The sequence below is a fragment of the Streptomyces sp. NPDC045021 genome (genome assembly GCF_056432645.1).
Genome location: NZ_JBWKIQ010000013.1, coordinates 1 through 114126, shown reverse-complemented (window position 1 = coordinate 114126; position 114126 = coordinate 1). Strand labels below are relative to the sequence as shown.

The following is a 114126-nucleotide window of genomic DNA, read 5'->3' as shown; positions in this document are numbered from 1 at the left end:
TCAGCGACTCCCACGGCAGTCCGGGCGCGTCGATCGCCGCCGCCCGCACGATCAGCCCGCCCAGCGAGTGGCCCAGCACATGCAACGGTCCCGCACCGCCGAGCGCCTCGGTCTGCGCCAGGACGTCGGCGGCCAGCTCCGCCTGCGCGTACGCGCTCTCCTCGGCCGGGCCGCCCGTCTCGTGCTGCCCCCGGCCGTCGACCGCGACCACCCGGAAGCCGGCCAGCGCCAGCGGCTCCAGCAGCGCGATGAAGTCCTCTTTGCTCCCGGTGAACCCGGGCACCAGCAGCGCGGTCCCACGGACCGCCGCCCCCGCGTCCAGCACCGCGAACTCGCCCCTCGCGGTGGCGAGACGGTACGCGCGGGCCCCGTGGGGCAGCTCCAGTGTCGGCGGTCTGCTCATGCGGTGAGATTACGCGACGCGTGTGTACGACAGGTTGCAAGCAGCGACTGCACACCGACGAACACTGACGCCCCCGGTGGTCTCCGGGGGCGTCGGCGTTACTGCGGGTGCTGCCGCGCGGATCGGTCAGCCGTCGGCCGGCTCGGCCTTCGCGGGGCGGGTACGACGGCGACGGCGGGCCGGCTTGGCCTCGTCACCCTCGGCGGCGGGGGCGTCGGCCGGAGCGGCCTCGACCACGGCCACCGCAGCGGCCTCGGCGGCCGGCGCGGCCGCGCGGGTACGGCGACGGCGGCGCGGGGCCGCCTTCGTCTCGCCCTCGGTCTCCGCCTCGGCGGGGGCCACGGCCACGGCAACGGCCACGGCGGCGTCCACCGCTGCGGGGGCGACGGCGCTCTCACCGGCGACGGTCTCGCCGCTACGGGTGCGGGTGCGCTGGCGCGGGGTGCGCGTGCGCGGCGGCCGCTCCTCGGTGACGGTCGCGGCAGCGGCGACGGCGGGCTTGCGGCCACCGCTCTTGCCGCGGCCACCGGTCTCGCCGAGGTCCTCGACCGTCTCTGCACCGAGGCCGGCACGGGTCCGGTCCGCCCGGGGCAGTATGCCCTTGGTGCCGGCCGGGATGTTGAGCAGCTCGTACAGGTGCGCGGAGGTGGAGTACGTCTCCTCCGGCTCGTCGAACGGCAGGTCCAGCGCCTTGTTGATGAGCTTCCAGCGCGGGATGTCGTCCCAGTCCACCAGCGTGATCGCGATACCGGTCTTACCGGCGCGGCCGGTGCGGCCGACGCGGTGGAGGTACGTCTTCTCGTCCTCCGGCGACTGGTAGTTGATGACGTGCGTCACACCGTCGACGTCGATACCGCGGGCGGCGACGTCGGTGCAGACCAGCACGTCCACCTTGCCGTTGCGGAAGGCGCGCAGCGCCTGCTCGCGGGCGCCCTGGCCCAGGTCGCCGTGGACCGCGCCGGAGGCGAAGCCGCGCTGGGCGAGCTGGTCGGCGATGTCGGCCGCGGTGCGCTTGGTGCGGCAGAAGATCATGGCGAGGCCACGGCCGTCGGCCTGCAGGATGCGGGAGACGAGCTCCGGCTTGTCCATGGAGTGCGCGCGGAAGATGTGCTGCGTGATGTTCGCGACAGTCGCGCCCTCGTCGTCCGGTGAGGTGGCGCGGATGTGGGTGGGCTGCGACATGTAGCGGCGGGCCAGGTTGATGACGGCGCCCGGCATGGTGGCCGAGAACAGCATCGTCTGGCGCTTCGGCGGCAGCATCGCCATGATGCGCTCGACGTCGGGCAGGAAGCCCAGGTCGAGCATCTCGTCGGCCTCGTCCAGGACGAGGGCGCGGACCGACTTCAGGTTCAGCTTGCGCTGACCCGCCAGGTCCAGCAGCCGGCCCGGGGTGCCGACGACGATGTCGACGCCCTTCTTGAGGGCCTCGACCTGCGGCTCGTAGGCGCGGCCGCCGTAGATGGCCAGGACGCGCACGTTGCGGACCTTGCCGGCGGTCAGCAGGTCGTTGGTGACCTGCTGGCACAGCTCGCGGGTGGGGACGACGATCAGGGCCTGCGGACCGTCGGGCAGGTCCTCGGCCTTGGCACGGCCGGCCTCGACGTCGGCGGCGACGGTGACGCGCTCCAGCAGCGGCAGGCCGAAGCCCAGCGTCTTGCCGGTGCCGGTCTTGGCCTGGCCGATGATGTCATTGCCCGCCAGGGCGACCGGAAGGGTCATCTCCTGGATGGGGAACGGATTGATGATGCCGACAGCCTCGAGGGCTTCGGCGGTCTCGGAAAGGATTCCAAGGCTGCGGAAAGTCGTGGTGGTCAGGATGCTTGCCTCTTCTGTGAGACGCGGCACTGGGCTGTGAGGGGGGTCGAGCGTCCGCGTCCGGAAAAGAACGCCGGGCGCTGACCGCGCAGGTGTCGACCAGCCGTGGGTGGCTGAGAAGCGCGGGACCGCTGCCCTCGCACATGCCGCGAGTGGGCCCCTCCTGCTGTCAGGAGGGCGGTCGGTGTAGGAGCCGATCGGGCCACCGACCGGGCATCCAGATACTGCGTACAGTGCACAGGAAATTGCCGAAAATCGGCGGAGTGCATTACCACTCTACCCCGGAATCACGCAGCTGCACCCGATCAATGGTGTAGGACGGGACAGCGGGGGTGGTCCGGACGGACGCGGACTTGGCTATTGTGCGCACCATGGAGACGCCTGACGAGACGACCGCACCTTCCACCGGAATCGCTGCCCTGGACTGGGAAGGAGCCTCCGCCGACCCCCATTACCGGGCCGCGGTGGTTGATCTTCTGGGTGCGCTGGCGTACGGCGAACTGGCCGCGTTCGAACGCCTCGCGGACGACGCGAAGCTCGCGCCGGAGCTTGAGGACAAAGCCCAGCTGGCTGCCATGGCGGCGGCCGAATTCCACCACTTCGAGCGGCTGCGGGACCGGCTTTCCGAGATCGGGGCCTCACCGAAGGAGGCGATGGAACCCTTCGGTGCCGCGCTCGACGAGTTCCACCGGCAGACCGCTCCGTCGGACTGGCTGGAGGGTCTGGTCAAGGCCTACGTCGGCGACTCGATCGCCTCGGACTTCTACCGCGAGGTCGCGGCGCGGCTCGACACCGACACCCGCACGCTCGTCCTGGCCGTGCTGGACGACACCGGCCACGCCAGCTTCGCCGTCGAGAAGGTCCGCGCCGCCATCGAGGCGGACCCGCGGGTCGGCGGCCGGCTCGCGCTGTGGGCCCGTCGGCTGATGGGTGAGGCGCTGTCACAGGCGCAGCGCGTCGTCGCCGACCGTGACGCGCTCTCCACGATGCTCGTCGGGGGAGTGGCCGGCGGCTTCGACCTCGCCGAGGCGGGCCGGATGTTCACCCGGATCACCGAAGCGCACACCAAGCGGATGGCGGCACTGGGGCTGGCCGCCTGACCCTCGCTCAGGCTCAGGCCTGGGGCCGGTCAGGCCTCAGGCCCGCCCCGCGACCGAGTGGCGGAGAAAGCGCCGGTCGTCGGCGGGGCGGATGAGCAGGCTGAGCAGCGCCGCCGCGACGAGCGCCGACACCGGGAGCGTGACGGCCGCGTGGCCGCTGCCGAGCACGGTACGGGTGATGAGCCCGCCGACCAGGGCCGCGACCGGACCGGTGGCCAGTACGAGGGGGCGGGACGGGAAGCGCGCGGGCAAGAAGTGCGTGGCGGCGTAGGCGATGCCCAGACCGAGCGCGGCGAATGCGACTGCTTCCCACATGTACGGGGTCCTTCCCGAGGGGGCCGACCGTTGCATAACGGTCCTACCCCGTCGGGGAGCCGGACAAAACGGAGGGCCCGCACCCGATTACGGGTGCGGGCCCTGCGGCGTCGTCACATGGCCGCGCCGAAGCCGACCTTCCGGCTGGCGGGCTGCCCGATCTCCACGTACGCGAGCTTGGCTGCGGGGACGAGGACCTTGTGGCCGTTCTCGTCCACCAGGCTCAGGAGCGGCGAGGTGCCGGAGATGGCGTCCGCGACGGCCTTCTCGACCTCCTCGGCCGACTGCGCGCTCTCGATGCTGATCTCGCGCGGCGCGTGCTGCACGCCGATCTTGACCTCCACGGCTCTGTACCTCCAGGTCTGGCGGTGTGCGCGTCTTCGCGCCGTACGCAGGAAACACTAGCCGGGCTCGGAGGTGCCGAATCCGAAGATGATGAACGCCGGTAGCGAACAGCGACGGGGAATAACCGGCGGTGGCCGGCCGCGGCGGCTTCAGCCGGGGCCGGCGGCCGTCAGTGGTGGCCGTCCGTGCCGTGCAGCGGGAAGCCGGCGATGCCTCGCCAGGCCAGCGACGTCAGCAGGTTGACGGCGGTGTCCCGCGGGATCTGGCTGTTGCTGGAGAGCCAGTACCGGGCCACCACCTGGGAGACGCCGCCGAGGCCGACGGCCAGCAGCATCGACTGTTCGCGGGGCAGACCGGTGTCCTCCGCGATGACCTCGCAGATCGCTTCGGCGCACTCCAACGAGACCTTGTCGACGCGCTCGCGCACCGCCGGCTCGTTGGTCAGGTCCGATTCGAAGACCAGCCGGAAGGCGCCGCCCTCGTCCTCCACGTACGCGAAATAGGCGTCCATGGTCGCCTCGACGCGCAGTTTGTTGTCGGAGGTGGAGGCCAGCGCGGTACGCACTGCTTGCAGCAGTGACTCGCAGTGCTGGTCGAGCAGTGCCAGGTACAGCTCCAGCTTGCCCGGGAAGTGCTGGTAGAGCACCGGCTTGCTGACGCCGGCCCGCTCTGCGATGTCGTCCATCGCGGCGGCGTGGTAGCCCTGTGCGACGAACACTTCCTGGGCCGCGCCCAGGAGTTGTTCGCGCCGGGCCCGGCGGGGCAGGCGGGTGCCGCGCGGGCGTGCCTGAGTGTGCTCGATGGCTGTCACGCCGCCTCCCATTTCTGTTGAAGGAACACTGCGGAGGCCATCGTACTTTTCGGTAACGGGGCTGTGCGCGGTGCGAGAGCACATTCTCACTACCTGGAACCTCTCAGCGATAGTCCTCCTCGTCCAGGTTGACGACACGACGCTGTTCCGCGGCGTCCGCGGCATCGGCGGACGCGACGGGCGAATCGGAGTCCTCCCCGGCCGGGACGTCGTGGCGCTGGACGACGTCGGTGTGCTGCTCGGCGGCATCGGCTTCAGGGGTTTCGATGTCGAGTTCTGCCGCCCGATCGTCGGTGGCGGCCTCGAATTCATCCTCGGAAATCTGGATTTCGTCGGACACGATGACTCCCTTCCTTACTGTCGAGCGTAGGAGAGGGCGATGCCGCGCGCAGCCTGTGAGGGCGAACACACAAGCGCATGCGTGATCGTCTCGTAACATTGCCCCATGTCCTCGACGGAGTCTCCCCACGCTGCGATCGCTCCCGCAGTCGTCGCCCCGCAGGGGCCGCGGCTCGGACCAGGGGAAACGCAGCGAAATGTGAGCCTGCCCGGTCTCTCGCTGGTGGTGCGCGAGCGGACGCAGGAGCGCGACGGACTCGAACCGGCCGTTCTTGTGCACGGACTGGGCGGTTCGTCGCAGAACTGGACACAGCTGATGGACCGGCTGGCGGACCGGCTCGACAGCCAGGCACCGGATCTGCCCGGTTTCGGCTTCTCACCCCCGCCGGACGACGGCGACTACTCGGTCGCCGGGCACGCCCGCGCGGTGGTCCGGCTGATCGAGTCGGGCGACCGGGGCCCGGTCCACCTCTTCGGGAACTCGCTGGGCGGCGCGGTGGCGACGAAGGTCGCGGCCGCCCGTCCGGACCTGGTCAGGACGCTGACGCTGGTCTCGCCGGCGCTGCCGGAGATTCCGCCGCAGCGCAGCGCGTGGCCGACGGCGTTCGTCTCGATGCCGGGGATCCCGACGCTCTACATGCGGGCGACCCGAGGCTGGCCGGCCGAGCGGCGCACCCAGGAACTGCTCGCCCTCTGTTATGGCGACGCCTCGTCCGTGGGTGACCGGGCGCGGGCGGAAGCGGTCGCCGAGTACGAGCGGCGGATCGCGCTGCCGTACTTCTGGGATGCGATGGTGCGTTCGACACGGGGCATCGTCAACGCGTACACCTTGGGCGGACAACAGTCGCTGTGGCGGCAGGCGGAGCGGGTACTCGCGCCGACGCTGCTGGTCTACGGCGGTCGGGACAAGCTGGTCTCCTTCCGGATGGCGCGGAAGGCGTCCCAGGCGTTCCGTGACTCGCGGCTGGTAACGCTGCCCGACAGCGGGCACGTCGCGATGATGGAGCACCCTGACGTGGTGGCACGGGCCTTCCGGGACCTGCTCGACCAGACGGACGGTCACGCGTTGAACGCCAGGACGGACGGTCACGTAATGAACGACAGGACGAGCGCGGTATGAACGACAAGACGAGCGCTGCGGCGAGCAGGAGCTGATACAGGGCGTGGGGAAGCACAGCGCGGGCGGCGGCCGGCAGAGCCGCGACAACGACATATCGAGCACCCTCGGCGGCGGCCGGTCAGGACAGGGCCGCAGACGCCGGGGCGCCTCGCCCGCTTCCGTCCCGTCCCAGGTCCAGGCGCCGAGCGCCCGCTACGACGGCGGGTACGCGGGCGGCTACCCGGACGCCCGCCCGCACCCCGAGCACCGTGAGCACGCCGCCTGGGGCGCCCAGGACGGCTGGGCGGCGGAGACCGGCCGCGGCCATGGCCACGGCGTCGGATACCGGCCGGGCGAGATCCCGGACCCGTACGACACCGGCCAGTGGCAGACCTTCGACCAGCCCGTGCACCCGGTCCCGGACCCGTACGACACCGGTCAGTGGCAGACCTTCGACCAGCCCGTTCTCCCGCCGCAGGCCTTCGAGGCCCCGCCCGGCCACCGGATACCCCGGCCGCGCGCCGAGCGGGAGATGCTTCCCGAGCCGGAGCCCGTCGTGGACTCCGCGCTGCCGGCCACCGCGGCTGACACGGGCAGGAAGAGTGGCGGCAAGGGCCGTGCGTTCACCGGGATCGCCGCCGCCGCGGTGGTGACGGTGCTCGCCGTGGTCGTCGCCGGTCAGGTCGGCAAGAGTGGCTCGGCGCACAGCGAGGCCGGCGCCTCCGACGGCGCTACGCGCGACGGCAACGACGCGGCCTCGCGGTCGAAGGAGCGTCCGACGCCCGGCGCCGCACCGTCGAACGCACCCGCCGTGGCCGTCGCCAGTTACGACCAACTGATGGCCAGGCAGTATCCGCTGGACCCCAAGTTGAGCCTGAGCGGCCAGTTCCAGACGATGCCGGGACACGATCCCGCCCCCGGCAAGGGGAAGGTGCTGCGCTTCCGGGTGGACGTGGAGAAGGGCCTGCCCCTCGATGCCGCGCTCTTCACCCAGACGGTCTTCAAGACCCTGAACGACGACCGGAGTTGGGGACACGGCGGGATCAAGACATTCGAGCGGGTGTCATCCGGCCCGGTCGACATCGTCGTTACGCTCGCCAGTCCCGGAACCACCGCGAAGTGGTGTGCGAAATCCGGCCTGGACACCACAGTTGACAATGTGTCATGTGACGCTGCGTCGACCGAGCGCACCATGATCAACGCGTTCCGGTGGGCGCAGGGCGCCGACACCTTCGGCCCCGATCGGATGCACGAGTACCGGCAGATGCTCATCAACCACGAGGTCGGCCACCGGCTCGGACACGGCCATGTCGGCTGCCCGACCGCGGGCGCGTTGGCACCGGTGATGATGCAGCAGACGAAGTTCCTGTCGCTCGACGGCGGCCCCACCTGCAAGCCCAACGCCTGGCCCTTCCCGAAGGCCTGAGCGGCCCGAGTGGCTTCCCGTCCCGCCGGGACGGGGAGCGGTCCCGGCGGGCGGGGAGCGGTCCTGCCGACCGGTCTCGCCGACCGGGTTTTTGACATCGGCGGGATCATCGTCCACGCTTCTGGGCATGTCGCACCGCCACGTCTCCGAGGACGCCAGCATCGAGCTGGCTCTCTTCGGCGTGGCCGAAATCTGCGTAGCCGACATTCTCTGTCGTTGACCCACGGTTCGGTCGTGTAGAGGCTTCTGCCTCCGCCCCGGACTGTCCTTCCGTGGGCAGACGCACCCCCCTGAGTTCGAGCCAATTCTCCGTTGAGGGGAAGCGGCTGCTGCTGCCCGCGGGTATTCGTTGAATCCTGCCGTCACACCTCGCAGCCGCGAAAGGCCGATCTCTCATGCGTCAACTGTCCCTCATATCCCGCCGCGTGGCAGCGGTAGCCGTTGGTCTGGCCCTCGCCGGAGGGGCCGCCGCCTGCGGCCCGAAGGACAGCGGTGCCAAGGCCTCCTCCGACGCCAAGCCCGCCAAGGGCGGCACCCTGTACGTGCTGAACAACCAGGCGCAGGAGGACTTCGACCCGGCCCGCCTGTACACCTCGGGCGGTGGCAACGTGCCCTCGCTCGTCTACCGCACGCTGACCACCCGCACCCGGGCGAACGGCGCCGAGGGCTCGAAGGTCGCCGCGGACCTGGCCACCAACACCGGTGAGCCGAGCAAGGACGCCACCGTCTGGACGTACCACCTCAAGGACGGCCTGAAGTACGAGGACGGCACGGCCATCACGACCGCCGACATCAAGTACGGCATCGAGCGCTCCTTCGCGGCCGAGCTGTCCGGCGGCGCACCCTACCTGCGCGACTGGCTGATCGGCGGCGCCGCGTACCAGGGCCCGTACAAGGACAAGAAGGGCCTGGCGTCGGTGGAGACGCCGGACGCCAGGACGATCGTGTTCCACCTGAACAAGCCCGAGGGCGAGTTCCCGTTCCTGGCCACGCAGACCTCGTTCGCCCCCGTCCCCAAGGCGAAGGACACCGGTACCAAGTACGCGGAGCACCCGGTCTCCTCGGGCCCGTACAAGGTGATCAAGAACGAGAACAACGGCGAGCACCTGGTGCTGGAGCGCAACCCCAACTGGTCGCAGGCCACCGACGACCAGCGCAAGGCGTACCCGGACAGCATCGACGTCCAGTCGGGTCTCGACCAGGCCGTCATCAACCAGCGGCTCTCCACCGGCTCCGGCAAGGACGCGGCCGCCGTCACCACCGACACCAACCTCGGCCCGGCCGAGCTGGCCAAGGTCAACGGCGACAAGGCACTCGCGAGCCGGGTCGGCACCGGCCACTTCGGCTACACCGACTACATCGCCTTCAACCCGAAGGTGAAGCCGTTCGACAACCCGAAGGTGCGCCAGGCCATCGCGTACGCGGTCAACCGCACCACCGTGGTCAACGCGGTCGGCGGCTCCTCGCTCGCCGACCAGGCCACCACGTACCTGCCGGAGCAGGCGTCCTTCGGCTACACGCCGTACGACCCGTTCCCGGCGGGCAAGACCGGTGACCCGGCCAAGGCCAAGCAGGTGCTGGCGGAGGCCGGCTACCCGAACGGGATCACCGTCTCGCTCACCCATGACGTCACCAAGGCCGACGAGCAGGGCCCCGAGGTCGCCACGGCCGTCCAGGACGCGCTGAAGGCGGCCGGCATCACCGTCAAGCTCGACGGCCAGGAGCACAAGGCGTTCAGCGACAAGATCCACAACGTCTCGACCGAGCCGGGCTTCTTCCTCACCGGCTGGGGCGCGGACTGGCCGTCCGGCGGCCCGTTCCTCGGCCCGATCTTCGACGGCCGGCAGATCGTCAAGGACGGCTCCAACTTCAACAACGCGCAGCTCGACGACCCGGCCGTCAACGCCGAGATCGACGAGATCAACAAGCTGACCGACCTCAAGGCCGCCGCGGCCCGCTGGGGCGCGCTGGACAAGAAGATCGGTGAGCAGGCCGTCACCGTGCCGCTCTTCCACCCGGTCTACAAGCGGCTGTTCGGCAAGGACATCAAGAACGTCGTGATCAGCGACTGGACGGGCGTCCTCGACATCTCGCAGGTCTCGGTCAAGTGACCACCCAGGACCTGACGGCCGTCGAGGCGGGAGCGGTCGGCAACCCGGCCGCCCCCGCCCCGGGGGCCCGGCAGGTCTGGCGACGGCTGCGCGCCCAGCGCGCGGCCGTCGTCGGCACCGCCGTCATCGCACTCCTCGTCCTGGTCGCGCTCGCCGCACCCCTGCTCAGCGCCATCGAGGGCCAGAACACCACGGCCTACCACCCCGAGCTCGTCGACTCCGCCTCCGGCGGCGTCCCGCTCGGCACCTTCGGCGGGATCAGCGGCGACCACTGGCTCGGCGTCGAACCCGGCACCGGCCGCGACATGTTCGCCCGCCTCGTCCACGGCGCCCAGATCTCGCTGGCCGTCGCACTCGGCGCGACCCTCGTCCAGATCCTCGTCGGCGTCGGCACCGGCCTCGCCGCCGGGCTCGGCAACCGCTTCGTGGACAACTTGCTCAGCCGCGTCACCGACGTCATGATCACCATGCCCGCGCTGGTCTTCGCCATCGCGCTGATGGCCGTGGTCCCCGACAGCTTCCCGCGCCCGCTGCTGCTGGCGCTCATCATCGGCTTCGTCGCGTGGGGCAGCATCTCCAAGCTCGTCAGGGCGCAGGTGCTCAGCCTCAAGTCGCTGGACTACGTGGCCGCCTCCCGGCTCGCCGGCTCCGGAACCTGGCGGATCGCCCGCCGGGAACTGCTGCCGTCGCTCGTCGCGCCCGTCATCACGTATGCCGCGCTCCTCATCCCGGCCAACATGGTCATCGAGTCCGGGCTGTCGTTCCTCGGCATCGGCGTGAAGCCGCCCACGCCGTCCTGGGGCCAGATGCTCTCCAGCGCCAACACCTGGTACGAGGCCGACCCCGCGTACGTGCTGCTGCCCGCCGCGATGCTCTTCGTCAGCGTGCTCGCCTTCACCGTGCTAGCCGACGGGATCAGGACCGCGCTCGACCCGCGCGCCGCCAGCCGGCTCCGCGTCGGCACCGGCCGCAAGCGCGAGGAGGCCGCGTCATGATCCGCTTCCTGCTGCGCCGTACGGTCTCCGCCGCGGTGGTCCTGCTGGTGCTGGCCGTCGTGCTGTACGCCGTCTTCTACCTGGCGCCCGGCGACCCCGCGCAATTGTCCTGCGGGCCCAAGTGCTCGCCCGCCCAGCTCGTGCAGGTCCGCGAGCAGATGAGCCTGAACGACTCGGTGTACGTGCAGTTCTGGCACTTCCTGCAGGGCATCGCCACCGGTCACGACTACAGCACCGGCACCGGCACGGTGCACTGCTCCGCGCCCTGCTTCGGCCAGTCCTACCGCACCGGCGAACTGGTCACCGACATCCTCGTCGCCAAGCTGCCTGCCACCGCCTCCCTCGCGCTCGGCGCGATGGTGCTGTGGCTGATCCTCGGCATCGGCACCGGGGTGCTGTCCGCGCTGCGCCGCGGCCGGCCCACCGAACGGCTGCTCACCGGGCTCACCCTCGCCGGCACCGCCACCCCGGTGTTCATCATCGGCATCCTGCTGCTGATGCTCTTCTGCTCGGTGCTGCAGTGGCTGCCCTACCCCTCGTACGTGCCGTTCACCGACGACCCGCAGCAGTGGGCCTGGAACCTGCTGCTGCCCTGGCTGGCACTGGCCCTCGTCGAGTCCGCCAAGTACGCGCGGCTGACGCGCAGTTCCATGCTGGAGACGCTCGCGGAGGACCACATCCGCACCTTCCGCGCCTACGGCGTCAGCGAGCGGGCGATCATCGGGCGGCACGCGCTGCGCGCCGCCCTCACTCCGGTGATCGCGCTGTCCGCGCTCGACCTGGGCACGATGTTCGGCGGCGCGCTGCTGACCGAGTCGCTGTTCAACGTGCCCGGCCTGGGCCAGAAGCTCGTGCAGTCCGTCGAGCTGAAGGACCTGCCCGTCGTGGTGGGCATCGTGCTCGTCATGGGCTTCGCCGTCGTCATCGCCAACGCCGCCGCGGACGTGCTCTACGCGCTGGCCGACCGAAGGGTGGTGCTGGCATGAGCGCGGCCATCGATTCCGCTGTGGGTTCCGCCGCCACGGCCGGACTCGCCGAGCCGCTGGTGGAGGTGACGGACCTCGTCGTCGAGTTCCCCACCGCCTCCGGCACCGTACGGGCCGTCGACGGCCTCAGCTTCCGGCTCGAAGCGGGCGGCGCCCTCGGCATCGTGGGCGAATCGGGCTCCGGCAAGAGCGCTACCGCGTACGCGCTGCTGGACCTGCACCGGGGGACCGGCGCGCGGACCGGCGGCACCGTACGGGTCGCCGGGACGGACGTCCTCGGCGCCGACGACACCGAGCTGCGGCGGCTGCGCGGCGGCCGGGCGGCGATGGTCTTCCAGGACCCGCTCTCCTCGCTCGACCCCTACTACGCGATCGGTGACCAGATCGCCGAGGTCTACCGCGTCCATGTGAAGGCGACCCGGCGGGCTGCCCGCGAGCGGGCCGTCCAGGTGCTCGACCGGGTCGGCATCCCGGACGCAGCCCGGCGCTCGCGCGCCCGGCCGCACGAGTTCAGCGGCGGCATGCGCCAGCGCGCGCTCATCGCCATGGCGCTGGCCTGCGAACCGCGGCTGCTGATCGCCGACGAGCCGACCACCGCACTCGACGTCACCGTCCAGGCCCAGATCCTCGATCTGCTGCACGAGCTGCGTGCCGAGACCGGCATGGGGCTGCTGCTCGTCACCCACGACCTGGGTGTTGTGGCCGGCAGCGTCGACGACGTCCTCGTCATGCGGAACGGCTCCGCCGTCGAACGCGGACCCGTGAGCGCCGTACTGGACGCCCCGCGCGAGCCCTACACGCGGGCGCTGCTCGCGGCGGTGCCGCAGGTGGACGCGCCCCGGCCCGTCCTCCTTGTGAAGCAGCGGACGGCCGACGAGCCGGCTGCCGTCGAGGCGCCGCTTCTCGAAGCGGTCGGCCTGCGGCGGGAGTTCGGCAAGCGCCGCGACACCGTGACCGCCGTGGACGGCGTGTCGCTCACCGTTCGGCGAGGCGAGACGCTCGGCATCGTCGGTGAGAGCGGCAGCGGGAAGACCACCCTCGGCCGGATGCTGGTGCGGCTGCTCGACCCCACGGACGGTGAACTCCGTTACGCGGGGCGGGACATCGGCTCGCTGAGCGACAAGGCGCTGCGACCGCTGCGCCGCGAGCTGCAGATGGTCTTCCAGGACCCGGTCTCGTCCCTCAATCCGCGGCGCAGCATCGGCGAGTCGATCGCCGACCCGCTGCGGGCGGCGGGGGAGCTCTCGGACAAGGCGGTCGTCGAGCGGGTGCGGGAGCTGCTGGAGCGGGTCGGACTCGAACCGGACTGGTACCACCGCTACCCGCACGAGTTCAGCGGCGGCCAGCGGCAGCGGGTCGGGATCGCACGGGCGCTGGCGCCGTCCCCGAAGCTGATCGTCTGCGACGAGCCCGTCTCGGCGCTCGACGTGACGACCCAGGCCCAGGTCGTCGCGCTGCTCGGGGAGTTGCAGCGCGACCTCGGGCTCTCGCTGGTCTTCATCGCGCACGACCTGGCGGTGGTGCGGCAGGTCAGCGACCGGGTCGCGGTCATGCGGGCCGGGAAGATCGTTGAGGAGGGACCGGCGGACGCGGTGTACGACGCGCCCCGGCACGCCTACACCCAGGGTCTGCTGGCGGCCGTCCCGGTGCTCGACCCGGTCGAATCCGCGGCGCGGCGCGCGACCCGGAAGGGGCTCGCCGGAGTCTGAGGACGGCACTCCGGACGGGGCGCTCCGCGGTCGGAAACGACTGAGTGGAGTGTGTTGTTCCGCGCACCCTAAGCGACGACAACGCGTTGTGGTGCGAGAAGTTACGACCGTTCACCCCTTCTGGTGGCGCGGCGGACAACCGTCCGTCGCGCCACTGTCGTACCGGCATACCGTCGTCGCGCCGGGCAGACCCATCCGCCCTCCCGGCCATGGCTCCGGCGGACCGGCGAAGGAAGGGGGGCGTACACATGCGCATCGCGTTGCTCACCGAGGGTGGCTATCCGTATGCACGAGGTGAAGGCGGCGCCTGGTGCGACCGGCTCGTGCGCGGGCTTCCTGGCCACGAATTCGAGGTGTACGCGCTCAGCAGGTCCGAGCGGACGGAGACCGGCGGACAGGTCGAACTGCCGTCGCAGGTGCGGCGGGTGCGCAGCGAACGGCTGTGGGGCGCGCCGCCGGAGGACGACGGCTGCCGCGGCCGGGCGGCCCGCCGGGCGCGCCGCCGCCGGTTCCTGCACCACTACCGGGAGCTAGTCGGCGCGCTGGCGGGCGGCGACGAGGGATCCGCCGCGGGCTGCGCCGACGGCGCCGTCTCCGACACCGGCTCCGACGGCTACGGAGGGGCCCGGGCGGACCGTTTCGCCTCCGGTCTCTACGGGCTGGCCGAACTCGCCCGCGAGGAGGGCGGCCTGCCGGGACTGCTCCAGTCGGAGCACGCCCTGCGCGCCCTGGAGGACGCCTGCCGCGCCCCCGGCGTACGACCCCTGCTGACCGCCGCCGGCGTGGCGGACCTGCTCACCGCGGCCGAACTCCTCGAACGCGCCCTGAGACCGCTCTCCGCACCCTGGTACGAACCGGACGAGCTCGGCGCCGCCGATCTGTGCCATGCCGTTTCCGGCGGACCCGCGACCCTTCCCGGGCTGCTGGCCAAACGGTTCTTCGGAACCCCGCTCCTGGTCACGGAGTACGGCGTCCGGCTGCGCGAGGCGCTGCTCGCGCACCGCGCGTCCGGGCTCTCCGCCGAAGTCCGCGCCCTCCTCACCGCGTTCCACCGGCTGCTCGCCGGTGAGTCCTACCGCGAGGCCGCTCTGATCACCCCGGGCAGCACCCATGCCCGGCGCTGGCAGGAACGGTGCGGCGCCGACCGTTCCCGGCTGCGGACCGTCTACCCGGGCATGGAGGCCGCCCGCTTCGCCCGCGCCGGCGAAGCCGCGGAGGCGGCCGGCGCGGACGCCCCCGCCGGGCACGCCGACCCCACCCTCACCTGGGTCGGCCGCCCCGACCCGGCCAAGGACCTCATCGCGCTCCTGCACGCCTTCGACGCGATACGCAGAGCGGAACCGGGCGCACGGCTCCGGATCCTGCATGTCCGCGGCGGTGTCGACGGCTACCTTGCGGGGTGCCGCACGCTGGCCGCCCAACTCTTCCCCGACGAGGCCCAGGACGCGGTGACCGTCGGCGAGAGTCCCGTCACCTTCGAGGAGATCGGCTCGCCCGGCGCCCCGCAGCTCGCCGACGCGTACGCCTCCGGCGACGTCGTCGTCCTGTCCAGCATCGTCGAGGGCTTCCCGCTGAGCCTCGTCGAGGCGATGTTCTGCGGACGCGCGACGGTCTCCACCGACGTGGGCGCCGTCCGAGAAGTCATCGGCGGCACGGGCCTGGTCGTACCGCCCCGCAACCCCAAGGCGCTCGCCGACGCCTGCCTCGCGCTGCTGCGCGACCCCGAGCGCGCCGCCCGGCTCGGCGCCGCGGCGCGCGAGCGGGCGCTCGAACTCTTCACCGTCGAGCGGTGCGTGGGCGCGTTCCGCGAGATCTATCTGGAGCTGGTCGCGCACTGTCCCGTACGGCGCGAGCCGCTGCTCGACACCGACGGTGTGCCGCGCCCCTTCGCGGAGCCCGCCGAGGCGCATGTCCCCGGCCGCCTCACGCCGGTCCTGCCCGCCCCCACCTGGGCCCGCCGCCCGCAACCCGCGGGTTTCCCGTTCCCGGGCGGTGACCTCACATGACCGCCACCCCGACCCATGGATCCGCGCAGGCCGCGCTCCTCGCCCGCATCCTCGCGGACGCCCCCACCGATCCGACGCCCCCCAACGAGCCCTTCCCCGGCGCCGACCTCCTCCCCCCGGCCTTCCGCCGCCCGGCCTCCGACCCGGTCGAAGACCCGGAGCCGGACGACGGCGTCGCGATGGCGGAAGCCGCGGCCGAGGGCTTGAGCGGCTGCGTCGAGCTCCCGGACTCCGGCCGGGTCGGTGACCCGGGCCCGGTCGATGGCGTCGCGATGGCGGAAGCCGCGGCCGAGGACTTGGGCGACTTGGGCGACTGCGTCGAGCTCCCGGACTCCGGCCGGGTCGGTGACCCGGGCCCGGCCGACGGCGCTGCGATGGCCGAAGCCGCGGCTGACGGCTTGAGGGACTGCGTCGATCCTTCCGACGCGGTGGATTCCGTAGCCGCACCGGACCGCGTGACCGCGGATGACGTGATCGCCCGGCCGGAGGGCGACGTCGCCTCCGGGGCCGACCCGCACGCGGAGGCGCCGACCGCCGTGCTCGACGCCGCGGGCGAGATCCGTGCGCGGGTCGTGGCGGCGCTGGGCTACGGACCGGGAACGGACGGCCGCGCGATCGCGCCGGAGCCGCCGGACGCCGGGCCGGCGGAGGACACGCCGGATCCGGACCGTCCGGTCCGTGCCGCCGCCGCGGACGACGGAACGATGCTCGTGGCGCCGCAGCCGCTCCTGCCGTCCGGCGACGGTGGGGGCCCCGCCCAGGCTGCTGTTCTGGCCGCTGGCACGGACGCCCAGGACACCGATGCCCGTGCCACCGACGCCCAGGACACCGACGCACCGGACACCGTGGCCGAACCCGCCGGGAGGGCCGCGGTGGCGCGGCGGCGGGGGCCTGCTGATCCTGTGCGCGGGGTCATGCACCGGCATGAGGAGCTGTGCGCGGGGGCGGTGGACATGCTGGAGATCGCTGCCGGGCTGGAGGCGCACGGCGTCACGGACCGGGTGGCGGGACGCTTCCGGCACCGGGACGTGTTCTCGCTGGCGGACGAGTTGTACGCCCGCGTCCCGCACGGCGACGCGGGCAAGCGGTCCGGCGAACAGCGGACGGCCGCCCGCGTCGGCCCGGTACGCGTCGGTCTGCTGCATCTGCTGCCCGGCGCGGGCTGCGCCGCGGCGGCCGCGTTCGTGTCGCGGTCACCCGCCCTCGGCGCTGCGGTCGCCCTGCTCGTCGCGCCGGCCACCTGGGCGGCGCTGCGGCGCGGCCCGCTGCGTACCGAGGGCGGCGGCGGGGCGCTGTGGGGCGTGTGGCTGCTGGCGTTCGCGCTGTGCGGCGGCCCGCTGCTGGCGGGAGTGCTCGACGCACCGTTCGAGGCGCCCGCCACCGGCCCGTTCGTGGCGCTGGCGCTCACGCTGGCACCCGCGGCGTGGTGCGCGCACCGCTTCGCGTTGCGGGCGCGGGCCGAGCTCGCGCTGAGCCGCGGGCTCGGGGAGTTCGCCGCCCGGGTGCGCCCGCTGCTCGCCGGCACCCTCGCGCTGTATCTCTCGGCGCTGCTCGCGGTCCTGTGGGCCGCCGCCGCGCTGGGCGGTTCTGCCGGCGTCGCCGGGGCCGCCGCGCTCGGGATGCTGCTGTTCACGGCCCGGCTGCTCGCGGTGCACGGCTTCACCAGGGCGGCGGCGTGGGGGACCGGCGCTGCGGCCGCCGCCGAAGGAGCCGCGCTCGCCGCGGCCGTACTGCACCGCGTGCCGGGCTTGGCGGCCCTCGCGGCCCCGGTCCGATGGGCCGGTCCGGCGGCGATACCCGCCCTGGCCTGCGGCTGCGCCGCCACCGCCCTCGTCCTGCACGCCTTCCGCGCCCTCACCCGGGCCTCGGCGCACGGCACCGGTGCCCGCACGGACACCCCCGCCGCCGCTCTCCGCACCACAGACCTCCGCAACACCAACCAGGAGAAACGTTGATCACGCACCGAACCACCCCGCTCCCCCCACCGCGCGGGACAGCGCACCGGCAAGGCCACCGGCAGGGAGGTGTCGGCCGATGAGAGTGCTGCTGCTCGGAGCCGATGGATTCCTCGGCCGGCACGTGGCCGAACGGCTGCTCGCCGACCCCGCCGTACAGCTGACCGCGCTGGGGCGCAGCGATGACGCGGATGTGCGGTTCGACCTGGCGAGCGGGGCGCCGGGCGCGCTGGCGCGGTTCCTGGACGCCGTGCACCCGGGCGTCGTCGTCAACTGCGCGGGTGCGACCCGCGGCGGTGCCCGCGACCTGACCCGGCACAACACGGTGGCGGTGGCGACCGTGTGCGAGGCGATGCGGCGCAGCAGCACCGGCGCGCGCCTGGTCCAGGTGGGATGCGCGTCGGAGTACGGGCCCTCGCCGGTCGGTGCGTCGACCCCCGAGGACGCGGTGCCGCGGCCGGGCGGCCCGTACGGGGTGAGCAAGCTCGCCGCGTCCGAGCTGGTGCTCGGCTCGGGTCTCGACGCGGTGGTGCTGCGGGTCTTCAGCCCGGTCGGCCCCGGCACGCCGACGAGCTCACCGCTGGGGCGGTTGGCCGAGGCGCTGCGCCGGGCGATGCAGAGCGGTGACGGCGAGCTCAAGCTCGGCGGTCTCGCCGTGCAGCGCGACTTCATCGACGTCCGGGACGTGTCGCGTGCGGTGCACGCCGCGTCGCTGTCGGCCGCGCAGGGCCTGGTGAACATCGGATCGGGCCGGGCCGTACGTATGCGTGACATGGCTGCCGGGCTCGCGCATGTCGCGGGCTACGACGGCACCCTGCACGAGCTGGACGAGCCGCAGGTCGCGCCCGGCCCGCCGCCGTACCCCGACGGCTGCGGCATCTGGCAGCAGGCGGACGTACGGACGGCCCGTGACCGGCTGGGCTGGCGGCCCCGTATCGGCCTCGAGGAATCGCTGGCCGATGTCTGGATGGAGGCGGCATGCCGCGTCTGAGACCGCCGCACTTCTGGGGTGCGGGGCTGCGCGACCGTTCCGGCGGAGCCGGCCCGGGAGCGGTCGGCCGGGCCCGTAATGACCGGCTCGGCTTCGGGGTCCCGGTGAACGCGCACCCGCTGGTGGCACCTGGCGAGTGGGGTGAACTCGCCCGGCCGGGAACGCCGTTGCACTGGGTGGTGCTGAACGTGGCCCGCGGCCCCGGCACCCGGCCCGATCCGCTGTACACGGAGGCGGTGGCGCGGGTCCGGGAGAGCGGGGTGCCGGTTCTCGGCCATCTGGACGCCGCGCTCGGGACGCGGCCGTTCGGCGAGCTGGTCTCGGACGCCTCCCACTACCTGGACTGGTACCGGGTCGACGGCTTCTACGTGGACCGCGCGCCGACGGAGCGTTCCGCGGAGAACGAGTGCCGCCGGGTGACGACGACGCTGCGGGCGCTGCTGGCGGGGGACGGTGGCGCCGGGCAGGGCGACGGTGGTGACGGTCACATCGTGCTGGGGCACGGCTCGCACCCGTATCCCGGGTACGCCGAGGTCGCCGACCAGCTGGTGACGTTCTCCGGCCCGTGGACCCGTTACCGCTGGTCGGAGGCGCCGCAGTGGACGGCCGCGTACCCGCCGGAGCGCTTCGCGCACCTTGTCCACGGCGTGCCGCGGTCGCATCTGGAGACGGCGATGCGGATCGCCCGCTGGCAGGGCGCGGCCACCGTCTGCTTCACGGACCGCACCGACCGGGACGGCACCGACCCGTGGGAGGGTCTGGCCGGTTACTGGGACGAATCGGTGCGAACGTTACGAAAGCAGCCACCGCCCAGTATCTGAGCCCCATCGGTCTCGCTCCTCGGACCGGGTGTCTCGGAATGAAGACCGGCGTGGCAGTGTTACGGAGAGAACCACCCGTACACCCGTATGCCTACCGATCCGGAGTCCCCGTGTCGCTGCCACCCCTGGTCGAGCCGGCTGCCGAGCTCACCGTCGACGAGGTCCGCAGGTACTCGCGCCACCTGATCATCCCCGATGTGGGGATGGACGGACAGAAGCGGCTGAAGAACGCCAAGGTGCTGTGCGTCGGCGCCGGCGGCCTCGGCTCGCCGGCCCTGATGTACCTGGCCGCCGCCGGTGTCGGCACGCTCGGCATCGTGGAGTTCGACGAGGTCGACGAGTCGAACCTGCAGCGCCAGATCATCCACAGCCAGGCGGACATCGGCCGTTCCAAGGCCCAGTCCGCGCGCGATTCCGTCCTCGGCATCAACCCGTACGTGAACGTCGTTCTCCACGAGGAGCGCCTCGAGGCCGAGAACGTCATGGAGATCTTCTCCCAGTACGACCTGATCGTCGACGGTACGGACAACTTCGCGACCCGCTACCTGGTCAACGACGCGTGCGTGCTGCTGGACAAGCCCTACGTCTGGGGCTCGATCTACCGCTTCGACGGACAGGCGTCCGTCTTCTGGAGCGAGCACGGCCCGTGCTACCGCTGCCTCTACCCGGAGCCCCCGCCCCCCGGCATGGTCCCCTCCTGCGCCGAGGGCGGCGTGCTGGGCGTGCTCTGCGCGTCCATCGGGTCGATCCAGGTCACCGAGGCGATCAAGCTGCTCGCCGGTATCGGCGACCCGCTGGTCGGCCGTCTGATGATCTACGACGCGCTGGAGATGACCTACCGCCAGGTCAAGGTCCGCAAGGACCCGGAGTGCGCGGTCTGCGGTGAGAACCCGACCGTCACCGAGCTGATCGACTACGAGGCCTTCTGCGGCGTCGTCTCCGAGGAGGCCCAGGAGGCCGCCGCCGGTTCGACGATCACGCCGAAGCAGCTCAAGGAGTGGATCGACGACGGCGAGAACATCGAGATCATCGATGTCCGCGAGCCGAACGAGTACGAGATCGTCTCCATCCCGGGCGCCAAGCTCATCCCCAAGGGCGAGTTCCTGATGGGCACCGCCCTGCAGAACCTGCCCCAGGACAAGCGCATCGTCCTGCACTGCAAGACGGGTGTCCGCTCCGCGGAAGTCCTCGCCGTCCTGAAGTCCGCGGGCTTCTCGGACGCGGTGCACGTCGGTGGCGGCGTCATCGGCTGGGTGCACACGATCGAGCCGCACAAGCCTGTGTACTAGCGGTACCGCCGGCTGCGCATACGTGAGGGCCCGCCCACCGGGAACGGTGTGCGGGCCCTCACGTCCGATCAGGAGCAGGTGGTTCCCTTGGCGGGGACCGTCCCGTCCAGCAGATAGGCGTTGACGGTCTTCGTCATGCAGGCGTTGCCGCTGTTGTACGCGCCGTGGCCCTCGCCCTTGTACGTGATCTCGATCCCGACGTCCGCACCGAGCCCGGCCGCCATCTTCCCGGCGCCCTCGTACGGCGTGGCCGGGTCACCGGTGTTGCCGATAACCAGCATCGGCGCCGCGCCCGGGGCGCCGACGTCCGGCGTCTGCCAGTTCCCCGCCACCGGCCAGCCGGTGCACGCCGGAAGGCTCCAGGCCAGGAACTCGCCGAAGACGGGGGAGGCCTGACGGAACGCCGGCAGTTTCGCCCGCACCTGGTCCTGCGTGTAACGCTGCTTGGCGTCGGCGCAGTTGACCGCCGTGTTGGCCGGCATCAGGTTGTTGTACCGGCCCTTCTGGTCCCGGCCGGCGAACGAGTCGGCGAAGGCGAGCAGCAGATTGCCGCTGCCTGTCGCCTTGGCCTCCTTGAGCGCCATGGTCAGGTACTTCCAGTCGTCCTTCGAGTACAGGGTGGCGGCGATCCCATTCGTCGCGATGGTCTGGGTGACCTCGCGGCCGTCGTCGGTCGGCAGCGGCTTGCTGTCGAGCTTCGCCAGGAACGCGGCGATCCACCGGTCGCCCTCCGACCGGCTGCGGCCGGTCGGGCAGGCCGCGGTGTTCTTCGCGCAGTCCGTCAGGTAGTTGTCCAGCGCGAGCTGGAAGCCCTTCGCCTGGCCGATGCCGGCCTGCTCCGGGTCGAGCGTCGGGTCGACCACCCCGTCGAGGACGGCGCGGCCCACCTTCCGCGGGAACAGATGGGCGTAGACGCCGCCGAGCTCCGTCCCGTACGAGATACCGAAGTAGTGCAGCTGGTCGTCACCCAGGACCTGGCGCATCAGATCCATGTCGCGGGCGGCACTGATCGTGTCCACGTGCGCCAGTACGTCGCCCGAGTTCTGCACGCACGCCGCCACCAGCTTCCGCAGATCGGCCTGCTGCGCCCGCACCTCGTCGGGTGTGTCCGGGGTCCCGTCGATCGAGCGCGAGGCGTCCGTGGCCCGGTCGCTCAGGCACTTCACGCCCTGGCTCTCGCCGACCCCGCGCGGATCGAAGCTCACCAGGTCGTAGCGCGACCGCAGCTTCTCGTAGTCCTTCTCGAAGGACGGCAGCGCGGCGACGCCCGAGCCGCCGGGGCCACCGAAGTTGAAGACCAGCGACCCGAGCCGGGCGCCGCCGCCCGTGGCCTTGGCGCGGATCATCGCGAGACCGATGGTCGGCCCGTCCGGCTTCGCGTAGTCCAGCGGCGCCTTGAGCGTCGAGCACTGCCACTCGCTCCCCGGCGCCTTCCCGTCCGCCCCCTGCGCCACGCTCGGCGCAGGGCACCGCTTCCAGCTCAGCTTCTGCCCGGTCAGCGAGCCGGGCAGCGCGCCCGGCCCGCCGGGCGGCGTGGTGCCCGACGCGGATGTCGTTGCCGCGGGCTTGTCGTCCGCGGCCTTCGAATCCCCGCCGGTACACCCCGCCGCCCCCAGCGCGATGACCAACGCGACACCCACCACCGCGTCCCGCCGCACCCATACGTTGCTCATGGATCTCCCACCCGTCGTTCCCAATGCGCGGATGATCCCATACGGGCGGATAGGTCTGCTTGCGGTTGCGGCTGGGCGCGCGGTGAACGGGCCCGCGGAGTGATCAGCGGACGACGGTCTGGATCTCCTTCACGGTGACGGGAGTCGGGGTCCCGAAGATCCCGTCCGGGAGCGTGTGCGTGGCCGGGCCGTCGGAGCCCCGCCAGGTGACCTTCCAGGTCACAGTCACCGTGAGCTGGTACGAGGAGCCGTTCGGGGTCGACCGGAGGTAGGTCACGCCGCACGGAGGACTGCCGGTGGATCCCTTGGTGTAGGGCGTCCCGACATGGCCGTCCTTGCCGATCGGGCAGTCCCCGCCGGCGGGGTAGACCTTGGCGTCCTCCGTGCCGGGCTCAATGTGCACGCTGAACGGCGTGGCCGTGGTCTCCGCCCAGATGGTGCCGCCCGCGACCGAAGCCCTGACGGTGACGGGCGCGTACTCGTCCCCGCTCAGCCAGACCCAGGTGGGGAGGTTGACGGTCTGGTTCGTCTGCGGGCTCATGGAGACGTTGGTGCCCGGGACACGCATCCGCTGGTAGGCGAGCTGGGAGAGCAGCTCGGGAGAGATGGCGTTCTTGATGGGCGGGGTCTTGCCGTTCTCGACCCAGAACGGGATCTCGGAGCACGAGCCGCGGGCCAGGACATCCGTCGATTCCGGATTCTCCACTCCCGCCCAGAACATGCCCTTTCCGTCCTCGGCGACGTTGAAGTCCTTGTAGCCGGGGTGACCGGGCCACGAATAGCCGTCCGTGTAGTGGTCGCGCATCTGGCCCATCGCGGTGCCGGCCGTGCCGTGCCAATCACCGGAGTTCTCGGTCCAACCCTTCTCGAAGACCTCCTTGTACTCCTTCGCGCCGTACATCGGCGCGTACCAGCAAGGGGGCGGACTCCAGCTCACGTCCGTCGACTTGAGCGGGCCGCGACCCGGCCCGTCGTGGCCGTTGGCGGGGTTGAAGGAGACCTTGGCGTAGATCTCGCCGTGCTTCGAGCCGCCGCCGTTGTCTGCGGGGGGAGGCTGGGTGGTGTTGTCATCCGGTCCGCCCGCGAAGGCAGCACCGCCCGACAGCAGCACCGCGGCCGCGGATACGGCCAGGCCGCGTCTCAGGACCCGGGCCGGAATCACTGCTTGCATTGCGTCGCTTTCCCCTTCACGTCAATGGACTTGGCCTGCCACAGCTCCGGGCCGGTCGGCAGCTTCGTCATGATGATGGAGTAGTACGAGAGATCCTTGTCGCTCGGCTGCGTGTAGAGGACCTTGCCGGTCTTCACCTCGCGGCCGTACATCTTGGTCTGGTCGTTGCAGAACGCCACTTCGGCGGTCTGCCCGTCGGCGGCCACCCTGATCTGCGGACGGTAGTAGCGATCGGTCCCGGTGAGGGTCCAGCCGTGCGTCAGGTGGTTCTGGACGTGGAACTTCCCGTACGCCAAGGCGGCGTCCCGTGAATAGGTCTTCAGCCCCGGGTCGTTCGCGTTCCGCTGTACGACACCGTGCGCGATGCTCTGCACGAAGTTGGCGGCATCGGCCAATGCGACGGCCTTGGCGTGATCGGACGGCGCCGTCCACGCGAATTCGAGCTTCAGATCTGCCGGCAACGTGAGGTCCGGCCCGGTCGCAGTCGGCGTCGCGGAGACCGACGGCGTCGCCGTCGCCGGGGCGGACGATGCGGTCGTCGGGACGCCGTCGATCGTGTCGGACTTGCCGTCGGAGCCGCCCCCGCCGCAGGCGGTGAGCAGGAGGGCGGACGCCGTTGCGAGGGCGGCGGCGGTGAGCGCTGTGGGGGCTCGCATAGAGGTGGAGGGCTCCCGGTCGGTGGGTGGGCACCGTCGGGTCAGCTCTCTGTACGTCCCCGTGGTCCCCGTACGTAGGACGTACGACGTTACCCAAGTCACGCACGGGGATCGAGGGAGGGTCTGTGCCTAATACGTCACGTTCATGTCACTGCCGGCGAGCGGGACGGCGGGGGCCCGGCCGGGCGGGCCCCCGGGACGGTCACCAGTAGCGGTCCTCGATCATCGCCTCCAGGGAGGTGCGGTGCATGATCAGGTCGTCCGGGTCGGCGGGGAGGGCGCGTTCGCCGAAGTGGATCTGGCGGTAGCCGATGCGGAGCATGATGTTGGCGTGCCGTAGGGCCGCGTACAGGGTGTGGAAGTCCAGGTCGCGGGGGGTGTGGCCGCTGGCGTTGCGGTAGCGGTCGGCGATGGCGCCACGGGTCATGAAGTCGGGCAGGCCCGGGTAGCCGGTCTGTTCGGTGAGGTCCTGGAAGAACCGGTGGAGGTAGATCATCCAGCCGAGGTCCAGCTCGCGGGGGCCGAGGGCGGCCATCTCCCAGTCCAGGACCGCGACAGGGTCGAAGCCCGCGTAGAGGATGTTGCCGATCCGGGCGTCGCCCCAGCTCAGGACGGTGGGGCCGGGGTCGGTGGGCCACAGGGCGTCGAGCCGGTCGAAGGCGCGCTCGATGAGCGGGGAACGGGGGCGGCCGTCAACGACCCAGTGGTAGTAGTCGCGTTGGGCCGACACATGGTCGCGCAGGGCGTCGCCGGACTTCCCGGCCAGGAACGCGACCGATTCGACCGGCACGGTGTGCAGCTCGGCCAGCACGTCGACGGTGGCCTGCTGCAGGTGCTCGCGGTCGGCGGGGTCGGCGTCGAAGAGCCAGTTGTCGCCGTAGGTGTACGGCATGACGTCGGGCGGTACGCGGCCCTCGACCCGCTCCATGACGAAGAACGGCGCGCCGAGCGGCGCCGGGTCGGTCTCCAGCCACAGCAGGGCCGGGACCGGGGTCTTGCTGTGCTCGGCGACGGCCTGGATGGTGCGGTACTGGCGCTCCATGTCGTAGAGGGGGAAGGCCGCATACGCGTCGGGGTCGGCGGCCAGCCGCAGGACGCAGCGGCGCAGCTGCTGGCGCGCGGTACCGGTCGGGTGCGGCACGGCGATGTCGAACAGGACGGTCTCGCTCGACATGCCGTTGGAGGACGGGATGAGGAAGGTGCGGGTGTGCGCGCCGGGTTCGCGGGCGTGCAGCCAGGCGTCGAGCCGCTGCCGCAGGAGCTGAGGATCACGGGTGCTGGTGGTCATGTGCGGTGCGGGGGGTGGGGTCGGGCTCGACACGGGTCCTCCTTGCGGGCCTTGCCGGACAGGGCTTCGGCTACTCCCCATTCCTTGCCGGAATCGGCGGGGAGTACGCCGGGCTGCTCCAAGGGGCTGACGGGGTCACTGGGCTGAACGGGTTGCCGCGCCCGCGGGTTACGGCGCCACCGAGTCGAAGCCGGTGAACCCGCTGGGGTTGTGCCGCCCGAAGCTGCCGTGCTCGAAGATCCCGTAGCCGGTGGCGCCGTCCCAGGTGAAGCGGGCCGCGTGGTCGATGACGCCGTACGCCGCCAGCCCCAGGCCCGCCGGGTCCGCGAGGTCGTACGTGCGGCGGTCCAGCCAGCCGCGGCCCTTCCACTCGCCGTGCTGCCAGTCGCCGGCCGGCGGGTATCCGGCGCCGACCGCCAGCGGGCTGCCGCCGAGCAGCTCGGCGTGGATCTCGATGGGCTTGCGGTCGGCTCCGGTGAGGTGGATGACGGCCGACTCCGGGTGCCGGCTGCCGGAGCGGTACGTGATGTCGACGTGGGCGCGACCGAGTTGCTCGTCGGGGCGGCCGGTCTCGGCGGGGTGTACGAGAACGGCGCTGTCGAGGGTGCGGTAGCCGTCGGCGTCCTCCTGGAGGATCACCATGACGAAGCGGTCCTCGAAGCGGATCGGGATCCACAGCCAGTGGAAGCCTTCGGCGCGGAACTCCTCGGCGGCCCGGCCGGGCGCCTCGCCGGGGATGGGGCGGACGCCCCAGCTGCGGTCGCGGGTGGCGGTGAAGCGGCCGCGCTCCACGGTGATCTCCCGGCCGCCCGCACGGATCACGCCGTGGCAGCTGCCGGCCTGGCAGAACCGGTTGGCTTCGAGGAAGAGCCGGTCGCCGGTGTACTGGATGTGGTGCGGTTCTTCCACGGCCGGGAAGTCGGCCTCCCAGAGCAGGTCGAAGGAGAGGCTCGAAGCCTCGTCCCCGTCCGAGTCCGGTTCTTCCTGCTCGCACACCAGCCGCAGCCGTTTGAGCGGTTCCTGCACCTCGATCCGCAACGGTCCGACCTGCTGGCGCATTCGGTCCTCGCCGAGCGCGTCCGAGGCTCTGACGGCGGTGAGCCGGTCGCCCTGGAGCAGCGTCGCGTAGGCGTCGGTGACGCCGAGGTTCGGGTAGACGCCGAGGCCGGTGATGAGCAGCGCCCGGCCCTCGTGGTCGAAGACCTGGAAGATCGACCGGTCGTAGGCGTTGCGGTCACCGCTGGCGACATGGCGCATGGATCGGGCGATCTGGTGGACGGGGTACTCGTCCAGCGGAACGGGTCGTTGGGGCACGGCCGTCTCCTCCTCCTCGGCGGTCGAGAATTCCCTGACGGTACGTCAGGTATGGAGGTTCGGCCTAGATCCGTGCACGCATCACTCGAATTTCGGGCCGTACGCGGCGGCGAGCGCGGCGAACGACTCCTTCGGCTCCCAGGTCATGTCCGGATAGGCCGTTCCGTGACCGGCCGGCACCATCTTGACCACGCCGTAGGCGGCCAGGTCGAGGTCGTGGCGCGGGTCGGGGAAGTGCGGGAGGTGGTAGCTCGCGAAGGTGAACCAGAAGGCGCTGTCGAGCCCCTCCTCCTCGAAGACCGCCAGCAACTCCCGCAAGTAGTTGGCCTGTTCGGTCTCGTCCCGTACGTAGTCGCCGTCGAGCTCGCGCTGCTCGTCGAGGATGGCCCAGCCCGTACCGCCCCGCGCCGCGGCGCCCCGGTAGGTGCAGCAGCCGAATTCGGTCGCCGCGACCGGCTTGCCGTGGGCGAAGTGGCCGCGGATCTCCTCGCGGTACGTCGACGCGTTGTACTCGGCTCGATAGGCGTCGACGCCGACGATGTCGAACGGCGTCCAGTCGACCTCCTCCCACGGTCCCGACGCATAGGTGATGCGCCCGCCGAAGCGTTTGCGGGCCTCGGCGACCGTCGCGGCGAGCAGCGCGTTGAGGGAGGCCGTGATCCCGCCGAAGGTGGCGTAGATCGCCGGGTCACCCGAGGTCAGCGCGGTGATCCGCGCATCGAGGTCAGCCCCCGGAATGAATCCGGAGGAGAAGAGCGAGAGCTCGCACCCGGTCACCAGCACCACCTCGGCGCCGGTCCGCCGCAGCTCCTCGGCGCGGTCCGCGCAGTCCCCGAAGAACGGGCCGAGCTGATCGGCCGTCAACTCGCAGGGGAAGGGCGCGAACCACACCTCCAGCCCCGCGTCGGCCGCGAGCCGGGCGGCCACGGAGAGTCGCTCCGGGTCGCCGCCGGAGATCCGTACGGCGTTGCAGTGCAGGTCGTCGGCGATGATCCGCATCTCGCGCCGGACGACGTCCGGGTCGAAGTCGGTGCGGGAGAGCGAGCCGGCGGGGGAGAAGCCCGTGTCGTAGTTGATGCCTTTGCCGCGCATGGGAGTTCCTTCGAGAAGCCGGGAGAGGAGAGGGAGCGAGGGGAGGGGCTGGGCCGTCAGGCCGTCGCGGTCTCGGGCACGGACCGGGGGGCGGTCTCCGTCACAGTGGTGGACCCCACCGACGCCCCGTCCTCGTTCACCTTGTCCATCTTGTCCGCTTCGTTCGTCTCGTCGGCGATCATCCGCTCGATCGGGTCGGTGGCGATGTTGCCGACCACCGCGGCGAGCAGGATCGACGCCACGAGCAGGACGGTCGACAGCCAGACCATGGTGGAGACCGGGAGGACGAAGGCCAGCACGATCCGCGCGACGCACTCGGTGAGCATGGAGATGCCCCAGATCGTGCTGAACAGCAGCTCCGCGCGGCGGAAGCGGGCGTCCGCGACCGACAGCCGGTCCCAGGCGAGGATCCTGGCGCTGCGGCCCTTGGTCATGAAGGGCTTCAGCCCGGCGGACATCAGCGGCTTCCCGGTGGCGGCCGCGACCAGTACGGAGATGCCCACCACGCTGCTGAGCGCCGAGTCCTTGACGATCATCAGGCGGGCGTCGCCGGTGACGAAACTGAGGACGATGCCCACGAGGTTGACCGCCAGCATGATGCCGGCCAGCCCGTTGAACGACCGGTCCCGGACCGCCGCGACGATGGTGCGGACACCGGGGACGATGCTGCTCAGCATGAGCGACGGGACCAGGCCGACACCGAAGCCGGCGTGCAGCAGGTAGTACGAACCGAGCGGCACGGCGATGTCGAGGACGAGCGGCTTCACCATCGTGACCAGCGGGTTGGACTCCTGCCCGGTCCCGGCTGCCTGCGTCTTCGTCTCCTGCTGCACCTGCGTCATGTCCGGCTCCTCCGTGAGAACTTCTTGTAGGAAGAGCTTCGCGCGGCGGGCCGTTCACTCGACAGAGATGGATCTCCGGGCTTCGGCAGTACAAATGTCCTGGCCGGATCGCGGCGATCCGGCCAGGACATCCGTCACTTCGGTGGAGCCGGCCGCGCCGTCGGGGCGGTCGGCCGCACCGTCATCTCAGATCGAGCGAGAAGATGCCGCGGCCGTGCGTCGCCGCGTACAGGCGCCCGTCCGGGCCCGTCTTGATCTGCAGGACGGCCACGGCGGGCAGGTGCCCGACGCGCTTCCAGCCGGTGCTGCCGGGCGCCCGGTAGATGACGCCCAGGTCGGTGGCGAGTACGAGGCCGCCGCCCGGGAGGGCGACGAGGGAGTCGGACGGCACGTCGGGCATGTTCGACGAGATGTCCTTCCACGTGGTGCCGCCGTCCGTGGACTCGAAGACGTGGCCGATGCCGGCGCCGGGACCCTCGGTCCAGTGCCGGGAGAAGCCGTTGACCGCGAGGTACACGTGGGCGGCGTTCTTCGGGTCGATGGCGAAGCCGGACAGGTACCGGTTGGGTACGGTGCCGTCCGCGCCGGTCGCCGGGAGGTCGATCTGGTGCCAGCCGGTGCCGTCCGCGTTGCCCACGGCGATGCCGCGGGTGAAGCCCTGGTTGTTGCAGGGGCCGCACCACGCCGCGTAGACCTTGCCGCCGGAGGCGGCCACCGCGGTGGCGGTGTGGCCTTCTCCGAGGTCGAAGGCGTTGGTCCACTCGTCGGAGCTGCGGATCGTGTAGCCGTGGCTCTGCGTCCAGACGTGCCGGCCGCCGGCCACCCAGGCGTTGCTGTTCCTGATGTCCGCCGAGAGCGGGGCGATGAAGCGGGCCTCACCGGTGGCGTTGTCGGCCGGGGCGACGGAGTACGAGGTGGCCTTCGTCGGGTCGGTGGTCCATGAGCCGTCGTTCACGGCGCAGTTCTGGGTGACCTGCACCGCCAGATAGACGTATTCCTGGGCGATGTTGCAGCCGTTGGCCGGATCGGTGATCGTGTCGGCGCCGTCACCGCCGAAGTTGGAGCCCATGACGGTGTCGTGCGGGCGCAGAATGGACTGCCCGTTGTCCTGCAGACCGCCGTTGATCGCCACCCCGCGCAGGGCCGGGTCCTTGCCGATGCCCACCGAGTAGTACTGAAGGGTGTCGATGGTGCCGTCGTTGGTCGAGGCCCAGTCGGTGGCGTGGCCGGACGCGTCCTGCGAGCCGTTCACCGGGCGGCGGTAGACGCCGCCGTCGTTGCCCGCGTAGAAGTACGTCTTGCCGTTGTAGCTGCCGATGGCCGCCGCGTGCTGGTCCGGGTGGATCGTCTGGTTGCACGCGCCGGTCTGCCGGGACGGGTCGATGTTCCAGCAGGGGAAGTTGAAGTTCCAGTACGGTCCGACGGCCGACCAGGTGGCGCCGGCGTTCGTCGTCTCGAAGACCTCTTCCAGGCCCGCGTAGAGGTGGTCCGCGTTGTTGGGGTCCACCTGCAGGAACTGGTTGTACCAGGCCTGCACACCGGGCATGAAGCCGGCGCTGTTCAGCGCGGATCCGGCGGCGCTGAGCGTGGGATAGTCCGCGATCCGCGTCCACGGACCCAGCGGGGAGCCGGATTTGGAGGTGTAGATGCCCGCCAGCGAGCTGTCCGGGTTGCTGGCCTGCTGGGCCGGGGACTGGTCGATCGCGTAGTAGCGCGAACCGTCGGCCGAGCGGGCGAAGGTGACGTTGCCGACGTCGGTCGCGGCGGTCGGCAGATCGCCGAGCGACGTGACGCGCTGCCAGCTCCCGTTCGTCTTGGTGTAGAAGCCGTTGTAGGTGTCGCCGCTGCGCCATCCGACGGCGAGGACCACCCGCGAGGGGTTCTTCGGGTCGATGGCGACGTCGTTGGCGATGTTCTTGTACGGCGCGTTCGGGTCGTTCGCCTGCGAACCTCCGGGCAGGAAGTCCGGGTTGGGGGCGAACTCCAGTTTCCAGGGGCCCCAGGTGCGGCTGATGGAGTGGCTCCACACACCTCGGGTCGTCGACGCCCACACCGTGTCGCCGCCGAAGCGCAGGGTGTGGATGGCGGTGTTGTCCAGCTCCTTGCCGCCGACCCGGTTGTACGCCGAGAACGTGCCGTGCCGTGGGTCGGAGAGCAGGTACACACCGCTGCCGAGGTAGGCGTCCGCGTTGGTCGTCGCCTCGCCGGTGCCCAGCCAGAGCCTGCCCGCGCCGTCCAGGGCGAGCGCTCCGGTGGTCTGGGCGGGCAGGCCGTCGCTGATGGCCTGCCACTTGCCGCCGCCGGTGCGGGACCGCCACACCCCGCCGCCCGCGCTGCCCTCGTAGACATAGCCGGCGTTGTCGGCGACCAGGGCCGCGGTGCGGCCGGTGACGTTGCCGGCGCCGCCACTGGAGTTCGAGACGATGTCGCGATAGCGCGGATCGTCGGCGTTGTAGACGACACCGGTGTCGTGCCGCCAGGTCCCGCCGGTGTTCGGGAGGGCGTTGAGGGCCGCCCAGGCGGCGCTGTACGCGCCGGGCCGGATGACACCGGGGGAGGTGCGGGCCTCGGCGAACTGATCCGCGCCCTCGGCTATCTCGTCGGCCTCACCTCCCTCGTCGCCGTCGGCGGCGGCCGTGGCGGCACGGGCGAGGGTGTCGGTGACGGAGTGCGGTCTCGCGCTGCCGTGGCCGGGTGCGGCTCCGGCGGGTACCGCGATGAGCGCGGCCGTCGCGGTGATGGCGCAGATCGTGAGCCATCGCTTCTTGCGGGTTGGTGCGGACATCAGTTCCTCCCCAGTTGGGCCTGGATGTGGCGGTGCGGAGGTGTGCACGCCAGACCCGACCACGGGAAGGGGAGGAAGAGGCCCTGGAAGGAGGGAATTTGGACAAACTTTGACGAGAACCTGTCAGTTGATCAAGGGAGCCGCAGCCCGGAGATCACGGCCTGGGGAGGGAGCGCCCGCCGGTCCCGGTGGCTCAGAGATCGCCCTTGCGGCTGAGGTAGTTGAAGGAGAGCCAGCCCGGGAGGACGGGGAGCCAGAAGGTGAGGAGCCGGAAGAGCAGCACCGCCGGGGTGGCGACCGTGCCGGGGAGGCCGGCCGCGATCAGACCACCGGTGAGGGCGAACTCGACCGCTCCGACGCCGCCGGGGGTGGGCGCCGCGGAACCGAGGGCGTTGCCCGCGAGGAAGACGACCGCGATCGTCGAATAGCTGAGGCTGCCGCCGAACGACCGCACGCAGGCGTCGAGACAGATCACGAAGGTGACCGTGACCATCAGCGTGCCGCCGATGCCCGTCAACAGCTTCGCCGGGCGCTGCAGCACGTCGAGCATGCGCGGGATGACGCCCGCGAAGAGCGCCCGTACCCGGGTGGAGACGAACTTGCGCAGGCTCGGGATGGCCGTCCCGACGAGTACCAGCACACCCGCGGTGAGCAGCCCGGCCATCACCGTGCGGGACGGTGACAGCGACGGGGTCTTCTCGGTGCCGGTGATGTAGCCGAAGGTCAGCAGCAGGAGGATGTGCGAGCCGAGACCGACCAGCTGGGACGCGCCGACGCTCGCCACCGCGAGGCCCGGCCGGACGCCCGACTTCTGCAGATAGCGGGTGTTGAGGGCGACGCCGCCGACCGCAGCCGGGGCGACGAGCTTCACGAACGATCCGGCGATCTGCGCCATGACCGTCCTGAAGAGCGACAGCCGTTCCGGGACGAAGCCGGCCAGCGCGCAGGCCGCCGCCACATAGCTGAGCGCGGAGCCGACCACGGCGACGGCCGCCCAGCCGTAGTTCGCGCGGGAGATCGTGTCGGCGATCGGCACCGAGCTGATCTGCGACAGCAGGAAGTACGCGGCGAAGGCGCCCGCGATGACGGTGACCAGCGTGCGGGGCTTGATCCGCTCCAGGCGGACCGGCTCCACCGGGGCCTGCGGCCGGATGAGCAGCACCTGCTGCCGGATGCGGGAGAGCAGATCCTCCTCGCGAGCCTCGTCCTGGGCCACCTCGATGGCGCGCTTCTCGGCCCGCTTGTCGGCCTTGGCCGAGCCGCGCGAGGGAGCGGCCACGGCCGCCGCGGCCCGCGCCTCCTTGTCGGCCGCGGATGCGGCGAGCACGGCGTCCCGCTCGCGCTGCGCCCGCGCGCGGTTCAGCTGCTTGAGCTCCGCGCGGGTGGAGCGGCTCAGTGCGATCGGCTGGAGCAGCGGCAGGGAGTCCGCGACCGCGTCGGGGCCGAGTACGGCGACGGCCGTCTTGACCGACCGCTCCGGGCCGACGCGCAGGGCGACGGTGGTCAGCAGCTGCGCGATGTCCATCCGCAGCACGATGTCGCCGGCCGCGATCTCACCGCCGCGCAGATCCGTCAGAAAGACCTTGCCGGAACGATCCACCAGAAGGGACTCGCCGACCAGCCGCCGGTGCGCGATACGCCGTGACTGGAGCGCCTTCACCTGTTGCCAGGCGTTGAAGAGCAGTTCGTCGGTGAGCTCCTCGTCCGGCAGCCCGTTCAGCCGGTGGCCGCCGATGTGCTCGTAGACGAGCATGACGGCGTCCGGGCCCAGCTCGGAGGTGGCGATCAGCTTCGGCGCGTTGGCCCCGGCGGCGATGGCCGCGTACGCGAGCAGCGCCTCCTGCTCCAGGGCCTGGCGCAAGGACTGCAGGCTGCGGCGCTGGTTGATGCCGCGCAGCGAGATCCGGCGCCACACCCGGTAGAAGAAGCCGTGCGCCTGCTGCTCGCGGTCGACGACGGTGACGTCGAGCGGCGGTCCGTCCTCCAGCGTGACGAGATAGCCGCGGCCGCGCTCGGAGTCCGGGGTCTCGGGGACCTCGTCGTCCGCGCGGCGGGTGGTCAGCGGCGCGAAGCCGACGCGGCGCAGGCCGGCGAGCAGGTTCTGGCCGGTGGGCCGGACGTTCGGCGAGCCGACCGAGTACAGGGTGCCGTAGGCGACGGTCCAGCCGATGAGCACCGTCACGACGATGGAGAACGGCGTCGTGTAGCCGCCGACCAGCACCGCGAACGAGTCCAGCAGCAGCACGAACCACAGCAGCACCCGCCAGCGCGGGCGCCGGGCCATGCCGACGGCCGTCATATAGGCGATGACCGGTGCCAGATAGCCGTGCACGGGGTCGGTGATCCCGCCGCCGCTCGGCGCGAGCTGGGTCAGCGCGGCCCTGATCGGGTCCGGGGCGGCGTTGGTCACCCACAGGTCGGTGGCGAGCGCCACGCCGTGGGCGAGGACGGCGGCGAGCACGCCGTCGGCGATCCGCAGCCCGTCCCGCTTGATCAGCCGCTCGATCGCGAAGGCGACCGGGACGATCAGTACGGCGATGCTGGCGGTGAGGCCGGCGAAGGTGCTCAGCGCGTCGGGCGCGTTGCGCGCGCCCTTGGCGATGTCCTGCTCGACGCCGCTGGTGGTGGCATGGGCGAAACCGGCGATGGCCATGACGACGGCGATGCCGAGCAGGCCGAGCAGGAACCGCATGAGGTCGGCGGGGCGGTGCACGCGGGCCGCGAGCAGCGGCTCGTCGCTGGAGACGTCGTCGCTGTGGACGACGGCGGGCTCTTCGGTCCCGGTCCCGGGCTCGGTCTCGGTCTGGGTCTCGGGCTCGGGCTCGGTCTCAGGCTCGGTCTCGGCGTTGTCGGCGCCGTCGGCGCTGCCAGTGTCTTTGGCAGACGATCCGGTCTCCGGACCGGCGCCGCTGTCGGCTCCGGGCGTCTTGTCATCGGGCGAGGGCACGGCAGCGGAACGGCCGGCCGCATCGGCCGCCGCGTCCTGGTCCTGCTGTCCTGCTGTCTCGTTTTGCTCGCGTATCACCAGTCACCCCGCGCACGATGGTGGCATGAGCGGTCCGGGGATGCGCGCTGAACCCCCCGTTGTCGGTGGTCTGAGGCAGGATGGGCCGGATGAGTGAGCGGACGAACGAGGAGACCGCGCCCTCCGAATACGCAGAGCGGGTGCTGGAGACCACCGAGGCCATCCCACCCGGCCGGGTGATGACCTACGGGGATGTCGCCGAGTGGCTCGACGAGGGCGGCCCGCGGCAGGTCGGCCGCGTCATGGCGCTCTACGGAGGCGCCGTGCCGTGGTGGCGCGTGGTGCGTTCCGACGGCCATCTGCTGCCCGGTCATGAGCTGCGCGCGCTGGAGCACTACCGGGAGGAGGGCACGCCGCTGCGGGAGGCGGCGCGCTCCGCCGAGGGCCATGTACCGCGCATCGACATGCGGCGGGCCCGCTGGGACGGCCTGCCCGCGGGAAAGTGACGACCGGATGCTCACGGTTTCAAGCTTCGGCCATGGCGCACCGGAATATGCGGCGAGCCGTCCGTACGGAGTACGTGAACGCATACGCGAATGAGGTGAGGGAGTACGCGGTCGAGTACGTGACCGAGTCCACGCCCGGACACGGGTGGTACTGGCTGCGGCTCGTGTGCCGGGAGGCGTAGCGTCGACAGCCGACCGCACCGGCGTCACCAATGCCACCGGCGGCATCACCGGGCAGCCGCGCCGCCCGGAGCACAGGAAAGACCCGCAGGACCCGCAGCACGACAAGGACCCGCAGTACCCGAGCCACCCACAGCACCCACGGAACCGGCGAACCACGTGACCTCCTCCTCCCTCCGACCGGCGCAGCGCGCGACGCACCGGGGGATCGACACGGGCACGGCCGCCTACCGTCTGCTGCGGACCCCGCCCGCGCGGACCGCGCCTCCTGAGCTGGACGCGTCACAGCGCGCGGTGGTTGAGCACCGGACGGGACCACTGCTGGTCCTCGCCGGACCGGGCACCGGCAAGACCACGACGCTCGTCGAGGCGGTCGCCGAACGGGTGCGCCGCGGCACCGCCCCCGAGCGGATCCTCGTCCTGACGTTCAGCCGCAAGGCGGCCGTCGAGCTCCGGGACCGGATGGCCGCCCGCATGGGCGGCACGGCCGCCGCGCAGGCGACCACGTTCCACTCCTTCTGCTACGCCCTGGTCCGCGCGCACCAGGACCCGGAACTCTTCGCCGATCCGCTGCGGCTGCTCTCCGGGCCCGAGCAGGACGTCGTCGTCCGCGAGCTGCTGGCGGGACAGAGCGCGCTGGAGAAGGACGGGCGCGGCCGGATCCACTGGCCCGACGACCTGCGCGCCGCGCGCACCACGCGCGGCTTCGCGGACGAGGTGCGCGCCGTCCTGGCGCGCAGCCGCGAGCTGGGCCTCGGCCCGGCGGCGCTGCAGGACTTCGCCCACCGGATCGGCCGCCCGGACTGGTCGGCGGCGGCCTCCTTCCTCGCCGAGTACCTGGACGTGCTCGACCTCCAGGGAGTCGTGGACTACGCGGAGCTGCTGCACCGGGCGGTGCTGCTCGCGGAGCGCCCGGAGGTCTTCGAGGCCCTGGCCGGGCAGTACGACGCCGTCTTCGTCGACGAGTACCAGGACACCGATCCGGCGCAGGTCCGGCTGTTGCGCGCGCTCGCCGGCCAGGGCCGCACCCTCGTCGCCTTCGGCGACCCGGACCAGTCGATCTACGCCTTCCGCGGCGCCGACGTGAACGGCATCCTCGAATTCCCGGACGCGTTCCCGCGGCGCGACGGCCGGCCCGCCCCCGTCCACGTCCTCACCGTCTCGCGCCGCGCCGGCGCCGCCCTGCTGGACGCCACCCGCCTCGTCACCCGCCGGATGTCCCTGCCGCGGCTGCCCGCCGCGGCCGTCCGCGCCCACCGCGAGCTGACCGCGGTCCGGGACGGCGGCACGGTCGCCGTCCGTACGTACCCCATGGCGGGCGCCGAACTCGACGGCATCGCCGACACCCTGCGCCGCGCCCATCTGGAGGACGGCATCCCGTGGCGCGACATGGCCGTCCTGGTCCGGGCCGGCGCCCGCTCCATCCCGGGGCTGCGCCGCGCCCTCACCTCAGCGGGTGTCCCCATCGAGATAGACGGTGACGACCTCCCTCTCCGCCACGAACCGGCCGTCGCCCCGCTCCTGCTGGCGCTGCGCGTCGCCGCCGCGGGCGCGCAGGGCACACCCGCCGTACCCGCCCAGACCCGGACCGGCGAACCGGAGGAGCAGGAGGAGCCGGAGGAGCCCGAAGCGAACGAAGCAGACGAAGCAGACGAAGCGGACGAGTCGGGGGCAGATCCCGAGCCCGAGCCCGATCCCGCGTCCGTGAGCGTCGAGGACGCGATCACGCTGCTGACCTCGCCGCTCGGCGGTATGGACGCCGCGGACCTGCGCCGGCTGGGGCGGGCGCTGCGGGAGGAGGAGCGGGCCGCCGGCCGTACGGTGCCGCGCGCCTCCGACCTGCTGATCGCGGAGGCGCTGGGGGAGCCGGAGCGGCTGGTGGCGCACGATCCGGCGTACGCGCGCGGCGCGCAGCGGCTCGGGCTGCTGCTGCGCAAGGCGCGGGAGCTGATGGCGGGCGGCGGCACGGCGGAGCAGGCGCTGTGGGAGCTGTGGGACGGATCGCCGTGGCCGCAGCGGCTGGAGCGGTCGGCGACCCGCGGCGGCACGGCCGGGCGGAACGCGGACCGGGACCTGGACGCGGTGTGCGCGCTGTTCGAGACGGCGGCGCGCGCCGAGGAGCGGACCGGTGGTCGTGGCGCGCTGAACTTCCTGGAGGAACTGGACGCGCAGGACATCGCCGCCGACACGCTGAGCCGCCGGGTCGTCCGTACCGACGCCGTACGGCTGATGACCGCGCACCGTTCCAAGGGTTTGGAGTGGCGGCTTGTGGTCGTCGCCGGAGTGCAGGAAGGTCTCTGGCCCGACCTGCGCCGCCGGGGTTCGCTCCTCGAAGCGGACCGGATCGGCCGCGACGGCCTCGCGGAACCGCTCACGCCCGGCGCCCTGCTGGCCGAGGAGCGGCGGCTGTTCTACGTGGCGGCGACCCGCGCCAAGGAGCGGCTGGTGGTCACCGCGGTCAAGGCGGCCGCGGACGACGGTGACCAGCCGTCCCGCTTCCTGACCGAGCTCGGCGTCGAGCCGCAGGACGTCACACATCGCGCGCGCCGTCCGCTGGCCGTCTCCGCGCTCGTCGCCGAGCTGCGGGCGACCACCGTCGACCCGGCCGCGTCCCCGGCACTGCGCGAGGCCGCCGCGCTGCGGCTGGCCCGGCTCGCCTCGCTGAACGACGCAGGCCACGCGCTCGTACCGTCCGCGCACCCCGACCGCTGGTGGGGCCTGTACGAGCCGACGCGCTCGGCCGTCCCGCTGCGCGACCGCGACCAGCCGGTGGCGCTGTCGGGCAGTGCGCTCGACCAGCTCGCCAACACCTGCTCGCTGCAGTGGTTCCTGGGCCGCGAGGTGAAGGCGGAGCCGCCGTCGACCGCCGCGCAGGGCTTCGGCAACGTCGTGCACGTGCTGGCCGACGAGGTCGCCTCCGGGCGGACCCCGGCCGACCTGGACGTACTGATGGCCCGGCTGGACTCCGTCTGGGACGCGCTGGCCTTCGACGCGCCGTGGAAGTCCCTGCAGGAGAAGCGGAACGCGCGGGCCGCGCTGGAACGCTTCCTGCACTGGCACGTCATGGAGCGCGGCCGGGCGTCCGTCGCCACGGAGCACGGCTTCGACGTCGTCCTCGAAGCGGGCGAGGTGCGGGTCCGGATCCGCGGCAGCATGGACCGCGTCGAGGCGGACGCGGACGGCCAGGCCTATGTCGTCGACTTCAAGACCGGCAAGTCCAAGCCGACGGCGAAGGAGGTCGAGCGCCACCCGCAGCTCGCCGTCTACCAGCTCGCGGTCCGCGAGGGCGCGGTCGACGAGCTCTTCGGCGGCGAGCGCCCGCTGCCGGGCGGCGCCGAACTCGTCCAGCTCCGGCTCGGCGCGGCGAAGAAGGACGGCGGCGACACCGTGCCGGCCGTCCAGCGCCAGCAGCCGCTCGCGGCGAAACGGACGGAGCCGGCGGAGCCTTCGGAGCCGACGGAGGCGGGCGGCGAGGCGGAGTGGGTGGTGGAGGACCTGTTGGCCGACGCTGCCGGCCGCGTCCTGGACGAGCGCTTCACCCCCGCCACCGGCCAACACTGCACGCACTGCGCGTTCCGTGCGGCCTGCAGCGCACAGCCGGAGGGCCGGCACGTGGTGGAGTAGCCGCGCAGCTGGCCGTGACGTCGCCACGTGACCTGTGCCTCGATCGTGCAACCCTTCCAGCTGTTCGTGCGTCAGTTCGGCGTAAGGGCATGTGTGTGGGTGCGCGGGTTGGTTGAAGGAAAGTGGCCGTCGTGGCGTTGAGGCGCAGTGTTGTCGCCGTCGTAGTGGTCTGCGTTGCGGCCATGGGAGCGCTGTCCGGCTGCCAGGGCACGGCGGAACGGGGCAGGACGGTCCACGCGGCGTCGAAGCCGGCGACCGCGACCGGCACCACGTCGGACGGATCGCTGGACGGACTGACCGCGCCGGAGATCTCCCGCCGGATGTGGGACACGATGAATGCGGCGCGCTCCATGACGCTGGACTTCTCCGGAGTACTGCGTGCCAAGCCGGCTCAGATGAAGATCGCGATGTCCACCGACGGCAAGTGCGCCGCTGCTGTGCGGCAGAGCAACTGGACGATGCAGATCATCCGAACCGACGACGGAACGTCCTACATCAAGGGCGATCCCGCCTACTGGACGGCGATGGGCCCCAAGGGCAAGTCCATCGGACAGCTGGCCGGCAGCCGGTGGATCAAGTTCCCCGCCACCTCGGTCCCGGGCAAGCGGCTGGCCGCATCGTGCGATCTTGACTCCTTCCTCGGAAGGATGAAGCTGGACCACTCCTCGTCCACGAAGAGCGGCACGGGCACGGTCGGCGGTAAGTCGGTCGTCACCATCAGGCAGAAGGACTCGGACGGGACCACCGACACGCTCTCGGTGGCGGCCACGGGCAAGCCGTATCTGCTGAAGATCGCGACGGACACGGCGGAGATGACCATGACGTTCGGCGCCTTCGACCAACCGGTCCACGTCGCGGCCCCGCCCGCGAACCAGACGATCGACCTCAGCCTGTTCGGCGGGGACAAGAGCCTCGACGTCTGAGCCCGTTCGACGGGGGCAGAGGCGGGAAACGGGCCGGGTCAAACCCGTTGCGCCCGCATGTTTATCTTGTGCTTATCAGCATGATGCGTGTGGGTGGAGGGGAATCCGGTGGCAGTACAGCGGAACGTCGTGGCGGCCTCACTGGTCTGTGCGGCCCTGGCGGGTGGACTGACCGGCTGCGGGGGCGACAAGTCGGACGACGCGGTGATCGGGTCCAAGCCGAAGCCGTCCGTCTCGGCGAGCACCACGGCGGCGACGGGGCTCGACGCCCTGACCGCGCGGCAGATCTCGGACAAGGCCGAGGCGGCGCTCAAGGCCGTCGGTTCGGTGAAGGTGGACTTCGCGGCCGTGGTCGGCGGCAAGCCCGTGCAGCTGAAGGCTGCCATGTCCAAGGCGGGTGAATGCGCCGGTGCGATGAGCGAGGACAAGGAGACGATGCAGTTCATCGGCACGCACCACACCACCTACATGAAGGCCAACGACGCCTTCTGGCGCAACACCGGCGGCGAGAACGACGACGCCACGATCCGGCTGCTGCACGGCAAGTGGGTGAAGGTGCCGGGCGACGCCGCCAAGGACAAGGACCTGCAGGGTTTCTGCGACCTGGACTCGTTCCTCGACAACCTGACGTCGGACGACGGTGACAGCACCTTCACCAAGGGCGCTCCGACCACGATCGACGGGCAGCCGGTCGTCACGATCGTTCAGAAGAAGGTCCGTAAGGGCAAGAGCGAGAAGACCACGATCTATGTGGCGTCCCAGGGCGAGCCGTACCCGTTGAAGATCGTCATCGATGAGGGCAGCGAGCCGGGTCACGCCTCCTTCAGCGACTTCAACAAGCCGGTCAAGGCGGTGGCCCCGCCCGCCTCTGAGACGCTGGACGTCAGCAAGCTCAAGGACGACGGCGGCAAGAACGTCTGACGGCCGGCCCGACGAGGGAGCCGGTCCCGGCACCCGGGCGGCGGGCGGCGCCGCCCGGGTGGCCGCTGGTTGTCGGTGGGGCCGGATAGCCTCACTGGGGTGGCGGCACGCATCACGGACCCCGAGCAGCTCAAGGCGCTCCTCGGCATCCCTTTCACCCCGGAGCAGATGGAGTGCGTCACCGCACCCCTCGCCCCGAACGTGATCGTGGCGGGGGCCGGCTCCGGCAAGACGACGGTTATGGCCGCCCGGGTGGTCTGGCTGGTCGGGACGGGGCAGGTCGCGCCGGAGGAAGTGCTCGGGCTGACGTTCACCAACAAGGCCGCCGGTGAGCTCGCCGAGCGGGTCCGCAGGGCGCTCGTCCAGGCCGGGATCACCGATCCGGATCCGATCGGCCCCGCCGGTTCCGGGGACGCGGTCGGGGAGGGCCCGACCGGCGAGCCGCAGATCTCCACGTACCACGCGTTCGCCGGCCAGCTCCTCAAGGAGCACGGTCTGCGGATCGGTCTCGAGCCCACCGCCCGGCTGCTCGCCGACGCCACCCGGTACCAGCTCGCCGCGAAGGTTCTGCGGGCCGCGCCCGGCCCGTATCCGGCACTCACCAAGAGCCTGCCCGCCCTGGTCAGCGACCTCCTGGCGCTGGAGGGCGAGGTCAACGAGCACCTCGTCCCGCTGGACCGGCTGCGCACCTACGACACCGGCTGGCTCGACACCCTGGCCCCCGTCAAGCTCACCAACGCGGACCTGCGCAGGCTGCCGGAGACCGCGCGGGCCCGGCAGGACCTCACCGGGCTCGCCGCCGCCTACCGCGAGCAGAAGCAGCGCCGTGACCTGCTGGACTTCGGCGACCAGATCGCCCTGTCGGCGACCGTGGCCCGCACCCGCCCGGAGGTCGGCAGGATCCTGCGCGAGCAGTACAAGGTGGTGCTGCTCGACGAGTACCAGGACACCTCCGTCGCCCAGCGGCTGCTGCTCGCCGGGCTGTTCGGTGGCGCGGGCACCGGCCATCCGGTCACCGCCGTCGGCGACCCCTGCCAGGCGATCTACGGCTGGCGCGGCGCCTCCGTCGCCAACCTCGACGACTTCCCGGCCCACTTCCCGAACGCCGACGGGACCCCGGCCCGCCGCTTCTCGCTCAGCGAGAACCGCCGCAGCGGCGGCCGGCTCCTGGACCTCGCCAACGGCCTCGCCACCGAACTGCGCGCCCGCCACGAAGGTGTCGAAGCGCTGCGCCCGGCGCCCGGCGCCGAGCGCGACGGGCTGGTGCGCTGCGCGCTGCTGGCCAGCCAGGCCGAGGAGATCGAGTGGCTGGCGGACTCCCTCGCGCACCTGGTGCGCACCGGTACCGAGCCGGGCGAGATCGCCGTCCTGTGCCGTACGACGGGCCACTTCGCCGACATCCATGCCGCACTCGTCGCCCGCGACATCCCGGTCGAGGTCGTGGGCCTGTCCGGGCTGCTCCATCTCCCCGAGGTCGCCGACCTGGTCGCCGTCTGCGAAGTCCTGCACGACCCGACGGCGAACGCGTCGCTGGTCCGGCTGCTCACCGGCCCCCGCTGGCGCATCGGCGCCCGGGACCTGGCGCTGCTCGGACGCCGGGCCAGGGTCCTCGTCCGGTACGGGGCGGGCGGCGCCGGGGACGACCCCGAGCGGCGGCTGGCGGCGGCCGTCGAGGGCGTCGACCCGGCCGAGGTGGTCTCGCTCGCCGACGCCCTGGAGACCTTCCTCGACGGCGACCCCGGCGACGATCTGCCCTTCTCGCCCGAGGCGCGGGTCCGGTTCGCCCGGCTGGCGGCCGAGATACGGGACCTTCGGCGCGCGCTGGCCGACCCGCTGATGGACGTCCTGCACCGGGTGCTCGCGGTCACCGGCCTGGAGGTCGAGCTGTCCGCGTCCCCGCACGCGCTGGCCGCCCGCCGCAAGGAGACGCTGAACGCGTTCCTGGACATCGCCGCCAACTTCGCCTCCCTCGACGGCGAGGCGACCCTCCTCGCCTTCCTCGGCTTCCTGCGCACCGCCGCCCAGTACGAGAAGGGCCTGGACAGCTCGCTCCCGGGCGGCGAGAACACGGTGAAGGTGCTCACCGCGCACAAGTCGAAGGGCCTGGAATGGGATGTCGTGGCCGTCCCGGGACTGGTGAGGAAGGGTTTCCCCAGCGAGCGCGGCCGCGAGCTGTGGACCGCCAACGCCAAGGTGCTTCCGCACGCGCTGCGGGGTGACGCGGCGACCCTTCCCGATGTCGCCGAGTGGTCGAAGGCCGGCCTCGACACCTTCCGCGACGCCATGAAGGAGCACAACCGGATCGAGGAACTCCGCCTCGGCTACGTCACCTTCACCCGTCCGCGCTCGCTGCTGCTCGGCTCCGGCTACTGGTGGGGGCCCACCCAGAAGAACCCGTACGGGCCCTCCGACTTCCTGGACGCGCTGCGCGTGCACTGTGAGGCGGGCCACGGCGAGATCGAGCAGTGGACCGACGAACCCGCGGAGGACGCCGTCAATCCGGCGCTGGCGACCTCCGTCGAGCACGCCTGGCCGCTCCCGCTCGACCCCACCGCTCTGGAGCGGCGCCGCCAGGCGGCCAGGACGGTCCTCGCGTACCTGGACGCTCCGCAGGAGCACGCGTTCGCGGACGCGGAAGCGGTAGGGGAAGTGGAGGACGAGCCCGTCTGGGCGGACGACGAGGAGGAGTGGGAGGACGCCGACTGGGACGAGCTGTCGGCGGAGCGTCCCGAAGGCTTCGAGCATCCCGGGCATGCCGAGCACCCCGAGCACCCCGATCCGGAGCTGGAGCCGGAGCGTCCCGTCGATCCCGGCCACACGGTTGCTGAGGCCGCCCCCGCTGCCGAAGCCCCCGCACGGGCGCACCTGCTCCCCGAGGAGTCACGCCTCGTCGCCTCCTGGGACCGTGACCTCGACGCCCTCGCCGGGGAACTGCGCCGCGCCCGCGCGACCGTCCGGGACGTGCCGGTGCCCCCCGTTCTCACCGCCTCGCAGCTGATGCGGCTGGCCGCCGACCCGGACGGGTTCGCCCGCGAGCTCGCCCGCCCCATGCCGCGCCCCCCGCAGCCCGCGGCGCGCCGCGGCACCCGCTTCCACGCCTGGGTCGAGTCCCGCTTCGACGAACGGCCGCTCTTCGCCCCGGAGGACCTGCCCGGTGTCGAGGGCGGGGACGAGATCGACGACGAGCGGGACCTCGCCGCCCTCAAGGAGGCGTTCCTCGGCACCCCGTACGCCGACCGCGCGCCGTTCCGCGTCGAGGCGCCCTTCCAGCTGGCGCTGGCCGGCCGCATGATCCGCGGCCGTATCGACGCCGTCTACCGCACGGAAGGCACCAAAGGCACCGGGGGCACGGAAGGTACTGACGGGGACGCGTATGAGGGCGACACCTACGAGATCGTCGACTGGAAGACCAACCGATCCCGGTCCGCCGACCCCCTCCAGTTGGCGCTCTACCGCCTCGCGTGGGCCGAGCAGCACCAACTGCCCCTGCACCGGGTGACCGCCGCGTTCCTCTATGTCCGTACCGGTGAGGTGGTCCGGCCCGCGTCCCTGCCGGACCGCGCGGCCCTGGAGCGGCTGCTGCTCGACGAGCCGAGCTGACGGAGCCACCGCCGGCCCTGCCCCTGGCCCTGCCCCCGGCCCCACCTCGGGCCGGAGGTGTCCGGAGCGCCGGTTAGGCTCGACGTCATGAGTACCGCCCCGGACAGCGCAGTCCACGCCTACATCGACGCCCACCGTTCCGCGTTCCTCGCCGACCTCGTCGAGTGGCTGCGGATCCCGTCCGTCTCCGCGGATCCCGCCCGCGCGGACGATGTGCTGGGAAGCGCTCGCTGGCTGGCGTCGAAGCTGGCGGAGACCGGCTTCCCGACCGCCGAGGTCTGGAAGAGCGACGGTCTGCCGGCGGTCTTCGCCGAGTGGCCGTCCGGTGACCCGCAGGCGCCGACGGTGCTGGTCTACGGCCACCATGACGTGCAGCCCGCCGCCCGCGAGGACGGCTGGGACACCGACCCCTTCGAGCCGCACACCGCCGACGGCCGGATCTACGCCCGGGGTGCCGCGGACGACAAGGGCCAGGTCCTCTTCCACACGCTGGGCCTGCGCGCCCACCTCGCCGCGACCGGCAGGACCGCGCCCGCCGTCAACCTCAAGCTGCTGATCGAGGGCGAGGAGGAGTCCGGCTCGCCGAACTTCCTCACGCTGATCCAGCAGCGCGCCGACCGGCTGTCCTGCGACGCGGTGATCGTCTCGGACACCGGGATGTGGTCGGAGGACACCCCGACCGTCTGCACCGGCATGCGCGGCCTGGCCGACTGCCAGGTCGATCTGTACGGGCCCGACCAGGACATCCACTCGGGTTCGTTCGGTGGCGCCGTGCCCAACCCCGCCACCGAGGCCGCCCGGCTGGTCGCCGCGCTGCACGACGAGAACCGGCGGGTGGCGATCCCGGGGTTCTACGACGGTGTCGTCGAGCTGACCGACCGCGAGCGGAAGCTCTTCGCGGCGCTGCCGTTCGAGGAGGCGCGGTGGCTGGGTACCGCCAAGTCCCACGGGGCACTCGGCGAGGCCGACCACACCACCCTCGAACGCATCTGGGCCCGGCCGACCGCCGAGGTCAACGGCATCTACGGCGGCTACCAGGGCCCCGGCGGCAAGACCATCGTCCCGGCCTCCGCCCACCTCAAGCTGTCCTTCCGGCTGGTCGCGGGACAGGACGCGGGCGCGGTGCAGCAGCTCGTCACCGAGTGGGTCGCCGCCCGGCTCCCGGAGGGCATCCGCCACGAGGTCACCTTCTGGGGCACCACCCGCCCCTGCCTGACCCCGCTGGACCACCCGGCGCTGCAGTCGGTCGTCCGGTCGATGGGCCGCGCCTTCCAGCAGGAGATCCTCTTCACCCGGGAGGGCGGGTCAGGACCGGCCGCCGATCTGCAGGACGTCCTGGGTGTGCCGGTGCTGTTCCTGGGAATTTCCGTACCGTCCGACGGTTGGCACTCGGTGAACGAGAAGGTCGAGCTCGACCTGCTCTTCAAGGGTGTGGAGACCGCCGCCTACCTCTGGGGCGACCTCGCCGAGAACTGGCGCCCCGCCTCCGCCGAGGTCACCGGGTGATGCCCCCGGCGCCACCGGCGCGACCGACAGACACCTGTCACTGACAACGACAACCGCGCTACCGCGTACCTCATGTGCGCACGGGGAGTTGGAAGCAGCCTTGTCCGAGATCGACCTGTCAACCGAGCCGCTGGCCCTCGCCCAGGCGGGCGTGGACCGCGCCGCCCACCACCGTCTCGACGAGGCCTGGCTGGCCGCCGCCTGGAGCCATCCGACGACCCGGGTCTTCGTGGTCTCCGGCGGCCAGGTGCTGGTCGAGGAGAAGGACGGCCGCACCGAGCTCGTCATGGTCCCGGCCTTCGACGCGCCCGAGACCGAGACCCACCGCTACTTCCTCGGCATCGGCGAGGACGGCGTGCGGTACTTCGCGCTGCAGAAGGACTCGCTGCCGGGCCGGATGGACGACGTGGCGCGGGCGGCGGGGCTGCGCGAGGTGGCGGGGCTGCTCTCCCCGCTGGAGGCCGGCCTGATGGTCCACGCGGTCGCGCTGGAGAACTGGCAGCGGATGCACCGCTTCTGCTCCCGCTGCGGCGAGCGCACCGTCATCGCCGCCGCCGGCCACATCCGGCGCTGCCAGGCGTGCGGCGCCGAGCACTACCCGCGCACCGACCCCGCCGTGATCATGCTGGTGACGGACGACCAGGACCGCGCGCTGCTGGGCCGCCAGGCGCACTGGCCGGAAGGGCGCTTCTCGACGCTCGCGGGCTTCGTGGAGCCCGGCGAGTCGCTGGAGCAGGCGGTGGTCCGGGAGACCGCGGAGGAGGCGGGGGTGGCGGTCGGCGACGTGACATATGTCGCGAGCCAGCCGTGGCCGTTCCCGTCGAGTCTGATGCTCGGCTTCATGGCCCGCGCCACCTCGCCGGACATCCAGGTCGACGGCGAGGAGATCCACGAGGCCCGCTGGTTCTCCCGCGAGGACCTGCGCAAGGGCATCGAGTCCGGGGAGATCCTGCCGCCCGGCGGCATCTCGATCGCCGCCCGCCTGATGGAGCTCTGGTACGGCAGCCCGTTCCCGGCAGCCGGCTAGGAGCGTTCTGCACAGCACTCCGCCGGGGCGCCTGCGCGCCCCGGCGGATGTGGGTGGAACCAGCGAGTGGAACCAGCGGATGGAATCAGCGGCTGGAACCAGCGGCTGGAACCAGCGGGTGGGATCAGACGCCGAGCTTCTGCTTGACCTGCGCCAGCGACGGGTTCGGCAGGGCCGACCCGTCCGGGAAGAGGACGGTGGGGACCAGCTGGTTGCCGCCGTTGACCTTCTCGACGAACGCCGCGGACTCCGGGTCGTTCTCGATGTTGATCTCCGTGTAGCCGATGCCCTCGCGGTCCATCTGGCCCTTGAGCCGACGGCAGTATCCGCACCAGGTGGTGCTGTACATCGTCACAGTGCCCGACATGGGTGTCCGCTCCTCACAAGCAGGTGGAATCTTCGATCCGGAGAACGCTAACCCTGGTCCGGGCATTCCTGCGCTCCCCGATGTGACCGGTTCCCCACCGCCGGCGGTCCGACAATCGCACCTCAGCTGTGGATAACTTTCCCGACCGCCTCCGCGGACCTGGCAGCATGGCGGGGTGACCGCAGCAACGCACACCTCGCTCTTCCCAGCAGTACCGGATTCCCCCGACGCCGTGCTCGAAGGGCTCGACCCCGAGCAGCGCGAGGTCGCCACGGCCCTGCACGGGCCGGTCTGCGTGCTGGCCGGCGCCGGCACGGGCAAGACCCGGGCGATCACCCACCGGATCGCCTACGGGGTCCGGGCGGGGATACTGCAGCCCGGCAGTGTGCTCGCGGTCACCTTCACCGCCCGCGCGGCGGGGGAGATGCGCGGAAGGCTGCGCCAGCTCGGCGCGGGCGGTGTCCAGGCGCGTACGTTCCACTCCGCCGCGCTGCGCCAGCTCCAGTACTTCTGGCCGCGCGCCATCGGCGGTGAGATGCCGCGGCTCGTCGAGCGCAAGGTCCAGCTCGTCGCCGAGGCCGGCGCCCGCTGCCGGATCCGGTTGGACCGCAACGAGCTGCGGGACGTGACGGGCGAGATCGAATGGTGCAAGGTCACCCAGACCGTCCCGGAGGACTATCCGGCCGCCGCCGCGAAGTCCGGCCGCGAGGTCCCCCGGGACCCGGCCGAGATCGCCAAGATCTACACGACGTACGAGCAGCTCAAGCGGGACCGCGGCGTCATCGACTTCGAGGACGTACTGCTGCTCACGGTCGGCGTCCTGCAGGAGCGCCCGGATGTCGCGGACACCATCCGCTCGCAGTACCAGCACTTCGTCGTCGACGAGTACCAGGACGTCAGCCCGCTCCAGCAGCGGCTGCTGGACCTGTGGCTCGGCGGCCGGGACAACATCTGCGTGGTCGGGGACGCGTCCCAGACCATCTACTCCTTCACCGGCGCCACCCCGGACTACCTGCTCGGCTTCCGCTCCCGGCACCCGCAAGCCACCGTCGTGAAGCTCGTGCGCGACTACCGCTCCACCCCGCAGGTGGTGCAGCTGGCCAACGGGCTGCTCTCCCAGGCCAGGGGCCAGGCGGCCCAGCACCGGCTGGAACTGGTCTCGCAGCGCGAGTCCGGCCCCGAGCCCGGCTACACCGAGTACGTGGACGAGCCCACCGAGGCCGAGGGCACTGCCCGCCGGATCAAGGAGCTCATCGGCAGCGGGGTGCGGCCCAGCGAGATCGCCATCCTCTACCGCATCAACGCCCAGTCCGAGGTCTACGAGCAGGCGCTCGCCGACGCGGGTGTGCCGTACCAGCTGCGCGGAGCGGAGCGCTTCTTCGAGCGGCCCGAGGTCCGCGAGGCCGGGCTGCTGCTGCGCGGCGCCGCCCGCGCGGGAGCCGGCTCGGACCCCGGCATGGATGACGCGAAGCTGCCCGAGCACGTCAGGGCCGTCCTGAGCTCCCGCGGCTGGGCTTCAGAACCGCCCGCCGGATCGGGCGCGGTCCGGGACCGCTGGGAATCGCTGGCCGCCCTGGTCCGGCTCGCCGACGACTTCGCGCTGGCTCGCCCCGAAGCCACCTTGTCGGACCTCGTCGCGGAGCTGGACGAGCGGGCCAGTGCCCAGCACGCCCCGACGGTCGAGGGTGTGACCCTCGCCTCACTTCACGCCGCGAAGGGTCTGGAGTGGGACGCGGTGTTCCTCGTCGGCCTGACCGAGGGCATGATGCCGATCACCTACGCCAAGACCGACGAGCAGGTCGAGGAGGAGCGCCGGCTGCTCTACGTCGGCGTCACCCGGGCCCGGCTCCACTTGTTTCTGTCCTGGGCGCTCTCCCGCTCGCCCGGCGGACGGGCCACCCGCAAGCCCTCACGCTTCCTGGACGGCCTGCGGCCCGGTTCCGCGGCTCGCGGCGCCGGAAACCGCTCCGCGGCCGGCACCGGTGGCATCGAGCGCGGGGTGGCGGCGGCCAAGCGCAAGCGCGGCCCGGTGCGCTGCCGGGTCTGCGGCCGCACCCTGTCGGAAGCCGGTGAGATCAAGCTGATGCGCTGCGAGGACTGCCCCTCCGACCTGGACGAGGGGCTGTACGAGCGGCTGCGCGACTGGCGCCTGGAGCAGGCCAAGGAGCTGGGCCAGCCCGCGTACTGCGTCTTCACCGACAAGACGCTGCTGGCCATCGCCGAGGTCCGGCCCGAAGGGCCGGCCGAGCTCTCCGCGATCGCCGGAGTCGGCAGCCGAAAGCTGGACAAGTACGGCGCCGAGGTCCTGGCGCTGTGCACCGGCGCGGCCCCCTCCGAGGAGAACGGCCCGATCCGGTGACGAAGCTGTTGCAGAAGAAGCAGGAAAATAGTTTGCGCGCGGCGAGGAAGTCCCCATAGCCTTCCGGAGCACGGTCACTGCGGCTCTTCCAAGAGCCGGGGAGATCGTGATGTACTGAGTAAGCACCACAGGCCCTACGAGACGCCGAGAGGAGGCGAAGACCCGTGACCATCAACTTCGAGAACGTGAAACTGACCGATCGTCCGGTCGTCGTCGCCACCTGCCCGCTCGGCTCCCCGCTGCCCGGCACCGGTATGTCCGGTGCCCCGGCTCTGCGCCTGGCTTCCATCGCGGAACTCTCGATCCGCGAGCGCAGCGAGCGAGCGACCAAGGCACCGGCAGTACGGGAGACGAAGGCCCCGGCCTATGTCTTCACGTCCGGCGGTGCCGGTCACAGCACAAATGGACAGAAGCAGCAGCACCTCTCGATGTGGGCCTTCCGCGGGCTCGAACCCTGGAGCGATCCAGTCTGATCGACGATCAGACCGGCACCTTCCAGGGCCGCGGAATCCCAGACCGGGATCCGCGGCCCTTTTGTTTTCTCCAGCCGAAAACCGGCCCACCGGCCGGACCAGACAGACGAGGAATACCAAGACCGTGCATGCCACCCCGCACGCCCCGTCCGTATCGCCCACAGACCCGCTTCCCCCGCCCGCGGTCCACTCGGAGGTCCCGTTGCTGCCCCTGACCGAGCTCGATGACGAAATCGAGCGCCTCGGTGTACCCGTCCCCTGCCGGACCTACGACCCGGAGGTCTTCTTCGCGGAGTCCCCGGCCGACGTCGAGTACGCCAAGTCGCTGTGCCAGACCTGTCCCGTCCGCGAGGCCTGCCTCGCCGGTGCGAAGGACCGCCGGGAGCCCTGGGGCGTCTGGGGTGGAGAGCTCTTCATCCAGGGCGTCGTCGTAGCCCGCAAGCGCCCCCGTGGCCGTCCGCGCAAGAACGCAGTAGCGGTGTGAACGCCAACGCCGTAGGAACCATCGACCGACCCCTGACGCACGACCCGAAGAAGCAGGTCCCCATGAACCCCTCCACAGAAGTGGCGCACGCCACCGAAGCCCCGCGACACACCTCCGGCGCCTACAGCGCCCGCCAGAACAGGAACCTCGAAATGCAACTCATGCCAGAAGCCTTGGCACGTGCCCATATGCAACAACGCCTCTACGAGGCCGAGCACGAACGTCAGGCCCTTCGACTGGTGTCGGCGCGCCGACTGCAGCGCCGGGCCGAACGCGTCTCGCTCCGCGCCCGCCGTGCGCTGGCGATGGCCGTCATGCAGTAACACGCACCAACGGCCGCCCACCCGCGGCCGCGTACCACCACTCCGTGCTCACAACGAACACCGCGGGGCCGGTCCGAAAGGACCGGCCCCGCGGTGCGTTACGGCGCATCAACGGGCACGGGTAGAGGTATCGTCACCAAGTGGACCAGAAGACTCAGCACAACCGGGTCGGGACTGCCCAGACAACGACGTGCGCGCGCTGCGGTGCCGTCGAGGAGGGTCTGCCGATCACCTGGACCTGCTCCGTGGAGAACAGCCGGCGCGTCTACTTCTGTGACCGGTGCGGCCGGGAGAACCTCCGCAGTATCGAAGGTCGTCTCGACTCCTCCTGGTGGTAGCGCCGCCGGATTGGCACTATGCCGACTCCGCCGCCCCACCGGCGTCGAAGCCCGGCAGCCACTCCAGCAGTTCGTCGCGCAGCCGCACCGTCGCGCCCAGCTGGCACAGCACCCCGATGGTGCTCAGCGTCACGCGGTGGATCAGCAGATACGACGGCGGCAGGTTCAGCTGCTTGCCCAACTGATGGGCGGGTGAGCGCGGATCGGCGATCCGTGCCGCCTGGGCTCGCATCCAGCTGCGGACGAAGGTGAACTCCTCGGACCCGGCCGGCTCGATGATCGGCCGCAGATAATCCAGCACCGCGTCCGGGCGCAGCTTGATCGACGGGCGGACGAACCCCTCCTGGCGCAGCATCGCGTGCACCGATTCGGCGTCGCCCTCCAGCGCCAGCCGCAGCGCGGTGCCGATCGGCAGCGGCAGCCCGTCGGGCAACCGGTCCACCGTCCCGAAGTCCAGCACGCCCAGCCGCCAGCCCTCGGCGGGGCCGTCGTCCACCAGCAGCCGGAAGTTTCCCGGGTGCGGGTCGGCGTGCAGCAACCCGGTACGCGCCGGGCCCGCGAACAGGAAGCGCGCCAGCAGCTGTCCCGCCCGGTCCCGCTGCTCCCGCGTGCCCTTGGCGATCACCTCGGCCATGGGCACGCCGTCCATCCACTCGGTGACCAGGACCTGATCGGCCTGGTGCACCACATCGGGCACCGACACATCGGGGTCGTCGGCGAACTCCGTTGCGTGAGCGTGCTGTGCCTGCGCCTCCAGCTCGTAGTCCAGCTCCTCCGAGACGCGGGCGCGCAACTCCGCGATCAGCGGCTTTATGTCCATCCCCGGGATCATCGGGCCGAACAGCCGGGCCACCCGGCCCAATTGGGACAGGTCGGAGAGAAGAGCCTCCCCGGCACCCGGGTACTGCACCTTCACCGCGACAGCCCTGCCGTCGTGCCACACCGCGCGGTGCACCTGGCCGATCGAGGCGGCCGCTGCCGGCGTTTCGTCGAACTCGGTGAACAGCTCCCGCCAATCCGTGCCCAGCCGCTGGGCGAGCACCTTGCGCACCGTGGCGACGGGCATCGGCGGTGCCGAGTCCTGCAGTTTGGTGAGAGCGGCCCGGTAGGGACCGGCCACGTCCTCGGGCAGCGCGGCCTCGAACACCGACAGCGCCTGGCCGAACTTCATGGCCCCGCCCTTGAGCTCTCCGAGCACTTTGAACAGCTGCTCGGCGGTGCGTTCCTGTAGTTCGCTCGCGACGACCTCGGCGGGACGACCGCCCAGCCGCCTGCCCAGCCCGAGTGTGGCGCGGCCCGCGAACCCCAGGGGGAGCGCGGCCAGTTTCGCGGTGCGAGTCACCGCCTTACGAGGAAGATCAGACATACGCCCCTCATTCCCGTCGGTCACCCGGCCATTGTGCCTCTCCGCACTCGCGGCGCTGCGGGCAGCACCGCCCTCGCGTCACTTCCCGCACCACAGCCGCATCTGATGTCACCCGGCACCGGTCGTACTTCCATGGAAAGCCGGGCCAGCGCCAGCTCCACCCGGGCCCCGGAACTCGGGGGGCTTCCGCCGTCGAGGAAGGCCAGCGCGTGGGCCGCGGCCAGTCCCGCGACGGTCGTCGCCAGGGCGATGTCGCAGGCCGGAACCGCGGGCGCCCGGCCCGACCTGAGCTGGGCCAGCATCCGCGGCCAGGCGGGATCCTCGTCCGCCAGCCGCAGTGCCAGACAGCCCGCGCAGCCGGTACGCCCCGGAACGACGAGCGGGCCCACCACCCCCATGCCCTCGACGACGCCCGTATGGAGGTGCGGAATACCCGCCGCGAGCAATCGCTCCGCCTCGCGGGGCTCCGGCGCGTAGGCCGCCAGCCCGTCGCGCGGGGCCACCACGACCAGCGCCAGCCGGGGATCCTCCGGCTCCTGTCCCGGCCCGCACCCGGAACCCGGTCCGCGCCCCGGCCGGGGACCACGCCGGCCGAGCGCCGCCGCGCGCGGATCGGGCGCGGCCCGGCGCACCGCCCCGCGGGCGGCCGCGTCCCGCCGCTCGCCGATGTGCTCGGCGGGGATCCCGCCCGGGCTCACGTCCCACGGCTCGACCCTTCCGCCGTCCATCACCTCGACCCGGCCGACGCCGGCCGCCGACAGCAGCGCGGCGACGGCCGCCCCGACCCGGCCGGCCCCGCGGACCCGCACCCGCACCGCCCGCCGCTCCCGCATCCGGCCGGCCGCGCCGCCGGGGCCCGCGTGCACGACGGACAGCGCGGCGAGGTCGGGCCGCAGCCGGTCGATCGCCGCCGTCCGGTGCCGGACCGCCTCGGAGAGCCGGGCGTGCGCCGCCGCGTCGTCCAGCACGCCGCCCTCGGCGAGCAGCCCCAGCAGCTGCCGCACCTGCTGCGGTCCCAGCCCCAGCGCCTCGGCGTCCCGGGTCAGCAGGGCCGCCCCGCGGGTGCCGTCCAGCAGATCGAGGAATCCCGCCGCCGCGCCGTCGACCGAGTCCAGGACGACCGCGTGGGCCGGATCAATTCCGAACTGCACGCTCTCGCGGTTGCGCCAACTGCGCCGCATGGCGGTTTTGAGCATGGGACGCATGGCCACCCCCGGTAGATCATCCGCGGATCCATTCATGATCCGCTCGTTCGGCATCGCCGTAATGCGGCAGTCACAGAATGCATGCGGGCGCCGACAGTGACGAAAAGTTATCCACAGGTTGTGAGGGATAGTCGTTCAATATGCGCACGAAGCGAGGTGATTCCCGGGCCAACCGGCCCGGGGACGGGACTTCCCGGACCCCCACCCGGTAACGTCGGAGCGTGTCCGCCGACCCAGCGCATGACCTCTCCAGCCAGCAGTCCCTCACCTCCCGGACGAGTGAGGTCGAAGTGCGCCGCAGCGCCCGAAGGCGCCGGACGGTCTCGGCCTACCGCGAGGGAGACCGCACCGTGGTCCTCATCCCGGCCCGGATGTCGGTGGCCGAGGAGCAACGCTGGGTGACGGTGATGCTCGAGAAACTCGAGGCGCAGGAGAGCAAGCGGATCCTCGGCGACGACGAGCTGTCGACCCGCGCCGCGCAGCTCTCCGAGCAGTATCTGGACGGCCGCGCCGAGCCGGACTCCGTCCGCTGGGTCACCAACCAGAACTCCCGCTGGGGGTCCTGCACTCCGTCCGAGGGCAGCATCCGGCTCTCGCACCGACTGCAGGGCATGCCCGAGTACGTCATCGACTACGTACTGCTGCACGAACTCGCCCATCTGTTGGTGCCGGGCCACGGTCCGAGCTTCTGGAAGCTGCTGGAGTCGTATCCGCGGACCGAGCGGGCCCGCGGATATCTGGAGGGCGTCGTCGCGGCCGGCCGGCTGCCGCAGTTGCCCACCGTCCGAGAGGAATAGCCGCTGTCGGGGTCAGGGGCTAGCCTGTCGCAACGCACATGTATTTACGGGATGGGGGACGGTCGTTCGTATGGCCAGGGAATTCCAACGTGGCCACAAGGCCAAGATCAGTGATCTCACGGCGGGGACGGATCTGTACATCGGTGTGCAGATCGCCGGACCCGGCCTGTCGTTCGACATCAGCTGCTTCGGGCTCGACGAGAAGGAGCAACTGTCGGACGACAGTTACTTCATCTTCTTCAACCAGCCCAAGTCGCCCGAGGAATCCATCCAGCAACTCGGCGCGCAGGCGGGGGACAGCGAGTCCTTCCGCGTGACGCTGGACCGGATTCCCCCCAAGATCCGCAAGCTCTCCTTCACCGCGACCATCGACGGCAACGGCCAGATGTCGCAGGTGGGGCCGGGGTACATCCGGATCGTCGCCGGCGGTGAGGAAGTCGCGCGCTACAGCTTCACCGGCGCCGAGTTCAGCACCGAGCGCGCGGTGATGCTGGCCGACGTGTACCTCAAGGACGTCTGGCGCTTCGCCGCCGTCGGCCAGGGCTTCGACGGCGGACTGGACGCGCTGCTGCGCAACTTCGGCGGCGAGGTCGCCGAAGAGGCGCCGGCCGCCGCGTCCCCGCAGCAGACCGGGGCGCCGGGCTTCGCGCCGCCGCCCGGTGGCGCCGCACCCGCCCCCTCCTTCGGCGCGCCCGCCGGACCGCCGCAGCCCGCACCCGCTTTCGGCGCTCCGCCCGGGGCCCCGCAGCCCGCGCCCGCTTTCGGCGCTCCGCAGCCCGCCGCCGCGCAGGGGTTCACGCCGCCCCCGGCCAACCCGTCGATCCACCAGCAGCAGACCATGATCGCGCCGCTGGCGACCCCGCCGGGCCAGGCGCCGTTCGGCCAGGTCCCGCCGCCGCAGCCGCCCCCCGGACAGGTGCCGGGCCAGCAGTTCGGCCAGCCCCCCGGCCCGCCGCAGTACGGGCAGCCCCAGTTCGGGCAGCCGCCGGGCCAGCCGCAGTTCGGCCAGGTACCGGGCCAGCCGGCACCGTACGGCCAGCCGCAGGCGGGCCAGCCGGCCGGCGGGATCTCCGGCGCCATGCAGAAGTTCCGTGAGACGCCGACCGGCCAGCGGTGGACGCAGCAGAACAACAAGATGGTGCGGGCCGACCTCTCGCAGGCCGGCGGCCAGCCGGTGCTCGCCCGGCAGGGCAGCATGGTGCTCTACCAGGGCAAGGTCGACTACAGCTACAAGGGTGCCGGGTTCGCCGGCCGGATCGTCGGCGGCGCCACCGGCCAGGAGATGCAGCTGATGCGCTGCACCGGGCAGGGCCAGGTCTTCTTCGCGGAGAACGGCGCCCATCTGCACCCCATCGAGCTCCAGGGAGACGCCATCTGCGTCTCCTCCGAGAACGTCCTCGCGTTCGACGAGAGCCTGCAGTACGAGGTGCGCAGGATCGAGGGCCACGGCATCCCCGGCGGCGCGCTCTTCACGATGCAGTTCCAGGGCACCGGAACGATCATCGTCAAGACCCACGGCACCCCCGTGGTGCTGCCGGTAACCCCGACCACGTACGCGGACTGCAATGCGATCGTCGCCTGGTCGGCGGCGTCCCAGGTGATCATCTCCAGCCAGGTCCGGCTGCGGAGGAACGCCTACCCCGGCCACAGCGGAGAGACCGTGAACCTCCAGTTCCGCGGCGCTCCCGGCAACTTCATCGTCGTCCAGCCCTACGAGGTGTGACCCGCAATGGACCAGCAGATGATCGCGGGCTACGCACCGACCCCGGTGTCCGCCCGGATGGAGACGCACGGCTCGGCGATGCTCAAGGTCGCCATGCAGACCGGCCAGGACCTGTTCGCCCGCACCGGCTCGATGGTCGCGTACGAGGGCTTCGTCCAGTACGAGCCCAACCCGCCCGCCGTCCGGCAGATGGCGTCGCAGTGGCTCACCGGTGAGGGCGCCCCGCTGATGAAGTGCACCGGCGACGGCCTGCTCTACCTGGCCGACTACGGCGCCGACGTGGTGTGCGTCAATCTCAACAACGAGTCCCTGTCGGTCAACGGCACCAACCTGCTCGCCTTCGACGCGCACCTCCAGTGGGGCGTCGAGCGGGTCAAGGGGCTCGCCAAGTTCGCCGGCCAGGGCCTGTTCAACGTGGGGGTGAAGGGCACCGGTTGGGTCGCCATCACCTCCCGCGGCACGCCGATCGTCGTCGACTGCGGAAGCGGCGCCGACGAGACCTACGTCGACCCGGACGCGCTCGTCGCCTGGTCGTCGGGGCTCAAGATGAAGGCCAAGCGCAGCTTCAAGGCGTCCTCCCTGATCGGGCGGGGCAGCGGCGAGGCATTCCAGATCGCGTTCTCCGGCCAGGGCTTCGTCGTCGTACAGCCCAGCGAGGACAGCACAGACCGCCTCCGGGCACGGGGCTGAGGGGGAGCGACCGATATGCAGAGCCCGCTTTTCGCGAACACCGAGGTCCAGTCGAACGACCTCTACGCACTCCAGAACCCGTACCTGCTGCGGGTCAAGCTGGAGGGCAACTCCGGCCGTGACTGTCTCGCCCGCAAGGGCTCGATGGTCGCCTACCAGGGCATGATCGAATTCGACGGCGAGTACCAGTCGCGCAACCAGGGCGGCGCGCGCATGGCCACCGGCGAGGGCCTGGACCTGATGCGCTGCTCCGGGCAGGGCACGGTCTACCTCGCCAACCTGGCCCAGCACATCCACGTGGTGGACGTCGACCATGACGGCCTCACCGTGGACAGCGCCTACGTGCTCGCCCTCGACTCCGGGCTGCACTGGGACGTGATCGCCGTGGACAGCCAGTTCGGCCTGTCCGGCACCGGCGCCTACAACCTGAACATCTCGGGCCAGGGCAAGGTCGCGCTGATGACCTCGGGCAAGCCGCTGCTGATGCCGGTCACCCCGGACAAGTACGTGTCCTGCGACGCGGACGCGGTGGTCGCCTGGTCCTCCTCGCTGCGCGTCCAGATGCAGGCGCAGACCAGCAGCTCGTCGGTCTACCGCCGGCGGGGCAACACCGGCGAGGGCTGGGAGCTCAACTTCGTGGGCCAGGGGTACGTCCTGGTGCAGCCCAGTGAGCTGATGCCGCCGCAGAACGCGCAGCTCGGCCAGGGCCTGCTGGCCCAGTACGGCGTGGGCCAGCAGGGCGCCCACGCCCAGAACCAGGGCAACATCTGGACCAACAACCGCTGAACCGGGTTGGTGCGGGCCGTGCCCGCGCGCCGCCTCAGAGCAGCGCGCGGGTACGGGCCAGCAGCGTTTCGACCGAACCGTCGGCGACCGAGCCGACCTCGTCGTAGCCGTACCAGCGCAGGTCCAGCGACTCCTCGCTGATCGCCTCGACTGCGCCGGCCTGCGCGATCGCCGCGTACTGCACATCCAGGTGCCAGGCGCAGGGCGTCGAGTGCCGGTCCAGGTTCACCGGCTCCGGACGCAGCAGCGTCAGCCCGGGAATGCCGGACTCCTCGGTGGCCTCGCGCAGCGCGGCGGCCGCCAAGGTGGCGTCCTCCGGCTCGCAGTGGCCGCCCATCTGGAGCCACATCTTCAGCTTCTTGTGCAGGGTCAGCAGCACTCGCCCGGTCGTCGGGTCCACCACCAGCGCGCTGGCGGTGATGTGCCCCGGCTGCGACGCCTTCCACATGCCGTCGGGAGTGCTGTCGAGATGATCGAGGTAGGCCAGCCGCAGGCGCTCCTGGCCGGCATCGGGCGCGTCCCACTCCTTCAGGACGCGCACCGCGTCCGCGTGCAGAGTCACTTGCCCTCGTCGTCCTTGCCCAGGTCGGGAGCGCCGGAGCCGTCGTCCGGCTTCTTCGTCCCGTCCTTCTCGGTCCCGTCCGTGGTCAGGCGCTTCTCGGCGGCCTCGCCGAGCATCTTGTCGAGCTCGGAGAAGTCCGCGCTCTCGCGGTGCACGAAGCCGTCCGGATCGTCCAGGTCCTCCGCGGTGGGCAGCATGTCCGGGTGCTCCCACAGGCCGTCACGGCCGTCGACACCGCGGGCGTCGGTCAGCGAGGCCCACAGCCGGGAGGCGTCCCGCAGCCGGCGCGGGCGCAGCTCGAGACCGATGAGCGTCGCGAACGTCTGCTCGGCGGGGCCGCCGGTCGCCCGGCGGCGGCGCAGCGTCTCGCGCAGCGCGGCGGCGGACGGCAGGTGCGGGGCCGCGGCGGCGTGCACCACGGCGTCCACCCAGCCCTCGACCAGCGCGAGCGCCGTCTCCAGCCGGGCCAGCGCCGCCTTCTGCTCGGGGGTGTCCTCGGGCTGGAACATGCCCTGCGCCAGCGCTTCCTGCATGGCCTCGGGGTTCGACGGGTCGAGCTGGCCGACCGCGTCCTCCAGCTTCGCCGTGTCGACCTTGATGCCGCGCGCATACCCCTCGACGGCGCCGAACAGGTGCGCCCGCAGCCACGGCACATGGGCGAAGAGCCGCTGGTGGGCGGCCTCGCGCAGCGCCAGGTACAGCCGCACCTCCTCCTGCGGGACGCCCAGGCCCTCGCCGAAGGCCGCGATGTTCGCGGGGAGCAGCGCGGCCTTGCCGGCCGGGCCGAGCGGCAGACCGACGTCGGTGGAGCCGACCACCTCGCCCGCCAGGGTGCCCAGCGCCTGGCCGATCTGGCTGCCGAACATCGCTCCGCCCATGGAGCGCATCATCCCGAGCAGCGGGCCGGACATGGCCTGCATCTCCTCGGGCAGCACATCGCCCATCGCGGCGCCGACCCGCTCCGCGACCGGGTCCACCAGCTCCTTCCACACCGGCAGGGTCGCCTCGACCCATTCGGCGCGGCTCCACGCCACGGCGCTGCCCGAGCCGGAGGGCAGTGACGTCGCCCCGTCCAGCCACAGGTCGGCCAGCCGGACGGCCTCGGAGACCCAGGAGCGGTCGGCCGGGCCGACGCTCGCGTCCTTGACGCCGTCCGCGGTGCCCTGCGCGACCGTCTGGCGCGCGATGTCCTTGGCCATGTCCCAGTTCACCGGGCCGCCCTCGTACGAGAGCATCTGGCCGAGCTGCTGGAAGGCGGCGCCGAGGTCATTGGGGTTCAGGGAGCCGAACATCGCGGCGAAGGGGTTGTCCCCGCCGGCGCCACCGAACGGGTTGACGCCACCGAAACCGAAGGGATTGTTGGCAGGCCCCTGCCCCGGCCCGCCGCCGCCCTGGTTCTTGCCCTCGTCCCCGTCCTCGGGCTCCTCGGGAGGGACGCCGAATCCGAATGGGTGGTCGCTCACGGGTTTCCTCGGCTCTATGTGTTGGGGCTGTGTGTTGTGGGCTGTCCCTCCAGCCTAGACATCAGTCAGGCAGGATGGCTGCGTACCAAGTGCGCACCTCGTACCAGAAACAACCGTGGGAGACACCCGGTGAGTTCCCCAGAAGCACACGTTCGCCCAGAGCGGAGCCCGTCCAAGGCCCCCGCGGGCCCTGTGGTGGCGATCACCGGTGCGGCGTCCGGCCTCGGCCACCTCCTCGCGCTGCGGCTCGTCGAGTCCGACGAGGTCAAGAAGGTCGTCGCGATCGACGAACGCCGCGGAGACGTGCCCGGCGCGACGTGGCGGGTGCTCGACGTGCGGGACCCGGCCATCGCTGAGAAGCTGCGCGGCGTCGACGTCGTCGTCCATCTGGGCCTCGACCTCGATCTGGAGTCGGACCCCAAGGCGCGTACCGCCTTCAACGTGCGCGGCACCCAGACCGTGCTCACCGCGGCGGCCGCCGCCGGGGTACGCCGTGCGGTGCTCTGTACCTCGGCGATGGTCTACGGCGCCCAGGCCGACAACGATGTACCGCTGGCGGAGGACGCCCCGCTGCGGGCCACCGCCGAGGCCAGCTTCGTCGACGACCTGCTGGAGATCGAACGGCTCGGCCGCAGGGCCCCGCGCGCGCACCCCGGGCTGAACGTGACGATCCTGCGCCCCGCCGTCCTGGTCGGTGGCACGGACACCGCTCTGACCAGGTATTTCGAGTCGCCTCGACTGCTGGTGGTGGCGGGCAGCCGGCCCTGCTGGCAGTTCTGCCACGTCGAGGACCTGGTGTCGGCGCTGGAGTACGCGGTGCTGGAGAAGGTCGACGGCGAGATGGCGGTCGGCTGCGACGGCTGGCTGGAGCAGGAGGAGGTCGAGGAGCTGTCGGGCATCCGCCGGATGGAGCTGCCGCCGGCCATCGCCTTCGGCGCCGCCTCCCGCCTGCACCGCCTCGGCCTCACCCCGTCCCCGGCCGGCGATCTGGCGTACACGATGCACCCGTGGGTGGTCAGCGGCAGCCGGCTGCACGAAGCGGGCTGGCGCCCCCAGTGGACCAACGAGGAGGTGTTGGCGCAGCTCCTGGAGGAGGTCGCGGGCCGCAACTCCGTCGCGGGCCGCCGACTGGGCCGCAAGGACGCCACCACCCTGGGCGCGGCCGGCGCGACGGTCGCCCTGGTGGGCACCGCCGCCCTGGTGCGCCGGGCCCGCAAGCGGCGCGGAATCTAGGCGCGGCGCGGCCCAGGAAAGGGGCACCACCCCTCGTGGAGCAACCACCGGAATCGAACTTCCGCATCGCGGGCGGATGAGGCAGCATGTGCCGCATGGCACCGACGCACGCTGACGCGCAGAACCCGATCCGGCTCCTGGAGATCCGCGACACGCCCCTGTCCGTGGACGAGGTCTTCGCGGCCGTCGGGCACGAGGCCGCCGGGGGTACGGCGCTGTTCGTCGGCACCGTACGGGACCACGACGGCGGTTCCGGCGCGGAAGTGACCGGTCTCGGCTACTCCTCGCACCCCACCGCGGAAGCGGAGATGCGCCGGATCGCGGAGAAGATCGCGGCGGAGTACCCGGTCCGGGCGCTGGCCGCGGTGCACCGTGTGGGTGACCTCCAAGTGGGCGATTTGGCGGTGGTCGTGGCAGTCTCGTGCCCGCACCGCGGCGAGGCGTTCGCGGCCTGCCGCCAGCTGATCGACGAGCTCAAGGCCGAGGTCCCGATCTGGAAGCACCAGACCTTCGCGGACGGCCAAGAAGAGTGGGTCGGCGCGTAGCGCTGTCAGGGAGAGTGCTCGGACGGCCGACTCCGGTTGCGTAACTCCTTACCCGCCCCGACCGTTGTCCTACTGGGTGGTTAATCTGCTCATAGGTCCATAATTGGCGTACGCGGGGTCGGGAGTACTTCATGGCAGCGCTCGCTTGGTTGCTCATTCCGCTTGTGGCCGTGCTCGTTGCCACCGTCTGGGGCAGCTGGGCCGCGCGTACCCGTGCAACCGGGGACGGATCCTCGCTGGCGGACTATGAGCGATTCCGTGAGGCGATGCAGAAGTCCCATTCCGGATAGTCCGGGCCCGGGCGCCCCGACCCCTACGGACCGGCCCAGCGGACCGTTTGTCGGACCGGTCCCGTACATTCGTGGCATGCCACGCCGCACCGCGACGCTGATCGCCTCGACCCTGACGCTGATAGCGCTGCTGTGCGTCGCCCTTCTGACGCCTGCGCCGTACGCCGAGATGTCACCCGGGCCGACCGTCAACACCCTTGGTGACCACGGGGGTGAACCGGTCCTGCAGATTTCCGGGCACCAAACCTATCCGACGACCGGCCATCTCAACATGACCACCGTCAGGGTGACCGGCGCGGACTACCGGATGAATCTGGTGGAGGCCGTTGTCGGCTGGATCGGCCATGACGAGAAGGTCGTCGAACACGACACCCTCTACCCGCAGGGTCAGACCGCCGAGCAGGCCGACCAGCAGAACGCCGAGGAGTTCACCCAGTCCCAGGACAGCGCCAAGGTCTCGGCGCTCCGGAAGCTGAACATCGCGGTCTCCTCGCGGGTCATCGTCGGCGCGGTCGTCAAGGGCGGTGCCTCCGAGGGCAAGCTGCACGCCGGCGATGTGATCAAGGCGGTGGACGGCACCGCGGTGAAGGAGCCGGGCGATGTCGCCAAGCTCGTCACCAAGCACCAGCCGGGTCAGAACGTCGTCTTCACCGTGATCCCGGAGGAGGCGGCGAAGAAGAAGGACGGCGCCTCGCAGGAGGTCGCGGTCACCACCCGGAAGTCGACCGACGAAGGGCAGGCGCGGGCGGTCGTCGGCATCCAGGCCGGTGTGGAGCACCTCTTCCCGTTCACCATCGACATCAAGCTCGCCGATGTCGGCGGTCCGAGCGCGGGCCTGATGTTCGCCCTCGGCATCGTCGACAAGCTCACGCCGGGCGACATGACCGGCGGGAAGTTCGTGGCCGGCACCGGCACCATCGACGACAACGGCAAGGTGGGCCCGATCGGCGGTATCGGGCTCAAGACGATAGGGGCGCGCGGCCAGGGTGCGCAGTACTTCCTCACCCCGGCCGACAACTGCGCCGAGGCCGCCAAGGACGTCCCCTCCGGCCTCACCCTGGTCAAGGTGAGCACGATCGACGACGCCATGTCGGCCCTGGAGAACATCAAGGCCGACCGGACGGCCGGTCTGCCGAGCTGCTCGAAGAGCTGACCCCCGCCGGGCGGGCCCGAAACGGCCCCGCCCGGCTGCCGGAGCTCAGCCCGGAAGGCCTCGGCTCGACCGGGGCCTCGGCCCTCGAACGGCCTCAGCCCTCGACCGGAGCTCAGCTCTCGAACGTGGCGGCCAGTGCCTCCGCCAGGCCCGGTACGAGGTCGGAGCCGGTCAGGACCTCGGTGGCGGTGTCCTTGGACCGGAGCCTGATGGCCGACTCACGGGCACCGTTGCGCAGCACGGCCACCGTCATCCGCACTTCCTGGCGCTCCGGGTGCTCGGCGACCCACTTCGCGAGCTTGGCGTCGTTCAGCCCCTCGGGGATCGCCGCCTCCGCGGACGGCGGCAGCATCAGCCGCTCCACCGTCATCGCGCAGCCGGCGATGACGTCCGGCCAGGCGATGGTGGCGAGGAACTCGTCCAGCGCCTTGCCCTCGGGCAGCTCGTCCTGCTCGACCGGGGTCAGTGCCCCGGCGTTCTTTCCGTCGAGTCCCAGCTGGTCGGCCAGGCCCGGCTCCTGTGTACGCAGGCGTGCGGTGTCGACCAGGGCGAACAGCCGCGCGGGCCGGTCCCAGCCGAGACCGGACGCATATTCGTCGATCTCCAGTACGGCACGGGTCAGCGGGCTGGCCGCGAGAGGTGCTCCATCGGTCGCAATGTTGGACATGGTCAATATCCTGCCTGTTCCCGGGCGAAAATCGGGAACCGAGTAAAGCGTGAGTAAGTTGCACCAGTGGGGGTCCGACCCGGGACGCCCGCAGACACCGACACTTCGAGGTGCGCACCTTGGTATTCCAGATGCCGGATCGCGGCGGAGGTCCGACGGGGCCGCGGATCAGACTCGGCCGTCCGTCCCGGCGTACGCGGACACTACTGATGACGCTTGGCGCGCTGATCGTGCTCGCCATCGCGTTCGTCATGTTCGCGGGCTTCTGGACGGACTGGCTCTGGTACCGCTCAGTCCATTATTCATCGGTCTTCACCACCACCCTGTGGACGAAGATCGGCCTGTTCTTCACCTTCGGCCTGTTGATGGCCGCCGCCGTGGGGATCAACATCTACCTCGCCCACCGGCTCCGGCCGCCGCTCAGCGCGATGTCGCTGGAGCAGCAGAGCCTGGACCGATACCGCATGGGCATCGCGCCCTACAAGAAGTGGGTGCTGCTCGCGGTCTGCGCCATGGTCGGCCTCATCGCGGGCGGCTCGGCCTCCGGCCAGTGGCGTACGTGGCTGCTGTACACGAACGCCACACAGTTCGGCACGAAGGATCCGCAGTTCCACAAGGACGTGGCGTTCTACGCCTTCGACCTGCCCTGGTACCGCTTCCTGCTGAGCTTCGGCTTCGCGGCCGTGGTCCTCGGCCTGGTGGCGGCCGCGCTGGTGCACTACCTGTACGGCGGGCTGCGGATCACCTCGCCCGGCGGGCGCGCCACGGCGGCGGCCACCGGCCACCTGTCGGTGCTGCTGGGCATCTTCGTGTCCCTCAAGGCCGTCGCGTACTGGCTGGACCGGTACGGCCTCGCGGTGAAGTCGAGCGACTTCAAGGCCACCTCCAACTGGACCGGCCTGCGTTACGTGGACGCGAACGCGTATCTGCCGGCGAAGAACATCCTCTTCGCCATCGCGATCATCTGCGCGCTGCTGTTCTTCGCGACGCTGTGGCGGCGCACCTGGTCGCTGCCGATGATCGGCTTCGGCCTGATGGTGCTCTCCGCGATCCTGATCGGCGGGCTGTACCCGGCGATCGTGCAGAAGTTCCAGGTGCAGCCGAACGAGGCCGCCAAGGAAGCGCCGTACATCCAGAAGAACATCGACGCGACGCGTGAGGCCTACGGGATCGACGACAGCAAGGTCAGCCCCTACCCGGGGACCCCCGCCAACCCGAACAAGGACGTGCTGCGCGCCGACGCCAACACCACGGCGAGCGTGCGTCTGCTGGACCCGAACGTGGTCTCGCCGACGTTCCAGCAGCTGCAGCAGACCCGCGGCTACTACGCCTTCCCGTCCACGCTCGACGTCGACCGGTACACGACCGACAAGAAGGAACAGGACACGGTCGTCGGCCTGCGCGAGCTGAACGTCAGCGGCATCCCCGAGAACAACTGGATCAACGACCACTTCAAGTACACCCATGGGTACGGAATGGTCGCGGCCAAGGGGACGAACGCGCTGACGGACGGCTCGCCGGACTTCACGGAGAAGAACCTGCCGGCCACCGGCACCCTCCCCGAGTACCAGCAGCGGATCTACTACGGCGAGCAGACCAAGCAGTACTCGATCGTCGGCGGCCCGACGAAGGAGATCGACTACACCGACAGCAGCGGTGAGAAGGCGTACACCTACACCGGAAACAGCGGGGTCGGGCTCGACAACCCGATCACGCGGGCCGCGTACGCGGTGAGCTTCGGTGAGCCGCAGATCCTGTACTCGGGGGCGATCGGCAAGGGCTCCAAGGTGCTCTACAACCGGACGCCCAAGGAGCGGGTCGAGGCCGTCGCGCCGTGGCTCACCATCGACGGCGACCCGTACCCGTCGGTCGTCGACGGCCATGTGAAGTGGATCGTGGACGCCTACACGACCACCAACGGTTATCCGTACGCCTCCCGCACCACGCTGGGGGACACCACGGCCGACTCGCTGACCGACGGCCAGCGCACGGTGCTCGCGCAGCAGAACCAGGTCAACTACATCCGCAACTCGGTCAAGGCGACCGTGGACGCGTACGACGGCACCGTCACCCTGTACCAGTGGGACGCCAAGGACCCGGTACTGAAGACCTGGATGAAGGCCTTCCCCGGCACGGTCAAGGACAAGAGCGAGATCAGTCCCGACCTGATGGCGCACCTGCGGTATCCGCAGGACCTGTTCAAGGTGCAGCGGCAGCTGCTGACCCGCTACCACGTGACGCTCGCGTCGACGTTCTACAGCGGCAGCGAGGTGTGGCAGGTCCCGGACGACCCGGCGGCGAAGACCGGCAAGGCGGTTCCGCCGTACTACCTGAGCCTGAAGATGCCGGACCAGAGCGCGCAGTCGTTCTCGCTGACGACCACGTTCACGCCCAACGGGCGGGACAACCTGAGCGCGTTCATGGCCGTCGACGCCGATGCGACGAGCAAGGACTACGGCGCGATCAGACTGCTCCAACTGCCACCGAACACCACGGTGGACGGGCCGAAACAGGTGCAGAGCAAGCTCAACTCCGACAACAAGGTCGCGCCACAGATCAACCTGCTCAAACGCGGGGGCGATTCGACGGTCGAGTACGGCAACCTGCTCACGGTGCCGTTGAACGGCGGCCTGTTGTACGTGGAGCCGGTCTACGTCAGGGGCGCGGGCACCAACTACCCGCTGCTCAGGAAGGTTCTGGTCACCTACGGGAACCAGATCGGCTTCCAGGACACCCTCGGTGAGGCGCTGAACGAGGTGTTCAACAGCGAGGGCGGCACCCAGCCACCACCGAGTACCGGGCAGCCGACGCAACCGACACCCGATCCGACGGTCGCTGCGGCCCTCGCGGACGCCCAGAAGGCGTTCGACGCGGGCCAGGCGGCGCTCAAGGCCGGTGACTGGGCCAAGTACGGCGAGGCGCAGAAGCAGCTGGCCGCGGCGCTGCAGAGGGCAGTGGCGGCGGAGCAGAAGACACCAAAGAAGGGCTGATCAGACACACCGCGCGTCGTGGTACGGTTGGGACACAACGGCGCGGGGTGGAGCAGCTCGGTAGCTCGCTGGGCTCATAACCCAGAGGTCGCAGGTTCAAATCCTGTCCCCGCTACTGTAGAAGAGGCTCGGAGTCAACAGACTCCGGGCCTCTTCACTTATTTAGGGGACGCTCAGAGCTTTGCGTTTGGTAAGGCGCCAAGTCGGGAAGTCGACAAAACGCTGAAGTGACCAATTGGGTTGCGGTATACCAGGTGTACGGCGGTAACGGGTGGTGCGACGATGGACCTTATGGGGGATGGTGCAAGACTGCTGAATACTCGTCAGATCCATGATCGCGGGTCGACGGGTGACCTGTCGACGTCCGCGTCCAGGCTCCTTCCGGCTGTCGCCAGCCTGCTGCCGGCGCCGCGCGCCGCCGAGTCGCTTCCCGTTGCCAAGACCGAGCTGTCCGACCTGCCCGAGGCCTCCGAGGCCGCCGAACTCGCCGACGAGCAGAGCCTCGCGGTGCGTGAAGAGGCCGAGATCGAGGTCCGGCACCGCCGGGCCGCCGACCACGGCGACCCCGCCGCCATGAGCGTGCTGGGCACCCTGCTGCTGCGCCGCGGCGACCTGGACGGGGCCGAGCCGTACCTGCGCGCCGCGACCGCGAACGGCGACCGCGCCGCCGCCAACAACCTTGCCCTGCTGCTGCATCAGCGCGGCTACCCGGACGAGGCCGCCAACTGGTGGCGGATCGCCGCCGTCGCGGGTTCCGCGCCGGCCGCGCACGCCCTGGGCCGGCACTACCGCGAGCGCGGCGACGAGCCCGGTGCCGAGTACTGGCTGCGCCAGGCCGCCGAGTCGGGCCACACGCTGGGCGCGTACGCCCTGGCCGACCTGCTCGACCACCGGCGTGACGTCGGCGCCGAGCGCTGGTTCCGGGTCGCCGCCGAGCACGGCCACCGCGAGGCCTCGTACCGCATCGCGCGGATCTGCGCCGAGCGCGGCGAGGAGCGCGAGGCCGAGCAGTGGTACCGGCAGGCCGCCGCGCGCCGGCACCGCCGCGCCGCGCTGCGCCTCGGCACGCTCCTGGAGGAGCGCGGCGAGCTCAAGGAAGCCGGCCACTGGTACCTGACCGCGGCCCGTGACGGCGAGGCGCGCGCCGCCTGCGCGCTTGCCTTCCTGCTGCGCGACGCGGGCGACGTGGACTCCGCCGCCACGTGGTGGCGGCGCGCCGCCCAGGCGGGCGACGGCAACGCCGCCAACGCGCTCGGAGCGCTGCACGCGGAGGAGGGCGAGACGCAGACCGCCGAGCGCTGGTACCGCAGCGCCCTGGCGGCGGGCGACGTCAACGGGGCGTTCAACCTCGGCCTGCTCTGCGCGGGCCAGGGCCGCACCGCGCAGGCCGAGCAGTGGTACCGCAAGGCCGCGTACGCCGGGCACCGCGACGCCGCCAACGCGCTCGCCGTCCTGCTGCTGCAGCGCGGCGACGCGGCCGGCGCCGAGCCGTGGTTCTCCAAGGCGGCCGAGGCCGGCAGCATCGACGCCGCCTTCAACCTCGGCATCCTGCACACCAACCGGGGCGACGAGGCCGCCGCCCGCGGCTGGTACGAGCGGGCCGCCGCGGCCGGCCACACCGAGGCCGCGCTCCAGATCGCCATCGTGCTGCTGCGCGAGGGCGACAGCCACGGCGCCGAGCGCCACCTGCGCTGCGCCGCGGGCGGCGGCAGCCCCGAGGCGGCCTTCCGGCTCGGCGCGCTGCTGGACCGGGCGGACGCCGACGAGGCCGAGGAGGAGGCCGAGGAGTGGTACGCCCGCGCCGCCCGGCAGGGGCACCGGCGGGCCCAGGTGCGGCTCGGCATGTGCGCCGCCAAGCGCGGCGACGTCGTGGACGCGGCGCACTGGTACCGCGAGGCCGCCGAGGCGGGCAGCCGCAACGGCGCGTTCAACCTCGGGCTGCTGCTGGCCCGCGAGGGCAGCGAGCCCGAGGCCGCCCTGTGGTGGACCCGCGCCGCCGACGCCGGCCACGGCCGCGCCGCGCTGCGGATGGCGCTGCTCGCCGCCCGGCACGGCGAGCTGGCCGAGGCCCAGGGCTGGTGCGCCCGCGCGGTCGAGTGCGGCCCGGCCGAGGTCGCCGAGCGCGCGGCGCGGCTCACCGACGCCGTGAAGCACGAGCTCACGGCGTAGCCGGGGCCACCGAGGGCGGGCCCCGGCCCTGCCCCGGTCCGGCCTCCGCCCTGCCCGGCAACTGATTTGCACTGCTCAGCGCCGCTGGTCTACAGTGAGGGCACAACGACGCGGGGTGGAGCAGCTCGGTAGCTCGCTGGGCTCATAACCCAGAGGTCGCAGGTTCAAATCCTGTCCCCGCTACTTCAGTACGAAGGCCCGGTCCCTGAGACATCAGGGACCGGGCCTTCGTCGTTCCCCCGGTCCGCGCCCCCGGAGTAGTGCCTCGGACATCGTTCGGGCAAAAGCGCGCAAACAGCCTTGGAAGCCTTCCGTACCGGCGCGATCCTGGACTCCTACGTGGTGCGAGGAGGCGGGGTTGCTGCGCGGACGGTTTGGGCGGACCGTGCTGCGACGGCGTGACGGGCCGGCGCCGGCCCGGGTGATCGACGCGGAACGGTGGAGCGGGCTGTGCCGGGCCGCTGTGAGCGGCCGCGAGGAGAGTGTCGGGGCGCTGCTGGACGCCCTGCGGGCCGCGGTGGAGGGCGGCCTCCCGTACGACCGCGCCGCGGCGCTCGACGCGCTGCTGCAGTCGCCGCCCGAGCTGCTGCCGCACCTGGACCGCGGCGTCCGGGCCCGGGGCGGCACGACCGTGCCGTACCGCCCCGGCGGCACCGATCCGCTCCGACTGCTGCTCGCCTCGATGGACCGGGACGGCCGGGTGCGGCAGGCCGCGGTGGAGGCGCTGACGGGGGTCGGCGGGCCGCCGGCCGCGGCGGCGCTGGCCCTGCGTACGGTCGACTGGGTGCCCGCCGTACGGGAGCGCGCCGTCGCGGCGCTGCCCGCGCGGACCGCGCCCGACGAGGTGGCGGCCGCCCTGCGGGTCCTGCTGAGGCTGGGCGGCAGGCGCCGGGCGGCCGGCCGGCTGGCCGCGTACCGCGCGGTGCTCGCGGAGCCGGGGTACCGGCGGGCGGTCAGGGCGCTGGCCGCCGACGGCGATCTGCGGACCCGTCGCTTCGGGATGGAACTGGCCCTGGAGCTGGGGGAGTACGTACGCGGTGATCTGCTGCGGACCGCGCTGCGTGACCGGGACCAGGTCTGCCGGCGGCTGTGCGCGGAACGGCTGCTGGAGCTCGATCCGGAGCAGGCGGGACGGCTGATGCGGGCGCGCAGCGCGGCGGTGCGGGAGCTGGCGGTGGCCGCGCTGCCCGTGGACGTGCCGGCCGCGCGGCTGGTGGGGGCGCTCGCGGATCCGGCCCGGATGGTGCGGGCGCAGGCCCGTTGGCAGCTCTACCGGCGCGGTGAGCCGCCCGCCCGGGTCTACCGCAGGCAGCTCGGCCGGTGCGGGCCCGGCAGTCCTGAGGGGCTGGTGGCCGGGCTGCTGGCGGGGCTGGGCGAATGCGGGGACGCGACGGACGTACCGGCGCTGCTGCGCTTCACCGAGCCGGAGCCGGCAGGGCGGCCGGCACGGGTACGGCGCTGCGCGGTGCGGGCGCTGGGGCGGCTCGCGCCCCCGGGCGATCTGGTGCGGCTGCTGGCGCCGCTGGCGCTCGACCCGGATCCGGGGGTGGCCAGGGAGGTGTTCGAGGCGCTGGTGCGGGTGGCCGGGCAGGTGCCGGCAGAAACGGTCTGGGTGGGCAGGACCCGTACCGAGCCGGCGGTGCGCAGGGCCGCCGAGCGGCTCGCGACGGGCGCGGGAGCCGCGGCGGTCAGGAGCAGTCGGGGCACAGACCGCGGAAGGTGACCTCGACATCGGCGATGGTGAAGCCGAAGCGCTCGGTCGCAGGGAGGCTCGCGAGCGGGTCGCCGGAGGGGTGCACATCGCGGATCGTGCCGCAGCTCGAGCAGACCAGGTGCTGGTGCGGCTGGTGCGCGTTCGGGTCGTACCGCTTGGCACGGCCGTCCGTCGCGACCTCGATCACCTCACCGAGGGTCACCATCTCGCCCAGGGTGTTGTAGACGGTCGCCCGGGAGATCTCCGGCAGCCGGGAGGCGGCGCGGGCGTGCACCTCGTCGGCGGTCAGGTGGACGTGCTCGCCGTCGAGGACCTCGGCCACGACGCGCCGCTGGGCGGTCAGCCGCCAGCCGCGTTCGCGAAGTCGTTCCAGAAGGTCACTCATGCGCGGAAGCCTAACAGTGGTCGGTCCGATGTCCGAATAGGTCCGGGGATGGGTCTCTTCTTGACTTAGACTCTGTCTATCATAGGATCGATTCCGGCGACAGCCAAGGGACAGGCCGATCAGGATCCAGGGAGACGCACGTGACGGTTCAGGAAACGGGCCCGCTGACCACCGAGGCCGGTGCCCCGGTGGCGGACAACCAGAACAGCCAGACCGCCGGACTGGGCGGCCCGGTCCTGGTCCAGGACCAGTCGCTGCTGGAGAAGCTCGCGCACTTCAACCGCGAGCGCATCCCGGAGCGCATCGTGCACGCCCGCGGCGCCGGTGCGTACGGCACCTTCACGCTGACGCGTGACGTCTCGCAGTGGACCCGGGCGGCTTTCCTGTCCGAGGTCGGCAAGGAGACCGAGACTTTCCTGCGGTTCTCCACCGTGGCGGGCAACCTGGGCTCGGCGGACGCGGTGCGCGACCCCCGCGGTTTCGCGCTGAAGTTCTACACCGAGGACGGCAACTACGACCTCGTCGGGAACAACACCCCGGTGTTCTTCATCAAGGACGCCATCAAGTTCCCCGACTTCATCCACACCCAGAAGCGCGACCCGTACACCGGCTCCCAGGAGGCGGACAACGTATGGGACTTCTGGGGCCTGAGCCCCGAGTCCACGCATCAGGTGACCTGGCTCTTCGGCGACCGCGGCATCCCGGCGACGCTGCGCAACATGAACGGGTACGGCTCGCACACCTACCAGTGGAACAACGCCGCGGGCGAGGTCTTCTGGGTCAAGTACCACTTCAAGACCGACCAGGGCATCAAGAACCTGACGTCGCAGGACGCGGCCGTCCTCGCGGGTGCGGACCCCGACTCGCACCAGCGCGACCTGCGCGAGTCGATCGAGCGCGGCGACTTCCCGTCCTGGACGGTGCAGATCCAGGTCATGCCGGCGGCCGAGGCGGAGAAGTACCGCTTCAACCCGTTCGACCTCACCAAGGTGTGGCCGCACGCGGACTACCCGCCGATCGAGATCGGCAAGCTGGAGCTCAACCGCAACCCGGAGAACATCTTCGCCGAGGTCGAGCAGTCGATCTTCTCCCCGGCGCACTTCGTGCCCGGCATCGGACCGTCCCCGGACAAGATGCTCCAGGGCCGGCTCTTCGCGTACGGCGACGCCCACCGCTACCGCGTCGGCATCAACGCCGACCACCTGCCGGTGAACCGCCCGCACGCCACCGAGGCGCGCACCAACAGCCGTGACGGCTACCTGTACGACGGCCGTCACAAGGGCGCGAAGAACTACGAGCCGAACAGCTTCGGCGGCCCGCAGCAGACGAACGAGCCGCTGTGGCAGCCGACCCCGGTCTCCGGTGTCACCGGCACTCCCGAGGCGCCCTCGCACGCCGAGGACAACGACTTCGTGCAGGCCGGCAACCTCTACCGCGCCATGTCCGAGGACGAGAAGGAGCGCCTGATCGACAACCTGGCGGGCTTCATCGCCAAGGTGTCGCGTGACGACATAGCGGACCGCGCGATCAACAACTTCCGCCAGGCGGACTCCGACTACGGCAAGCGGCTGGAAGCCGCGGTCCAGGCCCTCCGCGGCTGACCGGACGCTTGCCGTAACAACCTGGGGTGCGATGAGGAGCCTGATCCGTATCGCTCCCCAGGTCGTGAACCGAAGAGGCCGGACGCCATGGGGCTCCGGCCTCTTCGCCGTCCCCGGCGGGTGCGGGTGCGGGTGCCGCCGCGGCGCGGGTTCGGGCCGGGCTCAGCCGGCCAGTGCGCCCTGCGCTCCGGCGACGGCCCGGACCGGGGCCCAGCAGCGAATGATGTCGCGGACCGACACGATCCCGACCGGGTCGCGGCCGTCGAGCACGATCAGATGCCGGAAGCCGCCGTGCACCATGGCGGACGCGGCGTCCTCCAGGGTCCACTCGGGCGTCGCGAAGACGACGTCGGTGGTGGTGTGGTCGTGGGCGGTCTCGACGTCCGGGTTCAGACCGGCGCCGATGGCGTTGAGGATGTCGCGCTCGGTGAGGATGCCGAGTCCCCAGGTGTCGGAGTCGAGGACGACGGCCGCGCCGATCCGGCGGACTGCCATCAGGCGGGCGGCCTGGCGGAGGGTGTGGGCGGGTCCAATGGTCAGGACGACGGTGCTCATGGCGTCTCGGACGAGCATGGGCTACCCCTAGAGAATGCGTTCACAAGTTCACAAGCTCGGGCATTCTCATGTTCACATGCTCCGCTCCGCGCAGCAAGGGGAGGTACGCCGCCGGTTCGTTCAGCCCGTGCGCCCCAGGTAACCCAGCAGCTCCTCGTGGAGGTGCCCGTTCGAGGCCGCCGCGTTCCCGCCGAACGGTCCCGGCTCGCCCTCCAGGCTGGTGTACCGGCCGCCGGCCTCCTGCACGATGACGGCGGGCGCCGCCATGTCCCACAGGCTCAGCTCCGGCTCGGCGCAGATGTCGACCGAGCCCTCGGCGACCATCATGTACGGCCAGAAATCGCCGTAGCCGCGGGTGCGCCAGCAGTTCCGGGACAGGTGCAGAAAGCCGTCGAGCCGGCCCTGCTCCTCCCAGCCGCTGAGCGAGGAGTACGCGAAGGACGCGTCCTCCAGCTTGTTGATCTTCGACACATGCAGCCGGGTGGCGGCCGACAGGCTGCGCCCGCTGTACGCACCGCCGCCCTTGGAGGCCCACCAGCGCCGCCCGAGCGCCGGCGCGGAGACCACGCCCACCACACCCTCGTCACCGTTCTCGCCGCGCACCACCAGCGCGATGAGGGTGGCCCAGACGGGCACGCCACGCACGTAGTTCTTCGTGCCGTCGATCGGGTCGACGATCCACCGGCGCGGGCCGACGCCATGGCTGCCGTACTCCTCGCCGAGCACCGCGTCCCGGGGGCGGGCGCGCCCCAACTGGCTGCGGATCAGCTCCTCCGCCGCCTTGTCCGCCTCGCTCACCGGCGTCATGTCGGGCTTGGTCTCGACCTTGAGGTCCAGAGCCTTGAAGCGCTCCATGGTGGTGGCGTCGGCGGCATCCGCGAGGATGTGGGCGAGGCGCAGGTCGTCGTTGAAGTCGGGCATAAGGCGAACAGTAGCGATCGCAACCGGCCGAGGTCACGTGGACGGTGCGCGGAGCCTTGACAGGGGTCTGTGACACGTCAATTCTTTGCCCACGGCCGCTGTCCGGGACATATGCGGGGGCTTGGAGCCAATGATGCCTACTGCACGGGAATCATTACTGGATGCGGCATTGGCCGCGCTGGGCGCCCGGCCGTGGGCGGCGGTGCGGATGGTCGATGTGGCGGTGTCGGCCGGGGTGTCCCGGCAGACCCTCTACAACGAGTTCAGCAGCAAGGAAGGCCTCGCCCGCGCGCTCGCGCGACGCGAGGCCGACGCGTTTCTGGCCGGGGTCGAGAAGGCCCTCGCCGAAGCCGAACGACAGGGCGCGGACGCGGGCGACTGCTTCGCCGCCGCCGCGGCCTGGACGCTGCACATCGCGCGCCGCAGCCCGCTGGTCCGCGCCACCCTTACGGGTTGCCGCAGCGAGCGGCTACCCGCCGCGGCCGTCGCCGGGATCCCGGGCCAGCGCTCGCCGCACGCCGCGCGTGTCGCCGCCGCGCACACCTCGGCGTCGCACCCCCCGGTGGCGGAGACCGCGCCCTCGCCCGCCGAACTCGTCATCGAGATCCGCAACCGGGCCGTCGGCGCTCTCGAACACGGCCACCCCAAGCTGGATCTGGCCGACATCGGCTGGGCCTGCGAGGCCGCGGTCCGGCTCACGCTCGCCTACGTCGTCGCGCCCTCGACCTCCGACGAGGACGCCTGCCTGCAGGTGGCACGGCTGGTCCGCGGGCTGCTGGCGCACGGTTGGTGAGGCGCCGGGCGGCCGGTCAGCGAGCGGTGCGCGAGCGGTCAGCGCCCTCTTGGAGTGTGTGAGCCAGGACGCCACAGCGTCCGGCCCACACCACCCAGAGGGAGTACGCCATGACGGGGACCGGCACGTCGAACAGCACGGCCTTGGCCGGCCGCAGGGAATGGACGGGCCTCGGAGTCCTCTTCCTGCCCACCCTGCTCATCTCGATGGACATCAGCGTGCTGTTCTTCGCGCTGCCGTTCATCAGCGAGGACCTGGCGCCCAGCGGCACCCAGCAGCTGTGGATCATGGACATGTACGGCTTCGTGCTGGCCGGGATGCTGATCACGATGGGCGCGCTCGGCGACCGGATCGGCCGGCGCCGCCTGCTGCTCATCGGCGCCACCGCCTTCGGCATCGCCTCCGTCGTCGCCGCGTACTCCGGCAGCGCCGAGGTGCTGATCGCCACCCGCGCGCTGCTCGGCCTCGGCGGCGCCACCCTCATGCCCTCGACGCTCGCACTGATCCGCAACATGTTCCACGACGCCAAGCAGCGCAAGACCGCGATCTCCATCTGGACCGGCGCCATGGTCGGCGGCGCCACCGTCGGGCCGATCGTCGGCGGCTTCGTCCTGGAGCACTTCTGGTGGGGCGCCGCGTTCCTGATCAACGTGCCCGCCATGGTGCTGCTGCTGATCCTCGCGCCGGTACTGCTGCCCGAGCACCGCGCCCCGCAGGCCGGACGGTTCGACGTGCTCAGCGCCTTCCTGTCGCTCGCCGCCGTCCTCCCGGTCATCTACGGGATCAAGCAGATGGCCGTGCACGGCGTCGAGCCGGTGCCCGCGCTCTCGGTCGTCGTGGGGCTCGCGGTGGCCTGGCTCTTCGTCCGCAGGCAGCGCACCTGCGCCAACCCGCTGATCGACATCGAGCTGTTCCGGCAGCGCGCGTTCAGCGCCGCCATGCTGATCAACGTGCTGGCGATGTTCGCCTTCATCGGCATCACGCTCTACACCAACCAGTACCTGCAACTCGTCCTCGGCAAGAGCCCGTTCCACGCCGCGCTGTGGTCCATGGCCGTCATGCCCGGCATCATGATCGCGATGACGGCCTCCGGCATCCTCGCCAACACGGTGCGCCCCGCCCACCTGCTGGCCGGCGGGCTGCTGCTGACGACCGTCGGCGCCCTGGTGCTCACCCGGGTCAGGACAGACTCCGGTGTCGCGCTCGCCCTGACCGGCGCCGGGCTGGTCGCCGCCGGACTGCTGGTGGGCAGCACCCTCACCGCCGACCTGATCCTGGCGGCGGCGCCGCCCGAGCGGGCCGGCTCCGCCTCCGCACTGTCCGAGACCGGCAGCGAGTTCGGCGGTGCGCTCGGCATGGCGATCCTGGGCACCATCGGAACGGCCGTCTACCACGACCGGATGAGCGGTACGTCGCCCGAGGCGCACGAGACCCTCGGCGGCGCGGTCGCCGCGGCGGCCCAACTGCCCGGCAGGGCCGGCACCGAACTGCTCGACACGGCCCGGGAAGCGTTCACCGCGGGCGTCCACGCCGCCGCCTTCGGCGCCGCGCTCGTCACCTTCACCGCCGCGGTCCTCGCGGCCGTCCTGCTCCGCCACGTGCCGGCGCCCGCCGCCAAGGGCGCTGAGGACGACGGGGGTTCGGCCGAAGCTCCGGTCGACGGCAGCGCCTCGGAGGCGGTCGCCCGCTGAGTCCCCGGGGATCGGGACAGCGGAAAGGGGGCCGTCCGGCGAAACCGCCGGACGGCCCCCTTCGCGCGATCAGTGCGTGATGAGTGCGGGATCGGTACCGGGCCAGCAAGGGGTCAGTGCGATGAGCCCGACAGCTGAAGGCCCACAACGCCCGCCAGCACCAGGCAGATTGAGACGATCTTGAGCGTCGAGACGATGTCGCCGAGGAAGACCATGCCGTAGATGGCGGTGCCCGAGGCGCCGATCCCCGTCCACACCGCGTACGCGGGACCGACGTCGAGCTTCTTCAGGGAGAGGGTGAGCAGGCCGAAGCTCCCGAGGGCGAAGACCGCGAAGGCGACCGTCGGCCAGAGGCGGGTGAACCCGTGGGAGAGCTTGAGACAGACCGCGAAGCCGGTCTCCAGGATGCCTGCGACCACCACGAGCAGCCATGCCATCGAGGTGCCTCCCGTTCCGTCGCCCTGCCTGCCGTCCGAGGCGCTGCTGTCGGACTGATGGATCATCACACAGCATGCCCAGAAATGGCGGCAATGCTCCTGGGACGAAGGGCAAACGGGCGAACGGACGGACGAAAGAGCCAGGGATCAGTCGCCCTCGCGGCGTTCGCGGGTCGCGAGCAGCCGGCGCAGCGAGTCGAGCCGGGCCGGCTCGGCGTGACCGGCGGCTACCCACGCGTCCAGCGCGCACTCCGGTTCGTCATGGCTGCAGCCGCGCGGGCACTCGTCGGTCCCGGGCACCAGCTCGGGGAAGGCCAGGATGACGCGCGACGGATCGATGTGGTGCAGGCCGAACGAGCGCACCCCTGGGGTGTCCACGACCCAGCCGTGATCGTCTTCGGGCAGCGGGAGGGCCAGCGCCGACGTGGTGGTGTGCCGGCCGCGGCCGGTGACGGCGTTGACGATGCCGGTGGCGCGCTGTCGCTCGACGAGCGCGTTCACCAGCGTGGTCTTGCCGACACCACTGTGCCCGACGAACGCGGTGATCCGGCCCTTGAGCCGCTCGCGGACCGCGTCCACCCCGCCGGTCAGGAAGGTGTCCCGGTTGGTGACCACGTAGGAGACACCCAACGTGGCGTACGTCTCCAGCAGCGCGTCCGCCGATGCCAGATCGGACTTGGTCAGCAGGAGCAGCGGCTCCAGGCCCGCGTCGTACGCCGCCACCAGGCAGCGGTCGATCATGCGGGGGCGGGGCTCGGGGTCGGCCAGCGCGGTGACGATCGCGAGCTGGTCGGCGTTGGCGACGACGACGCGTTCGTACGGATCGTCGTCGTCGGCGGTGCGCCGCAGCACGGACTTGCGCGGCTCGACGCGCACGATCCGCGCCAGGGTGTCCTTGTCGCCGGTCAGGTCGCCGACGACCGCGACGCGGTCGCCGACCACGGCGCTCTTGCGGCCCAACTCGCGGGCCTTCATCGCGACGATGGTCCGCTCGCCGATCAGTACGTGCAGCCGGCCGCGGTCCACGGTGAGGACCATGCCCTCGGCCGCGTCCTCGTGCTTGGGCCGGATGTTGGTGCGGGGACGGTTGCCCTTGGTGTTCGGGCGGACCCGGATGTCGTCCTCGTCGGGGTTCTTGCCGTAGCGACGCATGGCGCGGTCAGCCCCGCCCCGCCGTGACGGTGGCACCGAGCATCTCGGTCCACAACTCCGGGAACTCCGGGAGGGTCTTGGCGGTGGTGGCGACGTTCTCCACCTGGACGCCGGTCACGGCCAGGCCGAGCACGGCCGCCGCCGTCGCCAGCCGGTGGTCCTCGTACGTGTGGAAGACCCCGCCGTGCAGCTTGCGGGGCCGGATCCGCAGTCCGTCCTCGGTCTCGGTGGCATCGCCGCCCAGGCCGTTGATCTCCGTGACGAGCGCCGCGAGGCGGTCCGTCTCGTGCAGCCGCAGATGCGCGACGCCCGACAGCACGGACTCCGACTCGGCCAGCGCGGCGACCGCCGCGATGACGGGCGTCAGCTCGCCGACCTCGTGCAGGTCCGCGGTGATGCCCAGGATCCGGCCTGTGCCGGTGAACGTCAGCCCCTGAGCGGTCAGCTCGCACGCACCGCCCATGCGGGTGAAGATCTCCCGCAGGGCGTCGCCCGGCTGGGTGGTCCGCTCCGGCCAGTCCGGCACGGTGACCCGGCCGCCGGTGACCAGCGCCGCGGCCAGGAAAGGCGCCGCGTTCGACAGATCGGGCTCCACCGTCAGGTCCCGGCCGAGCAGCGCGCTCGGTGCGACCCGCCACACGTTCGGCTCGCCGCCGTCCTGCGGGGCGTCCACCTTCGCGCCCGCGACCCGCAGCATGTCGATCGTCATGCGGATGTGGGGGAGCGACGGGAGCGTGTGGCCGGTGTGACGCAGCTCGAGGCCCTGGTTGAACCGCGGCCCCGACAGCAGCAGCGCGCTCACGAACTGCGAGGACGACGAGGCGTCCACCTCCACCGTCCCGCCGGACACCGAGCCGGCGCCCTGCACGGTCAGCGGCAGCGCGCCGCGTCCCTCGTCGTCGATCCGGGCACCCAGCGTGCGCAGTGCGTCGATCACGCCCTGCAGCGGCCGCTCGTACGCCCGCGGGTCGCCCTCGAAGCGGACCGGGCCGTCGGCCAGGGCCGCGACCGGCGGCAGGAAGCGCATGACGGTGCCGGCGTTGCCGACGTCGATCCGCGCCGGGCCGTGCAGCCCGGCCGGGATGACCCGCCAGGCCTCGCCGCCGCCGCCCGTGTTCACCTGCTCGTCGATCTGCACGCCCATGGCGCGCAGCGCGTCGGCCATCAGTACGGTGTCGCGGCTGCGCAGCGGGCGCCGGATCCAGCCGGGCTCGGAGGCGTGCGCGGCGAGCACCAGCGCGCGGTTGGTGACCGATTTGGATCCGGGCACGATGACCGTCGCGTCGACGGGGCCGGAGGCGACGGGGGCGGGCCAGAGAGCGGTGTGCGGGGAACTGTCGGTCATGGGCACCAAGCCTAGTGGCTGGCGGCGTGCCCGCCCGGAGCGCGGGAGCCGGGCAGCAGGCCGCGGGGAACCGTACCGGAGCCCGGCGCGGACCGCGTGGGACCTCTGCGACCCCGTGGGTTCCCTCTGACCCCGTGGGGCCCCACGACCTCTTGGCGCCCTACAGGCCGAGCAGCCAGCGGCCGCCGCCGACGAGCGCACAGGCGGCCGTCGCGTAGAAGAGCAGCAGCCACAGGCCCACCGGGGTGTGGGTCAGCCGGCCCAGCTGGTCCGCGTCCGAGGTGTTCGACCGTTCGCGTCTGCGGGTGCGCTGCAGCTCGAAGACCGGGCGCGAGCCGCCGAGCAGCAGGAACCAGACGACGAGGTAGGCGAAGGCCGCCTGCACCTGCGGCCCGGTCAGCCAGGAGACCAGTAGGAACGCGGCACCGGTCACCACGACCGTGAGCGCCCCGTACGCGTTGCGGATCATGATGAGCATCACCAGCAGCAGGGCCGTGGCCCCCCACAGCAGCGCCGTGATGTGCCCGGCGGCCAGCAGTGCGGCCCCGGCCAGGCCCAGCAGGGGCGGTGCGGTGTACCCGGCGGCGGCCGTCAGCACCATGCCGAGCCCCGAGGGCTTGCCGCGCGAGACGGTCAGGCCCGAGGTGTCCGAGTGCAGCCTGATGCCCTCCAGACTGCGCCCGGTCAGCAGCGCGAGCAGGCCGTGGCCGCCCTCGTGGGCGATCGTGATCGCGTTGCGGCTGAGCCGCCATATGCCGTCCGGCAGCACGGCGGCGAGCGCTATCAGCGCCGTACCGCCGACCAGCCAGGACGACGGATCGGGCTGGGTACCGACCACGCGGTCCCATACGTCCGTGAAGCTGTTGATATCCATCGTTCCCCTGCAACGAGCGGCGGCATGTCGGAGTGCCGTGGCAGTCTGGCACTCATGTGTGGTCGATATGCGGCGAGCCGGCAACCCGAGGACCTGGCGGCTCTTTTCGAGGTCCAACAGCGGGAGCTGAAGGAGGAGTTGGCGCCGAGCTGGAACGTGGCGCCGACGGATTCGGTGTACGTCGTGCTGGAGCGCCCGATCAAGGGTGCGGAGTCCGTCGAGCCGGTGCGGCAGCTGCGGATGCTGCGGTGGGGGCTCGTGCCGTCCTGGGCGAAGACGCCGGACGTGGGCGTGAAGATGATCAACGCGCGGGCGGAGACGGTGCACGAGAAGCCGTCGTTCCGCCGCCCCTTCAGCGCCCGCCGCTGCCTCATACCCGCCGACGGCTACTACGAGTGGGTCACCGCGAAGGACGAGCGGCAGCTGGAGGAGCAAGGGAAGAAGAAGCGGGCGCGCAAGCAGCCGTACTTCGTGACCCCCGCGGACGGCTCGGTGATGGCGATGGCCGGGCTGTACGAGTTCTGGCGGGACCGGACGCTGCCCGACGACCACCCGCAGGAGTGGTGGTCCACCTGCACGGTCATCACGACCGAGGCGGAGACGACCCCGCCCGCCGGATTCGCGGGCGAGGGGCCGGCCTCGCTGGCCGAGATCCACCCCCGGATGCCGCTGGTGCTGACCCCGGACCGCTGGGACGCCTGGCTGAATCCGGCCACCACCGATGCGGACGAGGTGCGCGGCATGCTCGTGCCGCCGGCGGCCGGACTGGCGCGGGTGTACCCGGTGGGCACGGACGTCAGCAACGTCAGGAACAACGGTCCGCAGCTGACCGACGCGCTCGTCGCCCCTGAGGAGGAGACCCTTTTCTGACCTTGACGGCAGGATGGGGCGGGTGATCGACACACCTGCGGGCGAGGCCCGCGTGACGTGGCATGACGGCGGGCCCAAGGCGCGGGCGGTCCTCGCGCTGGGACACGGCGCCGGCGGCGGCATCGAGGCCCGCGACCTGGTCGCGCTGGCGGCCGCGCTGCCCGCCCTGGGCGTGACCGTGGCGCTGGTGGAGCAGCCGTGGCGGGTGGCGGGGAAGAAGGTCGCGCCCGCGCCGAAGACGCTGGACGTGGCCTGGCGCGCGCTGTGGCCGACCCTGGCCGAGCCCGGTCTGCCGGTGATCGCGGGCGGCCGGAGCGCCGGTGCCCGGGTGGCCTCCCGTACGGCCGTGGAGCTGGGGGCCGTCGCCGTGCTGGCGCTGTCGTTCCCGCTGCATCCGCCGGGCAGGCCGGAGAAGTCCCGGGCCGCCGAGCTGCTGGACGCGGGCGTTCCGACCCTGGTGGTGCAGGGCGGGCGGGATCCGTTCGGACCACCGGAGGAATTTCCCGCCGGGACGGAGATCGTCGCGGTGCCGTACGCCGACCACGGCTTCGCCGTCCCCAAGAAGGCGGATCTCTCCCAGGAGGACGCGCTCACCGTGATCACAAACGGTGTCGGCGACTGGCTGTCCGCGCTCGGACACACATCGGTTCGCACCCGGGCGCGGGAACGGCGGGAATGACGGCCGGGATCCGTGCGTTGTCCGGATCACCGGTACGAAAACGCAGAGTGAGGAAGGCAGCCGCATGGTTTCAGCCGCATGCCAGCCACGCGCAAACGCGACGGCGAAGGCGCCCTACCTGGACTGGGCCCAGTGGCCTGCGACAGGCGGCAGGACCGGCACGCCCGGCACGCCGATCTCCAGCGGGATATCCTCCGAACCGAGCGGGTCCGGTTTTGGGCCCGTGACCGTTCTGGAGGAGGTGGTTCCGGTCACCGGCACCGACGACAGCACAGCGGGTGCTGCGGGCACGGCCGGCGAGGAAGCACAGGAGAGCTCCGCGGAGCGCAATGAGCGCTTCGAGCGTGACGCCCTCACCTTCCTCGACCAGATGTACTCGGCCGCGCTGCGGATGACCCGCAACCCGGCGGACGCCGAGGACCTGGTGCAGGAGACGTACGCGAAGGCGTACGCGTCCTTCCACCAGTTCCGTGAGGGAACGAACCTCAAGGCGTGGCTCTACCGCATCCTCACCAACAGCTTCATCAACTCCTACCGCAAGAAGCAGCGCGAGCCGCTTCGCAGCGGTTCGGAGGAGATCGAGGACTGGCAGCTCGCACGCGCCGAGTCGCACATGTCGACCGGCCTGCGTTCGGCCGAGTCCCAGGCACTCGACCACCTGCCCGACTCCGATGTGAAGTCGGCGCTGCAGGCGATCCCCGAGGAATTCCGTATCGCGGTCTATCTCGCGGATGTCGAGGGCTTTGCGTACAAGGAGATCGCCGACATCATGGGGACACCCATCGGCACGGTGATGTCCCGACTGCACCGCGGGCGGCGCCAGCTGCGCTCGATGCTCGAGGACTACGCCCGTGAGCGCGGGCTCGTCCCGGCCGGCGCGGGAGACGAGAAGGGCTCAGGGACATGAGCTGCGGCAACGCACACGAGACGGACTGCTCCGAGGTGCTCGACCACCTCTACGAGTATCTCGACGAAGAGATGTCCGACGACGCCTGCGCCAAGTTCAGGGAGCACTTCGACGAGTGCCACCCCTGCTTGGAGAAGTACGGCCTCGAACAGGCGGTGAAGAAGCTCGTCAAGCGCTGCTGCGGCCATGACGACGTTCCCACCGACCTGCGGTCGAAGGTCATGATGCGGATCGAGCTGATCCGTTCCGGCGAGATCGCGCTGCTGCCCGACCAGGCACCCGAGATCATCGCCGGGAGCGGAGCCGAAGCTCACCCGTAGGGGTGACTGACGCAGGCCCATTCCGCCCAAACCGCATATCGGCCCCCCGCCCGACGGGCGCGGCTCTATCCTCCGAGAACTCAACGGGGGTTGAGCCGCGCCCGTCGCAGGCACTGGGAGGCAAGGTGCTGGATTCGAGAATCCGGGCGGGCGGCCTGCGGTCAAGGGTCGGGGTGAGCCTGCGGACCCTGCCACCGGCGGCCCGCGGTTACATCGCGGTGGTCCTGCTCGCCGCCTGCTTATGTGCGACCCCGGCACTGAACGGCCGGACGCCCTGGGCCACGGTCACGCTTCTCGCCGCGCTCTACGCGGTCTGCGAGCTCAGCTTTCTGCCCGCGGGGCTCGGAACCCTGTCGGCCGTCGGCCGCGATCCCGGCCTGGACCGCGAACGACGTCGCGCCCGAGGGCGTGACCGAGGGCGTGACCGGGGGCGTGACCGGGGCCGCGATTCCGGGCACGAGGAACCCGCCGGGATCGGCTCGTTCTATCCCGTGCTGCTCGCCTCGGCGCTGATGCTGCCGCCGTCCGCCGCCGCCCTCGTCGCCCTGCCCGGATCGCTGGCCGGCCGGGTCGGGCAGAGCCCGCGGTGGCTGCGCCGCTGCTGGCGCGCCGGCCAGCTCGCCGTCGCCACCTTCGCCGCCGGCCACGCGCAGCGGCTGCTGGGCGGCGAACGCGCCCTGGACGACCTCGACTTCCCGTACCTGCTGCTTCCGGCAGCCGCGGCCGCACTCACCTTCTGCCTGGTCGCCACCACCCTCGTCGGCGGAGTGCTCGTCACCGCCGAGCGCTGCCCGCCGCGCGCCGCCTGGGGCACCCCCCTGACAGCCTCGATCGCACCGCACCTGACCTACGGGATGGTCGGCCTGATGATGGCGGCACTGTGGCGCGGCTCGTACGGGGCCTTCGCCGGCGTACTGGTGCTGCTCCCCATGTACATCGCCTGCTGGGTCTTCGCGCAGGTCCACCGCGAACACGCCGCGCACCGGGCGACGGTCCGCGCCCTCGTACAGGCCGTCGAGATCAAGGACCGCTACACGCGCGGCCACAGCGAACGCGTCGGCCGTGCCTCGGTGTTCATCGCCCGCGAGATCGGCATGGCGGAGGACCGGGTCGACGCGCTGCGCTTCGCCGGCATCCTGCACGACATCGGCAAGATCGGCGTCCCCACCCGGCTGCTGCGCAAGGACGGGCCGCTCACCCCCGAGGAGCGCCGGGTGATCGAGCTGCACCCGGAGTACGGCCACGAGGTGGTGCGCGGCATCGCGTTCCTCGGCGAGGCCCGCGCCGCGATCCTGCACCACCACGAACGGATCGACGGCAGCGGCTACCCCTTCGGGCTCACCGGCGACCAGATCCCCGAATTCGCCCGCGTCGTCGCCGTCGCCGACGCCTTCGACGCCATGACCTCCACCCGCAGCTACCGCCGGGCCAGGGGCGTCGACGAGGCCCTGGCCGAACTCCGCCGCTGCGCCGGGACCCAGTTCGACCCCGCCATGGTCACCGGCCTCATCGGCGCCCTCGGCCGGCACGGCTGGACCCCCACCGCGACCGCCGACGTGCCCGACATGCCCGCACCGGGCGCCCCGGAGCCCGCGCTGCCGCTGCCGCGCCCCGCCGACCGCACCGCCACGGCCGCCGCGCCGGACCACCGGCCATGACCACCCACCGTGACGACCCGGCGGCCCGGCCACCCCGATGGCCCCCCGGCCGTCGGCCGCGGCACGGACGGCACGGCCGGGGCCCGTCCCGCACCGGAGCCGGCCCGCGCGCCCTGATCGTCGTGGGGGCGGCGTACGCGGCCACCGCGCTGCTCACCGTCGTGGCGATCGGCTGGACGGCATGGACCGGCGTCGCCGAGCCCGCGACGGCCACCGCCTTCGGGGCGCTGATCGCGGTCGGGGAGGCAGCCCGGATCCCGCTGCCGGGGGACCGCGAGCCCGCGCCGCTGGCCACCGCCGGGGCGCTGGCGTACGCGCTGCTGGGCGAGGCGGGCGGCGGCCGGACCTCGCACGGCGTGCTGCAGGTCGTCGCGGTCGTCGTGGTGGCCGGCGCGCTCGGCCGGCTGGCCAACGCGCTGCCCGGCACCTGGACGCCGACTCCCGGCACTCACCGCACGCCCCGCCCCCGCACCCCGCGGATCCACGGCATCCCCGACACCGCCGACTCCCGGTCCCTCGACAACGCCGCCCGCCGCGTCCTCGCCGTGGCCTTCGCCGCCACCTGCTTCCAGCCGCTCTACAACTCCGGCCTGCTGCTGCGCTTCTTCGACCCCGGCCCGCTCTACGCGCTCTTCCTGTTCGCGCTGCTCGCCCTCACCGCGCTGTGCGACGCCGTTCTGGCCGCCGCCCTCGCCGCCGCCAGGACCGGCCACCCCTTCCAACCCGTACTCCGCGACGAGCTGCGGGCCCTGCCCACCATCGGCTCCGCCGTCTGCGCCGGCGGTGTCGTGATGGCCCTGGCGGTCGGCGTGGCCGGGCTCTGGGCGCTGCCCGCCTTCAGCCTTCCGCTGCTGCTCACCCAGGTCTCGTTCCGCCGCCACGCCGCGATCCGCGCCACCTACCGGCAGACCATCGCCTCCCTCGCCCGCGCCACCGAGGTGGCCGGCTACACCCCCACGGGCCACGCGCGCCGGGTCACCGCCCTGAGCCGGGAGGTCGGCCGGGAACTGGGGATGGCACAGCGCGAGCTGCTCCTCCTGGAGTACGCCGCCCTCATGCACGACATCGGCCAGCTCTCCCTCGTCGACCCCGTCCCCGGTGGGGCCACCGAGCCGCTCGAACCCGAGGAGCGGCGCCGTATCGCGCTGCTGGGCGGAGTCGTGGTCCGCCAGACCGGCGTCCCCGCCGAGGTCGCCGTGATCGTGGAGCGCCAGGCCGACCCGTACCGCGAACAGCCTCTCGCCGGCCGGATCGTCCGGGCCGTCAACGCGTACGAGGACCTGACCGGCGGAACAGCGGCCCTGGACCGCCGTCTGGCGGCCGTGGAGCGGCTTCGGCTCTCCACGGCCCGGGAGTACGATCCGGGCGTCGTGGACGCGCTGACCCGGGTTCTCGCCCGTGGCGGAGCGGTCCGGGCGGCCGGCGGGGAACCGGACGGTAATGAGCGGCGCTCCCGACCGGCATGGTTGGATGCGGCTGGGGATGGCAAGGAGGAGTGGTGAGGACCAGAATCCGGGCTGATACCAGAGCCGAAATGTGGAAGGTTGTCAGTGAGCGGGGGGACAACCTGCGGGGGGACGGGAGCGTCGTCATGCTGGAGACCGTGGAGCAGGAAACCCCGGTACCCACCGAGATGCCGGGAATCGTCACCGGGCTGAAGGTGTCCGAGGGGGACGTGGTGCGGAAAGGCGACGTCCCGGCCGTGATCGGCTGAGCAGGCAGGCGGGAATCGTGAGGATCTTCGGCAGAGTGCGGCACCGGCCCTCCCCTACGTGGCGGCAGGCCACCGATCGCGCCTTCACGCTCATCGGCGACGGGCGCTACGAGGACGCGGGGGCGCTGCTCACCCGCGCCGCCGACATGGAACCGTGGCTCTCCGAGTCCTGGTACAACCTCGCCCTGCTGCACAAGTTCCGCCACGACTGGGAGCAGGCCCGCACGGCCGGGCTGCGCGCGGTGGCCCTGTTGGACCGCGACTCCGGCGCCCCGGACTGGTGGAACCTCGGCATCGCCGCCACCGCCCTGCAGGACTGGCCGCTGGCCCGCCGCTCCTGGCAGGCGTACGGGCTGCGGCTGCCGTCCGGCTCCGCCGAGAGCGCGTCCGAGGAGGCGGTCCGTCTGGCGCTGGGCAGCGCCGCCGTGCGGCTGTCGCCCGAGGGCGAGGCGGAGGTCGTCTGGGGCCGCCGGCTGGATCCGGCCAGGATCGAGGTCCTGAGCATCCCGCTGCCGTCCTCCGGCCGCCGCTGGGGCGAGGTCGTCCTGCACGACGGCGTCCCGCACGGCGAGCGCGCCACCGCGGAGGGGTCCGCGAAGTCCGTGTACCCGGTGTTCGACGAGATCGAGCTGTGGGCGCCCTCGCCGGTTCCCACCTGGCTGGTCCTGCTGGAGGCCGCCAGTGCGGCCGACCGCGACGCCCTGGAGCGGCTCGCCGCCGACGCCGGCTTCGCCGCCGAGGACTGGTCGTCCTCCGTCCGGCTGCTCTGCCGCACCTGCTCGGAGAGCCGGATGCCCACCGACGACGGCTCCGCGACCTCCCGCGACCCCCACGACCACGGCGAACCCGGCCACCCCGGCCACCTCAGCCACCACAGCGCGGGCTCCCTGTGGGTCCCCGAACGTGAGTGCGGCATAGCGGCACCCGCCGCCCTCGTACGAGGCCTTCTCGACAGTTGGATCGCCGACAGCCCCGACACCCGGGACTGGCGTGATCTGGAAGAGGTCTGCTGACCTTGCGCGGCCCCGTACGCTTGACGGGTCTATGACGGTATTGGGAAGGCGTACGGCGGAACATGTCGCAGCAGGAAACCGAGAAGCAGCAGGACCGGCACGCGCACGAGCACGATGAAGCGTCGGAGTTCTTCGACGACATCACGGACGCCGAGGCGCGCGAGCTGGCGTACCGCGAGCGCGGGACGGCCCGCCCGATCACCGTCGTGGGCAATCCGGTGCTCCACAAGGAGTGCCGCGACGTCACGGAGTTCGACGACGCGCTCGCCGCTCTCGTGGACGACATGTTCGCGAGCCAGAAGGCCGCCGAGGGTGTCGGCCTCGCCGCCAACCAGATCGGCGTCGACCTCAAGGTCTTCGTCTACGACTGCCCGGACGACGACGGCCGCCGCCACACCGGCGCCATCTGCAACCCCGTCCTTGACGAGATCCCCGCCGACCGGCGCGTGCTCGACGACTCCAACGAGGGCTGCCTCTCGGTGCCCGGCGCCTACATGGAACTGGCCCGTCCGGACTACGCGATCGTCCGCGGCCAGGACCTGAAGGGCAACCCCATCGCCCTGGAGGGCACCGGCTACTTCGCCCGCTGCCTCCAGCACGAGACGGACCACCTGTACGGCCGGCTCTACATCGACCGCCTCTCCAAGCGCGACCGCAAGGACGTCCTGCGGCAGATGGAAGAAGCCACCCCCAAGTTCGAAACGGTCCCCAACCTCTGACCGTCGCGGACGGGACAACGCGTAAGGGCCACGCTCATGGAGCGTGGCCCTTACGCGTTGACGGCTGTGCCGCCTAGAAGTCGTCGTCGAAGCCGACCGTGCCCTCGACCGCCACCTGGTAGGCGGAGGGGCGGCGTTCGAAGAAGTTGGTCAGTTCCTGGACGCCCTGGAGCTCCATGAAGGAGAAGGGGTTCTCCGAGCCGTAGCGGACCGGCAGGCCCAGGCGGGCGAGGCGCTGGTCGGCGACGCACTGGAGGTACTCGCGCATCGACTCGGTGTTCATGCCGGGAAGGCCTTCGCCGCACAGGTCGTGGGCGAACTGCAGCTCGGCCTCGACGGCCTCCTCCAGCATCGCCGTGACCTCCTTGCCCATCTGCTCGTCGAACAGATCGGGCTCCTCGGCGCGGACGGTGTCCACGACGGAGAACGCGAAGTCCATGTGCATGGATTCGTCACGGAAAACCCAGTTGGTGCCCGTCGCCAGGCCGTGCAGCAGGCCTCGTGAGCGGAACCAGTAGACGTACGCGAAGGCGCCGTAGAAGAAGAGGCCCTCGATGCAGGCCGCGAAGCAGATGAGGTTGAGCAGGAAGCGGCGGCGGTCGGAGCGGGACTCCAGGCGGTCGATCTTCTCGACGGAGTCCATCCACTTGAAGCAGAACTGCGCCTTCTCGCGGATCGACGGGATGCTCTCGACGGCGTCGAACGCGGCGGCCCGGTCGTCCGGGTCGGGGAGGTAGGTGTCGAGCAGCGTCAGGTAGAACTGGACGTGCACGGCCTCCTCGAAGAGCTGGCGGGACAGGTAGAGCCTGGCCTCGGGCGAGTTGATGTGCTTGTAGAGCGTCAGCACGAGGTTGTTGGAGACGATCGAGTCGCCGGTCGCGAAGAACGCGACGAGGCGGCCGATCATGTGCTGCTCGCCGGGGGAGAGCTTGGCGAGGTCGGCGACGTCGGAGTGCAGGTCGACCTCCTCGACGGACCAGGTGTTCTTGATCGCGTTGTGGTAGCGCTCGTAGAACTCCGGGTAGCGCATCGGACGCAGGGTCAGCTCGAAGCCCGGGTCGAGGAGGTGCTTCTCTTGGGTCGTGGTGGGAGACGAGGTGCCGGCGCGCAGCGCCGTCGGTGAGGGGTGGAGGTCGGGCGACGGGTGGGACATTACTGGCAGGCCTCGCAGGACTCGGGGTTTTCCAGGGAGCAGGCGACGGCGTCGTCGTCGGTCGTCTGCTGGACGGGGATGGGTGCGGGTACGGCGGCCGACGGCGCTGCCGCGGCGGCGCGGGCGATCCGGGTGGCCGGCCGGGAGCGCAGGTAGTACGTGGTCTTCAGGCCCTGCTTCCAGGCGTACGCGTACATCGAGCTGAGCTTGCCGATGGTGGGCGAGGCCATGAAGAGGTTCAGCGACTGGCTCTGGTCCAGGTACGGGGTGCGCGCCGCGGCCATGTCGATCAGGGCACGCTGCGGCAGCTCCCAGGCGGTGCGGTACAGGGCGCGTACCTCGGCCGGGATCCAGGTGAAGCCCTCGACGGAGCCGTTCGACTCGCGCAGCGCCTCGCGGGACTGGGCGTCCCAGACGCCGAGCTCCTTGAGCTCGTTCACCAGGTAGGAGTTGACCTGGAGGAACTCGCCCGACAGCGTCTCGCGCTTGAAGAGGTTGGAGACCTGCGGCTCGATGCACTCGTAGACACCGGCGATCGAGGCGATCGTCGCGGTCGGCGCGATGGCCAGCAGCAGGGAGTTGCGCATGCCGGTCTTGGCGATCCGGGCGCGCAGCGCGGTCCAGCGCTCGGGCCAGAGCGAGTCGGCGGTGTCGTAGTGGTCGGGGTGCAGGACGCCCTGGGCGGTGCGGGTCTGCTCCCAGGCGGGGTGCGGGCCGTGCCGCTCGGCGAGCGTGGCGGACGATTCGTACGCGGCGAGCATGATCCGCTCGGAGATGCGGGTGGAGAGCGTCCGCGCCTCGGGGGAGTCGAAGGGCAGCCGCAGTTTGAAGAAGACGTCCTGCAGGCCCATCAGGCCCAGGCCCACCGGCCGCCAGCGGGAGTTCGACGCGCCGGCCTGGTCGGTCGGGTAGAAGTTGATGTCCACCACGCGGTCGAGGAAGGTGACGGCGGTGCGGACCGTGGCGTCGAGCTTCTCCCAGTCCATATCGCCGTCGGTGCCCAGGTGCGCGGAGAGGTTGACGGAGCCGAGGTTGCAGACGGCGGTCTCGCCGTCGTCGGAGACCTCCAGGATCTCGGTGCACAGGTTCGAGGAGTGGACGACGTTGCCGGGCAGCGCCGTCTGGTTGGCGGTCCGGTTGGCGGAGTCCTTGAAGTTCAGCCAGCCGTTGCCGGTCTGCGCGAGGGTGCGCATCATCCGGGCGTAGAGCTGGCGGGCCGGGATGGTCTTGATGGCCAGACCGGCGGACTCGGCCTTGCGGTAGGCGGCGTCGAAGTCGCCGCCCCACAGGTCGACGAGCTCGGGTACGTCTGAGGGGGAGAACAGCGACCAGTCGGTGTCGGCGTCGACGCGGCGCATGAACTCGTCGGGGATCCAGTGCGCGAGGTTGAGGTTGTGGGTGCGCCTGGCCTCCTCGCCGGTGTTGTCGCGCAGTTCGAGGAACTCCTCGATGTCGGCGTGCCACGTCTCCAGGTAGACGGCGGCGGCGCCCTTGCGCCGGCCGCCCTGGTTGACGGCGGCGACGGAGGCGTCGAGGGTGCGCAGGAACGGGACGATGCCGTTGGAGTGCCCGTTGGTGCCGCGGATCAGCGAACCGCGTGAGCGGATCCGGCTGAACGGGATGCCGATGCCGCCGGCGTGCTTCGACAGGCGGGCGACCTGGTGGTAGCGGTCGTAGATGGAGTCCAGCTCGTCGAGCGGCGAGTCCAGCAGGTAGCACGACGACATCTGCGGGTGCCGGGTACCGGAGTTGAAGAGCGTGGGGGAGCTGGGGAGGTAGGAGAGCGTGCTGGTCAGGGCGTAGAGCTCACCGACCTCGACGAGGGCGCGCACCGAGTGGTCCTCGGCCAGCCCGCAGGCGACGCGCAGCATGAAGTGCTGCGGGGTCTCGATGACCTGGCGGGTGATCGGGTGCCGGAGCAGGTAGCGGCTGTGGAGCGTGCGCAGGCCGAAGTACTCGAGGCGGTCGTCGGCGGTGTCGTCGATCATCGCGTCGAGGCGAGCGGCGTGCAGCAGGACGAACTCGGCCGTGGCGTCGGCGATCAGGCCTTCGCGGTGCCCGACGGCGATCGAGGCGGAGAAGGAGACGGCGCCCTGTCCCGCCGCTTCGTCGGCGACCGCGCGGGCCAGCAGCCGGGCCGCGAGCCGGCTGTACTGGGGGTCCTCGGAGATCAGCCCGGCGGCGGCCTCGGTGGCCAGCGCCCGCAGTTCGGCCTCGTCCGATCCGGCGTTGCGGCCGCGGAGCGCGGCAGCGGCGACACGGCCGGGGTCGGTGTCGGGGAGGTCGACGGTGAGTTCCGTCAGGGTGTGCAGCAGGATGGTTCCTGCTGATGCGGGGGCTGCGGGCGCGATGGTCACGTTGGTGCTCTCTCCCTCGAACGCGGCGACGGCGTCGCGAGGGGAGGAGCAGGCGCGTTCGGGCACACCGCATCAGGGCAGGGGTGTGCCGATTCGCGTCCGCCGACCCAACCCGCGAGGCCCGGACAACACTGCACCCGGAAGGCAGGACCGGGTGCGCTGTCGGCAGGTGGCCGGACTGTGCGGGCGTGCGCAGGCACGACCGCTCACCGTTGCGGGGCAGTGCCGGATTCTCACCGGCTTCCCCTGCGTGGACAGCGGTCCTGAGCATACATCTAGTGGCGCCTCGCAGCGGTAACCCCAGATGTTGTGTCTGGTGTGTTGCGCGGTGGACGGTATGCGTTACAACGGGAGGGCGTACGTGAAGAGATGGACGTCCGGGATCGGGGACCAGTCGCGCTCCGGGGTGCGCCGGAAACCGAGCCGTTCGTAGATCCGATGGGCGCCTGTCATCGACTGCTGCGTGGACATCACCAGTTGCCGGACGCCCAGGGCGCGGGCCCGTTCCACGCACGCCAGGACGAGTGCCTCGCCGGTGCCGCGGCCGCGTGCGGCGGGGTCGACGGCGAGCATCCGGAACTCCGCCTCACCATCCCGGGCGATGTCGCCCCAGGGGCTGCCGGGAGGCGCGAACGTCACGCAGCCGAGCAGCGTGTCGTCCGCCGTGTCGACCGCGACGAGCACCTCCGCGGCCACGGAGCGGGCGCGGGCGTCCCGCAGCTTCGGGGCGTAGGTGCCGTCCGGCGCGGTGTGGCCGTCGGCTATGAAGGCGTCGGCGGTGATGCGGCCTGCCTCATCGAGCTCGTCGGCTCGCGCGGGGCGGATGGTGATGTCCATCCTCGCAGTCTGCCGCATGACTGCCGCGGGCCCGCGGGGGAGTGCGGCGGGTGCGTTCAGACGACCGGGCTGAAGGCGCTGCGGGTGGCCTCTGTCGACGGGCGGGCCGGCGCGGACTGCTCCTCGCGACGCCGCTCCGCAGCCCGCGCGGCGCGGATCTGCCGGGAGATGCGCAGCTCGATGCGGAAGCCGATCAGGGCCGGCAGGGCGACGAGGACGATCAGGGCGGTGGCGGCCAGGAGGCCGAGGAATGTGTTCATGCATCTATTTTCGCGAGGGCCGCCCCGCCCCGGGAGTGGCAGGACTGACTCACTACCGCAAATTACTGCCAAGTGAGATGCTGGGGTCATGCTGGAAAACGTGGCAGTGGTTCTGATGGACGGCGGACACGCCTTCGAACTGGGCGTTGTCTGCGAAGTCTTCGGCATCGACCGCAGCGATCAGGGACTGCCCGTCTACGACTTCGCCGTCGTCGGGGTCGGTGCGTCCCCCATCCATATGCACAACGGCATGGACGTCTCGACGCCGTACGGCGTCGACCGGCTGGAGGAGGCGGACCTCATCGCCGTTCCGGCCGGGTGCGACTATCCCGAGCGGGCGGATTACCCGCCGGAGCTGCTGCGCGCGCTGCGTGCCGCCGTGGAGCGGGGCGGCCGGGTGCTCAGCGTCTGCTCGGGAGCGTTCGTGCTGGGCGCGGCCGGGCTGCTGGACGGCCGGAGCTGCACCACGCACTGGCGGCACACGGAATCGCTCGCGCGCCGCTTCCCGCTCGCGCGGATCGAGGCGGACGTGCTGTACGTGGACGCCGACCCGGTGATCACGTCGGCGGGTACGGCAGCGGGTATCGACGCCTGTCTGCACCTGGTCCGCAAGGAGCAGGGCAGCGCGGTGGCCACCGGTATCGCGCGGCGCATGGTGGTGCCGCCGCACCGCGAGGGCGGGCAGGCGCAGTACGTGGACCGGCCGCTGCCGCGCGGCCAGTGCGACACGGTGGGCGCGGTGCTCAGCTGGATGGAGCGCCATCTGGACCGCGAGGTGACCGTCGAGGAACTGGCCGCCCGCGCCCATATGTCGCCGCGCACCTTCGCGCGCCGCTTCCAGCAGGAGACCGGCACCACGCCGTACCGCTGGCTGCTGGGCCAGCGGGTGCTGCTGGCGCGCGAGTTGCTGGAGGGTACGGACGAGACGATGGACGCGATCGCCAGCCGCGCGGGGTTCGGCAGCGCGGCGACCCTGCGCCACCACTTCGCCCAGTGGGTGGGCACCACTCCGCAGTCCTACCGCCGGACGTTCAGGGACCCGGTGCCCGCGCGGAGCGCGTGACACCGGGTCCAGGTGAACCGGAAGGAAACCTCGAACCGTAGGAACCGACGGCTCAGGAGACCGCCAGCGGCAGGTCCTCCTTGACGCCGGGCTCACCGGAGTCGGCCGTGTAGTCGGCGGGCGAGGTCTCGTCGATGCCCTCGGGCGCCTTGACCGCCTTCAGGACGAAGGTCAGGACGACCGCCACCACTATGTTGATCACGAAGGCGGTGAGGCCGATGTACCCCTTCTCACCGATGTACGGGATCAGGTCCGCGTTCCCGGCGAAGTGCGACTGCGTCGGCGTGTGCTGCACATACGCCTTCCAGGTCCCGTAGACCATGCCCGCGGCCCAGCCCGCCAGCAGCGCCCAGCGGTGGAACCACCGGGTGAACAGGCCGCCGACGATCGCCGGGACCGTCTGCAGGATCCAGATGCCGCCCAGCAGCTGGAAGTTGATGGCCACCGTCTTGTCCATGGTGAGGACGAAGATCAGCGCACCCACCTTCACCAGCAGCGACACCAGCTTGGAGACCTTCGTCTCCTGCTCGGGGGTCGCGTCGGGCTTGATGAAGTCCTTGTAGATGTTGCGGGTGAACAGGTTCGCCGCGGCGATCGACATGATGGCCGCGGGCACCAGCGCGCCGATACCGATCGCGGCGAACGCCACCCCCGCGAACCAGTCGGGGAAGATGTTCTCGAAGAGCTGCGGGATCGCCGTCTGCGGGTTGAAGCCCTTCACCCCGACACCGACGCCGGCCGCCAGCGCCATGAAGCCGAGCATGGCCAGCAGGCCCAGCATCAGCGAGTACAGCGGCAGGATGGTGGTGTTGCGGCGGATGACGTTGCGGCTCTTGCCGGACAGCACCGCGGTCACCGAGTGCGGGTACAGGAACAGCGCCATGGCCGAGCCGAGCGCCAGGGTCGCGTACGCCCACTGCGCCTGGGGCCCGGAGATCAGCGAGCCCTTGGGCTTCCCGGTCGCCGGGTTGATGGTGGAGTACGCCTTGCCCGCCTTGTCGAAGATGTCGTCGAAGCCGCCCAGTTTGTACGGGATGTAGATGATCGCCACCACGATGACGATGTAGATCAGGGCGTCCTTGACGAAGGCGATCATCGCGGGCGCGCGCAGCCCGGAGGAGTAGGTGTACGCCGCGAGCACCCCGAAGGCGATCAGCAGCGGCAGGTCCTTCATGAACCAGCTGGCGTTCTCGCCGCCGCCCACGCCCATCACGTCCAGGACCGCCTGGATCCCGACGAGTTGCAGCGCGATGTACGGCATGGTGGCGAGGATGCCGGTGACGGCCATCGCCAGCGACAGGCCCTTGGAGCCGAAGCGGCCGCGGATGAAGTCCGAGGACGTGACGTAGCCGTGCTTGTGCGAGATCGACCAGAGCCGCGGCAGGAAGAGGAAGACCAGCGGGTACGTGATGATCGTGTACGGCACCGCGAAGAAGCCGGCCGCGCCCGCCGCGTAGATCGCCGCCGGGACGGCGACGAAGGTGTACGCGGTGTAGAGGTCGCCGCCGAGCAGGAACCAGGTGATCCAGGTGCCGAAGCTCCGGCCGCCCAGGCCCCATTCGTCGAGGCTCAGCGCGTTGTCGGCGCGCCGCCAGCGAGCCGCCAGGAAGCCCAGGACGGTGACCGCCACGAAGAAGAAGATGAAGACGCCGAGCGCCACACCGTTGACACCACCGGTCATGACGCGGCCCCCTTGCGTACGCGCTCCTCACGACGGACCAGGAGGTAGGCGATCGTGGTCAGTCCGGCCGAGATGAAGACCCAGGCCATCTGGTACCAGTAGAAGAACGGGATGCCGATGAACTCCGGCGTCAGACGCGAGTAGGAGCTGACCCACAGCATCGCGACCAGTGGGATGGCGAGGCAGACACCGGCCACCACACGCGAAGGTGTGACGACCGGTGCACGGCTGGGCGAACTGGGTGTTTCGGGTGGTGCTGACATCGTCTCGGCTCCGTCCCCTAGAGCGAATCTCCTGCGTAATGCGCAGGAAATCTAGGGCAGCACTCCGCCACACGTCACTAGCAGTCCGTATATCGGTACGGACTCGATCCCGGACGAGCACAGGATCGGGTGGATCAGGGCGGGTTCGGGCCGGAATCGGCCGGCGGTCAGTCGGTGGGGCGGCTCAGCCGGGCGACGAACTTGTACCGGTCGCCGCGGTATACCGAACGTACCCATTCGACCGGTTCGCCCGTGGTGTCGATGGAGTGCCGGGAGAGCATCAGCATCGGCAGGCCGACGTCCGTGCCGAGCAGGCCCGCTTCGCGGGGAGTTGCCAGCGAGGTCTCGATGGTCTCCTCGGCCTCGGCCAGCCGTACGTCGTAGACCTCCGCCAGCGCCGTGTACAGCGAGGTGTACTTGGCGAGGCTGCGGCGCAGCGCGGGGAAGCGCTTCGCGGACAGATGGGTGATCTCGATCGCCATCGGCTCGCTGTTGGCCAGTCGCAGCCGCTCGATGCGCAGGACCCGGCCGCCGGTCTTCATGTCGAGGAGCCCGGCGAGCCGGTCGTCCGCGGTGATGTAGCCGATGTCCAGGAGCTGCGACGTGGGCTCCAGGCCCTGGGCGCGCATGTCCTCCGTGTACGAGGTGAGTTGCAGTGCCTGGGAGACCTTCGGCTTGGCGACGAAGGTGCCCTTGCCCTGGATGCGTTCGAGGCGCCCCTCGACGACCAGTTCCTGCAGGGCCTGCCGCACGGTGGTGCGGGAGGTGTCGAATTCCGCCGCGAGCGTGCGCTCGGGCGGGACCGGTGTGCCGGGCGGCATCGTCTGCGTGATGTCCAGCAGATGTCGCTTGAGGCGGTAGTACTTGGGCACACGTGCGGTGCGCCCGGCGGCGCCCGCCGTCTCCGGCACGTCCGATGCCGGCGTGCCGCCGCCCCCGTCGCTGTCCATGACGTCTACTCCCGACTGCTGTCGTGCTGCCGTCACCGGCTCCTCCGTCTATCGCGGCTCACATGGTGGCACGGGCTGCTGTGGTCCAGGGAGGCGATGGCAGGTGACGTCCCCCTCAGGTGTCGGTCCGATAACAGACCTAACAGCGCTTCTTATACACCCTTGACACCCCTAAAGGTCTAGGCCAAGCTGCGCTCACTGGTCTAAACCATTAAAGACCAATCCCAGACCCACAAGCAGGACGCGGCATTTGCCGTGTCTCGCGGCAGCCGACTTTTCGGGCGGTGGGGGGTGGTTTCGGGCATCCTGAGGAGGGTGGCATGAAGCGCAAGCTCATCGCGGCAATCGGTGTCGCGACCATGATCGCGGGCGTCGCAGCGTGTGGCGGCGACAAGAAGGACGACGCGGCCGCGAAGCCGGCGGACCGCAAGGACACCGTGACCGTCTGGCTCATGAGTGACGCACAGAGCACCTGGCCGGAGCTGGTCAAGAGCGTCAATGACCAGTTCAAGGCGAAGTACCCGAACGTCACCGTGAAGGTGCAGTACCAGCAGTGGAGCGACAAGGTCCAGAAGCTGGACGCCGCGCTCTCCGGCTCCAGCGCTCCGGATGTCGTCGAGCTCGGCAACACCGAGACCCAGACCTACATCCTCAACGGTGCCCTCGCCGAGGTCGACAAGACCAAGTTCGAGAATTCGGCCACCTGGATCAAGGGCCTCGAGGACACCTGCTCGTACCAGGGCAAGCTCTACTGCGTGCCGTACTACGCCGGTGCCCGCGTGGCGATCTACAACGCCGATGTCTTCAAGGCCGCCACCGGCTCCGCCGACATGCCGAAGACCGAGGCCGACCTGACGGCCGCTCTGGACAAGATCCAGGCCGCCAAGGGCGGCGACAAGGCGTACTCGCCGCTCTACCTGCCGGGCGAGTACTGGTACGCGGCCATGTCCTACGTCAAGGCGTACGGCGGCCAGATCGCCAAGTACGACGGCGGCAAGTGGACCGGCACCCTGGAGTCCCCCGAGGCCCAGGAAGGTCTCAAGCACTTCATCGAGCTGGTCAACAAGTACAACCACGGTGACAAGACCAAGGACGAGGCGGACCACGCCGCGGTCATGGCCCAGGAGAAGACCGCGCTGATCTACGGCAACGGCTGGGAGTCCGGCAGCGTCGTCGACACCAAGGCGCCCGGCAACCCGAAGCTGAAGGACGCCATCAAGACGGCCGGTATGCCCGGCCCGAACGGCAAGGCGCTGCCGTCCTTCATCGGTGGCTCGGACCTCGCCGTCGTCGGCAAGTCCAAGGTCCAGGACCTCGCCAAGGAGTGGATCGCCAGCTTCACGAGCGAGAAGTCCGAGGCCGTGCTGGCGGGCAAGAAGATCCTGCCGAACAACACCAAGCAGCTCGAGCCGCTGAAGACGGACCCCGCCACCGCGCCGATCGCCAACGCGGTGCCGGACGCCTGGTTCACCCCGATCGCTCCGGGCTGGGCCACGATCGAGAAGCAGAACGTCCTCAAGAACATGCTGCTCGACATCATCAAGGGCAAGTCCATCGCGGACGCCACCAAGGCGGCCGACGACAAGATCAACTCGCTGATCAACAACGCCTCCTGATCCCAGGTCCCGCCCGTGGGGGGTGGGGAAACAGGCGCCGAAGGGGCGGACGGTCCACAGTCGTGGGCCGTCCGCACCCGCACCCGGCATGGACGACGAAGAAAGGTCAGCGAGATGAGTGCCGCCGACACGCATGCCACCGAGCCGCTGGAGCGGGGTCTCGCGAAGAGCCCGCCGCCGGCTCAGGACCGGCCCGCATCCGGGCGGGGGATTCGCCGCCGGTCGGCCGGCCGGCAGAACAGAACCCTGCCCTACCTGCTGATCACCCCGGCCCTGGTGGTCATGGCGGGCGTGCTCGGCTGGCCGCTGATCGACACCGTGGTGCTGTCCTTCCAGGACATGAGACGCAACAACCTGTGGGGCGGTACGACACCCCCGTGGGTCGGCTTCGACCAGTACACGACGATCCTCGGCGACTCCGAGTTCTGGCACGTGTTCATCCGTACGGTCGTCTTCGTCGCCGTCTGTGTCTTCTTCACCATGGTGCTCGGGCTGCTCATAGCCATGCTGCTGCAGCGGGTCTCGCCGTGGCTCCGGGTGATGATCACCAGCGCGATGGTCGCCGTCTGGGCGATGCCGCTGCTGGTCTCCACCTCGGTCTTCAAGTTCATGTTCGACTCGGACTACGGACTCGTCAACGAGCTGCTCAGCAAGCTTCCCGGGGTCGACTACGCCGGGCACAACTGGTTCCTCGACCCCAACTCGGGGCTGGCGATCATCGCCGCCCTGGTGATCTGGGCGGCCATCCCGTTCATCGCGATCAGCCTGCACTCGGCGCTCACCCAGGTGCCCAAGGAGCTGGAGGAGGCGGCCAGGATCGACGGCGCCAGCGGCTTCGGCATCTTCCGGTTCGTCACCTTCCCGGTGATCAAGCCGGTCTTCGTGATGACCACGACGCTGTCGATCATCTGGGACTTCGGCGTGCTCGGCCAGGTGCTGCTGATGCGCAACAACCACCCGGAGCCGGACTACCAGCTGCTGGGCCTCTACTCCTTCACCCAGGCGTTCACCAGTAACTCCTTCAGCACGGGTGCCGCGATCTCCATCATCACCGTGGTGATGCTGTCCGGCGTCTCCGTCTACTACCTGCGCCAGCTGATGAAGATCGGAGAGGTCGAGTGAGTACCGCCGCGAAGGTCACCTACAAGAGCAAGAAGAAGAACCGCACCGGCTGGAACATCCTCGGCCTGATCACCTTCGTGGTCATGGGCTTCCCGGTCTACTGGATGGTCATCACCGCGCTGCGGCCGAGCAGCGAGATCCTCAGCTACCACCAGAAGCTGTGGCCGAGCTCGGTCACGCTCGACCAGTTCCACCGGGCGATGGACATGCCCAACTTCTGGGACAACGTGAAGAGCAGCGTGATCATCTCGCTCTTCAGCGTCGTCATCGCCATCGGCGTCGGCCTGCTCGCCGCCTACGCGCTGGGCCGCTTCCACTTCTGGGGCCGCCGCGGACTGATGATCACGCTGCTGCTGATCCAGATGATCCCTGGCACGTCGATGCTGATCCCCATCTACATCCAGCTCAACGACATGGGCGGGCTGAACCAGTACTGGGGTGTCATCGTCGTGTACGCGGCGACGACGCTGCCCTTCTCGGTGTGGATGCTGCGCGGATTCATCGTCAACATCCCCAAGGAGCTGGAGGAGTCGGCCATGGTCGACGGCTGCAGCCAGATGGCCGCCTTCCGCCGCGTGGTCTTCCCGCTGCTCGCCCCCGGCCTGGTCGCCGCCTCGATCTACGCCCTGATGACCGCGTGGAACGAATACCTTTTCGCCTACGTCCTCCTCCAGGACAACGACAAGTACACACTCAGCATTTGGCTGCTGAACTTCACCGGCCAGCGCGGCACCGACTTCGGCGCGCTGATGGCGGGCTCCATCCTGGTGGCCCTGCCCGTGGTGATCTTCTTTGTCATGGTCCAGCGCAAGGTCGCTTCCGGTCTGACCGCCGGGGCGGTGAAGGGATGACCGTCATTTCTACCGACTCCGCCCCCGACACCCTCATCCGGGACGCGCTCGCCGTCCTGCAGCCGGGATTCATCGGGACCACCGCGCCCGAGTGGCTGCTCAAGCGGCTCGCCGAGGGACTCGGCTCCGTGGCGCTCTTCGCCCGGAACATCGAAACGCCCGAGCAACTCTCCGCGCTCACCGCGCAGCTGAGGGCGGTACGGGCGGACGTGCTGGTCGCGGCCGACGAGGAGGGCGGCGACGTCACCCGCCTCGAAGCGCGTACCGGATCGTCGTTCCCCGGCAACCTCGCGCTCGGCGCGGTCGACGACTCGGACCTGACGCAGGAGGTGGCGGCGGAGCTCGGCCGCCGGCTCGGCACCTGCGGGGTCAACTTCAACTGGGCGCCGTCCGCGGACGTCAACTCCGACCCCGGCAACCCGGTGATCGGCGTGCGGTCCTTCGGCTCCGACCCGCACCTGGTCGCGCGGAACACCGCCGCGTACATCACCGGTCTGCAGTCCGCCGGGGTGGCGGCCTGCACCAAGCACTTCCCCGGCCACGGCGACACGGCCGTCGACTCGCACCACTCGATGCCCAATATCGAGGTCGGCCTGCAGACCCTGCAGGACCGTGAACTGGTGCCCTTCCGGGCCGCCGTCGCCGCCGGGACCAAGGCCGTGATGAGCGCCCACATCCTGGTGCCGGCCCTCGACCCGGACCGGCCCGCCACCCTCAGCCCCAGCGCGCTCAACGGGCTGCTGCGCGCGCCCGTCGCCGAGGGCGGCCTCGGCTACGACGGCCTGATCGTCACCGACGGCATCGAGATGCAGGCCATCGCGGCGACGTACGGCATCGAGCGCGGCACCGTCATGGCGCTGCTGGCCGGCGCCGACGCCATCTGTGTCGGCGGAGGTCTCGCCGACGAGGAGACCGTGCTGCAGCTCCGCGACGCCATCGTGCGTGCGGTGCGCGACGGCGACCTGCCCGAGGAGCGGCTCGCCGACGCCGCCGCCCGGGTGCGATCGCTCGCGGCATGGACGGCCGAGCGGTCGGGTGCGGCGGAGGGGACCGCACCCGACCCCGAGGTCGGCCTCATCGCGGCCCGCCGGGCCGTGCGCGTGACCCGGACGGAGGAGTACGTACCGATCGCGACCGCCCCGTACGTGGCCGCCTTCACCCCGGTCGCGAACATCGCGGTCGGCGCCGAGACGCCCTGGGGTGTGGCGGCGGAACTGGAGCGGCTGCTCCCGGGCACCGTGACCGGTACGTTCCGGAAAGCGGACGCCGACGGCGGCGGGGTGGACGCTCTCTGCGCGAAAGTGCTGCAGTCCGCGTCCGACCGTAGGATCGTCGCAGTGGTTCGTGACGTCCACCGCCACACGTGGATGGCCGACGCACTGGACGCCCTCCTCACCGCCCGGCCCGACACGGTCGTGGTGGAGATGGGAGTGCCCCAGGCGCCGCCGTCCGGCGCGCTGCACATCGCGACCCACGGTGCGGCCCGCGTGTGCGGGCGAGCAGCCGCGGAGGTCATCGCCGGCAAGGAAGCCGGGGTCTGACCGGCGCGGAGGGATACGCAACAGCCTGGAGGCCCACCGCATGTCCGCCCCGACGCCGGACCGGCAGACCCGTACGCCGGGCCGGATCATGTCCGGTGAGATGGCCGAGCAGCCCGCCGTGCTCCGTCGCATTCTGCGGCGGGGCGCGCCGCGGATCCGCGAGATCGCCGCGCAGGTCGCGGCGCGCAACCCGCGCTTCGTGCTGCTCACCGCCCGCGGGACCTCCGACAACGCGGCGCTGTACGCGAAGTACCTGATCGAGGTGTTGCTCGGCAGGCCGGCGGGGCTGACCTCCATGTCCACCACCACCGCGTACGGCGCGACGCCGGACCTGACGGACTGCCTGGTCATCACCGTCAGCCAGTCCGGCGGCTCGCCGGACCTGGTGGCCTCCACCCGGGCGGCCCGTGAGGCCGGGGCGATCACCGTCTCGGTGACGAACAATCCGGAGTCCCCGCTCGCCGAGGTCTCCGAGTTCCACATCGATGTGCTGGCAGGCCCGGAGAAGGCGCTGCCGGCGACCAAGACGTACACCGCGGAGCTGCTGGCCCTGTACCTGTTCGTCGAGGGCCTGCGGGGTTGGGGGTCTCCCCGCCCGGAGGGTGGGGGAGGGTCGGCCGCCGACGTACTCCCGGAGCTGGCCGAGCAGATTCTGGCGCGCGGCGCCGAGGTCAAGGCGCTGGCCGGCCGCTACCGCTTCGCCGAGCGCATGGTCATCACCTCCCGCGGCTACGGCTATCCGACCGCCAAGGAAGCCGCGCTGAAGCTGATGGAGACCAGCTACATTCCCGCCCTGGCGTATTCGGGCGCGGATCTGCTGCACGGCCCGCTGGCCATGGTCGACAACATCTCGCCGGTGATCGCCATCGTCACCGAGGGCAGGGGCGGAGAGGCCCTCCAGCCGGTCCTCGACCGGCTGCGCGGCCGGGGGGCGGACCTGATGGTCATCGGGCCGCAGGCCCAGGTGGACGCCGCCTCCGCGGGCTTCGCTCTGCCGACCAAGGGCGTCGCCGAGGAGGTCCAGCCGATCCTGGAGATCCTGCCGCTGCAGATGCTGGCCTACGAGGTCGCCATCGCCCGCGGCCAGGACCCGGACGCCCCGCGGGCCCTCGCCAAGGTGACCGAGACGCACTGACCGCCGAGTCCGTCCGGCCGGTCCGTCGCCCGCTCGGCCCGTCGCCCGTCGGGCTCCGGAAAACGCCACGGGCCGCGGCGCCGGGAAGGGACCCTCAGCCCTTCCAGCACCGCAGCCCGGAGCTGCTGTCGACGCCGTGGCCGACGGGGTGTGCGGTTCCCCGTGGCCCGGTAGGGCCGACCGGTGAGGCCGCGGCGTAGTCAGGGCAGAGAACGCCTGGCCTCGATCCATCCTCCTGTGCGGGGAGGATGGAGGTCTGTTCGGTCCCATTGTGGACTAGACCATTCGTCCTTGTCCATGAAATCGCGGCCAACAGTGGAAAAAGGCTCGGCGCGGATGGCGCGAATAGGCCTGTACGCTCGCAGACGTGCCCTCCATGAACGACCTCGTACGCCAGCACACCGGCCTCGACGACTCCGATCTCGAATGGCTTCACCTGCTGGTCTCCGAGTGGCAGCTGCTCTCCGACCTGTCATTCGCCGACCTCGTTCTGTGGGTCCCCACGCTGGACGGCACGCGCTATGTCTCGGTCGCCCAGATGCGGCCGAACACCGGGCCCACCTCGTACCAGGACGACATGGTGGGCCATCTGGTGCCGCGCGGCCGCCGTCCCATGCTCGACGCGGCGCTCGACGAGGGCCGGATCGTCCGCGAGGGCGACCCCGAATGGCGTGACGAGGTCCCCGTCCGGGTCGAGTCGATCCCGGTCCGCCGCGACGGCCGGGTGCTGGGCGTCATCGCCCGCAACACCAACCTGCTGACCGTCCGCACCCCCAGCCGGCTCGAGCTCACCTATCTGCAGAGCGCCTCCGACCTGGCGCAGATGATCGCCGCCGGCTCCTTCCCGTTCCCCGCCGAGCAGGTCGACATGGACGCGGCGCCGCGCGCCGGCGACGGTCTGATCCGGCTCGACGCGGACGGCATCGTGCAGTACGCCAGCCCCAACGCGCTCTCTGCGTACCACCGGTTGGGCCTCGCCGCCGACATCGTCGGACTGCACCTCGGCGCCACCACCGCCGAACTCGCCCCCGCCCGCGGCCCGGTGGACGAGGCGATGGTCAAACTCGCCAGCGGCTGGGCACCGCGTGAGGCCGAGGTCGAGGGCGGCGACGGCGTCATCCAGCTGCGCACCATCCCGCTGCGCCCCAAGGGCACCCACATCGGCTCGCTGGTGCTGCTGCGCGACGTCACCGAGCTGCGGCGCCGTGAGCGCGAGTTGATGACCAAGGACGCCACCATCCGGGAGATCCACCACCGGGTGAAGAACAATCTGCAGACCGTCGCGGCGCTGCTGCGGCTGCAGGCCCGCCGGATGGATTCCGACAAGGCGCGCGAGGCGCTGGAGGAAGCGGTCCGCCGGGTCGGCTCGATCGCGATCGTGCACGAGACGCTCTCCCAGAACCTCGACGAGCGCGTCGAGTTCGACGACATCGCCGACCGGGTGCTCGCGATGGTCGCCGAGATCTCACCCGGTCGCGTCACGGCCCGCCGCACCGGACGCTTCGGCATCCTGACCGCCGAGGTCGCCACCCCGCTGGCGATGGTTCTCACCGAACTGCTGCAGAACGCGCTGGAGCACGGCTTCGGACCGGGGGAGAGCGGCTCGGTCGAGGTGGGAGCGGCGGCAAGCCGCGACAAGCTGATCATCACCGTCCAGGACGACGGCCGCGGGCTTCCGGACGACTTCGACCCGCAGCGGGCCGGAAACCTGGGCTTGCAGATCGTCCGCACCCTGGTCGTCGGCGAACTGGCCGGCACGTTCGACATGGTCCCGGCACCGGACGGCGGTACCAAGGTCGTACTGGAACTCCCCGCCGAGGCCTAGCGATTGAGGTGCGGCCGTCGGGGGCGAACAGCAGTAAGCCCCGACCGCCAGGCGGTCGGGGCTTACTGGATGCTGTGTGCTGCGCGTACGAATTCGGGTGCTGCGCGCTGCGGCTCGGGGGTAAAGCGGGGGCGTCAGACGCTGGCGTTGCGGGCCCTGTTGCGGGCGGCGCGGCGCTTCATTGCGCGACGCTCGTCCTCGCTGAGGCCACCCCAGACGCCTGCGTCCTGGCCGCTCTCCAGCGCCCACTGCAGGCACTGCTCCATGACGGGGCAGCGGCGGCAGACGGCCTTGGCTTCCTCGATCTGCAGCAGCGCAGGACCGGTGTTGCCGATGGGGAAGAAGAGTTCCGGGTCTTCCTCGCGGCAAACGGCGCGATGACGCCAGTCCATGGCTGCTCCAACTCCTTTGTGACAAGCACGTTGCTTGTGAATGTGAACGCTTTCACGAATCCCCTCACAGGACACGGCACTACGCCCAGTTACCTGGTGCAGTCCCGCTGGTGTGAGGTGGTGGATTCGGGCTCTCAAGGGACTCCGGTTGTTGGCCGTCCCGATCGCCATGTAGAGACTCGCAAACCTGGGCTGCGGATACAACCCCTTCAGGAAAGTTTTTTTTGATTCCTCGGTGTCGCCTGCATCACAGCCGTACTTCCATGGGGTGCAGGGCAGTCTAAACGTTCGAGTAAAAGGACTTTGGGCTCTTCCGCTTACACAATCACACGCAGTGCACGGCGTACGCCTGTGAAGGTTGCGCTGGTACGCAGCCCCAGGTGGTCACCGTCCACCTGGAACGGGAGTGGAGCCTGCGAATGCAAGGTGAAGTCCGTCAGGTCGTGCAGAGAGGCCACATGCTTGCCGTGCGGTCCTCGATCAGGGGTCGAGCGCAGGAGCTGCGTGGCGTAACGCATCGCTGACGTCGTCGACATCTTCGTCACTCCGAGCAGGTCGAGGCCGGTGTCGAAGGAGGCCTCGGGGGACGCGTACACCGGACGATTGCCCAGGTAGGTCCAGGGGACGGTGTTACAGACTATCGCCAGCACCAGCCCGGTGACCGGGTCCTCGTCCGGGCGCTCCAGGGTGATCGAACCGCCCCGCCGGTGGGTTTCCGCCAGGAACTGGCGCATCACCTGGCGCATGTACAGGGCGTGCGTCGAGCGCTTCCCCATGTCCCGCTGCTGTTCGACCCGGCCGACCACACCGGCGTCGAATCCCAGCCCGGCGCAGAAGGTGAACCAGCGCGACGGCACTCCCTCGTCCTCCGTGCCGGGCGTGCCGCTCACCAGACCCAGGCCGACCGTGCGCGACGACTGGTCGTGGAGGGCGTCCAGCAGCGCGCCGGTCGCCTCGACGGCGTCATTGGGCAGTCCCAGGGCGCGCGCGAAGACATTGGTCGATCCGCCGGGGACCACCGCCAGCTGCGGCAGCCGGTCCGGATCCGGGCCGTTGTGCAGCAGCCCGTTGACCACTTCGTTGACCGTGCCGTCGCCGCCGAGCGCGACGACCAGTTCGATCTCGCCGCCCTCCGCCGCCTGCCGCGCGAGGTCCCGGGCATGGCCGCGGTACTCGGTGGCGGCCACTTCCAGCTTCAGATCGCTGGCGAGTGCGTGGGCCAGAACGTCACGGACCCGCGCACTGGTGGTGGTGGCAGCAGGATTGACCACGAGAAGTGCGCGCATGAGGGGAAGCGTACCTACCCATAAGTACACCGGGCTACGCTGGCCCGTGTGAGCCAGATCCCCCCGACCTCGTCACTCAAACCGCGCCGGCTGACCGCCGCCGCGGGCCTCGCCGCCCTCGAAGGGCTCGCTCTCGCCGGCTGCGGAGTCGTGCTGCTCGTGCTGGCACTGACCGGTCACACCGGCAACGTCCGCAACGCCGTGGTGGGCGCACTCACCGTTCTCGCCCTCGGCGCGATCCCGCTGACGGCGGCCTACGGGCTGCTGCACGCCCGGCGCTGGAGCCGCGGCCCCGCCCTGGTCATCCAGCTGCTGGCGCTCCCGGTGGCCTGGACGCTCATCCACGGCGCGGGGCCGCTCGTCGCGGCCGGCGTGGCCCTCGCCCTCGTGGCACTGGTCGGGCTGGTCCTGCTCGTTCACCCCGCCACGACCGCCGCCCTCGGTATCGGCGACCGCGGCTAGAGCCTGTCGGCTGGACGTGCGCCGGCGCGGATGTGGCCGGGCCCGGACGTGCGTCGGCCGGACAGGCCCCGGAGGGCTTGTCCGGCCGACGTCACGGGCTACTCCTCGACGAGGAGCTTCTCGCGGAGCTGCATGAGGGTGCGCGCCAGGAGCCGGGAGACGTGCATCTGGGAGATGCCGACCTCCAGGGCGATCTGGGACTGGGTCATGTTGCCGAAGAACCGCAGCATGAGGATCTTCTTCTCCCGGGGCGGCAGTGACTCCAGGAGCGGTTTGAGCGATTCCCGGTACTCGACGCCTTCGAGGGCCTCGTCCATGGCACCGAGGGTGTCCGCGACGGCGGGGGAGTCGTCGTCGGTGTCCGGAACGTCGAGGGACAGGGTGCTGTAGGCGTTCGCGGATTCGAGGCCCTCCAGCACCTCCTCCTCCGTGATCTTGAGCTGAACCGCCAGCTCGTGCACGGTCGGCGCCCGGCCGAAGCGCTGGGAGAGCTCACCGGTGGCGGTGGTGAGGGCCAGCCGCAGCTCCTGGAGCCTGCGGGGGACGCGGACGGCCCAGCCCTTGTCCCTGAAGTGACGTTTGATCTCGCCGACGACCGTGGGAGTCGCGTACGTGGAGAACTCCACGCCGCGGTCCACGTCGAAGCGGTCGACGGACTTGATCAGACCGATGGTGGCGACCTGTGTGAGGTCGTCCAGCGGCTCCCCGCGGTTGCGGAAACGCCGCGCCAGATGCTCCACCAGAGGCAGGTGCATACGCACCAGCCTGTTGCGCAGCTCGGCGCGTTCCGGAGAGCCGTCCGGGAGCTTGCTCAGCTCCACGAAGAGCGCTCGGGCGCCGGCCCGGTCATGCGGGTCGTGCTGCTCTTGCTGGTCCATGGGATCCGCCTGCTCCGCCGCGTCCATTCCATCCGTACGGGACCCGGGGTGCTGCCGGGCCGCATACCGCCCGACCGCCCCGGCGGGCGACGCCTGGGCGGGTACGGCGGCACGGCCCCGCACCGCGGGCGCGCCGCTGTCCGCCGGGGGTCCGGGAGCTGCCTCCCGGGAAAGATCAGCACTCATGGCGTTTCCCCGTTCCGTGCACGGTTGTACCGTTACCGGCCCTTCGGGGGACCGGGACACGCTGACCTGCTTCGGGTCCGCGCCTGCGGGCTGCCTGCATCTGGGGACCTCACGACTGTCCGGGGCCGGCACCGCGCTTCTTGTGCAGGCTGATGCTGACGGTCTTGTCCTCCGCGACCGTGGCATCCACCTCGCCCGCCAGTGCGGAGAGCACCGTCCAGGCGAAGGTGTCCCGCTCCGGAGCGCGACCATCGGTCGTGGGCGCCGACACTCTCACCCACAGAGCGTCTCCGACGAGTCGGAAGACGCAACTCAATACGCTGCCGGGAACGGCCTGCTGCAGCAGGATCGCGCACGCCTCGTCCACGGCGATGCGCAGGTCTTCGATCTCGTCGAGGGTGAAGTCCAGCCGTGCCGCGAGACCGGCCGTAGCCGTACGCAGCACCGACAGATAGGCCCCCGCCGCGGGCAGCCGGACCTCAACGAAGTCCTTCGTCCCGGGCTCGCCTGCGATCTGGGACACCCTCACCTCCAAGGTGGCACACAGTGATTGCTCTGGTTCGCCAGCGACGCTATCGCGATCTGTGCCCCGATGTCGCCCGGACGGAGCACTGCCGCCGCCATGAGTGAGCCCTGGCCCGACCCTCCACGACTGTCACCCATGGTAAGCGTATGAGTACGCAACGTGGCTAGGGGTATGCGGTCTCAATTCGAAAGAGATGTCGCATCGTTGCCCGGGTGCGGGTGGACGGCCAGGTCGGCGAGGGTGCGCAGCGGTTCGCCGGTCAGTCGTTGCACGGTCCAGTCGTCCTGTCCGAGGGCGCCGATGGAGCGGTAGAAGCCGATCGCGGGATCGTTCCAGTCCAGTACTGCCCATTCGAAGCGCTCGTAGCCGCGTGTGACGCAGATCGAGGCCAGTTCGGCCAGGAGTGCCTTGCCGTGGCCGCCGCCGCGCGATTCGGGCTTTACATACAGATCCTCCAGGTACACCCCGTGTGTGCCCGTCCAGGTGGAGAAATTCCGGAACCACAGGGCGAATCCCACCGGGCCGTCCCCGGACGAATCACCGGATTCACCCCCCGGCGCGTCCGCGGCGCCGTTGGCGGCATCGTCCTCGGCGATCAGCGCGAAGATCGCCGGGTGCTCGCAGAAGAGGGCGTCGTGGAGCTGTTCCGGGGTCGCACGGGCCTCCTCCAGCGCCTTCTCGTACTCCGCGAGTTCGCGGATCATGGCGTGGATCGCCGGAACGTCGGCGGGGGTGGCGGCTCGGATCATGAGCCAAGGTTACGTCCCGATGATGTGGCGCAGGTAAGCGTTCGGATCGGACAGATATTGGCGCCGGTGGTCGACGACGGCCGGCTCCTCCCAGCGCGCGGGGTGGGCTCCGTCCTCGCCGATTTCGACGATCGCGGCGCCCGGGGTCGCGGTCGGCAGCGGCGAGTGAGTGGCGCAGATCACCTGGGCGCCGGTCCCGGCGAGCTCGTGCATCAGCCCCACCAGGTGCGGGCAGGACGTGCAACGAGAGCGCCGCCTCCGGCTCGTCCATCACGTACAGGCCCGGGCTGCCGGAACATCTCGCGGAAGGCCGTCAGGAAGCCCTCTGCGCGGCTCATGGTGTGCGCACGGCGACGTTCTCGCGTTCCAGGGCGTCCAGGGCGGTCTCATCCGGTCACGACGGCCGCGAGGCGGGTGCCGGGGGAGAAGGCCCCCTCGTCCGCCAGGGTGAACAGGCCGTGCAGCATCTTCGCCACGTAGACGCGGTCCAGGACCAGGCCGTGCCGGTCGGCGAAGTCCTCGGCGAAGGCGTCCAGATCGGGGCTGGTGCGGGCGTAGCCGCCGTGGTGGAAGCGCTCGTCGAGCCGCCAGTCGCCGCGCCGTCCGCCGAACGCGTCCTCCTGCAGCCGCTGGACGGCGCCGTTCAGGAAGCCGCCGCCCTTCAGGACCGGGAAGCCGATCGCGCGCTGGGCGCCGGGCGTCAGCCCCGCGGCCAGCCCGGCGAGCGTGCCGCCGGTGCCGCAGGCCACCGCGACGACATCGGCCGCACCGCGCAGCTCCCGGCCGAGGTCGGCGCAGCCGCGCGCCGCCGGCGCGTTGCTGCCGCCCTCGGGCACCACGTAGCAGCGGCCGAAGCGCTCCCGCAGCTGCTCGACGACGTCCGGCTCCGCCTTGCGGCGGTACGTGGTCCGGTCGACGAAGGCCAGCCGCATGCCGTCGGCCGCGGCGCGGGTGAGGGACGCGTTCAGCGGGCGCTGGGCCAGCTCGTCGCCCCGTACGACGCCGATCGTCGCGAAGCCGAGCAGGCGCCCGGCGGCGGCGGTCGCGCGCAGATGGTTGGAGTAGGCGCCGCCGAAGGTCAGCAGGGTGTCGTGGCCGGTGTCGGCGGCGGCCTGGAGGTTGAGCCGCAGCTTGCGCCATTTGTTGCCCGGCAGGTCCGGATGGATCAGGTCGTCCCGCTTGAGCGACAGCCGCACGCCGTGCCGCGCCAGTCGCGCGTCCTCGATCGCCACCAGCGGCGAGGGCAGCCGGGGTCGCAGCGCGTCGAGCGGGAGGCCGGGGGCGGTCACCTGGTCATTGTCACCCGCAAGGGTGAGGTCGGCAGCCCGCGATTCACAAACCCCCGCAATGACCTCAGAAAGCCCTCGGGACGAGGAAGAAGCTCCCGAAACCGACCGCCCCCGGTGCATTCTTCTCACGTGAAGACGGACGGCACGAACGGCACGGACACCTTCGGCGGCGTGGACCAGGACCAGGACCGGGACCAGGACCGGGGCCAGGACCGGGGCCAGAGCCAAGACTGGGAGCGGGACCGGGAGCGGGAATCCCTTGCCGGGCCCGGTGACGGGCTCGCCGCGACGGTGCGCGGGCTGCTGCCCTCGCTGACGCCCGCCTCCGCGCGGATCGCCCGGCTGATCGTCGAGGACCCCGCCCAGGTCGCCCGCAGCACGATCTCCGAACTGAGCGCGCTGGCGGGCACCAGCGACTCGTCGATCGTCAGGACCGCCCGGGCGCTGGGTTTCTCCGGCTACCCCGAACTCCGGCTGGCGCTGGCCGCCTCGGCCGCCCGGCAGCCCCCGCGCTCGACCCTGACCTCCGGGATCACCCGGCGGGACTCGCCCGCGGAAGTGATCGCCAAGCTGGTGCACACCGAGTCCCAGGCCGTCCTGGAGACCGAGACCCAGCTCGATCCCCGGCAGCTGCTGGGCGCCGTCCTCGCGGTCTGCGGCGACGGCCAGTTGCACATCGCCGGGGTCGGCGCGTCCGGACTGGTCGCGCAGGACCTGCACCAGAAGCTGCAGCGCATAGGCCGGCCGTGTCACGCACACGGCGACTCCCAGTCCGCGCTGACCAGCGCGGTGCTCCTCGGCCCCGGTGACGTCTTCCTCGCCGTGTCGCACTCCGGCGAGAGCCGCGACGTCCTGGAGCCGCTGCGCCGGGCCGCCGCCGAGGGCGCGACCACCATCGTCATCACCAACCACCCGCAGTCCACGGCTGCCCGCCTCGCCGACTTCGTCCTGGCGTCGGCGGGCCGCGAGACGACCTTCCGGCCCGGCGCGATGGCCAGTCGGATCAGCCAACTGGTCGTCGTCGACTGCCTCTTCGTCTGCGTGGCGCAGCGTACCTACGAGAAGTCCGACCGCGCGCTGCGAGTCACGCACGAGGCGCTGGAGAGCGACCGCTCCTGAACCCCCGGGCCGGGAACGTGAAAACGCCCGTACCCGGTCCGCGAACGCGAACCGGGTACGGGCGACAGGTCTGTGACCGTGGTGTTGTCACAGGCCGGAGGGCCCAGGTGGAGCTCAGGCCTTCTTGGTCTCCCAGAAGATGGTGTCGATCTGGGCGATCAGCTCGAGGAGCTTCTCACCGGTCTTCGGGTCGTTCGACGCCTTGGCAGCACTGCCTGCCTTGAGGGCGTCGTTGATGAGCTGGTGCAGCTCCGGGTACTTCTCGAAGTGCGGCGGCTTGAAGTAGTCGCTCCACAGCACCGAGATGTGGTGCTTGGCGAGCTCCGCGCGCTGCTCCTTGATGATGATGGCGCGGGTCCGGAAGTCCGGGTCCTCGTTGGCCTGGTACTTCTCCTGGACGGCCTTGACCGACTCGGCCTCGATGCGGGCCTGGGCCGGGTCGTATACGCCGCAGGGCAGGTCGCAGTGGGCGCTGACCTTGACCTTCGGCGCGAACAGGCGAGAGAACATGGCTGTCCTTCCTTGTGATCGTCTTTCCAGGTGGGAGATTACTCCCTAGGAGAGTCGTTTTCTCGGGTGCCCCATGTGGCTTAGGACAAAAGTCTGGTGTCACCCTGGGGCTGGTGGAGGAAGGGACGAGGGAGGCACGGCATGCGGGAGCGGCGAGTCCGACTGGGCTACATGGTGGAAGTGACCGGTCCGTCGATGGTCCCGACGCTGTGCGAGGGCGATCGGCTGTTCGTGCGAAACATCAACGGTCCGGCCGACGTCCGAGAGGGTGACGTCGTGGTCCTGCGACACCCGCTGCAGCAGGATCTGCTCATCGTGAAACGTGCGGTGGAGCGCCGCGAGGGCGGCTGGTGGGTGCTGGCCGACAATCCCTTCGGACCGATCGCCGACAGCAGCGTGTTCGGCACGGTGCCGGACGAGTTGGTGCTCGCCCGCGCCCTGGCGCGGTTCCGGCCGCCCCGGGAGCTTCAGAGGTCGGTGGCCGGGGCGCTGTCCTGGGCGGCGTCCTGCGTGCGGACGCTGAGCGCGGACCGTTCGTTCTCCAGGCGCTTGCGGGCCCGGTAGGCCGCGACGTTCGCGCGGGTCGCGCAGCGGTCGGAGCAGTAGCGGCGGGACCTGTTGGTCGATGTGTCGACATAGGCGTTGCGGCAGGGTGCCGCCTCGCAGATGCCCAGCCGGTTCACGCCGAGTTCGGTCAACTGGAAGGCCAGGCCCATGCAGGCGGTGGCCGCGTACCCGGCGGTGGCGGTCGCGGCATGGTCGGCGAGGTGCATGTGCCAGTCGGGCCGGCCGGTCTCGTCGAGGTGTTCGTGCCCGGAGATCTGCGGGCTGACCGGGAACTCCAGCAGCAGCGCGTTGAGCAGGTCCACGGCGCGTACCTCGTCGCCCTCGTCGGCGGCCTCGAAGACCCCGCGCAGCCGGGTGCGGACGGCGCGCAGCCGGGGCACGTCGGCATCGGTGCTGCGCGCGGCGGCCTGGGTGCTGGCGCCGAAGAGCGCGCGGACGGCGTCGACGCCGGTGAGGTCGTCCGTCCCGCGTTCCGGCTCCTCGCTGTTCACCAGGCGCACGGCGTAGTCCGAGTAATAGGCCAGTTCCACTTGTGATCCTTACGCATGCGTTCTAGGCTCAGTAATGGTCGAGGTAGCTATCAGGGTATTACAAACTGGGGAGGCAGCGATGACGGGTACACCGGCGACACCGACGGCACCGGTGGTGCGCACCGCGGACTGGCAGGGCTGGCAGGAGAGCTGGGACCGCCAGCAGGAGTGGTACCTGCCGGACCGCGAGGAGCGGTTCCGGGTGATGCTGGACATGGTCGAGGCGTTGGTCGGGCCCGCGCCCAAGGTGCTGGACCTCGCATGCGGCACGGGCAGTATCTCGGACCGCGTGCTGCGGCGCTTCCCCGATGCCCGATCCACCGGCGTCGACCTCGATCCGGCCCTGCTGACCATCGCCCGGGGGCACTTCGCGGGCGAGTCGCGGATCGAGTTCGTCACCGCAGACCTGCGCGACCCGCGGTGGACCGACCGGCTCCCGCACCGCGAGTACGACGCCGTCCTCACCGCCACCGCCCTGCACTGGCTGCAGACGGATCCGCTGCGCGAGTTGTACGGCCAGGTCGCCGGAGTCCTGCGGCCCGGCGGGGTCTTCATGAACGCCGACCACGCGCCGGACGGGTCCACGCCCCGGATCAACGAAGCGGAGCGGGCCCTGCGTCACGCGCGCATGGAGCGGGAGAAGGCGGACGGCGTCCTGGACTGGACCGAGTGGTGGGACCTGGCCCGCCAGGACGAGCTGCTGGCCGGACCGGTCGCGGAGCGGTACGAGATCTTCGGCTCGCACGCCGACGGCGAGTCGCACTCCGTCGAATGGCACGCCCAGGCGCTCCGCGACGGCGGCTTCGCCGAGGCCCGCGCCGTCTGGCGCTCGGTGCCGGACGCGCTGGTGCTCGGCCTGAAGTAACGCCCGCCCCCTACGCACGCGAACCTGAAGCAACGCGCGCCCCGTACGCACGCGAAGAGGCCGGGGGGGGGGCCCCCCCGGGCCGCCGCCCCCCCGGGGGGGGGGGGGGGGCCGGCCGCCCCCCCCCCCCCCGGGGGTTGGGGGGGCGGGCGCGTGCACCGGGGCGCGGGCGGGCTTCCCCGCGGGCCCCCGA

At 71.1% G+C, this 114126-nt stretch carries 102 protein-coding genes, 2 tRNA genes, 1 pseudogene and 1 riboswitch (1 of these 106 only partly in view); of the genes and pseudogenes, 61 read left to right on the top strand and 44 right to left on the bottom strand.

The features are described from left to right. Together AC07DC_RS32585 and AC07DC_RS32580 are read right to left on the bottom strand one after the other, a co-directional pair. On the bottom strand, positions 1-403 hold the beginning of the coding sequence (locus AC07DC_RS32585) for an alpha/beta fold hydrolase (protein ID WP_478918084.1). The gene continues 458 nt to the left of window position 1, outside the view; the window shows 403 of its 861 coding nt (coding positions 1-403); it begins with the start codon at positions 401-403; its stop codon lies off the left edge, out of view. A 144-nt stretch (positions 404-547) separates the two neighbouring features. After that, positions 548-2363, bottom strand: a pseudogene (locus AC07DC_RS32580) (DEAD/DEAH box helicase); the annotation flags it as partial. A 226-nt stretch (positions 2364-2589) separates the two neighbouring features. On the opposite strand from AC07DC_RS32580, the gene AC07DC_RS32575 reads away from it, so the two are divergent. Beyond that, positions 2590-3318, top strand: coding sequence for a ferritin-like fold-containing protein (locus AC07DC_RS32575; RefSeq protein WP_478918083.1), 729 nt, complete (start codon positions 2590-2592; stop codon positions 3316-3318). Positions 3319-3354: 36 nt separating this feature from the next. Here AC07DC_RS32575 and AC07DC_RS32570 read toward each other — a convergent pair whose 3' ends face one another. From AC07DC_RS32570 to AC07DC_RS32555, 4 genes are all read right to left on the bottom strand, one after another. Beyond that, positions 3355-3633, bottom strand: a complete 279-nt coding sequence (locus AC07DC_RS32570) for a hypothetical protein (protein ID WP_478918082.1) — start codon at positions 3631-3633, stop codon at positions 3355-3357. A gap of 113 nt (positions 3634-3746) precedes the next feature. After that, positions 3747-3977, bottom strand: coding sequence for a DUF3107 domain-containing protein (locus AC07DC_RS32565; protein WP_478918081.1), 231 nt, complete (start codon positions 3975-3977; stop codon positions 3747-3749). A 170-nt stretch (positions 3978-4147) separates the two neighbouring features. Further along, complete coding sequence (locus AC07DC_RS32560) at positions 4148-4789, bottom strand: TetR/AcrR family transcriptional regulator (protein ID WP_138350982.1); 642 nt, start codon at positions 4787-4789, stop codon at positions 4148-4150. Between the two features lie 103 nt (positions 4790-4892). Next, positions 4893-5129, bottom strand: coding sequence for a hypothetical protein (locus AC07DC_RS32555; protein WP_478918080.1), 237 nt, complete (start codon positions 5127-5129; stop codon positions 4893-4895). Between the two features lie 105 nt (positions 5130-5234). Between AC07DC_RS32555 and AC07DC_RS32550 the strand changes: the two genes are divergently transcribed. The 12 genes from AC07DC_RS32550 to moeZ all read left to right on the top strand — a co-directional run bounded on the left by AC07DC_RS32550 (position 5235) and on the right by moeZ (position 20516). Next, the gene (locus AC07DC_RS32550) at positions 5235-6248 is read left to right on the top strand and encodes an alpha/beta fold hydrolase (RefSeq protein WP_478918079.1); all 1014 of its coding nucleotides are present in this window, start codon (positions 5235-5237) and stop codon (positions 6246-6248) included. A gap of 43 nt (positions 6249-6291) precedes the next feature. Continuing rightward, positions 6292-7653, top strand: coding sequence for a DUF3152 domain-containing protein (locus AC07DC_RS32545; protein ID WP_478918078.1), 1362 nt, complete (start codon positions 6292-6294; stop codon positions 7651-7653). Positions 7654-7780: 127 nt separating this feature from the next. After that, positions 7781-7873, top strand: coding sequence for an Ms4533A family Cys-rich leader peptide (locus AC07DC_RS32540; RefSeq protein ID WP_478918077.1), 93 nt, complete (start codon positions 7781-7783; stop codon positions 7871-7873). A 175-nt stretch (positions 7874-8048) separates the two neighbouring features. Continuing rightward, positions 8049-9764 carry an ABC transporter substrate-binding protein gene (locus AC07DC_RS32535; RefSeq protein WP_478918076.1) on the top strand — a complete coding sequence of 572 codons (1716 nt, stop codon included), beginning with the start codon at positions 8049-8051 and terminating at the stop codon, positions 9762-9764. After that, on the top strand, positions 9761-10759 hold the full coding sequence (locus tag AC07DC_RS32530) for an ABC transporter permease (RefSeq protein ID WP_478918075.1): 999 nt from the start codon (positions 9761-9763) through the stop codon (positions 10757-10759). Before AC07DC_RS32535 ends, AC07DC_RS32530 begins: the two co-directional genes overlap by 4 nt. Further along, entirely contained in the window at positions 10756-11745 is a 990-nt protein-coding gene (locus AC07DC_RS32525) for an ABC transporter permease (RefSeq protein WP_478918074.1), read from the top strand. The genes AC07DC_RS32530 and AC07DC_RS32525 overlap by 4 nt, the downstream gene beginning before the upstream one ends. Continuing rightward, a complete protein-coding gene (locus AC07DC_RS32520; protein WP_478918073.1) occupies positions 11742-13454 on the top strand; it encodes an ABC transporter ATP-binding protein in 1713 nt (570 codons plus the stop codon). The genes AC07DC_RS32525 and AC07DC_RS32520 overlap by 4 nt, the downstream gene beginning before the upstream one ends. A gap of 248 nt (positions 13455-13702) precedes the next feature. Continuing rightward, positions 13703-15460, top strand: coding sequence for a DUF3492 domain-containing protein (locus AC07DC_RS32515; protein WP_478918072.1), 1758 nt, complete (start codon positions 13703-13705; stop codon positions 15458-15460). Continuing rightward, entirely contained in the window at positions 15457-17415 is a 1959-nt protein-coding gene (locus AC07DC_RS32510; protein WP_478918071.1) for a hypothetical protein, read from the top strand. The genes AC07DC_RS32515 and AC07DC_RS32510 overlap by 4 nt, the downstream gene beginning before the upstream one ends. Before the next feature lie 79 nt (positions 17416-17494). Beyond that, the gene (locus AC07DC_RS32505) at positions 17495-18406 is read left to right on the top strand and encodes an NAD-dependent epimerase/dehydratase family protein (RefSeq protein ID WP_478918070.1); all 912 of its coding nucleotides are present in this window, start codon (positions 17495-17497) and stop codon (positions 18404-18406) included. Further along, a complete protein-coding gene (locus AC07DC_RS32500; protein WP_478918069.1) occupies positions 18394-19227 on the top strand; it encodes a spherulation-specific family 4 protein in 834 nt (277 codons plus the stop codon). Before AC07DC_RS32505 ends, AC07DC_RS32500 begins: the two co-directional genes overlap by 13 nt. A gap of 110 nt (positions 19228-19337) precedes the next feature. After that, a complete protein-coding gene (moeZ, locus tag AC07DC_RS32495; protein WP_283467953.1) occupies positions 19338-20516 on the top strand; it encodes an adenylyltransferase/sulfurtransferase MoeZ in 1179 nt (392 codons plus the stop codon). Positions 20517-20584: 68 nt separating this feature from the next. Here moeZ and AC07DC_RS32490 read toward each other — a convergent pair whose 3' ends face one another. From AC07DC_RS32490 to AC07DC_RS32450, 9 genes are all read right to left on the bottom strand, one after another. After that, the gene (locus AC07DC_RS32490) at positions 20585-22189 is read right to left on the bottom strand and encodes an alpha/beta hydrolase (protein ID WP_478918068.1); all 1605 of its coding nucleotides are present in this window, start codon (positions 22187-22189) and stop codon (positions 20585-20587) included. 103 nt (positions 22190-22292) lie between these two features. After that, a complete protein-coding gene (locus AC07DC_RS32485; protein WP_478918067.1) occupies positions 22293-23360 on the bottom strand; it encodes a hypothetical protein in 1068 nt (355 codons plus the stop codon). Next, positions 23348-24016 carry a hypothetical protein gene (locus tag AC07DC_RS32480; RefSeq protein WP_478918066.1) on the bottom strand — a complete coding sequence of 223 codons (669 nt, stop codon included), beginning with the start codon at positions 24014-24016 and terminating at the stop codon, positions 23348-23350. Before AC07DC_RS32480 ends, AC07DC_RS32485 begins: the two co-directional genes overlap by 13 nt. A 202-nt stretch (positions 24017-24218) precedes the next feature. Then, a complete protein-coding gene (locus AC07DC_RS32475) occupies positions 24219-25304 on the bottom strand; it encodes a phosphotransferase family protein (protein WP_478918201.1) in 1086 nt (361 codons plus the stop codon). A gap of 168 nt (positions 25305-25472) precedes the next feature. After that, on the bottom strand, positions 25473-26618 hold the full coding sequence (locus AC07DC_RS32470) for an Rv3169 family protein (protein ID WP_478918065.1): 1146 nt from the start codon (positions 26616-26618) through the stop codon (positions 25473-25475). A gap of 81 nt (positions 26619-26699) precedes the next feature. Further along, the gene (locus AC07DC_RS32465; RefSeq protein WP_478918064.1) at positions 26700-27710 is read right to left on the bottom strand and encodes a hypothetical protein; all 1011 of its coding nucleotides are present in this window, start codon (positions 27708-27710) and stop codon (positions 26700-26702) included. A gap of 56 nt (positions 27711-27766) precedes the next feature. Then, positions 27767-28552: a VC0807 family protein gene (locus AC07DC_RS32460; RefSeq protein WP_478918063.1), complete on the bottom strand. Its 786-nt coding sequence runs from the start codon at positions 28550-28552 to the stop codon at positions 27767-27769. Positions 28553-28733: 181 nt separating this feature from the next. Beyond that, positions 28734-31337, bottom strand: a complete 2604-nt coding sequence (locus AC07DC_RS32455) for a beta propeller repeat protein (RefSeq protein ID WP_478918062.1) — start codon at positions 31335-31337, stop codon at positions 28734-28736. A 193-nt stretch (positions 31338-31530) separates the two neighbouring features. Next, positions 31531-34362 (bottom strand): lysylphosphatidylglycerol synthase transmembrane domain-containing protein, encoded by a 2832-nt coding sequence (locus AC07DC_RS32450; RefSeq protein ID WP_478918061.1) that lies wholly within the window; start codon positions 34360-34362, stop codon positions 31531-31533. An 80-nt stretch (positions 34363-34442) separates the two neighbouring features. Here AC07DC_RS32450 and AC07DC_RS32445 point away from each other — a divergent pair, with 80 nt between their 5' ends. The 8 genes from AC07DC_RS32445 to nudC all read left to right on the top strand — a co-directional run bounded on the left by AC07DC_RS32445 (position 34443) and on the right by nudC (position 46589). After that, entirely contained in the window at positions 34443-34808 is a 366-nt protein-coding gene (locus AC07DC_RS32445; RefSeq protein WP_478918060.1) for an MGMT family protein, read from the top strand. A gap of 32 nt (positions 34809-34840) precedes the next feature. After that, the gene (locus tag AC07DC_RS32440) at positions 34841-34990 is read left to right on the top strand and encodes a hypothetical protein (protein WP_478918059.1); all 150 of its coding nucleotides are present in this window, start codon (positions 34841-34843) and stop codon (positions 34988-34990) included. A gap of 205 nt (positions 34991-35195) precedes the next feature. Beyond that, positions 35196-38612, top strand: coding sequence for an ATP-dependent helicase (locus AC07DC_RS32435; protein WP_478918200.1), 3417 nt, complete (start codon positions 35196-35198; stop codon positions 38610-38612). Between the two features lie 182 nt (positions 38613-38794). After that, positions 38795-39535 (top strand): hypothetical protein, encoded by a 741-nt coding sequence (locus AC07DC_RS32430; protein ID WP_478918058.1) that lies wholly within the window; start codon positions 38795-38797, stop codon positions 39533-39535. A 108-nt stretch (positions 39536-39643) separates the two neighbouring features. Next, a complete protein-coding gene (locus AC07DC_RS32425) occupies positions 39644-40456 on the top strand; it encodes a hypothetical protein (RefSeq protein ID WP_478918057.1) in 813 nt (270 codons plus the stop codon). Between the two features lie 99 nt (positions 40457-40555). After that, the gene (locus AC07DC_RS32420; RefSeq protein ID WP_478918056.1) at positions 40556-44056 is read left to right on the top strand and encodes a UvrD-helicase domain-containing protein; all 3501 of its coding nucleotides are present in this window, start codon (positions 40556-40558) and stop codon (positions 44054-44056) included. Between the two features lie 87 nt (positions 44057-44143). Further along, positions 44144-45562, top strand: a complete 1419-nt coding sequence (locus AC07DC_RS32415) for a M20/M25/M40 family metallo-hydrolase (protein WP_478918055.1) — start codon at positions 44144-44146, stop codon at positions 45560-45562. Between the two features lie 100 nt (positions 45563-45662). Continuing rightward, a complete protein-coding gene (nudC, locus tag AC07DC_RS32410; protein WP_478918054.1) occupies positions 45663-46589 on the top strand; it encodes an NAD(+) diphosphatase in 927 nt (308 codons plus the stop codon). Positions 46590-46713: 124 nt separating this feature from the next. On the opposite strand, the gene AC07DC_RS32405 is transcribed toward nudC, so the two are convergent. Beyond that, the gene (locus AC07DC_RS32405) at positions 46714-46956 is read right to left on the bottom strand and encodes a mycoredoxin (protein ID WP_138350959.1); all 243 of its coding nucleotides are present in this window, start codon (positions 46954-46956) and stop codon (positions 46714-46716) included. Between the two features lie 175 nt (positions 46957-47131). Between AC07DC_RS32405 and AC07DC_RS32400 the strand changes: the two genes are divergently transcribed. The 5 genes from AC07DC_RS32400 (at position 47132) to AC07DC_RS32380 (ending at position 50933) form a co-directional block, all read left to right on the top strand. Further along, entirely contained in the window at positions 47132-49315 is a 2184-nt protein-coding gene (locus AC07DC_RS32400; RefSeq protein WP_478918053.1) for an ATP-dependent DNA helicase UvrD2, read from the top strand. Positions 49316-49479: 164 nt separating this feature from the next. Further along, positions 49480-49788 carry a hypothetical protein gene (locus AC07DC_RS32395; protein WP_478918052.1) on the top strand — a complete coding sequence of 103 codons (309 nt, stop codon included), beginning with the start codon at positions 49480-49482 and terminating at the stop codon, positions 49786-49788. A 124-nt stretch (positions 49789-49912) separates the two neighbouring features. After that, positions 49913-50272, top strand: coding sequence for a WhiB family transcriptional regulator (locus AC07DC_RS32390; protein ID WP_164298475.1), 360 nt, complete (start codon positions 49913-49915; stop codon positions 50270-50272). Positions 50273-50334: 62 nt separating this feature from the next. Beyond that, the gene (locus AC07DC_RS32385) at positions 50335-50595 is read left to right on the top strand and encodes a hypothetical protein (RefSeq protein WP_478918051.1); all 261 of its coding nucleotides are present in this window, start codon (positions 50335-50337) and stop codon (positions 50593-50595) included. 140 nt (positions 50596-50735) lie between these two features. Then, positions 50736-50933, top strand: a complete 198-nt coding sequence (locus AC07DC_RS32380; protein WP_138350955.1) for a hypothetical protein — start codon at positions 50736-50738, stop codon at positions 50931-50933. A 16-nt stretch (positions 50934-50949) separates the two neighbouring features. On the opposite strand, the gene AC07DC_RS32375 is transcribed toward AC07DC_RS32380, so the two are convergent. Both AC07DC_RS32375 and AC07DC_RS32370 read right to left on the bottom strand, forming a co-directional pair. Further along, positions 50950-52299, bottom strand: coding sequence for an ABC1 kinase family protein (locus AC07DC_RS32375; protein ID WP_478918050.1), 1350 nt, complete (start codon positions 52297-52299; stop codon positions 50950-50952). Positions 52300-52319: 20 nt separating this feature from the next. Beyond that, a complete protein-coding gene (locus AC07DC_RS32370; RefSeq protein ID WP_478918049.1) occupies positions 52320-53504 on the bottom strand; it encodes a TOMM precursor leader peptide-binding protein in 1185 nt (394 codons plus the stop codon). Positions 53505-53725: 221 nt separating this feature from the next. Between AC07DC_RS32370 and AC07DC_RS32365 the strand changes: the two genes are divergently transcribed. From AC07DC_RS32365 to AC07DC_RS32350, 4 genes are all read left to right on the top strand, one after another. Next, positions 53726-54301 (top strand): M48 metallopeptidase family protein, encoded by a 576-nt coding sequence (locus AC07DC_RS32365; protein WP_478918048.1) that lies wholly within the window; start codon positions 53726-53728, stop codon positions 54299-54301. A gap of 70 nt (positions 54302-54371) precedes the next feature. Then, positions 54372-56024: a TerD family protein gene (locus tag AC07DC_RS32360; RefSeq protein WP_478918047.1), complete on the top strand. Its 1653-nt coding sequence runs from the start codon at positions 54372-54374 to the stop codon at positions 56022-56024. A 6-nt stretch (positions 56025-56030) separates the two neighbouring features. Continuing rightward, entirely contained in the window at positions 56031-56714 is a 684-nt protein-coding gene (locus AC07DC_RS32355) for an AIM24 family protein (protein ID WP_138350950.1), read from the top strand. Between the two features lie 15 nt (positions 56715-56729). Beyond that, complete coding sequence (locus AC07DC_RS32350) at positions 56730-57500, top strand: AIM24 family protein (RefSeq protein ID WP_478918046.1); 771 nt, start codon at positions 56730-56732, stop codon at positions 57498-57500. A gap of 34 nt (positions 57501-57534) precedes the next feature. Here the strand turns inward: AC07DC_RS32350 and AC07DC_RS32345 are convergent, their stop codons facing one another. Further along, on the bottom strand, positions 57535-58062 hold the full coding sequence (locus AC07DC_RS32345) for an NUDIX hydrolase (protein WP_478918045.1): 528 nt from the start codon (positions 58060-58062) through the stop codon (positions 57535-57537). Next, a complete protein-coding gene (locus tag AC07DC_RS32340) occupies positions 58059-59525 on the bottom strand; it encodes a zinc-dependent metalloprotease (protein WP_478918044.1) in 1467 nt (488 codons plus the stop codon). Before AC07DC_RS32340 ends, AC07DC_RS32345 begins: the two co-directional genes overlap by 4 nt. A gap of 129 nt (positions 59526-59654) precedes the next feature. On the opposite strand from AC07DC_RS32340, the gene AC07DC_RS32335 reads away from it, so the two are divergent. The 3 genes from AC07DC_RS32335 to AC07DC_RS32325 all read left to right on the top strand — a co-directional run bounded on the left by AC07DC_RS32335 (position 59655) and on the right by AC07DC_RS32325 (position 62746). Continuing rightward, a complete protein-coding gene (locus AC07DC_RS32335; RefSeq protein WP_250977615.1) occupies positions 59655-60758 on the top strand; it encodes an SDR family oxidoreductase in 1104 nt (367 codons plus the stop codon). 86 nt (positions 60759-60844) lie between these two features. After that, positions 60845-61303, top strand: a complete 459-nt coding sequence (locus AC07DC_RS32330; protein ID WP_478918043.1) for a molybdenum cofactor biosynthesis protein MoaE — start codon at positions 60845-60847, stop codon at positions 61301-61303. Positions 61304-61669: 366 nt separating this feature from the next. Next, positions 61670-62746, top strand: coding sequence for a YlbL family protein (locus AC07DC_RS32325; protein WP_478918042.1), 1077 nt, complete (start codon positions 61670-61672; stop codon positions 62744-62746). Between the two features lie 112 nt (positions 62747-62858). Here the strand turns inward: AC07DC_RS32325 and AC07DC_RS32320 are convergent, their stop codons facing one another. Further along, positions 62859-63413: a PPA1309 family protein gene (locus AC07DC_RS32320; protein WP_478918041.1), complete on the bottom strand. Its 555-nt coding sequence runs from the start codon at positions 63411-63413 to the stop codon at positions 62859-62861. Between the two features lie 131 nt (positions 63414-63544). Between AC07DC_RS32320 and AC07DC_RS32315 the strand changes: the two genes are divergently transcribed. The 5 genes from AC07DC_RS32315 (at position 63545) to AC07DC_RS32295 (ending at position 70295) form a co-directional block, all read left to right on the top strand. Next, on the top strand, positions 63545-66403 hold the full coding sequence (locus AC07DC_RS32315) for a UPF0182 family membrane protein (protein ID WP_478918199.1): 2859 nt from the start codon (positions 63545-63547) through the stop codon (positions 66401-66403). 41 nt (positions 66404-66444) lie between these two features. Continuing rightward, positions 66445-66518, top strand: a tRNA-Met gene (locus AC07DC_RS32310). A 167-nt stretch (positions 66519-66685) separates the two neighbouring features. Beyond that, positions 66686-68572 (top strand): tetratricopeptide repeat protein, encoded by a 1887-nt coding sequence (locus AC07DC_RS32305; RefSeq protein ID WP_478918040.1) that lies wholly within the window; start codon positions 66686-66688, stop codon positions 68570-68572. 109 nt (positions 68573-68681) lie between these two features. After that, positions 68682-68755, top strand: a tRNA-Met gene (locus AC07DC_RS32300). A 202-nt stretch (positions 68756-68957) separates the two neighbouring features. Beyond that, positions 68958-70295, top strand: a complete 1338-nt coding sequence (locus AC07DC_RS32295) for a hypothetical protein (protein ID WP_478918039.1) — start codon at positions 68958-68960, stop codon at positions 70293-70295. On the opposite strand, the gene AC07DC_RS32290 is transcribed toward AC07DC_RS32295, so the two are convergent. Beyond that, positions 70261-70671 carry a Fur family transcriptional regulator gene (locus AC07DC_RS32290; protein WP_478918038.1) on the bottom strand — a complete coding sequence of 137 codons (411 nt, stop codon included), beginning with the start codon at positions 70669-70671 and terminating at the stop codon, positions 70261-70263. The genes AC07DC_RS32295 and AC07DC_RS32290 overlap by 35 nt on opposite strands. Before the next feature lie 140 nt (positions 70672-70811). Here AC07DC_RS32290 and AC07DC_RS32285 point away from each other — a divergent pair, with 140 nt between their 5' ends. After that, the gene (locus AC07DC_RS32285; RefSeq protein ID WP_478918037.1) at positions 70812-72272 is read left to right on the top strand and encodes a catalase; all 1461 of its coding nucleotides are present in this window, start codon (positions 70812-70814) and stop codon (positions 72270-72272) included. A 162-nt stretch (positions 72273-72434) separates the two neighbouring features. On the opposite strand, the gene AC07DC_RS32280 is transcribed toward AC07DC_RS32285, so the two are convergent. After that, a complete protein-coding gene (locus AC07DC_RS32280; protein ID WP_478918036.1) occupies positions 72435-72845 on the bottom strand; it encodes a CBS domain-containing protein in 411 nt (136 codons plus the stop codon). A gap of 102 nt (positions 72846-72947) precedes the next feature. Further along, the gene (gene hisN, locus AC07DC_RS32275; RefSeq protein ID WP_478918035.1) at positions 72948-73748 is read right to left on the bottom strand and encodes a histidinol-phosphatase; all 801 of its coding nucleotides are present in this window, start codon (positions 73746-73748) and stop codon (positions 72948-72950) included. A 133-nt stretch (positions 73749-73881) separates the two neighbouring features. Between hisN and AC07DC_RS32270 the strand changes: the two genes are divergently transcribed. Together AC07DC_RS32270 and AC07DC_RS32265 are read left to right on the top strand one after the other, a co-directional pair. Further along, positions 73882-74541: a TetR/AcrR family transcriptional regulator gene (locus AC07DC_RS32270; protein ID WP_478918034.1), complete on the top strand. Its 660-nt coding sequence runs from the start codon at positions 73882-73884 to the stop codon at positions 74539-74541. Between the two features lie 110 nt (positions 74542-74651). Continuing rightward, complete coding sequence (locus AC07DC_RS32265) at positions 74652-76232, top strand: MFS transporter (RefSeq protein ID WP_478918033.1); 1581 nt, start codon at positions 74652-74654, stop codon at positions 76230-76232. A gap of 113 nt (positions 76233-76345) precedes the next feature. Here AC07DC_RS32265 and AC07DC_RS32260 read toward each other — a convergent pair whose 3' ends face one another. The 4 genes from AC07DC_RS32260 to AC07DC_RS32245 all read right to left on the bottom strand — a co-directional run bounded on the left by AC07DC_RS32260 (position 76346) and on the right by AC07DC_RS32245 (position 80040). Further along, the gene (locus tag AC07DC_RS32260) at positions 76346-76669 is read right to left on the bottom strand and encodes a DMT family transporter (RefSeq protein WP_478918198.1); all 324 of its coding nucleotides are present in this window, start codon (positions 76667-76669) and stop codon (positions 76346-76348) included. A 147-nt stretch (positions 76670-76816) separates the two neighbouring features. After that, positions 76817-77821 carry a ribosome small subunit-dependent GTPase A gene (rsgA, locus tag AC07DC_RS32255; protein ID WP_478918032.1) on the bottom strand — a complete coding sequence of 335 codons (1005 nt, stop codon included), beginning with the start codon at positions 77819-77821 and terminating at the stop codon, positions 76817-76819. A gap of 7 nt (positions 77822-77828) precedes the next feature. Continuing rightward, the gene (gene aroA, locus AC07DC_RS32250) at positions 77829-79166 is read right to left on the bottom strand and encodes a 3-phosphoshikimate 1-carboxyvinyltransferase (protein WP_478918031.1); all 1338 of its coding nucleotides are present in this window, start codon (positions 79164-79166) and stop codon (positions 77829-77831) included. 160 nt (positions 79167-79326) lie between these two features. Next, complete coding sequence (locus tag AC07DC_RS32245; RefSeq protein ID WP_478918030.1) at positions 79327-80040, bottom strand: M50 family metallopeptidase; 714 nt, start codon at positions 80038-80040, stop codon at positions 79327-79329. 54 nt (positions 80041-80094) lie between these two features. Between AC07DC_RS32245 and AC07DC_RS32240 the strand changes: the two genes are divergently transcribed. The 9 genes from AC07DC_RS32240 to def all read left to right on the top strand — a co-directional run bounded on the left by AC07DC_RS32240 (position 80095) and on the right by def (position 87920). Continuing rightward, on the top strand, positions 80095-80910 hold the full coding sequence (locus AC07DC_RS32240; RefSeq protein ID WP_478918029.1) for an SOS response-associated peptidase: 816 nt from the start codon (positions 80095-80097) through the stop codon (positions 80908-80910). Positions 80911-80932: 22 nt separating this feature from the next. After that, positions 80933-81589 carry an alpha/beta hydrolase family protein gene (locus tag AC07DC_RS32235; RefSeq protein ID WP_478918028.1) on the top strand — a complete coding sequence of 219 codons (657 nt, stop codon included), beginning with the start codon at positions 80933-80935 and terminating at the stop codon, positions 81587-81589. Positions 81590-81830: 241 nt separating this feature from the next. After that, positions 81831-82496, top strand: a complete 666-nt coding sequence (locus AC07DC_RS32230; RefSeq protein WP_374117423.1) for a sigma-70 family RNA polymerase sigma factor — start codon at positions 81831-81833, stop codon at positions 82494-82496. Next, positions 82493-82816 carry a mycothiol system anti-sigma-R factor gene (rsrA, locus tag AC07DC_RS32225; RefSeq protein WP_478918027.1) on the top strand — a complete coding sequence of 108 codons (324 nt, stop codon included), beginning with the start codon at positions 82493-82495 and terminating at the stop codon, positions 82814-82816. The genes AC07DC_RS32230 and rsrA overlap by 4 nt, the downstream gene beginning before the upstream one ends. A 179-nt stretch (positions 82817-82995) precedes the next feature. Then, positions 82996-84474 carry an HD-GYP domain-containing protein gene (locus AC07DC_RS32220; RefSeq protein WP_478918197.1) on the top strand — a complete coding sequence of 493 codons (1479 nt, stop codon included), beginning with the start codon at positions 82996-82998 and terminating at the stop codon, positions 84472-84474. Further along, positions 84471-85976, top strand: coding sequence for an HD-GYP domain-containing protein (locus AC07DC_RS32215; RefSeq protein WP_478918026.1), 1506 nt, complete (start codon positions 84471-84473; stop codon positions 85974-85976). Before AC07DC_RS32220 ends, AC07DC_RS32215 begins: the two co-directional genes overlap by 4 nt. Then, complete coding sequence (locus AC07DC_RS32210; protein WP_478918025.1) at positions 85937-86188, top strand: biotin/lipoyl-containing protein; 252 nt, start codon at positions 85937-85939, stop codon at positions 86186-86188. The genes AC07DC_RS32215 and AC07DC_RS32210 overlap by 40 nt, the downstream gene beginning before the upstream one ends. 17 nt (positions 86189-86205) lie before the next feature. After that, positions 86206-87201: a tetratricopeptide repeat protein gene (locus AC07DC_RS32205; protein WP_478918024.1), complete on the top strand. Its 996-nt coding sequence runs from the start codon at positions 86206-86208 to the stop codon at positions 87199-87201. Between the two features lie 62 nt (positions 87202-87263). Continuing rightward, positions 87264-87920 carry a peptide deformylase gene (gene def / locus AC07DC_RS32200; RefSeq protein ID WP_478918023.1) on the top strand — a complete coding sequence of 219 codons (657 nt, stop codon included), beginning with the start codon at positions 87264-87266 and terminating at the stop codon, positions 87918-87920. Positions 87921-87993: 73 nt separating this feature from the next. On the opposite strand, the gene AC07DC_RS32195 is transcribed toward def, so the two are convergent. The 4 genes from AC07DC_RS32195 to AC07DC_RS32180 form a co-directional block, all read right to left on the bottom strand. Beyond that, positions 87994-88950 (bottom strand): ribonucleotide-diphosphate reductase subunit beta, encoded by a 957-nt coding sequence (locus AC07DC_RS32195; protein WP_478918196.1) that lies wholly within the window; start codon positions 88948-88950, stop codon positions 87994-87996. Positions 88951-89072: 122 nt separating this feature from the next. Beyond that, positions 89073-91430 (bottom strand): ribonucleoside-diphosphate reductase subunit alpha, encoded by a 2358-nt coding sequence (locus AC07DC_RS32190; RefSeq protein ID WP_478918195.1) that lies wholly within the window; start codon positions 91428-91430, stop codon positions 89073-89075. Between the two features lie 168 nt (positions 91431-91598). Further along, positions 91599-91676: riboswitch (cobalamin riboswitch) on the bottom strand. Positions 91677-91772: 96 nt separating this feature from the next. Beyond that, entirely contained in the window at positions 91773-92267 is a 495-nt protein-coding gene (locus AC07DC_RS32185; protein WP_478918022.1) for a GNAT family N-acetyltransferase, read from the bottom strand. Between the two features lie 56 nt (positions 92268-92323). After that, positions 92324-92527 (bottom strand): hypothetical protein, encoded by a 204-nt coding sequence (locus tag AC07DC_RS32180; protein ID WP_478918021.1) that lies wholly within the window; start codon positions 92525-92527, stop codon positions 92324-92326. A gap of 88 nt (positions 92528-92615) precedes the next feature. Between AC07DC_RS32180 and AC07DC_RS32175 the strand changes: the two genes are divergently transcribed. After that, positions 92616-93590, top strand: a complete 975-nt coding sequence (locus AC07DC_RS32175; protein WP_478918020.1) for a helix-turn-helix domain-containing protein — start codon at positions 92616-92618, stop codon at positions 93588-93590. Between the two features lie 52 nt (positions 93591-93642). Here AC07DC_RS32175 and mctP read toward each other — a convergent pair whose 3' ends face one another. The 3 genes from mctP to AC07DC_RS32160 form a co-directional block, all read right to left on the bottom strand. Further along, a complete protein-coding gene (gene mctP, locus AC07DC_RS32170; RefSeq protein ID WP_478918019.1) occupies positions 93643-95271 on the bottom strand; it encodes a monocarboxylate uptake permease MctP in 1629 nt (542 codons plus the stop codon). Further along, positions 95268-95534 carry a DUF3311 domain-containing protein gene (locus AC07DC_RS32165; RefSeq protein ID WP_478918018.1) on the bottom strand — a complete coding sequence of 89 codons (267 nt, stop codon included), beginning with the start codon at positions 95532-95534 and terminating at the stop codon, positions 95268-95270. The genes mctP and AC07DC_RS32165 overlap by 4 nt, the downstream gene beginning before the upstream one ends. A 167-nt stretch (positions 95535-95701) precedes the next feature. Continuing rightward, entirely contained in the window at positions 95702-96484 is a 783-nt protein-coding gene (locus AC07DC_RS32160) for a GntR family transcriptional regulator (RefSeq protein ID WP_138351076.1), read from the bottom strand. A 320-nt stretch (positions 96485-96804) separates the two neighbouring features. Between AC07DC_RS32160 and AC07DC_RS32155 the strand changes: the two genes are divergently transcribed. The 6 genes from AC07DC_RS32155 (at position 96805) to AC07DC_RS32130 (ending at position 104574) form a co-directional block, all read left to right on the top strand. Next, on the top strand, positions 96805-98100 hold the full coding sequence (locus AC07DC_RS32155; RefSeq protein ID WP_478918017.1) for an extracellular solute-binding protein: 1296 nt from the start codon (positions 96805-96807) through the stop codon (positions 98098-98100). Between the two features lie 114 nt (positions 98101-98214). Beyond that, on the top strand, positions 98215-99222 hold the full coding sequence (locus tag AC07DC_RS32150) for a carbohydrate ABC transporter permease (RefSeq protein WP_478918016.1): 1008 nt from the start codon (positions 98215-98217) through the stop codon (positions 99220-99222). After that, positions 99219-100073, top strand: a complete 855-nt coding sequence (locus AC07DC_RS32145; protein WP_478918015.1) for a carbohydrate ABC transporter permease — start codon at positions 99219-99221, stop codon at positions 100071-100073. The genes AC07DC_RS32150 and AC07DC_RS32145 overlap by 4 nt, the downstream gene beginning before the upstream one ends. Further along, positions 100070-101614 carry a glycoside hydrolase family 3 protein gene (locus AC07DC_RS32140; protein WP_478918014.1) on the top strand — a complete coding sequence of 515 codons (1545 nt, stop codon included), beginning with the start codon at positions 100070-100072 and terminating at the stop codon, positions 101612-101614. The genes AC07DC_RS32145 and AC07DC_RS32140 overlap by 4 nt, the downstream gene beginning before the upstream one ends. Positions 101615-101654: 40 nt before the next feature. Then, positions 101655-102749 carry an SIS domain-containing protein gene (locus tag AC07DC_RS32135; protein WP_478918013.1) on the top strand — a complete coding sequence of 365 codons (1095 nt, stop codon included), beginning with the start codon at positions 101655-101657 and terminating at the stop codon, positions 102747-102749. A gap of 376 nt (positions 102750-103125) precedes the next feature. Further along, on the top strand, positions 103126-104574 hold the full coding sequence (locus AC07DC_RS32130) for a sensor histidine kinase (protein ID WP_478918194.1): 1449 nt from the start codon (positions 103126-103128) through the stop codon (positions 104572-104574). 134 nt (positions 104575-104708) lie between these two features. Here the strand turns inward: AC07DC_RS32130 and AC07DC_RS32125 are convergent, their stop codons facing one another. Then, positions 104709-104966, bottom strand: a complete 258-nt coding sequence (locus tag AC07DC_RS32125) for a WhiB family transcriptional regulator (protein ID WP_138350912.1) — start codon at positions 104964-104966, stop codon at positions 104709-104711. Positions 104967-105283: 317 nt separating this feature from the next. Continuing rightward, positions 105284-106252: a diacylglycerol/lipid kinase family protein gene (locus AC07DC_RS32120; RefSeq protein WP_478918012.1), complete on the bottom strand. Its 969-nt coding sequence runs from the start codon at positions 106250-106252 to the stop codon at positions 105284-105286. 48 nt (positions 106253-106300) lie between these two features. Between AC07DC_RS32120 and AC07DC_RS32115 the strand changes: the two genes are divergently transcribed. Next, a complete protein-coding gene (locus AC07DC_RS32115) occupies positions 106301-106714 on the top strand; it encodes a hypothetical protein (RefSeq protein WP_478918011.1) in 414 nt (137 codons plus the stop codon). A 98-nt stretch (positions 106715-106812) separates the two neighbouring features. On the opposite strand, the gene AC07DC_RS32110 is transcribed toward AC07DC_RS32115, so the two are convergent. From AC07DC_RS32110 to AC07DC_RS32090, 5 genes are all read right to left on the bottom strand, one after another. Next, a complete protein-coding gene (locus AC07DC_RS32110; protein WP_478918010.1) occupies positions 106813-107778 on the bottom strand; it encodes an RNA polymerase sigma factor SigF in 966 nt (321 codons plus the stop codon). Positions 107779-107887: 109 nt separating this feature from the next. Further along, positions 107888-108301, bottom strand: coding sequence for an ATP-binding protein (locus tag AC07DC_RS32105; protein WP_138350908.1), 414 nt, complete (start codon positions 108299-108301; stop codon positions 107888-107890). A gap of 182 nt (positions 108302-108483) precedes the next feature. Continuing rightward, positions 108484-109053 (bottom strand): N-acetyltransferase family protein, encoded by a 570-nt coding sequence (locus AC07DC_RS32100; RefSeq protein WP_478918009.1) that lies wholly within the window; start codon positions 109051-109053, stop codon positions 108484-108486. A 9-nt stretch (positions 109054-109062) separates the two neighbouring features. Continuing rightward, positions 109063-109266 carry a hypothetical protein gene (locus AC07DC_RS32095; RefSeq protein WP_478918008.1) on the bottom strand — a complete coding sequence of 68 codons (204 nt, stop codon included), beginning with the start codon at positions 109264-109266 and terminating at the stop codon, positions 109063-109065. 173 nt (positions 109267-109439) lie between these two features. Continuing rightward, positions 109440-110342, bottom strand: coding sequence for a 1-aminocyclopropane-1-carboxylate deaminase/D-cysteine desulfhydrase (locus tag AC07DC_RS32090; RefSeq protein WP_478918007.1), 903 nt, complete (start codon positions 110340-110342; stop codon positions 109440-109442). A 129-nt stretch (positions 110343-110471) separates the two neighbouring features. Between AC07DC_RS32090 and AC07DC_RS32085 the strand changes: the two genes are divergently transcribed. Then, a complete protein-coding gene (locus AC07DC_RS32085; protein WP_478918006.1) occupies positions 110472-111461 on the top strand; it encodes a MurR/RpiR family transcriptional regulator in 990 nt (329 codons plus the stop codon). Between the two features lie 114 nt (positions 111462-111575). On the opposite strand, the gene sodN is transcribed toward AC07DC_RS32085, so the two are convergent. Next, a complete protein-coding gene (gene sodN, locus AC07DC_RS32080; RefSeq protein ID WP_138350904.1) occupies positions 111576-111971 on the bottom strand; it encodes a superoxide dismutase, Ni in 396 nt (131 codons plus the stop codon). Between the two features lie 141 nt (positions 111972-112112). On the opposite strand from sodN, the gene sodX reads away from it, so the two are divergent. Then, entirely contained in the window at positions 112113-112535 is a 423-nt protein-coding gene (sodX, locus tag AC07DC_RS32075) for a nickel-type superoxide dismutase maturation protease (RefSeq protein ID WP_478918005.1), read from the top strand. Here sodX and AC07DC_RS32070 read toward each other — a convergent pair. Then, positions 112439-113068, bottom strand: coding sequence for a CGNR zinc finger domain-containing protein (locus AC07DC_RS32070; RefSeq protein ID WP_478918004.1), 630 nt, complete (start codon positions 113066-113068; stop codon positions 112439-112441). The genes sodX and AC07DC_RS32070 overlap by 97 nt on opposite strands. Before the next feature lie 79 nt (positions 113069-113147). On the opposite strand from AC07DC_RS32070, the gene AC07DC_RS32065 reads away from it, so the two are divergent. Next, a complete protein-coding gene (locus AC07DC_RS32065) occupies positions 113148-113933 on the top strand; it encodes a class I SAM-dependent methyltransferase (protein WP_478918003.1) in 786 nt (261 codons plus the stop codon). Positions 113934-114126: the final 193 nt, after the last annotated feature.

Bases quoted from the DNA above. Each gene is read 5' to 3' on its own strand.
- AC07DC_RS32520 (WP_478918073.1), top strand. From the start codon at position 11,742: ATGAGCGCGGCCATCGATTCCGCTGTGGGTTCCGCCGCCACGGCCGGA.
- AC07DC_RS32525 (WP_478918074.1), top strand. From the start codon at position 10,756: ATGATCCGCTTCCTGCTGCGCCGTACGGTCTCCGCCGCGGTGGTCCTG.
- AC07DC_RS32215 (WP_478918026.1), top strand. From the start codon at position 84,471: ATGACCACCCACCGTGACGACCCGGCGGCCCGGCCACCCCGATGGCCC.
- AC07DC_RS32515 (WP_478918072.1), top strand. From the start codon at position 13,703: ATGCGCATCGCGTTGCTCACCGAGGGTGGCTATCCGTATGCACGAGGT.
- AC07DC_RS32385 (WP_478918051.1), top strand. From the start codon at position 50,335: ATGAACCCCTCCACAGAAGTGGCGCACGCCACCGAAGCCCCGCGACAC.
- AC07DC_RS32175 (WP_478918020.1), top strand. From the start codon at position 92,616: ATGCTGGAAAACGTGGCAGTGGTTCTGATGGACGGCGGACACGCCTTC.
- AC07DC_RS32375 (WP_478918050.1), bottom strand. From the start codon at position 52,299: ATGTCTGATCTTCCTCGTAAGGCGGTGACTCGCACCGCGAAACTGGCC.
- AC07DC_RS32135 (WP_478918013.1), top strand. From the start codon at position 101,655: ATGTCCGCCCCGACGCCGGACCGGCAGACCCGTACGCCGGGCCGGATC.
- AC07DC_RS32550 (WP_478918079.1), top strand. From the start codon at position 5,235: ATGTCCTCGACGGAGTCTCCCCACGCTGCGATCGCTCCCGCAGTCGTC.
- AC07DC_RS32270 (WP_478918034.1), top strand. From the start codon at position 73,882: ATGCCTACTGCACGGGAATCATTACTGGATGCGGCATTGGCCGCGCTG.
- AC07DC_RS32460 (WP_478918063.1), bottom strand. From the start codon at position 28,552: ATGACGCAGGTGCAGCAGGAGACGAAGACGCAGGCAGCCGGGACCGGG.
- AC07DC_RS32280 (WP_478918036.1), bottom strand. From the start codon at position 72,845: ATGCTCGTCCGAGACGCCATGAGCACCGTCGTCCTGACCATTGGACCC.
- AC07DC_RS32260 (WP_478918198.1), bottom strand. From the start codon at position 76,669: ATGGCATGGCTGCTCGTGGTGGTCGCAGGCATCCTGGAGACCGGCTTC.
- AC07DC_RS32465 (WP_478918064.1), bottom strand. From the start codon at position 27,710: ATGCGCGGCAAAGGCATCAACTACGACACGGGCTTCTCCCCCGCCGGC.
- AC07DC_RS32185 (WP_478918022.1), bottom strand. From the start codon at position 92,267: ATGGACATCACCATCCGCCCCGCGCGAGCCGACGAGCTCGATGAGGCA.
- AC07DC_RS32165 (WP_478918018.1), bottom strand. From the start codon at position 95,534: ATGTCAGCACCACCCGAAACACCCAGTTCGCCCAGCCGTGCACCGGTC.
- AC07DC_RS32110 (WP_478918010.1), bottom strand. From the start codon at position 107,778: ATGAGTGCTGATCTTTCCCGGGAGGCAGCTCCCGGACCCCCGGCGGAC.
- hisN (WP_478918035.1), bottom strand. From the start codon at position 73,748: ATGCCCGACTTCAACGACGACCTGCGCCTCGCCCACATCCTCGCGGAT.
- AC07DC_RS32315 (WP_478918199.1), top strand. From the start codon at position 63,545: ATGCCGGATCGCGGCGGAGGTCCGACGGGGCCGCGGATCAGACTCGGC.
- AC07DC_RS32100 (WP_478918009.1), bottom strand. From the start codon at position 109,053: ATGATCCGAGCCGCCACCCCCGCCGACGTTCCGGCGATCCACGCCATG.
- mctP (WP_478918019.1), bottom strand. From the start codon at position 95,271: ATGACCGGTGGTGTCAACGGTGTGGCGCTCGGCGTCTTCATCTTCTTC.
- aroA (WP_478918031.1), bottom strand. From the start codon at position 79,166: ATGACCGACAGTTCCCCGCACACCGCTCTCTGGCCCGCCCCCGTCGCC.
- AC07DC_RS32130 (WP_478918194.1), top strand. From the start codon at position 103,126: ATGAACGACCTCGTACGCCAGCACACCGGCCTCGACGACTCCGATCTC.
- AC07DC_RS32440 (WP_478918059.1), top strand. From the start codon at position 34,841: ATGGCGCACCGGAATATGCGGCGAGCCGTCCGTACGGAGTACGTGAAC.
- AC07DC_RS32510 (WP_478918071.1), top strand. From the start codon at position 15,457: ATGACCGCCACCCCGACCCATGGATCCGCGCAGGCCGCGCTCCTCGCC.
- AC07DC_RS32210 (WP_478918025.1), top strand. From the start codon at position 85,937: ATGGTTGGATGCGGCTGGGGATGGCAAGGAGGAGTGGTGAGGACCAGA.
- AC07DC_RS32445 (WP_478918060.1), top strand. From the start codon at position 34,443: ATGGGCCGGATGAGTGAGCGGACGAACGAGGAGACCGCGCCCTCCGAA.
- AC07DC_RS32360 (WP_478918047.1), top strand. From the start codon at position 54,372: ATGGCCAGGGAATTCCAACGTGGCCACAAGGCCAAGATCAGTGATCTC.
- AC07DC_RS32195 (WP_478918196.1), bottom strand. From the start codon at position 88,950: ATGCGCTACCCGGAGTTCTACGAGCGCTACCACAACGCGATCAAGAAC.
- AC07DC_RS32455 (WP_478918062.1), bottom strand. From the start codon at position 31,337: ATGTCCGCACCAACCCGCAAGAAGCGATGGCTCACGATCTGCGCCATC.
- AC07DC_RS32120 (WP_478918012.1), bottom strand. From the start codon at position 106,252: ATGCGCGCACTTCTCGTGGTCAATCCTGCTGCCACCACCACCAGTGCG.
- AC07DC_RS32240 (WP_478918029.1), top strand. From the start codon at position 80,095: ATGTGTGGTCGATATGCGGCGAGCCGGCAACCCGAGGACCTGGCGGCT.
- AC07DC_RS32350 (WP_478918046.1), top strand. From the start codon at position 56,730: ATGCAGAGCCCGCTTTTCGCGAACACCGAGGTCCAGTCGAACGACCTC.
- AC07DC_RS32155 (WP_478918017.1), top strand. From the start codon at position 96,805: ATGAAGCGCAAGCTCATCGCGGCAATCGGTGTCGCGACCATGATCGCG.
- AC07DC_RS32485 (WP_478918067.1), bottom strand. From the start codon at position 23,360: ATGCAAGCAGTGATTCCGGCCCGGGTCCTGAGACGCGGCCTGGCCGTA.
- AC07DC_RS32245 (WP_478918030.1), bottom strand. From the start codon at position 80,040: ATGGATATCAACAGCTTCACGGACGTATGGGACCGCGTGGTCGGTACC.
- sodX (WP_478918005.1), top strand. From the start codon at position 112,113: ATGCGGGAGCGGCGAGTCCGACTGGGCTACATGGTGGAAGTGACCGGT.
- AC07DC_RS32575 (WP_478918083.1), top strand. From the start codon at position 2,590: ATGGAGACGCCTGACGAGACGACCGCACCTTCCACCGGAATCGCTGCC.
- AC07DC_RS32305 (WP_478918040.1), top strand. From the start codon at position 66,686: ATGGACCTTATGGGGGATGGTGCAAGACTGCTGAATACTCGTCAGATC.
- AC07DC_RS32540 (WP_478918077.1), top strand. From the start codon at position 7,781: ATGTCGCACCGCCACGTCTCCGAGGACGCCAGCATCGAGCTGGCTCTC.
- AC07DC_RS32475 (WP_478918201.1), bottom strand. From the start codon at position 25,304: ATGACCACCAGCACCCGTGATCCTCAGCTCCTGCGGCAGCGGCTCGAC.
- AC07DC_RS32065 (WP_478918003.1), top strand. From the start codon at position 113,148: ATGACGGGTACACCGGCGACACCGACGGCACCGGTGGTGCGCACCGCG.
- AC07DC_RS32095 (WP_478918008.1), bottom strand. From the start codon at position 109,266: ATGCACGAGCTCGCCGGGACCGGCGCCCAGGTGATCTGCGCCACTCAC.
- AC07DC_RS32405 (WP_138350959.1), bottom strand. From the start codon at position 46,956: ATGTCGGGCACTGTGACGATGTACAGCACCACCTGGTGCGGATACTGC.
- AC07DC_RS32480 (WP_478918066.1), bottom strand. From the start codon at position 24,016: ATGCGAGCCCCCACAGCGCTCACCGCCGCCGCCCTCGCAACGGCGTCC.
- sodN (WP_138350904.1), bottom strand. From the start codon at position 111,971: ATGTTCTCTCGCCTGTTCGCGCCGAAGGTCAAGGTCAGCGCCCACTGC.
- AC07DC_RS32355 (WP_138350950.1), top strand. From the start codon at position 56,031: ATGGACCAGCAGATGATCGCGGGCTACGCACCGACCCCGGTGTCCGCC.
- AC07DC_RS32150 (WP_478918016.1), top strand. From the start codon at position 98,215: ATGAGTGCCGCCGACACGCATGCCACCGAGCCGCTGGAGCGGGGTCTC.
- rsrA (WP_478918027.1), top strand. From the start codon at position 82,493: ATGAGCTGCGGCAACGCACACGAGACGGACTGCTCCGAGGTGCTCGAC.
- AC07DC_RS32330 (WP_478918043.1), top strand. From the start codon at position 60,845: ATGTGCCGCATGGCACCGACGCACGCTGACGCGCAGAACCCGATCCGG.
- AC07DC_RS32160 (WP_138351076.1), bottom strand. From the start codon at position 96,484: ATGGACAGCGACGGGGGCGGCGGCACGCCGGCATCGGACGTGCCGGAG.
- AC07DC_RS32500 (WP_478918069.1), top strand. From the start codon at position 18,394: ATGCCGCGTCTGAGACCGCCGCACTTCTGGGGTGCGGGGCTGCGCGAC.
- AC07DC_RS32265 (WP_478918033.1), top strand. From the start codon at position 74,652: ATGACGGGGACCGGCACGTCGAACAGCACGGCCTTGGCCGGCCGCAGG.
- AC07DC_RS32505 (WP_478918070.1), top strand. From the start codon at position 17,495: ATGAGAGTGCTGCTGCTCGGAGCCGATGGATTCCTCGGCCGGCACGTG.
- AC07DC_RS32415 (WP_478918055.1), top strand. From the start codon at position 44,144: ATGAGTACCGCCCCGGACAGCGCAGTCCACGCCTACATCGACGCCCAC.
- AC07DC_RS32490 (WP_478918068.1), bottom strand. From the start codon at position 22,189: ATGAGCAACGTATGGGTGCGGCGGGACGCGGTGGTGGGTGTCGCGTTG.
- rsgA (WP_478918032.1), bottom strand. From the start codon at position 77,821: ATGCGTCGCTACGGCAAGAACCCCGACGAGGACGACATCCGGGTCCGC.
- AC07DC_RS32180 (WP_478918021.1), bottom strand. From the start codon at position 92,527: ATGAACACATTCCTCGGCCTCCTGGCCGCCACCGCCCTGATCGTCCTC.
- AC07DC_RS32570 (WP_478918082.1), bottom strand. From the start codon at position 3,633: ATGTGGGAAGCAGTCGCATTCGCCGCGCTCGGTCTGGGCATCGCCTAC.
- AC07DC_RS32140 (WP_478918014.1), top strand. From the start codon at position 100,070: ATGACCGTCATTTCTACCGACTCCGCCCCCGACACCCTCATCCGGGAC.
- AC07DC_RS32430 (WP_478918058.1), top strand. From the start codon at position 38,795: ATGGGAGCGCTGTCCGGCTGCCAGGGCACGGCGGAACGGGGCAGGACG.
- def (WP_478918023.1), top strand. From the start codon at position 87,264: ATGTCGCAGCAGGAAACCGAGAAGCAGCAGGACCGGCACGCGCACGAG.
- AC07DC_RS32325 (WP_478918042.1), top strand. From the start codon at position 61,670: ATGCCACGCCGCACCGCGACGCTGATCGCCTCGACCCTGACGCTGATA.
- AC07DC_RS32125 (WP_138350912.1), bottom strand. From the start codon at position 104,966: ATGGACTGGCGTCATCGCGCCGTTTGCCGCGAGGAAGACCCGGAACTC.
- AC07DC_RS32370 (WP_478918049.1), bottom strand. From the start codon at position 53,504: ATGCGTCCCATGCTCAAAACCGCCATGCGGCGCAGTTGGCGCAACCGC.
- AC07DC_RS32320 (WP_478918041.1), bottom strand. From the start codon at position 63,413: ATGTCCAACATTGCGACCGATGGAGCACCTCTCGCGGCCAGCCCGCTG.
- AC07DC_RS32535 (WP_478918076.1), top strand. From the start codon at position 8,049: ATGCGTCAACTGTCCCTCATATCCCGCCGCGTGGCAGCGGTAGCCGTT.
- AC07DC_RS32290 (WP_478918038.1), bottom strand. From the start codon at position 70,671: ATGAGTGACCTTCTGGAACGACTTCGCGAACGCGGCTGGCGGCTGACC.